This window comes from Massilia sp. PWRC2, from assembly GCF_049896725.1.
Lineage (GTDB): Bacteria > Pseudomonadota > Gammaproteobacteria > Burkholderiales > Burkholderiaceae_D > JAFCUW01.
Window position 1 is genome coordinate 347,287 of sequence record NZ_JAFCUW010000002.1, and the last position, 114,097, is coordinate 461,383.

Genomic DNA, 114,097 nt, shown 5'->3' on the forward strand with positions numbered 1-114,097 from the left:
GACCCTTGAGCATGATGGTGCCGCCCGGGGTTTCGTAGCAGCCGCGCGACTTCATGCCGACGTAGCGGTTTTCCACCAGGTCGAGGCGGCCGATGCCGTGCTTGCCGCCGAGGCGGTTCAACTCGGTGAGCACCACGGCCGGCGTCATGCGCACGCCATTGACGGCGACAATGTCGCCGCGCTCGTATTCAAGGTCGAGGTATTCGGCCTGGTCAGGGGCGTTTTCCGGGCTGACCGACCAGCGCCACATGGTTTCTTCCGCTTCGGCACTGGGGTTTTCCAGGTGGCGGCCTTCGAACGAAATGTGCAGCAGGTTGGCGTCCATCGAGTAGGGCGCGCCGCCATTCTTGTGCTTCATGTCGACGGCGATACCGGCGTCTTCCGCATATTTGAGCAGTTTTTCGCGCGACAGCAGATCCCATTCACGCCACGGGGCGATGATCTTGACGTCCGGCTTGAGCGCATACGCACCGAGTTCGAAACGCACCTGGTCGTTGCCCTTGCCGGTGGCGCCGTGCGAGATGGCGTCGGCGCCCGTTTCGTTGGCGATCTCGATGAGGCGCTTGGCGATCAGCGGCCGGGCGATCGAGGTACCGAGCAGGTATTCACCCTCGTACACGGTGTTGGCGCGGAACATGGGGAAGACGAAATCGCGCACGAATTCTTCGCGCACATCATCGATATAAATGTTTTCCGGCTTGATGCCGAACTTGATCGCCTTGGCACGCGCCGGTTCGAGCTCTTCGCCCTGGCCCAGGTCAGCGGTAAACGTAACGATTTCGCAGCCGTAATTGTCTTGCAGCCATTTGAGAATGACGGAGGTGTCGAGGCCGCCCGAATAGGCAAGGACTACTTTTTTAATATCGCTCATGGTGATTTCCGGTTAGTACAGGGGAGTCTTTATGCTTCGGCGATTTCGCCCAGCAGCAGGTATTCGATCAGCGCTTTTTGCACATGCAGGCGGTTTTCCGCTTCGTCCCACACCACCGACTGCGGGCCGTCGATGACGTCGGCAGCGACTTCTTCGCCGCGGTGGGCGGGCAGGCAGTGCATGAACAGGGCGTCGGCGGTGGCGCGCGCCATTTTGGGCGCATCGACGATGAAACCATCGAAGGCGGCCAGCCGTTCGGCGTTTTCTTTTTCGTAACCCATGCTGGTCCACACATCGGTAGTGACCAGGTGCGCGCCGGCGCAGGCGTCAGCCGGGCTGGCAAAGCGGGTAAACCGGTTGGTGGTGACCTGCGCCAGATCGATCTCGTAGCCAGCCGGGGTCGACACGTTGACATGAAAACCAAACACTTCGGCGGCCTGCAGCCATGAGTACAGCATGTTGTTGGCGTCGCCAATCCAGGTCACCGTCTTGCCGGCGATCGAGCCGCGCTGTTCGATATAGGTAAAGATATCGGCCAGCACCTGGCAGGGATGGTGTTCATTGGTCAGGCCATTGATCACCGGCACGCGCGAATTGGCGGCGAAGCGCTCGATGATGTCCTGGCCGAAGGTACGCACCATGATGATGTCGCACATCCGGCTCATCACCTGGCCGGCGTCTTCCACCGGCTCGCCGCGCCCGAGCTGGCTGTCGCGCGTGTTGAGGTAGATGGCAGCGCCGCCGAGCTGGTGCATGCCGGCCTCGAACGACAGCCGGGTGCGCGTCGAACTCTTCTCGAACACCATCACCAGGGTGCGGTCGATCAGCGGGTGATAAATCTCGTAATTCTTGAATTTTCGCTTGATGACGGCGGCGCGCGCGATGACGTACTCGAATTCGGCCAGGGTGAAATCGGCGAATTGCAGGAAATGCTTGATCGGTGTGCGGGGCTTGGCGGTAGGCATACGGAGGGCGATGTTGAGGGCGGCTGGCTGGTAATTATAGGCGATGGTGTGTTTTTATGGAAACTTCGTGCGGCGCCAGCCCGATGCTGCAGCGACATTTTCCAAGCAATCAATACAGCGTCTGCGCCGATTCATGCAGTAGCTGGCCATATAACTGGTGGCGGAATTTGGCGATCTTGCCTTCTGCTACCGCTTGCAGGATGGCGCACTGGGGCTCGATCAGGTGGCGGCAGTTATAAAACTTGCAGCCGCCCAGGTAGGGTGTGAATTCGACGAAGGCCCGCTCGAGCATGCCTTCGGACAGGTGGTACAGGCCAAATTCCTGGAAGCCCGGCGAATCGATGAGGGTGGTGCGGGGGGCGCGGGCGTCCGTGCCGGCGATCGGCACATCGTACAGGCGGGTAAACGTGGTGGTGTGCTTGCCGGTATCGAGAGCGGCGGATATTTCGCGCACGGCAATGTCGGCGTCCGGCACCAACAGGTTGATCAGCGACGACTTGCCCATGCCCGACTGGCCAATAAAAATCGACGACTGTCCGGCCAGCAAAGGAGAGAGGGTGGCCACCGCCTGCTCCGGGTGGGTGCGCGCCGACACTTCGTGCAGCGGGTAGCCCAGCGAAGTATACGTTTTCAGCCGCTCGCGCGCTTTCGGCAGCGATTCGATGACGTCGGTCTTGTTGAGGATCAGGTGGGCATCGATGCCGGCCGCTTCGGCCGCCACCAGCGAGCGCGAGATCAGGTCATCGGCAAAGCCCGGTTCGGTGGCGACGACGATGAACAGGCGCGTCAGGTTGGCCGCCAGCAGCTTCGATTTGTACTGGTCGGAGCGGTACAGCAAGGTCTTGCGTTCGGCGATGCCGTCGATGACGGCCTGGTCGCTGGACGTCATTTGCAGGTGGACGATGTCGCCCACGGCGATATTGGTTTTTTTGCCGCGCGTGACGCACTGCAGCTTGCGGCCGTCGACGTCGGCGAGGTAGTGGCGGCCGTGGGCGGCGATGATGGTGCCGCTCAGTTTTTCTGCTGCTGGCACTGCGTTCATGGCTGGCCCTGGTAGAGGGCATCGGCGCGGGCGGCGCAAATAAAGTCGTTGCGGGTGACGGTGTTGCCGGCCGAGTGGGTGGTAAAGCGCAGTTCGCAGTAAGTATAGGACATGGTCAGTACGGGATGGTGGTTTTGTTGTTCGACCATGGCGCCGGCGGCATTGGCGAACGCCAGCGCTGCCTGCCAGTTGGCAAAGCTGTAGCGGCGCACCAGGGTGGCGGCGTCGACCTGCCATGCGGGCACCTGGACGAGCAGGGCGGCGATGGCAGCAGCGTCGAGGGCGGGGGCGCCATCGACGCAGTTTTCAGCGGCCGTGATGCGGGCCATGATGGGGGCGGTCATACGGCCGCCATATTGAGCTGACGGATCCGCAGCGACGCTGGCGGGTGCGAATCATAGAAGGCCGAGTGCAGCGGATCGGGGGTGAGCGTGGAGGCGTTGTCTTCGTACATCTTGACCAGCGCCGACACCAGGTCATCGGCCTTGGCGTGGGTGGCGGCGAAGGCGTCGGCCTCGAACTCGTGCTTGCGCGAACTGATCGAGGTGAGGGGCGACAGTACAAACGTGAACACCGGCAGCACCAGCATGAACAGGATCAGGGCCATGGCATTGCTCGACAGGATGGGATCGACTCCCAGTCCCTGATAAAACCAGGCCTGGTCTTTCAGGTAGCCCAGCAGGGCCAGAAAGCCCAGCGAGACGGCAAACATGACGGCGATGCGCTTGACGATGTGCTTGAGCTTGAAATGACCCAGTTCGTGGGCCAGCACCGCCTCGATTTCCTGCGGCGCCAGCCGTTCGAGCAGGGTGTCGAAAAAGACGATGCGCTTGTTGGCGCCGAAGCCGGAAAAATAGGCATTGCCGTGGGCGCTGCGCCTGGAGCCGTCCATCACGAACAGGCCCTTGGAGGCAAAGCCGACGCGCGCCATCAAGCCTTCGATGCGCGCCTTCAGGCTGGCGTCTTCGAGTGGGGTGAATTTATTGAACAGCGGCGCAATGACGGTCGGGAACAGCACCATCATCAGCAATTGAAAGCCGCTCCACACCAGCCACGCATACAGCCACCACAGGTTGCCGGCCTTGTCCATCAAGGTCAGCACCACCCATGCCAGCGGCAAGCCGATGGCGCTGCCCAGCAGCAGGCCCTTGAGCATGTCGCCCAGCCACAGCCGGGCGGTCATCTTGTTAAAGCCGAAGCGTTGCTCGAGCACGAACTGGCGATAGATGTCGAAGGGCAGGTCGAGCAGGCCCGAGATGACGGCGAACGCCGCCAGCAGCGCCAGCTGGCCGCCCATGCCAAAGCCGCTGATGGGGGCGAGCTGGATGGCCAGCCATTGCAGGCCGCCCAGCAGGGTGAAGGCGAGCAGGATGAAGCTCGAGGCCAGCAGGGAGACGGTACCGAACTTCGATTTGGCGACGGTGTAGTCGGCCGCCTTCTGGTGCGCGGCGAGCGGGATGCGTGCGGCAAATTCGGCGGGCACGGCGGCGCGGTGCGCCAGCACGTGGCGGATGTGGCGGTTCGACAGCCACACGCGCAGCACCAGCGTGACGATAAAAAAAGCGATAAACAAAAGCGAAAACGCGAGAGAATACATTGAGTGCCTGTGAGAAAATGCAGGATTGATTAGGCCAAGAGAGAATTATGTCACAAGCGACTGAAACCACCGGCGGTGTTGCTGCACCAGCCTCCACCCGTCCCAACGAAATGAACCTGATCTGGGTCGACCTCGAAATGACGGGGCTGGAACCGGACAGCGACCGCATCATCGAAGTGGCGGTCGTCGTCACCGACATGCACTTGAACACCATCGCCGAAGGCCCGGTGTTCGCCATCCACCAGTCCGACGAAACGCTCGACAAGATGGATGCCTGGAACAAGGGCACCCATGGCCGCAGCGGCCTGATCGAGCGCGTGCGGGCCTCGACCGTCAGCGAAGCGCAGGCGGAAGCGGAACTGATCGCCTGGCTGCGTCAATACGTCCCGGCCGGCAAGTCGCCGATGTGCGGCAACACCATTTGCCAGGACCGCCGCTTCATGGCGCGCACCATGCCCAAGCTGGAGTCGTTCTTCCACTACCGCAACCTTGACGTGTCGACCTTGAAAGAGCTGTGCCGGCGCTGGAAGCCGGAGCTGGTGTCCGGCTTTAAAAAGCACCAGAAGCACACGGCGCTGGCTGACATCATCGAGTCGATCGAAGAGCTGAAATATTACCGCGAGCATTTCATCAAGCTTTGATGGCCGCTTGTGTGGTGTGGCGTACGGTGCAATTGCGCTGAGCGGCGTAACTTGGATATTTTCCAGCAAGGAGACTGTCATGAGCAAAAGCACCGCCGACGCCCGCGAAAAACTGCAACGCGAGGCACAGCACGACCAGCAGGAAGCCGACCGCGCACAGCAGAACGCCAAGACCGAGCAGGTGGCCGGTCGCCATGCGCAGGATGGGGCGAAGGACCACAAGGGGGCTGACAAGGGGCCGCGCGGGCAGTAATGATGTCAGTTGGTCCTTAGGAGAAATGGGGCTGGCACCGCAGGGTGCCTTTCCCAACCCGGCGTTGCTGAACGCCCCTGCTCCACCAGACGTCATAAAGGGGGGCTGGCACAACTGCCAGCCCCCCTTTTTATCGTTCAAGGCGCGAGCGCGCCCTGATTCACTATCTCATCAGTGAATCTGCACAAAATTCACCGGCACGAAATCATAGCCCTTGCCATCCTTGCGCAGGTGGCCCACGCCGGGGAAGGCCAGGTGAGCGCCACCGATCAGGTAGCCGGCACGGGCAGCGGCATCAAAGGCCTGGCGGCGCTCGGCCAGCGCGTCTTTCGGCGTGCTGTCGAAACCGATGGTGACGTCGGGACGCGCCATCTGCACGGCGGCCACGTGGATCAAGTCGCCGACCAGCACCAGCTTTTCTCCCTTGCTTTCCACCACGTAGGTGGCGTGGCCAGGGGTGTGGCCCTTGCCCGAATGCGAGCTCACGCCGGGCACCAGCTCGACGTCGCCTTCGAAAGCCTTGAACTTGCCGGCAGCAACGTAGGGATTGAGGGAGGCCATGGCGCCTTTGAAGAAATCGCCCTTGGCAGGATTCTTGGCGAGGATCTCGTTGCTCAGCCAGTAATCGGCTTCCTGCTTTTGCGCCCGCACGGTGGCGTTGGGGAACACCAGCTGGCCATTGGTGACCAGGCCGCCGACGTGGTCAGGGTGCATGTGGGTGATATAGATCTCATCGATCTGCTCCGGCGCGTAGCCGGCCGCTTTCAGGTTGGCGGCGAACTTGCCCAGGTTGGGGCCGAACAGGCCACCGGCGCCCGTGTCGACCAGCACCAGCTTGCTGCCGGTGTTGATCAGGAAGGCGTTGAACGAGGTTTCCAGCGGCGAAGCGGCGAAATTTTTCTTCAGCGCTGCCGTCAGCTCGGCCTTGCTCATGCCCTGCAGCAGGGTGTCGACCGGCAGTGGGGTGGTGCCGTCGTTGATGACGGTTACTTCGAAGTCGCCCAGCATCATGCGGTAGTAGGCGGGGGCGCTGGTCTTGACCATCGGGGCGGCGGCCAGTGCTGGGGCGGTGACGGCAACCATGGCGGCGGCCAGGGCGGCCAGTGCAAAACGTTTCATTGTTTGTCCTTGAATTAAATGAGCGATCGAAACCGTCGGTGATCGTACATCAATTCAAATAAATGCGCTGGGAGGGGGCTGGTGCCGTTCAGCTTTGCTGGCCGCCCATATCCTGCGCCAGCGATTGCAGCGGCGCTGCCGGCGCATTGCTTTCGCTCAGGTAAGCCGGCAGCGGCACCCGCAGCGGCGGCACCTTGCCGCTGGCGGCGCACAGCACATTGTCGGTGGTGCCGGGGGCGGCGTCCCAGACCGGGTCGTCGATGCTCTCGAATACCGCCTTGAGTTGCTGGCCCCAGCTCGAGCGCAGCATCTGGAAATACTGGTTGCGCTCGTCGATGGTGGTAAACCGGGTGACGGCCAGGCTGTCCGCCTGGTAGACCAGCAAATCGAGCGGCAAGCCCACCGAGATATTCGAGCGCAGGGTTGAATCCATCGATACCAGCGCGCACTTGGCCGCTTCATCGAGCCCCGTTTGCGGATTGATCACGCGGTCGAGGATGGGCTTGCCGTACTTGGCTTCGCCGATCTGAAAATACGTGGTCTGGTCGTGCGACTCGATAAAATTGCCGGCCGAGTAAATATTGAACAAGCGGCAGCGCTCGCCCCGGATCTGGCCGCCGAAGATGATGCTGATATTGAAATCGATGCGAAATTCGGCCAGCGCTTGCGCGTCGCGCTGGTGGATGAAGCGCACGGCCTCGCCGATGATGCGGGTGGCCGCCAGCATGCTGGGGGCGTTCCAGATGGTGGTGCCATCGGCGGCCACATAGGCCGACACCTGTTCGCGCACCGCTTGCGAAATCGACAGATTGCCGGACGTCATGAGCACCATCACCCGCTCGCCCGGATGCTCGTACACCGTCATCTTGCGGAAGGTGCCGACCTGGTCGACACCGGCGTTGGTGCGTGAATCGGACAGAAACACCAGTCCGGCGTCGAGGCGGATGCCTGTACAGTACGTCATGATTGCGGCATCTTCATTGAAACGATAAAACAGTATTTTATACCGGAACGATGAGCACCTCGACCGCCATGGTCTCGTCGCCAGCGCCACGGCGGCTGCCGCGCACCGGTGCCGCCGAATCGTAGTCGCGGCCGATCGCCAGCCGGCAGTAGGCGTGGCTCATCAGGCGGGCATGCGTGACATCGATGCTGATCCAGCCTTCGAAGTCGCTGTCGATGACCCAGGCGTCGACCCAGGCATGGCTGGCGGCGTGGCCACTGCTGCCCGGATCGATATAGCCCGACACATACCTGGCCGGCACCCCGAGGGCGTGACAGCAGGCCAGAAACAGGTGCGCATGGTCCTGGCAGACGCCGGCGCCGAGCAGCATGGCGTCGTGTCCGCTGGTGTGCACGCTGGTGGCGCCGCTGGTGTAGGTGACGCTCTGGCGGATCGCCGCGGCCAGAGTGAGCATCGAGGTGGTGTCGGCGCGGCCCGCGCGCGCCAGGCCGAGGTGGCGGGCGGCGTAGTCCTTGACCGCATCGGTGGGCGTGGTCAGGCGGGTCGGCACGGTAAACACCAGCGGCGATAACGGTTCGCTATTGTGCAGCCGGCCCTGGTACAGCGCGGTGGTTTGCACCACCCCCTCGGCAACGATGGCAACGGTGCGGTGCGGCTCGTTGAGGGTGAGCATGTGCGAGCGGTTGCCGTAAGCGTCGGTATAGGCATTGACGGCACCGGGCGCCTGCAGGTTCCAGGACAGCACGCTTTGCTGCGCCTCCAGCCGTGGCGTGACGTGCAGTTGCTGGATGCTGTAGGCCTGGCTGGCGGCGTAGCGGTAGACGGTTTGGTGACGGATCGAAAGTTTCATGGTCAGCCCGCCAGTGGCACAAGGAAATCGCGGCTGATCAGACGGCCCAGCGCATCGATGTTTTCGAGAAACGTGGTGAGGCTGTCGTGCAGCCCCGCATGCAGGATGTCGTCGATGCGGGTGAACTTCAGTTCGGCATGCAGCTTGCCGGCCAGCCGCTCGGTATCGGCGGAGACGTCGTTGCGCACCGCGCACAGGTTGTCCAGCACCTGTTCCATCGAGAACAGCAGCGAGCGCGGCATGTCCGGGTGCAGCATCAGCAGTTCGGCCACCCGTTCGCGGGTGATGACGTCGCGGTACACCTTGCGGTAAATTTCAAAGCCCGATACCGAGCGCAGCAGCGCGGCCCAGTAATAAAAATCGCGCTGCGACGAGGCATCGGCGGCGCCGTGGTACTTGACGTCGAGAATGCGCGCGGTATTGTCGGCCCGTTCCAGGAAGGTGCCCAGGCGAATGAAATACATGGCCTCGTCCTTGAGCATGGTGCCCAGCGTGACGCCGCGCGACAGGTGCGAACGGTATTTGACCCATTCGAAAAAGGCGCTGGGATCGTTCTCAAGGCTGTCGGCAGTCAATTGCGCGGGCATGCTCAGCCAGGTGGCGTTGGTGGTTTCCCACACCTCGGTGGTGAGCTTGCCGCGCACCGCGCGCGCATTGTCGCGCGCCCCTTTCAGACAGGCGGCGATCGACGACGGATTGGAGGGATCGCGCACCATGAAGTCGAGCACATCGACCTGGTTGCAGCGTCCCTTGCGGCGGGCGAATTGTTCTTCCAGTTCGGAGATGCCCAGCATGGCGCGCCAGGCCCCCTCGCTGTCTTCGAGCGATTGCGGCAGCATCGAGGTTTGCACGGCGACGTCGAGCATGCGGGCGGTGTTTTCGGCGCGCTCGGTGTAGCGCGCCATCCAGTACAAGTGATCGGCGGTGCGGCTTAGCATGGTTGCTCCAGAATCCAGGTGTCCTTGGTGCCGCCGCCTTGCGACGAGTTCACGACCAGCGAGCCTTCCTCGAGGGCGACCCGGGTCAGTCCGCCCGGCACCATCGAAATGGTTTTGCCGGATAACACGAACGGGCGCAAATCGATGTGACGCGGGGCGATGCCGTTTTCTACAAACGTCGGGCAAGCCGACAGGGCCAGCGTCGGCTGGGCGATGTAGCCGTCCGGCTTGGCCAGCAGGCGGCGCCGGAAATCGTCGATCTGCGCGCTTGACGACGCCGGGCCGATCAGCATGCCATAGCCGCCGGCGCCGTGCACTTCCTTGACCACCAGCTTGTGCAGATTGGCCAGGGTGTATTCGAGGTCGGCCGGTTTGCGGCACTGGAAGGTGGGCACGTTGTTGAGGATCGGCTCTTCCGCCAGATAAAACTTGATCATGTCGGGCACGAAGGGGTAGATCGACTTGTCGTCGGCGACGCCGGTGCCGATGGCATTGGCCAGCGTCACCCGGCCGGCGCGGTACACCGACAGCAAGCCCGGCACGCCGAGGCTGGAATCGGAGCGGAACGCCAGCGGATCGAGGTAATCGTCATCGATGCGGCGGTAAATCACATCGACCCGCTTGGGACCGCGGATGGTGCGCATGTAGACGGCGTTGTCGCTGACGTACAGATCCTTGCCTTCGACCAGTTCGACGCCCATCTGCTGGGCCAGGAAGGCGTGCTCGAAATACGCCGAATTGTGGATGCCGGGGGTGAGCACCACCACGGTGGGGTCGTTGCCCCCGTTGGGAGCGACCGAGCGCAGATTGTCGAGCAGCATGTCCGGATAGTGATCGACAGGGGCAATGCGGTTGCGTGCGAACAGTTCCGGAAACAGCCGCATCATCATCTTGCGGTCTTCCAGCATGTAAGAGACGCCCGAGGGCACCCGCAGATTGTCTTCCAGTACATAAAATTCGCCGGCGCCGGCCCGCACAATGTCCACCCCGGCAATGTGGGCGTAAATGTCGGAGGCCACGGCGATGCCCTGCATTTCCGGGCGATATTGGGCATTCTGGTAAATCTGCGCGGCCGGGATCAGGCCCGCCTTGATGATGTCCTGGCCGTGATAAATATCATGGATAAACATATTTAAGGCCTTGACCCGCTGCACCAGCCCGGTTTGCAGGTGCGCCCATTCCTGCGCTGGAATGATGCGCGGAATGGTGTCGAAGGGGATCAGGCGCTCGGTGCCGGCATCGTCGCCGTAGACGGCAAAGGTGATGCCGACGCGGCGAAAGGTCAGATCGGCCTCGGCACGCTTGCGGGCGATCTGTTCGGGCGTCTGGCGCGCCAGCCACTGGTCGAACTCGCGGTAATGTTCACGGACCGCGCGATCGCCCTGGCCATCGCCATGCTCGTGCATCTCATCAAAAATACGTGGTGCGGGCTGCATGGAACTCCCCTTGTAGGTTTGATGAATAGAAAAATAGATATCAAGCAATATATATCAATAAATATATATCAAGAAGCGTGCCAGTCGATTTTGCATTTGAGGGGGCGCGCCTGCACCTTCGCGCACCGTTTCAGTGCGGCACTGCCCTCGTATGGTGTAATAGCGTCATTCACGTATTGAGGATGGGTAATGGCGGAGCAGGCACAGGCAGGCAAACGGGGGATTGGCAACACACTGCGGGGCTGGCTGGCGCCTTTCTTGCCGCATCCCAACACGGCCAGCCGCACCGAGCAGGTGCGCGCGGGCGTCGGCGCGCTGCTCGGCTTGCTGGCCACGGCCCTGTTGACGCCGCTGCTGGTGGGCGCGCTGCAGGGCGACACCAGCGCCCTGAGTTTTTTGATTGCCCCGATGGGGGCGTCGGCGGTACTGCTGTTTGGCGTGCCGGCCAGTCCGCTGGCGCAGCCGTGGTCGGTGTTTGGCGGGAATGTTATCTCGGCCATTGTCGGCGTCAGCGTGGCGCGGCTGGTGGGCGCACCGGTACTGGCGGCGCCGCTGGCGGTGGGAGCCGCCATCCTTTGCATGTTTTTGTTGCGCTGCCTGCATCCGCCGGGCGGCGCGGTGGCGCTCACTGCCGTGCTGGCGGGGCCCGCCGTGCATGCGGCCGGCTACCAGTTCGCCTTTGTGCAGGTGGCCCTGAACACGGCCTTGCTCATTGGCGCCGCCATCGCCTACAACAATCTGACCGGCCGGCGCTATCCGCACCGCCAGCAAAGCAGTCTGCCGCCCGCTGGTGCGGCCAGCGCGCCGGTCGGCCGGGTTGGCTTCGCTGCTGGCGATCTCGATGCGGTATTGAAACGCTACGGCCAGGTTCTCGACGTCAGCCGCGACGATCTGGAAACCATCATCGTCGCCACTGAAATGCAAGCCTATGAGCGGCGCTTTGGCGTCATTACCTGCGGCGCCATCATGGCGCACAAGGCGATCACGGTGGAGTTCGGTACCAGCTTGCTGGACGCCTGGCACCTGCTGCGCACGCAGCAGGTGCGGGCGCTGCCGGTGCTCAACAAGGCGCGCCGGGTGATCGGTGTGGTGGCGCACAGCGATTTTCTGCGCCATGCCGAACTCGATCAGTACCACGGCCTCGGCGCCCGCCTGCAACGCTTCCTGATGCCGTACCAGGGCAGCCATTCGGACAAGCCGGAAGTGGTGGGGCAAATCATGACGGCGCCCGCGGTCACGGTGCGGGCAACGACGCCGATCGTCGAACTGGTGGCGCTGATGTCGGGTTCCGCTGCGCGTCCAGCCATCCATCATATTGCCGTGATCGACGAGGAAGACCGCTACGCCGGCATGGTCAGCCAGTCCGACCTGCTGGCAGCGCTGTATGAAAGCCGGCTGCAGGAGCCGGCGCTGGTCTGAGCCGGTCCAGCAGTCAGGCGCTGCGCAGCTGCAGGGCTGGGCCGTCAAAAGCGGCCGGTGCGCTGGCCAGCCGCAGGGGCGTCAGGGCGCGCTGCGAGCGGCGCACCTGCGCCTCGATGTCGTCGAGGGCGGTGCTGAGCATCTCGTGGCGCTTTTTTGCTTCCGAGCGCTTTTTCGAGGCGATCTCGGCGAGGTCGAGCGCCGCCAGCGCCGCGCACGGCAGGGTGAAATCGCCATCGGCGCGCTGCACGGCGCCCAGTTCGGTCCACAAGGTGTCGTAGTCGGCATGCACTTTGCCCTGGCGCATTGAGGTGGTGACCACGCGGTTCGCATTGCTCACCAGCAGTAACCCGGCGCAACCTTGGTCGTGGCCGAACTGGCGCACCACCCGCATCAACAGGTTTTTTGGACGCATGCCGTGCAGGGCGCGGGTCGCTTCACGCACACGGTCCTGGGCGCCGGCGCCGGGCGTGCCTTGCAGGCAGCCGACACCGAGCATCAACAGGGCGCCATCGCGCACAAAGGCGCAGGCGACCGAGTAGACCAGGGTCTGTTCGTGCATCAATTGAAAGATCAGCTCACCTTCGCGGCACAGCACGCTGCCGGCGCGCAGTTGCACGCGGTAATCGCCATCCTTGGCGTTCAGGCGGCACAGCTCGACGGCGCCGAGGGCGGCGCGCGCCACCAGCGGCGTCAAGCCCCGATCGATGACGGTGCTGTAATGGCTGCGCAGCGCATCGAGGCGTTCGTCGCAACCGAGCCGGGTGCTGAGGTAATCACGGTAAATCTTGTTGACCAGGCGGGGGCAACTGGGCAGCATCTGCGCAAACAGGGGATGCGAGTTGAGCAGGTGCAGCCAGGCGCTGGTCTGGCGCCGGTAGAGCAGGGCGCGTGACACCAGCTTGCATGATTCGCGCAGCAGTTTGATGCCGCGCAGTTCCGTGCGCAGTCCGGAACAAAGAGAGATAGTTGCTTGCATGTGACAGCTCGGTGGAGTGCCGGCACAGGAGGGCCCCAGGCGGTGAGCGAGGCGGCAGCTGTGGAATCGGCAGACGAGCGCAGCAAAGTGGCGCAGAAACCCGGTCGACGACGGCAAGCGCCCGGGGCGGGGGGCGATAGCGCGTGAACCTGAAAAATTATTTAAATATTACCTTGTGTTTCATAATGTATCACAAAGTAACAGCTGTCAATGCTACAGGAAATTTTTAATTTTTGTCTGCAACACAATGTTCGAGGTCTACCGTTTTTTCAGGAGCGATCCCAGCACGCCGCGGATCAGTTCCCGCCCGACCTGCGCGCCAATGCTGCGCGCCGCCGATTTGACCATCGCCTGCATCGGCGTATCGCGCCCGCTGGCGGCGCCGAACAGGTCGCCCAGGCCACCGAGAATGCCGCCGAGGCTGCCGGCTGACGGCGCCGTCGCTGAACTGGCAGGGGTGGGCGCCGCAGCCGGTGTGACCCGCGCCGTCAACATTTCAAACGCCGACTGGCGGTCGATCGCGCTGTCGTAGACGCCGGCCACGTTCGACGTCGCCATCAGTGCATGGCGGGCCGCCTGGTCGATGGGGCCGATGCGCGACGCCGGCGGCAGGATATACGTGCGCTCGACGATGGTCGGCCGGCCCTGGTCGTCGAGAAAGGAGACCAGCGCTTCGCCCACCCCCAGTTCGGTGATGACGGCGGCGGTATCGAGCGCCGGGTTGGGACGGAAGGTGTCGGCAGCGGCCTTGACGGCTTTCTGGTCGCGCGGGGTGTAGGCGCGCAGCGCATGCTGGACGCGGTTGCCCAGCTGGCCCAGGACCGTGTCGGGAATGTCGAGGGGATTTTGTGTCACAAAATACACGCCCACCCCCTTCGAGCGGATCAGGCGCACCACCTGTTCGATTTTGTCGAGCAGCGCCTTGGGGGCGTCATTGAACAGCAGGTGCGCTTCGTCGAAGAAAAACACCAGTGTCGGCTGCTCGACATCGCCCACTTCGGGCAGGTGCTCGAACAGTTCGGCCAGCAGCCACAATAAAAACACGGCGTACAGGCGCGGCGAGTTCATCAGCTTGTCGGCGGCGAGGATGTTGACCACCCCGCGACCATGCGCATCGGTCTGCAGCAAGTCGTCGATGTTGAGCATGGGCTCGCCGAAAAAAAGCGCGCCCCCTTGCTCTTCAATACCGATCAGGCCGCGCTGGATGGCGCCGATGCTGGCGGCCGAGAGATTGCCGTAGCTGGTGCGATACTCGGCGGCATGCTCGCCCACATGCTGCAGCAGGGCGCGCAAGTCTTTGCCGTCGAGCAGCAGCAAGCCTTTGTCGTCGGCGATGCGAAAGGCCAGCTGCAGCACGCCTTGCTGGGTGTCGTTCAGGTTGAGCATGCGCGCCAGCAGCAGCGGACCGAGGTCGGAGATGGTGGCGCGCAGCGGGTGACCCTGTTCGCCGAACACGTCCCAGAAGGTGACCGGGCAGGCGGCCCAGGCTGGCTGCTCGAGCTTGAGCATGGCCAGCCGTTCGGCCATTTTGGGCGAACTGGCGCCGGCCGCTGCCAGGCCCGACAGATCGCCCTTGATGTCGGCCATGAACACCGGCACGCCGATATTCGACAGTGCCTGCGCCATCACCTGCAGGGTGACGGTCTTGCCGGTGCCGGTGGCGCCGGTGATGCAGCCATGGCGGTTGGCCAGGCCGGCGAGCAGGCCAAACACCTGCTCGCGGTCGGTACTGGTGGCGATCGGCAAGAGATTGGACATGGCGGCTCCGGTGGCTGTAGCGAAATTACACGGCAGGGGTTACACGGCAGCTGGGGTTACACGGCAGTTTTGTCGCTGCTGTCGGTGCTGTCAGCGCCGCAGCATTTCTTGAATTTTTTGCCGCTGCCGCAAGGGCAATCGTCATTGCGGCCCACTTTCGGCTCGTCGCGCTTGATGGTGTGCACCGCGGACTTGCGCAGCGGCAGCCAGAATTTGTAGATGGCCGGCAGGTTCGCCTCGATTTCCAGCGCCAGCTTGTGGCCTTTGACGGGGTCGTCCACTTCCTTCAGTTCGGCTTCTTCGATTTCGTCGGCGCCCAGCAGGTACAGCGGGTGCATCAATGGCGCGACGTCGGACGAATAGATGGCGTCCCACGAACCGGGGCGCAATTCCAAACCCTCCCAAAAACCCCAGCACCATGCCTCGGCGTCGATCAGGGTCTGGCCTTCGTGCTCGTGCTCGACGAACAGCGGTTCGAATTCTTTTGGTGCCACTTCGAAGGTGACTGCCACTTCGTTCATGAAGCGCATGATCAGCTCGAAAATGCGGTCGGCTTCCTTGGCATTTTTCCAGGTCGGTGCGCTGGCGCCGTCTTCGCCCCAGACCTTCGGCAGCCATTCGGTGGGCATGATGGTTTCAGGGCCGATGGCAATCGCCGTCAGGAAACCGTGCAGGGTGTCCATGGTCATGGCGTCGTCGGAACTGCGGTCGGACAGCAGAAACTGGTCGAGTTCGTCGAATTCTTTGTCTGACAGGGGCTGATCGTATTGCATGGTGTGCTTTCGTGGGGAGGACGTTGGTGCGTGTGATGGTACGTAGGCGACAGTTTAACGTGTCTGGCCGCTGGCGCGTGAGCAATCGCTGCGGCGTACAATGTGTCATGAACCCTGATGCCGACCCTGCAGTAACCGCCCCCCATCCTTTTTCCGCGCTCGGCCCTGACTGCGTGCTCGACGCCCTCGACAGTATCGGCCTGCACGGCGACGGCCGCCTGCTGGCCCTGAACAGCTACGAAAACCGCGTCTACCAGGTGGGCCGCGAAGAGGGTGGCCCGGTGGTGGTCAAGTTTTACCGGCCGGCGCGCTGGAGCGATGCCGCCATCCTTGAAGAGCACGCGTTTGTCGCCGAACTGGTCGAGCGCGAAATCCCGGTGGTGGCCGCCAGCGTGCTCGATGGCCGCACCCTGCACAGTTTTGGCGGCTTCAAGTTTGCCGTGTTTCCCTGCCGCGGCGGTCGTGCGCCCGAGCTCGACGACGCCAGCGTGCGCGAATGGATCGGCCGCTTCATCGGCCGCATCCACGCGGTGGGCGCCTTGCAACAGTTTGCCGAGCGACCGGCGCTGACGCCGGCTACCTTTGGCGCCGCCCCGCGCGCCTGGCTGCTCGAACACAATTTCATCCCGCCCGAACTGTTGCCGGCATGGACCAGCGTGGTCGACCAGGCCCTCGACGGCGTCGCCCACTGTTACCAGCGCGCCGGCGCACAGCCCTTGATCCGCCTGCATGGTGATTGCCATGTCGGCAACATCATGTGGACCGATGCCGGCCCCCATTTCGTCGACTTCGATGATAGCCGCAGCGGCCCGGCAGTGCAGGATTTGTGGATGCTGCTGTCGGGCGAGCGCGAGGAGCGCGCGCGCCAGATGGCCGACATCCTCGCCGGCTACGAAGATTTTGCCGACTTCGACGCCCGCCAGCTGCAGCTGGTCGAAGCGCTGCGCACCTTGCGCCTGCTGCATTACTCGGCCTGGCTGGCGATGCGCTGGGATGATCCGGCCTTCCCGCTGGCGTTCCCCTGGTTTAATACCCAGCGCTACTGGCAGGACCGCATCCTCGAACTGCGCGAGCAGGTGGCACTGATGGATGAGGGGCCGTTGTGGCAAGGTTAGCCATCTGGTCGGATGGGCGCTGCCAGCGCTGAGCCCCGTAAAGAGCGAACTGAGCGGTGTTTGCCCCCATGTTCGGCGCAAGCGCTGCCCCCATGCGCTTCCATAATGCTGTATGTACTGCGCATTCGATGACGACGCCCTGAAGGCATTCTTGTGAAAGACACCATGGACCAGCTGCCCGACGACGACACCAATCTGAGCATCGATCTGCCAGCGGCAGCGCCTGCGCCTGCCATCGTGGCGCTTTCGCCGGAACGGGCGCAGTCCGAAATGCGCGCCATTCACGCCGCCATCGCCCGCGTCGAAGCCGAAGCGAAGGCGGCCTGTGCGGCCGAGAGCCGCGTCCACGCCGAGGCGCGTGCGCGCGCGCTGGCCGAAGAACGCGCTGCCATGGATGCCGCCGCTGCCGCTGCCGCACTCGAGCACGCTCAGGCATCGGAAGAAGCCATCGAAGCGAACCGCGACCGCCTGGAAACGCTGCGCGCCGCCGCCGCTGCCAGCGCCGCCCGGCTCGATGCGGTGCGCCAGGAAACGGCGGAATTGCGCGCCCGCGTCGAAGCCGATACCCGCATCCGCCTGGCCGCCGAAGCGCGCGCCCGCCTCGAAGAAGAGGCGCGCCAGCGCGCCGCCGAGCAGAGCGAAGTCGACGCAGCCATGGCACTGGCGGCCGAGCGCGCCGCCGACGACCTCGAGCAGCAAACCGAGCAGGCACGCCTGCACGCGGTCGAGCGCGTCGCTGCCGTGCAGGCGGCCAAACAGGAAGTGCTGCAGATTGCCAGCGCCGACGCCCGCATGGCGATCCTGGCGCGCGAGCGCGAGCGCCAGGCCAAGGGCGCGCGTCACACCGCCGAGCTGCTGGCTGATGCCGAAGCCGAAGCGTTGGCGTTGACGGTGCAACGTGAAAAAGCCGACCAGGTAGCGCTCGCATCGGCATTTGCGCGCGCCATGGCCGAAGCGCGCGCGCTCGAAGAAGCGCGCGCGCTGGCCCACGTCGAGCAGGAGCGCGAAGCGATCGCGCTGGCACAGGCCGAGTCCGAGCGGATGGCGGCCACATCGATCCACCTGCGTCTGCAGACCGAAAAAGAATTGCGCGACGCCGCCGTCCAGCGCCAGCGCCTCGAACAGAAAGCGGCGGCCGGCGCTGAAGCGCGCCGCCAGGCCGAGGCACGCATCATGACGGCCACCGAAGGGCGCATCGAAGTGGACCGCCAGCTGCGCGAGGTGGCGCTGGCGCGTGCGCTGGCCGAGGAGCAGGCGGCGATCGGCGTACAGGCGCGCATTGTCGCTGAACAGGGCGCCACCGAGGCAGCGCGCCAGCGCATCGAGGCCGAGCAGGCGCTGGCCGCCGCCGCCGCCGCGCGCGTGCAGGAGGAACAGCGGGTACAGGCGCTGGCGCTCGAACAGCTGGCCCTGCATGACGAAGGCGCCGCCTGGCGCCAGCAAGCCATTGACGCCGCCCAGACCGAGCGCGACGCCGTTGCCGCCGACGTCGCCGCCGCCGCCGCCGCCGCGGCAGCGGCGCTCACTGCCAGCGCTGCCGCTGCCGCCCTGGCGCAGGCGCAACAAGCGCGTCTGCAAGCCGAGCAGCAGGCACTGGCCGTGCTTGAACAAAAGATCGCTGCCGAACAGGCATTGACGGCAGCGGCCGCCGCGCGCGCTGCCGCCCAGCAGGCCGACGCCACGCTGCTGCGCCAGCAGGCTGCCGCCGAGCAGCAGGCGGCCGATGCCGTGTGCGCTGCCAGTGCTGCCAGTGCTGAGCTGCTGGCGCAGGCGCAGCGCGCAGCGGCGCAGCAGCAAGGAGCGCTCGACGCCGTCAACGCCCAGCTGCAGGCGGCCACTGAACTGGCCGAGGCACAGGCCGCGCTGACGCGCATCGAGCAGGACAAGGCCGCCGGCGCCCGCGCAGAAGCCGAGCAGGAGCGCGCCGCGGTGGCGCTGGCGGCACGTTTGCTGGAAGCGCGCTGCGAAGCGAGCGTCACCCGGCAGCAGGAAATCACGGCGATGGCGGCGCGCGTGGCGGTCGAAGCGGCCACGGCGCAGGCGAGCGCCGTGCGCGTCGCCGCGGAAAAAGAAAAACTGGCGCTGGCACAGCAGTTGCAAGCAGCCGAAGAAGCCGCCAGCGAGGCGATGGTCGACAAGGTCGCCGCCCAGCACCTGCTGCTCGAGAGCGCGCGCAGTCACGCCGCCCTGCAGCGCCAGGCGGCGGCGACCACCCAGGCGATGGCCGAGTCGAAGTTGCAGCTGGTCGAGCTGGAAACCTCGCGGCTGGCAGCCGAACGGCGTGCGCTGGCGGCGTCCGGCGAAGCGGTGGCCCAGCGCGCCACCGAAGCGCACCAGCGCATCGCCTCCGAACATTTGACGCGCGAAGTGCTCGGACGCTTGCTGACGCAGCAGTCGACCGCGGCGGATCTTGATCAGCCGGCGCAAAAATAAGCGATTTGTCAGGCAACCATGGGACAGGCACCAGCGGCGCCAGTAAGGGGGGCTGGCACCGCAGGAGCCTGTCCCATCCATGCATTCCAGTGCCTTCCTACTGGCTACAACTAACTACTTTATTCTTTCACAGACTGTGGCAGACTGGGAGCCGTTTGCCGGGCCGCTGCCGGCCCGTCGTCGTCCCTGATGCCAGCGGACGCACCGTCCTGCCGCTTGTACTCATGCTATTTCAACATCGTTGCGCCGCCACTGCCCGGATTGCCCTGCTTGTCCTCGTCGCCCAGTCGGCGGGGACGATGGCGCGCGCCGCTGCGCCGCTGGTGGTGGCGGTCGACACCGCCATCGAGATGCCGATGCTGCGCTTCGATCATTTCCGGCTGGTGGAGGGCATGCACAAGGATGTGGGCGAAGCGCTGGCGCGCGAGCTGGGGCGCACGCCCCGTTTCCTCGCCCTGCCGAGGAAGCGCCTGACGCTGGCGCTGGAAAGCGGCGAGGCCGATATCTTGTGTGGCTATCTGCCCGAGTGGATCAACGGGAAATTTTCGTGGAGCCAGCCCTTCATGACCGTGGTCGAAGTGGTGCTCACCGACCGTGGCGCCGTGCGTCCGCCGCTGGTGGGCGCGCTGGCCGACCAGCCCATCGGCACGGTGTTCGGTTACCGCTACCCGCTGCTCGAGCTGGAACTGGGTGATGCCTTCGTGCGCGCCGACGCCCCCAGCGTGGAACTGAACCTGGCCAAGCTGACCGCCGGTCGCTTGCACCATATGTCGGCGATTCAAACCTGGTTCGATTACCAGCAGCGCCAGGGCAACATCAAGGTTCCCCTGCATCCGCCGCTGGTGGTGGCCACCCACCGCACCCGCTGCGCGCTGTCGAACCGCTCGCCCATCACCCTGCGCGAACTCGACCGCGCCCTCGACCGCTTGCAGGCCGATGGCACCATCAGCGCCATCGAAGAGCGTTACCGCTAACGCCGCGCCGGCTGCCGTCAGCCAGCGCTGGCCAGCGCCCCTTGGCGGCGGTAGCGGATCGACGACCACAAGGAGATGGCAATGAACGCCACCCCGGACAGGCCGGTGAACCATTCGGGTATGTCATAGCCGATGCTGGCGAACATGATCAGGGCGAGGATGCCGATGGCGTAGTGGGCGCCGTGTTCGAGAAATACAAATTCGTCGAGCGTGCCCTTGTAGACCAGGTAGACCGTCAGCGAGCGCACGAACATCGCGCCGATGGCCAGCCCGAGCATGATGATGACGACATCGTTGGTGATGGCAAAGGCGCCGATCACGCCATCGAAGCTGAACGAGGCATCGAGCACTTCGAGGTACAGAAAGCCGCCGATCGAGCCTTGCGCGATCAGCTTGCCCACCGCGGGGTCGCTGCTGTTGCTTTCTTCACTTTCGAGCAGGCCGCTGATCCAGTCGACGCCGACGTACACCAGCACCCCCACCACGCCGGCAGTGAGCACGGCCAGCTTGCGTGCCTCCGGCACCAAGGTCATGCCGAAAAACACGGCGCCGACGGTCAGCAGGATGGCCAGCCCCTCGGTGCCGTACTGGCCGATTTTTTGTTCGATCCAGCCCAGCCAGTGCAACTGTTTTTCCTCGTCGAACAGGAAATTAAGAAATACCAGCATCAGGAAGGCGCCGCCGAAGGCCGACACTTCGCCGTGGTGGGCGCTGAGGTTGCGGGCGTATTCGGCGGGCGTGTTGATCGCCATGTGCCAGACGTCGATCAGGCCCAGGCCGGTCGCCATCGCCACGATCACCAGCGGGAACAGCAGGCGCATGCCAAACACCGCCACCAGGATGCCGACCGTCAAAAACAGCTTGCGCCAGAAGGCGTTCCAGTTGCGCAGCACGGTGGCATTGACCACGGCATTGTCGAACGACAGCGACACTTCCAGTACGCCCAGTACGGCGGTGATCCACAAGGCTTGCAGCAGGCCGGCGTTGCCGCCATGGGCATAGCCCCACCAGCCGGCCAGCACCATGAGCACCACGCTGACAATGATGGAAATTCGGAAGTGCTGCATGCCTGACTCGCTTTTCTCTATTGGTGAAAACGCCACAATGGGCCAGAGTTTAGCGCGAACGGGGCCGCTCCGGCGTTTTCGCGGTCGCCGCTGTGGTGGCCTTCTGCGATAATTCCGCTCGGCACCGTTGCCGCTGGACTTTTCATGGACACCGATGGACATCGCTTATCTCGTCACCCCCGTTCTGACCTGGCTGGTGGTCGGCCCCGTCAAATTTTTGATCACCAGCGTGCGCCAGCGCCGGCTGGCCTTCGACCTGGTCGGCAATGGCGGTTTTCCCAGCAACCATAGCGCAGTGGTCACGGCGATGGCGACCTTGATCGCCTTGCGCGAGGGGATCGCGCACCCGGCCTTCGGCGTTGCCGTCACCCTGTGTTTTATTGTGATGATCGACGCCAACAGCCTGCGCCAGCACGTTGGCCGCCAGGCTGCCGCCATCAACCGTCTCGGTGGCGCCGCTCCCGGCGTCAAGCCCTTGCGCGAGCGCATGGGCCACACGCTGGTGGAAATCGGCGGCGGCATCGTCACCGGCGTGCTGGTGGCGCTGGCCATCCATGCCGTCGGCCAGCACTGGTAAGCGGGCCACTACCGACAACAGCTTCATAGAATGGAACAGCGCGATCTGCATTTCGTCGCGCCTATCTGCAGTTCGTCCCTCCAATCCGTCGTTCCGAAACACGCCGATTGACCGGTCGCCGTCGCTGCCGGATACTGCAAAGCTGCTGCCGCGCCGCATCGATGATGGCGTGCGGCCCGTGTTTTGTCATTTATATGCTTGATCTAATTGCCCTACCAAACATCCGGAGACTTCCAATGCTGCGACACACCCTGCTCGTTCTTGCCATGGCCACCATGCTGGCTGCCTGTGGCAAAGGGGGCAAAGATCCCAAGGCCGAGGCGGCCAAGCCGGTCATCTTGCAGATTGCACCGGAAGATGTGATGCGGGTGTCGAGCAATTCGCTGGTCTCGGGCCCGGTGATCACCGGCTCGGTGCAGCCGGAGCGCAAGGCCGACCTGCGCGCTGAAGTGTCGGCGGTGGTGTTGCAGGTGCTGAAAGAAAACGGCGACCCCGTCAAAAAAGGCGATATCCTCGTCAAGCTCGATGAAACCTCGATACGCGACAGTCTCGGTTCGTCGGAAGCGTCGTCGACCGCCGCCAGCCAGTCGCTGCAGCAGGCCGAGCGCCAGCTCGAGCGCCTGAAAACCCTGCGCGCCTCCGGCATGACGTCGATGCAGTCGCTCGACGATGCCGAAATGCGCCGCAATTCGGCCCAGAGCGAACTGGCCGGCGCGCGCGCGCGCACGGTGCAGGCGCGCCAGCAGCTGCAACGCACGCTGGTGCGCGCACCGTTCGACGGCGTGGTCAGCGAGCGCAAGGTCTCGGCTGGCGACACTGCCGCCATCGGCAAGGAATTGCTTAAAGTGATAGATCCGACCAGCATGCGCTTTGAAGGACGCGTCTCGGCCGACCGCATTGCCGCCGTCAAGGTGGGGCAGAGCGTCAATTTCCGCGTCAATGGTTATGGCGAACAGGAATTCCAGGGCGTGGTGCGGCGCATCGACCCGGCCGCCAACGACGTCACGCGGCAGGTCGAGGTGCTGGTCGGCTTCGTCAACCATGTGCAGCCGAAAGTGGCCGGATTGTACGGCGAAGGGCGCATCGATTCGGACGTCAAGTCGGCCTTGATGCTGCCGGAAGCGGCCGTGGTCAAGGCCGGTGACAAGGTCTACGTGTGGCGCCTGCAAGACAAGACGATCAGCAAGGTCAACCTCGAAGTCGGCGTGCGCGATGCGCGCACCGGCAATTATGAAGTCAAAAGCGGCCTGGCCGCCGGCGACCAGGTGCTGCGTACCCCCAGTTCGACCTTCAAGGATGGCCAGCAGGTCGAACTGATGACGCCGAAGCTGGCTGCGGCAGCGGCAGCGGTCGCAGTGCAGCGGCCAACTTTGCAGGGGAAATAAGATGTTCCTTTCCGACTTCAGTATCAAGCGGCCGATCCCGACGATCGTGCTGATCCTGGCGATGATGTGCCTGGGCCTGCTGGCCCTGAAAAAGCTGCGCGTCAACCAGAGTCCCGATGTCGATATTCCGCTGATCGTGGTGACGGTGCCGTATCCCGGCGCCTCGCCCGACACGGTCGAGCGCGAAATCATCAATCGCCTGGAAAAATCGATGCAGAGCATCACTGGCGTGACCAAGGTGAGCTCGACTGCCAGCGAAGGCAGCGCGCAAATTTACATGGAATTTAATTTCAGCCGCAACCTGATCGAAGCGTCCGACGATGTCCGCAACGCCATCGCTGCGGTGCGCTACAAGATGCCGGTCGAGATGCGCGAACCGATCCTGCGCCGGCTCGACCCGTCGGCACAACCGATCATGACGCTGGCGCTGTCGTCGAGCTCGCAGAGCCACGCAGAAATTTCACGGCTGGCCGAAGACCAGCTGGCCGACCGCTTCCGCGGCATCGATGGGGTCTCTACCGTGACCGTCAACGGCGCCCTGAAACGCGAGCTGTCGGTGCTGCTGCGCGCTGAAAAACTGCGCGAATACAATGTCTCGGTCAGCGACGTCACCACCGCCCTGCGCAACCAGAACACCAATGCGCCGGTGGGCAAGGTGCGCGGCGACCTCGACGAGAAAAGCATCCGCCTGGTCGGCCGCATCGAGCGGCCCGAAGACTTCCAGCAGATCGTGGTCAAACGGCGCGGCGAAGAAATCGTGCGGCTGGCCCAGGTGGCGGAAATTCGCGATGGCTTTGCCGACATCGATAGCCTGTCGATCCGCAGCGGCAAATCGAACGTCGGCATCCAGATCGCCCGCTCGCGCGATGCCTCGACCGTCTCGATCGCCGTGCAGGTGCGCAAGATGGTCAAGGAAATTGCCAAGGAATTGCCGGCCGGTACACGCATTGAAATCACCCGCGACGGCGGCGACGAATCGCAGCGCAGCCTGAACAACGTGATCGAATCGCTGGTGCTGGGCGCGGTGCTGACCATTTTCGTGGTGTACGCCTTCCTCAACTCGTGGCGCTCGACGCTGATCACGGCGATGTCGTTGCCGACTTCCGTGATTGCCGCCTTCATTGCTGTCTGGCTGTGCGGTTTTACCCTCAACTTCATGACGCTGCTGGGCTTGTCTCTGGCAATTGGCGTGCTCATCGATGACGCCATCGTGGTGCGCGAAAACATCGTGCGGCACATGCAGATGGGCTCGGACCGGCGCAAGGCGGCGCTCGAAGGCACCGCCGAAATCGGCCTGGCGGTGGCCGCTACCACCTTTTCCATCATCGCCGTGTTCATCCCGGTGGCCTTCATGCCGGGCGTGTCGGGCGAGTGGTTCCGGCCGTTTGCGTTGACGGTGGCCTGTTCGGTGATTGTGTCGCTGGGCATTTCCTTCACGCTCGATCCCATGCTGTCGGCTTACTGGGGCGATCCACCGGATCACCACACGGCGCCGAAAACCGGCATCAGCCGCGTGCTGGGGCGTTTCAATGACTGGTTCGACCATCAAGCGGACCGCTACGGCCGCGTGGTGCGCTGGGCCTTGCATCACCGCCTGACCATGCGGGTGCTGGCGCTGGCCAGTTTCGTTGGCGCCATCTACCTGGGCGTGGTCCATGTCGGCTCGAGCTTTTTGCCGGCCGCCGACTCCGGCAACCTGATCGTCAACATCCGCGCACCGGCCTCGTCGTCGGTGGAGTATTCGCGTCTAAAACTGGCGAAGGCGGCCGAACTGGCCCATACGATCAAGGAAACCAAGGAAACCAACCAGACCGTCAATTCGGGTGGCGGGCGCATCTATGTCGACATCGGCAAGCGCGCCGAGCGCCAGCGCAGCGCCAAGGAAATCGCCGCCGAACTGCGGGAGAAACTGAGCACGCTGGTGGGCGCCGAATTCGTCGTCCAGGACGACTTGAATAATGGCGGCCAGAAGCCGGTGCAGATCGATTTTACGGGCCCCGATTCGCGCAAGCTTCTTGAAATTACCCAGGCATATATGGAAAAGCTGCGCCAGGTGCCGGGTGCGGTCGACGTCAGCCTGTCGCAGCAAGACCCGAAAAACGAGCTGCAGATCGACATGAACCGCGGCCTCGCCAACTCCATGGGCATTTCCGTCAACGATGCCGCGCAGGCGCTGCGGGTGTCGTTTGCCGGCGTCGAAGTGGGCGACTGGGTCGACCCCACCGGCGAGACGCGCGACGTCGCCGTGCGTTTGCACCCCGATGACCGCGTCAACGCGGAAAATATCGAGCGTCTGCCGATCTCGGTGACCGGCACCCAGCTGATGGTGCCGCTCGACCAGATCGCCAGGATTACCATGGGCAAGGGACCATCGGGCATCGATCACACCGATGGCAAGCGCACCATCACGGTGTCGGCCAATGCCCAGGGCCGCTCGCCAGGCGACGTCACCAAGGATGCTGTCAAGCTGGCCGAGGGCTTTGATTATCCACCGGGCTACGGCTTGAAGCTGGGCGGCGCCGGTCAGAGCCAGAACGAACTGTTCACGGAAATGCTGATTGCCCTGTTGTCGGGGATTGGCTTGATGTACCTGATCCTGGTGATGCAGTTCGGTTCCTTCACGGCGCCGTTTGCCGTCATGCTGTCGCTGCCGCTGTCGCTGATCGGCGTGGTGCTGGCCCTGCTGGTGACGCGCAATACCCTGAATTTAATGAGCTTTATTGGCATCATCATGCTGATGGGTCTGGTGGCCAAGAATGCCATTCTGCTGCTCGACGCCGCCAGAAAGCGTGAAGCGGACGGTTTTAATCGTGAAGAAGCGCTGATGGACGCTGGCCGCATGCGCCTGCGCCCGATCCTGATGACGACCTTTGCCCTGATCGCCGGCATGATTCCAGTGGCGCTGGGGCTGGGCGAGGGTGGCGAATTCTACCGTCCACTGGCGATCGCCATCATCGGCGGCACCATCACCTCGACCCTGCTGACCCTGCTGGTAGTGCCGACCTTTTATTTCAGCATCGAGTCGGCACGCGACCGCACCTTCGCCAAGACGCGCCGCCGCATGGCCCGTTATAACGTGGTGCTGGCGCTGCTGATGACGGCCGTCGAGATCTTGCTCACGCTTACCCTGATTCGTTTCGTCTACCGCAGCATCGTCAAGCTGGTGCGCTTCGCCATGGGTGGCGGCCGTGGTGGCCGCGGTGGCCGTGGCGGGCCTGGGGCGGTCGCACCATCGGGTTCCACGGCTGTGGCCGGAAACTTTGGTGCCGCGCCGGTGGTGCTGGAAAAAGGCTAGTACGCAGGCCATGCCCGATTGGCAGGGTGTTGGCGGCAACCGTACCTGGCCGCAGCTGGCAGCACTGCTGGAGTAGCGTCGTTCTTGTGGGCGAGGCCCTTTGGCAGCCCCAGTAGTTGTCCCAGTCGTTGCCCCAGTAGCAGGTCCAGTAGTTGCCCCAGTAGTAGGCCCAGTACCAGACTCAGTACCAGTACCCTGTACTAGACCCAACAGGCCGGATTTTTATCCGGTCTTTTTTATAAACGCACACTTAATCGCACATTTAAACGCAAAGGTCCTGCTTGCCGTAAAGCCGTCGCGCTTGCTGAGTTTGCAATGCGTGTTGCGATTGCTGGGCTTGCGACGATTGCGACGATTGCGACGATTGCCACGATTGCCACGACTGCCGCAATTGCTGGGCGTAATGTGCGTGCTACGGGCGCGGCGCCAGCAATGGATGCCGCCCTTGCTGCGCTTGCAGCGGATAATGCGCTTGCTGCGCTAGCGGCATCCGGGTGACGCCGACATGACACTCTGGCGTCGGCGCGAAGCCGTCGACAGGCCGCCCGCAGGGGCGCGGTGGCAGCTCCAGTCAGTCATTCGCAGTTAACTGCCGCCGCTATTGTTACCGCTATTGTTACCGCTACTGTTACCGCTGGAGCCGCTGCCACTGCTACCACCTCCACTGCTTCCGCTAGCGCCACTGCCGCCACTACCCCCGCTGCCGCTGCCGTTCGCGCCTGGTGCGGTGGCGGGCGGTGTGGTGGTTGCTGGGGCACCGGTGGCAGGTGTGGCGGGTGGGGGGGTGCCGGTCGCACTACCAGTGCCGCCGCTGCCGTATGAGCCAGTGGCACCACTGGCACCACTGGCACCACTGGCACCACTGGCACCACTCGTACCACTGGCACCACTCGTACCACTCGTACCACTCGTACCACTGCTGCCGCTACTGTTGTTACCCGCCGTGGTGGTGGCAGCGCTGCCGCTGCCGTCGGCCGGGGTGGTCGTGCCGTCGCCGCGTCGGCAGCCTCCCAGCAGGGCGGCGATGACGATGGCCGCCAGCAGAATGTTGCTGGCGTTGTTGGCTTTGTTGGCTTTCATTGATCACTCCTTGTTCACATCTATCTTGTGCCGCTGCAGTGCGTCGGATGCTGCAGCAACGCTCGGTCAGTCCCGCGATGAGCCTGGCCTGGCGCGTACCAGTCAGGAGAGCCGCGCAGCGAGAAACGCCGCCCCGTTCAGTGCACGAATTCGACTGTAATAATTAGACTGGCAAGCTAGCCACAGGTTCGGCTTGCAGGCGGCGCATGGTCGGCTTTGGACAAACTAAAATTCTGTGATTGAGAAATGTCAATCGGGCGCAGCGACGGCTGGCACGACGAAATGGCAGTGATCGAGTACCAGTTTGCCGCGCTGGCCGGCGGCGGGATCGAAACGGTAGGATGTGATCGAGCAGTTGGGGACGTCGGCGGCGCGGTCGTAGGCAAGAATGGTCGCTTCGTCGAGCCGCTCCAGCAGGTAGCGCAGACAGTTGACGGTGACCTGGTGACCGACGATGAGCACCTGTTCGCCGGCATACTCGCGGGTGATGGTGTCCAATACGCTGCGCAGGCGCAGGATGACGTCGCACCAGCTTTCGCCGCCTGGCGGGCGAAAATAAAACTTGCCGATTTGCTGGCGCTGCGCATACAGCTCGGGATAGCGCTGCGCAATGCCGCGGTTGGTGAGGCCGTCGAAAATGCCGAATTCCTTCTCGCGCAGGCGCTCGTCGGTGGTGATCGACAGTAACTGGTCGGGATCGATAGCATGCGCGATCATGCGCGCTGTATCGGCTGCGCGCAGGTAGGGCGAGTGCAGCAGCACATTCGGCCGCAGGGCGGCGGGCAGGGCAGCGAACCAGGCGGCCAGCGAGCGCGACTGCTGGCGCCCCAGTGGCGAGAGCGGCACGTCGACATCGCGGGTGGCAGTGCCGATCAGGCTACCTTCGGCGGCCTCGGCCATTTCACGCGCCACGTTGCCCGCGCTTTGGCCATGGCGGACCAGCCAGATCTGTTGCGGCCATTTTTGTTGCGACCACAGTGGGGGCATGGCAGGGGCACCGGTTGCGTTATCAGGATGGGATGATAAGCCACCGGCGTCGCTGCGCCGCGCACCTTAGCAACGGAGCGACCAGCGCTATGCCACCAGCTGCTCGCTGTCGAGTTCGACTTCGTGAAGATTGTCGAACTTTGCCATGTCGGTTTGCCCCATCAGCCGGCTGGTAATCGTCCCGGCGGTGATCGAGCCGCTGACGTTGAGGGCAGTGCGGCCCATGTCGATCAGCGGCTCGATGGAAATGAGCAGGCCGGCGAGCGCCACCGGCAGGTTCATCGCCGACAGCACGATCAGCGCGGCGAAGGTGGCGCCGCCACCGACGCCCGCCACCCCGACCGAACCGATGGTGATGATGCCCACCAGCTGGGCAATGAACGGTAGCGTGAACGGATCGATGCCGACGGTGGGGGCAATCATCACCGCCAGCATGGCCGGGTAGATGCCGGCGCAGCCGTTCTGGCCGATGGTGGCGCCAAACGAGGCGGCAAAATTGGCAATCCCTGCGGGCGTGCCGAGGCGCGTGATCTGGGTTTGCACGCTCATCGGGATGGCACCGGCGCTGCTGCGCGAGGTGAACGCGAAAGCCAGCACAGGGAAGATTTTTTTCACATAGCGGCGCGGACTGAGGCCGACGGTGGCGATCAGCAGCAGGTGCACACAAAACATCAGCAGCAGGGCGCTGTAAGAAGCGGCCACGAAACTGATCAATTTTAAGATGTCGGCAATGCTCGACTCCGACACCACCTGCGTCATCAGGGCGAACACGCCATATGGCGTCAGCCGCAGCACCAGCGTCACCATGCGCATGACGATGACGTGGGCAACCTTGACGAAACGGGCGAACGAGTCGAAAAGCTCAGGTTGCTTGACGGCGACGCCGGTGGCCGAGACGCCAATAAAAATGGAAAACAGCACCACCGCAATGGTCGAGGTCTTGCGGGCGCCGGTCATGTCGAGAAAGGGATTGGCGGGAATGAAGCTGAGGATCATCGACGGCAGCGAGACCGCATTGGCGTCAGGCAGCTTGCCCTGCAGGTACTGGCCGCGCGCCAGTTCGGCAGCGCTCGAGGTCAGCCCCACTGCAGTCAGACTGAACAGCTTGGCCATCAAGATGCCGATCAGCGCGGCCACCATGGTGGTGGCCATCAGCGTGCCGATGGTCATCACACTGATCTTGCCCAGCGAGGTGGCGTCCTTGAGCTTGAGAATGGCGCCAATGATCGACACCATAATCAGCGGCATGATGATCATCTGCAGCAGCTTGACGTAGCCACTGCCGGCGATGTCGAGGTAAGCACCGGTTGCCGCCACGACCGGCGCGCTGGCACCGTACACGGCCTGGATGGTCGCACCGAGCAGCACACCGACCCCCATGCCCGTAAATACCCGGGTGGTGAAGGAAACGTGTGCGGCCTGCATGCGGTACAGCGCAAAGCAGACGGCCAGGGCCACCGCGAGGTTCAAAATCAGCGGAAAGTTCATGGGGTTCCTTGAAAGGGATCGCCGCATATTGCAGCGCATCATTGTATTTTATATAGGTTTTAACGCAATTGCAGCCTTGTCTAGCATTTAAGAAAGCGCGTCGTCGGCGTGCAGTGTCAGTTGCCAGTAGGTGACATCGCGCCACTGGCCGCCCTTGAAGCCGACTTCCCTGAAGTGTGCCACTTGCTCAAAGCCGAGTTTCTGGTGCAGGGCGATGCTCGCTGCATTCGGCAAGGCGATGCCGCCGATGGCCAAGTGGTAGCCGCTGGCGCGCAGGCGCGCCAGTAGCGCTCGGTAGAGGGCGACGCCGATGCCGTGGCCGGTCGCCGCCGGCGCCAGGTAGATTGAGGTTTCCACCGCAAAGCGGTAGGCGTGGCGGGCGCGCCATTTGCTGGCATAGGCGTAACCGGGCACCACGCCATCGCATTGCGCCACCAGCCACGGCAGGCCAGCGGCCTGCACCTCGGCGATACGCGCGGCCATGCCAGCGGCGTCCACTGCCACCTGCTCGAAACTGATGGTCGATTCCAGTACATACGGCTGGTAGATGGCGGCGACTGCGCTGGTGTCAGCCGCGTCGGTGGCGACGACGTCGCGCACCAGCGCCGCCGCCGTTGCTGCAGGAGCGCCGTGTTTCATGCTTGCCGGCGCCACTGGCCGGGCCTTGCCAACTCAAAATGCATGTGTGGTCTTTCATCGTGGTGGGTGCTGCCCTGATCGCTCATTAGACGCAATTTGCGCAGCACTTGCAAGATCGCGCAGCGCTTTTTTCCGCCATCGGCGTCGTCGATTCAGTTAGGAATATGTATATTTTTTTGGGACTGGAACCTTTCATCGACAATGCCACTCTGATCTGATGCCTCGCAAGCGTTGACGTAGCCACCATGTCGATAGCGCCACCCATGACCCATCATGAAGCGCTGTCGTCGCCATCGGGGCGGCCCATCCAATTGAAGGGAGTGTTGTCCATGTCTGTCATGACAAAGCACATAAACTGTTTCCATCTCTGCTCGCCTGGCTTGCGTTCCTGGCGCCAGCTCACTGCAGCGGCCAGCGGCGCTGTCCTGCTGGTGGCGCTGCTGGTATCACTGCTGGTATTACTGCTGGGATTGCAGCGGCCGGCGGCCGCGCAAAATGCCAGCGCGCCGGCCGCTGCCGCCAGCGCGGCTGCGCTGCGTTACCGGGTCGTTAATTTGGGGCCGGGCGAACTGAGTACCTCGCCGGCCATCAATGCCAGCGGCCAGGTCGCCTTTAGCTTCTCTGACGGTGCTGCGCAACGGGCGTGGTTTTTTGACGGCAAGCGCTTGCAATCGATCGGCTCGCTCGGTGGCGCGCTGGTGTTTTCCACGGGGCTCAACGATAGTGGCCAGATCTGTGGTTACGCGCAGACTGTTGGCGACGGGCTGTTTCACGCGTTTCGCTGGTCGGCCGGCAGTGGCATACGTGACCTTGGTACCCTCGACGGCGGCGAGTCGAGTGGCCAGGCCATCAATGCCGGTGGCGACGTGGTCGGCTATTCTGGCGGCCAGTTGCGCCCGATTCACGCGTTTCGCTGGAGCGCCAGTGCCGGCATGATCGATCTGGGCTCGCTGGCCAACGATGTGTCGTCGGCGGTGGCGCTCAATGATAGCGGCCTGATCAGCGGTTTTTCCAACACCGCCAGCGGTGATACCCACGCCTTTGTGTGGACGCGCGCCAGGGGCATCGAAGATATCGGCACGCTCGGCGGTACAGTCTCATATCCGGAGGCGGTGGCGGCGCGCGGTGAAGTCTCAGGCTTTTCCGAAGTAGCGCAAACACCCGGCCTGTATCACGCCTTTTTCTGGACACGCGCTGGCGGCATGCATGACCTGGGCACCCTGAACGGCAGCGAATCGTTCGTGCTGGCGATGAATCGGCAAGCGCAGATCGCTGGCGTCATCAATGTTGACAGCGGTTACCAGCGCGCCATTTTCTGGACGGCCGCCACCGGCATGCGCGATCTGGGCACCTTTGGTGGTCCGGGCGCGCGTGCCCAAGGGCTCAATGGCAAGGGGCAAGTGGTCGGTTTTGCCTTGGACCGGCAGCAAAATTTGCGGGCCTTCCTGTGGAGCGAGGCGCAGGGCCTGGCTGACCTGAACACCCGCCTGGTCAACGCGCCGGCCGGTCTGCTGCTTGACGATGCCGTTGCCATCGCCGACAACGGCGCCATCGTCGCCACCTCGAACGCCGGTCTGGTGTTGTTGCGGCCGCTTGGCCAGGACAATGTGGCCGCGCCCGTGGTGGGACCGGTCGACGTCCCCGCCCTGATCCGCGTGGGCAGCGCCGCCACCGTCAAAGTGGCCTTTAACGATAGCGATTCCCGCGAGCAGCACCGGGCCAGCCTGCAGTGGGGCGACGCCACCATGGAGACCGCGCTGGTGAGCGAAAGCGGCGGCGCCGGCAGTGCCTGGGCCAGTCACATCTACCGCGCGCCCGGGGTCTACACCATTATCGCCAAGGTCACTGACAACGCTGGCAACACCACCACGGTCAGGCGCGAAGTGGTGGTGGCGGCCAGGCAGCAACACGGTGCCGGCAGTGGCACACTGCTGTCGCCGCAAGGGGCCGACCGCCGCGCGCCAGCGCGCAGCGGCCCGGCGGCCTTCAGCTTTGTCGCGCCGGGCGTCCAGGCGGCGACCGGCAAGGTGCAATTTGACGCTGCCCGGCTGGCGTTTCGCAGTATCACGGTGACGGTGGCGCCGGCTGCGCAGGACAGCGAGCTGTTCACAGGTGTCGGCCAGCTCAACGGCAAGGACGGTTACAGCTACGCCCTCACGGTGGCGCCCGGCAGCGCAGCGCAAGGGCGCTTTCACCTGCGTATCTGGCATGCCGATGCGCGCAGCGGGGCCGCGCTGCTCGACTACGACAATGGCCAGACCCGCGCCGCCCAACGCGGCACGCTGCTCAGCGGCGGCGCCATTGCGCTGGCGCCGTGAGGGGAACCTTGTGTTGACGCGCATCCCGTGTTGCGCTGGCGGCACGGGCAAGTGTATTGGGTCGGATCGACAACTTTTTACAAGACAGGGCGCGCATCATGCCGTAATGTAGGTGCTGCATACCACCTTCACCAGGAGCTCACATGAATCGCCATGTCACACTGTATTACGCGCCCCAATCGCGCGCGCTGGGCGCGCTTGCCCTGCTCGAAGAACTGGGCGCCGATTACACGCTGCAAATACTGAATCTAAAAACTGGTCAGCAGCGCCAGCCTGCCTACCTCGCCATCAACCCGATGGGCAAGGTACCGGCCATCGTCCATGACGGCGCGCTGGTGACGGAGCAGCCGGCCATCTATCAGTACCTCGCCGAGCTCTACCCTGAGGCGCAGCTGTCACCGGCCCCAGGCACATCCCTGCGCGGTCCGTACCTGCGCTGGCTGGCCTTCTATGGCAGCAGCTTCGAGCCGGCCCTGCTCGACAAAGCCTTGCAGCGCGCGCCAGGCGCGCCGTCGACGGTGCCGTACGGTGACTATGACACCACCATCAAGGTGCTCACCGACCAGCTCGAGCATGGTTCCTATCTGCTCGGCGACACCATTACCGCCGCCGACTTGTTATGGGGCGTGGCGCTGGCATGGACGGTGGCTTTCAAGATGGTGCCCGATACGCCGCGGATCCGCGCCTACATCGAGCGCATCGAAGCGCGTCCTTCCGTGCAGCGCGCGCGGGCACGCGAGGCAGAGATTCTGGCGACCCTGAACTGATTGCATGGGCAAAGCAGGGCGATATCAGCGCAGTCGGCAGTGGGACCGCACCGTTCAACGGCCTTTGCAATATTCAATGTACCGGAGTCATTTTTTTGATGCCGTATCAGCTCATGGTTATCGACCATTGCTGTTGAATATACCTATGTCGATGCGCGAGATATTTTCGCTGTAAAAGCCAATATCGATGTTGGTATTCGAAATACCATCGAAGCGGCGCGGCGCTGGATATGTTGTATCAGCTGGTGTCGGAAGCAAACAGCAAAAAGCCCGCAAACTTGCGTTTGCGGGCTTGATACTTATTCGTGGTAGGCCGTGCGGGATTCGAACCTGCGACCAACGGATTAAAAGTCCGCTGCTCTACCAGCTGAGCTAACGACCCGAAAGAAGCAAGATTATAGGGGGCGAAGGCGCTTCTGTCAAATGCCCTGCCGCAGATAGTTGACCGTGGCGCTTACTTCAGCACGGCCAGACGGTCCTTGGCGGCAGCGGCGGCCGTCGACTCCGGATACTTGCTCACCAAGCTGAGCAGCGTTTTTTTGGCGTTCTTTTTATCCTTCAACTGGTCATAACTGGTGGCGATGTTGAGCATGGCATCCGGCGCCTTGGCGCTGTCCTGGTAGGACGAGGCGACCACTTCCTGGGCCGCGATGGCATTCTTGTAATCGCGCTGGGCATAGTAAGCGTTGCCCAGCCAGTATTGCGCATTCGAGGCGTAGCTCGAAGTGGGGTAGCGGCGCACGAAATCGGACAGGGCGGCGGCGGCCGTCTTGTAGTCGCCCGTTTTAAACGTCGCCATGGCAGCGTCATACGATTTCAATTCAGCAGGATCGACCTCAGCAGTCTTGCCGTCGATATTCACCTGGCGTGGTTCGAGCTTGGCGATGCGGGCGTCAAGGTCGGCGTAAAAATCTTTTTGACGCTTCTGGGCATTGGCAATGTCATTGGCCAGCACTTCGATCTGGCCGCGCAGGCGGGCGATCTCCTGCATTGTTTGCTCATGCTGGTTGACCAGGTCGAGCGCATCGCGCTTGTCCGACTTGGTGTCGATGCGGGCATTGACGTCGCGCGCCAGGTTGTCGACCTTGCTGCGCAAATCAAGGATGGCCTTGCGGGCTTCGTCGTCGTCGAGCAGGCCAGCGTGCGCTTGCAGCGGCAGCCAGGTTGCCAGCGCCAAGCAGATCGCGGCGAATCGGCGTTTGTAAGGTGTGTTCATGGTATGACTTTCTCAAATGGGGACAAGCATTGCGCCCGCTACGCCCGACATGGTGGGAGACCCATCGAACGTACAAATTAAATGGGGGCGGATGCAGTCTGCACCGCACGCCACCCCCTTGTCAATTGGCCGGCGCGCGGGCTTGCCCGCGCTGCTCCGGCGCCGCCTTGCGGCCGCTTACACCGATCAATACACGATGTCGGCGCGACGGTTTTCGGCCCATGCGGCTTCATTGCTGCCAGTGGCTTTGGGTTTTTCTTTGCCCAGCGAAACGGCTTCGATTTGCGACTCAGCCACGCCCATCGCTGTCATGGCCTTGCGCACCGCTTCTGCACGTTTTTGACCCAGCGCCAGGTTGTACTCGGTGCCGCCGCGCTCGTCGGTGTTGCCCTGGACCAGAATCTTGCGGCCTTTGTTTTTGTTCAGGTAAGCCGAATGGTTTTCCACCACGGCCTTGCCGTCGTCACGCACGGCGTAGCTGTCGTAGTCGAAGTACACGCTGCGCTTGGCCAGCACGCCTTGTGGATCGTTGAGCGGGTCGGTCGGGCCGGTTTGCACTGGGCGCACGTCGCCCGTGGTATCGACCGGCGGTGCCACTTGTGGCGCCGGGGTGCGCTCGACGACCGGCGGCTCGCTCAGTTTGACGGGCGAGCTGCAAGCTGAGAGCAGGGCGACGCTTGAGATGATGAAAGCCAGACTTTTATAATTGCGCATAGTTGTTCTCCTGTTCGTGGTGGGTGGTGAGTGGTGATAAGACTTACTTCATGAACGGGCCCCAGTTGGGCTCGCGAATGTTTCCTGCCTGTGTCGTCAAGCGCTGCTTGACCCTGCCGTCGACGGACACCACGGCCAAGCCGGGGCGCCCCCCCTTGGTGGCATACATGATGTACTTGCCGTTCGGTGAAAAACTCGGTTCGCCGGCGCCTTCGGCCAGCCGCAGTTCCTGGCCACTGTTCAGGTCCATCGCGTACAGCGAAAAGCCGCCGTCGCGCTGCGAAATCCAGGCCATGGTCTTGCCATCGGATGACAGGCGCGGGCTGATATTGTAGCTACCGTTGAACGTCACCCGCGCGGCGGCGCCGCCATCGCTGCTCATCTTGTAAATTTGCGGCCCGCCACTACGGTCGCTGGTGAAATAAATGCTGCGGCCATCGGCAGAAAATTGTGGCTCGGTGTCGATGCCATTGCTGTTCGACAGGCGCCGCAGGCCGCTGCCGTCGGCGTTTACGCTATAGACCTGCGAGTGGCCGTCTTTCGACAGCGTCACCGCCAGCTTGCTGCCGTCGGGCGACCAGGTGGGCGCCGAGTTGCTGCCTTTTTCGTTCGACACCACCTTGCGTGAACCGCTGACCAGGTCTTGCACGTAAATGACCGGTTTGCGCAGCTCAAACGAGACGTAAGCGACCTTGCTGCCATCGGGCGACCAGGACGGCGAAATGATGGGCTCCTTGCCGTAAGCGGCCACTTGCATGCCTTCGCCATCGGCATCGGCCACTTCGAGGCGGTACTCATTGCGGCCGGCCTGGGTGACATAGGCGATGCGGGTGGCGAAGGCGCCGCGCGTGCCGGTCAGCTTTTCGTAGACATCGTCGGCGATCTTGTGCGCGGCCAGCCGGGTCGATTTCGGCTGCACCGCATTTGACATGCTCGACAGTTCGCCCGACTTGATGGTGTCGAACAGTTTGTAGCGCACCTCGATGCGACCATCGGCGCCGCGCCGCACGCTGCCCACCACCAGCGCATCGGCGCCACGGCCTTTCCACTGCGAGTAATCAACTGGCGCGTTTTCCGACAGCACGGTGCCGGCATCGATCACCTTGAACACGCCGCTGCGCTCGAGGTCGGCGCGGATGATGGCCGAGACTTGCGCCGGCGCCACGCCCTCGTCGGCAAAGGTGGCCACTGCCACCGGGATCTGGTTACTGGCAACGCCGGCGATTTCCACGCGCACCTGGGCGCTGGCGGGCAGGGCGGCCAGCACGCCGGCGGTCAACATCAATGTGCAAAGGGTTTTATTCATAGTCTGTTCAATGGAATGGTTGGAGGATGCGCTCATCAGTTGAGGTCTTTCATCTTGAAGGCGATCGTTAGTGTTCGCACCACGGTACCATCTTTCTTCTTGGGCAGTGGTGACGCTTTGATAATGCCTTTTTCCACGGCATCATCAAAACCGCTCACGCCGCTGCTCTTGACCAGCTTGACGTTCATGATTTCACCGCTAGGCAACTGCTCGATGCGGAACTCCGCCGCCGGGTTGCCGGCCACATCGGTGTTGCCGGTATATGAGGTGGCGCTCTTGACCTTGGCGCTGATGGCCGCGATGTAGCCGGGGTCAGACTTGGGCGCAGTCGACTGCGCCGCCTCGCCGGTGCCGCCGACGCCGGCCAGCATGCGTTTCATGTCGGCGTCGCGCAGCTTGTCGAGCTTGGCCTGCTCGGCGGCCTCAGCCTTGGCCTTGGCCAGCTTGTCGCCTTTCTGCTTGTCAGCCAGCTTTTTCTCTTCGAGCTTTTTGTCGTCGAGTTTCTTGTCTTCCTGCCGCTTCGCTTCCAGCTTTTGCTCGGCCAGTTTTTTGTCGGCCAGTTTTTTGTCAGCCAGCTCTTGTGCCTTTTTTTCGGCTGCCAGTTGCGCCTTCTTTTGCGCCTTTTGTTCCTGTGCTGCGCGTTCCGTCTCGCGTTTTTCCTCGGCGCGCTCCTCTTCGGCCAGCAGTTTCTTGCGTTCGGCCTGTTTTCTCTCGCGCTCGAGCGCGATATCGGGTGGCGCTGGCGTCGGCGGCGCTACCGCCACTGGTGGCGGTGGCGGTGGCGCCGGTGCCGGCGTGGGCGGCGCCGTTTCAGGCTCGGCCTCGATTTCTTGCGGCGGCGGCGGTGGCGGCGCGGCGGCCTGGGTCTTCATGTCCCACACTTCGGCTTCGACTGCCACCGGTTGATTATTTTGCCAGTTAACGCCAATAAACAAAAATGCCAGCAGACCCAGGTGCACGGCGGCGGCCAGCGCGATCGACGGCCAGCGCCGTGGTTCGGGCGGAACGCGGTAGGGAGTGTCGTGTGCGGGTTCGGTTGTCGCCATCGTTAATTGTGGATTGCTTATCTGGTCGCCAGACCGACCCGGCTGATGCCCATTTTCTTCGACTCGGAAATGAGCTGAATCACCTCGTCGTACTTGCTGTCGCGGTCGCCCGCGATCAGTACCGGGTACGCGGGGTGCTCGCTGTGCACGGTGCGCAGGGCGCGCAGCAGGGCAGTGCGATCCGGCAGCGATTGCGCCGCCGTCGGGTTCTTGCCAGCCACGCTGAGCGACAAGGTGGCATCGGCTTTGAGTTGCACCTGGATATAGTCGTCCGGCGGCAGCGCCGATTTTTCGGCGCTGGGCAGGTTGATGACGTTGGGCGTATTCGACTGCGGCACCGCCATAAAAATAATCAGCAGCACCAGCATGACGTCGATGTACGGCACGACGTTGATTTCCGACTTGAATTTGCGGCCACGGCCGCCGCGCATGCTGCTATTAAATGACGACATCGTCGACCCCGCTCAGCGCGACTGGCGCTGCAGGATGTTGGAGAACTCTTCGACAAAACTCTCGAAGCGGATCGCCAGGCGGTCGATGTCGTGTGTAAAGCGGTTGTAGGCAACGACGGCGGGAATGGCAGCGAACAGGCCGATGGCGGTGGCGATCAGCGCTTCGGCGATGCCGGGAGCCACGATCGCCAGCGTCGCCTGCTGGACGCTGGCCAGGCCACGGAAGGCATTCATGATGCCCCACACGGTGCCCAGCAGGCCGATGTAGGGAGAGACGGAGCCAACCGAGGCGAGGAAATTGAGGTGAATGTCGAGGGCGTCGAGTTCGCGCTGGAAGGCGGCGCGCATGGCCCGCCGGGAGCTGTCGAGCACGGCACCCATGTCGAGCGTTTCACGCGATGCCTGTTTGCCCTTGATAAATTCGCCCATGCCCGATTCAAAAATCCGCGCCAGTGCGCCGTTCTGTTCGCGCTGGCTGCTGGCGCTCTGGTGCAGGGTGTGCAGATTGCCGCCCGCCCAAAAACTGCGTTCAAACTGTTCGGTTTGCTTGCGGGCCGCGCGGATGGCGAACATTTTGCGGAAAATGTAAGTCCAGCTGACCACCGAAATTCCCACCAGTAGCAGCATGATCAGTTTGACGATCAGGTGCGCGTTGGCGATGAGGGCGATGAAGGAAAGGTCTTGGGCAACGTTCATTGGCTTCGTTTTCTCGGGCGGCGGATAGTCAGGAAAGCAGGCGCATCAGTGGCCGCGCATGCGTGCAGCGACGGCGGCGGGCATGGCGATCGGCCGCACACCGGCGCTGTCGACGCAGCACACCTTGAACCGTCCGGTAGCGACCAGGTTGTCGCCACAATGGGCGTGCTGCAGGAACTCCACGGACACATGGCCGAGTTTTTCGATCGACAGGCGCAGGGTGATCTCGTCGTCGAGCCGGGCCGGTGCGTGATAGTCGACCGTGGCGCGGGTGACAACAAACATGGCGTTGTGGCTTTCAATCAAATCCTGTTGTTGCAAATGCATGGTCCGCAACCATTCGGTGCGGGCCCGTTCAAAGAATTTCAGATAATTGGCATAGTACACAATCCCGCCAGCGTCGGTATCTTCGTAATAAATGCGAACTTTCCAGGTAAATACGACGGGCATGTCAATTGCCATAATCAGGGTAACCAAATATTTTACGCGATTCGCGATTCTTATGTACGCTAGCGTACAAAAGATGGTACAACGGCGGACCGGCTCGTAGTAGACGACACCGGCGCAGTGACCGACAAGCCTTGTAACAATTTCTCACAAGGACTTGTCGGTAAAGAATGACTGGCGCCCGTTCAGGTGCGCTTGATGTTGAACGGTGAAAAGCCCTGGCAGGTCGGCATCATCTCGATGACGTTGATGTTCACATGCGGTGGCAGGGTGGCGATCCAGTAGGCCGTTTCGGCGATGTCGCGCGCGGTCAGCGGTTGCGTGCCTTCATACACCTTCGATGCGGCGGCATCGTCGCCCTTGAAGCGCACATTGGAAAACTCGGTGCCGCCGCACAGGCCCGGCGCAATATTGGTGGCACGCACGCCTGTACCGACCAGGTCGGCGCGCAAGTTCAGGGTGAACTGCTCGACAAAGGCCTTGGTGGCGCCGTAGACGTTGCCGCCTGGATATGGATAAAAGCCCGCCGTCGAGCCCAGATTGATCACCAGGCCGGCGCCCCGTTCGACCATCGCCGGCAGCAAGGCGCGCGTCATGGTGACCAGGCCCGTGCAATTGGTGGCGATCATGGTTTCCCAGTCTTCCAGCGCAGCGGCCTGGGCCGGCTGGGTGCCCAGCGCGAGGCCGGCATTGTTAATCAGTACATCAATCTGCCGCCACGATTGCGGCAACAATGACAGCGCCTCTTCGATCGAGGCCTTCCTGGTGACATCCATCACCATCGGCAAAGCCAGTTCACCGAGTTCAGCCGCAAGTTCTTCGAGGCGGTCCTGGCGCCGCCCGCTGATGACGACCTGGTGGCCGTGCTTGACGAAGACGCGGGCCATTTCGGCGCCGAAGCCGGAGGAAGCGCCGGTAATGAAGACGATCATGATAAGTTATCCGGAAAGTGAAGGCGAGCCTGATTGTAGCCGAAAGCGGTAGCCGAAAGCGGTAGCCGAAAGCTGCAGCCGAATTCAGCAGCAAAAACTGCCAGTTGGGTTTGCGTGGCGCGCTTGACAGCGCCATCCTTGCCCAAAAGGGGGGATTAATCTACAATTTGGCCTCCATTACGTCTCACGTGACTGGCGAAACGCCGCGGCTGTCAGCCGCTGGCCAGGTGGGCACCCACCGGGGAACGTGAGATTTTACATGGGCGTCATTGAATACGGGGCGGCGCCTGGCGCGCCCCGTGCCCTGTGCGCCCTGCCGTTCGCCTGGGCAGCCACCGATGGAATTGCGTGTGAGGCTGCCTGTCCGCTTGTCGATCCCTCATGCGTTCCCTATTGCCAGGTGCTGCGCACCGCTACCCGATTGGAGTTTTTCATGTTTGCAAAAGATCACACGCTCGCCAAGGTTGACCCGGATTTGTGGGCCGCAATTGAAAAAGAAAACCAGCGCCAGCAGGATCACATCGAGTTGATCGCCTCTGAAAACTACACCTCGCCGGCCGTGATGGAAGCGCAGGGTTCGCAGTTGACCAACAAGTACGCGGAAGGTTATCCAGGCAAGCGCTACTACGGCGGCTGCGAGTTTGTCGACATCGCCGAGCAACTGGCGATCGACCGCGTCAAGCAACTGTTCGGCGCCGAGGCGGCCAACGTGCAGCCCAATTCCGGCTCGCAAGCGAACCAGGGCGTGTTTTTCGCCGTTCTCAAGCCGGGCGACACCATCATGGGCATGTCGCTGGCCGAAGGCGGCCACCTGACCCACGGCATGGCACTGAATATGTCGGGTAAATGGTTCAACGTCGTCTCCTACGGCCTGACTGCCGAAGAAGACATTGATTACGAGGCCATGGAACGGCTGGCGCGCGAACACAAGCCCAAGCTGATCATCGCCGGCGCTTCGGCGTTTTCGCTGCGCATCGATTTCGAACGCTTCGCCCGCATCGCCAAGGAAATCGGTGCCTACTTCCTGGTCGACATGGCCCACTATGCCGGCCTGATCGCCGCCGGTCTGTATCCGAATCCGGTGCCGCATGCCGACTTCGTCACCTCGACCACCCATAAATCGCTGCGTGGACCACGCGGCGGCATCATCCTGATGAAGGCCGAGCACGAGAAGGCCATCAATTCGGCGATTTTCCCCGGCATCCAGGGCGGCCCGCTGATGCACGTCATCGCCGGCAAGGCAGTGGCCTTCAAGGAAGCCCTCGAGCCCGCCTTCGTCGAATACCAGACCCAGGTGCTGAAAAACGCCGATGCGCTGGCCAAGGCCCTGATCGCACGCGGTCTGCGTATCGTTTCCGGACGCACCGAGTCGCACGTCATGCTGGTCGACCTGCGCTCGAAAAACCTTACCGGCAAGGAAGCCGAAGCCATTCTGGGTCGCGCGCACATGACGACCAACAAGAACGGCATCCCCAACGATCCGCAAAAACCGTTCGTCACCTCCGGCATCCGCCTGGGCAGCCCCGCCTTCACCACGCGCGGTTTCAAGGAGGCCGATGCGACCATGGTGGGCAACCTGATCGCCGATGTGCTCGACAACCCCAACGATGACGCGACCATCGAGCGCGTCAAGGCTGAAGTGAAGAAGCTGACCGACAAGTATCCGGTGTACGCCAGCGTCAACGGCAAGGCGGCCGGCTAATCGGAGACGGGGCAGGAACGCCGGCCGCCAGCTTGCGTTCCTGCCAGCTTGCGTTCCTGCTAGTTTGGCGCTAGCCTGTGCTGCAGGTGGCGCTCGACGCCGCTGTCTTCCTTGCCGCTGCTGTTCTCGATGCAGTGTATTTTCAAGCTTCAAAGACCCGGATCCGCATGAAATGTCCGTTCTGCCAGCACGACGAAACCCAGGTCCTCGACACCCGCGTGTCCGAGGAGGGCGACAGCGTGCGCCGGCGGCGTCGTTGCGGCCAGTGCGACAAGCGCTTTACGACGTATGAACGGATCGAGCTGTCGATGCCGATCATCGTCAAAAAAAATGGCAGCCGTACCGAATTCGTCTCCACCAAGCTGCGCGGCAGCCTGATGCTGGCGCTGCGCAAGCGGCCAGTGGCCGCCGAAGCGATCGACACCGCCGTCACCCGCATCGAAGAAACCCTGCTCACCAGTGGCCGTCGCGAAGTCGATAGCGGCTATGTGGGCGAACTGGTGATGCTCGAACTCAAACGCCTCGACAAGATCGCCTACATCCGCTTTGCCTCGGTCTACAAGAATTTCGAAGACCTCGCCGAATTCCAGGATGCGATCGCCGAAGTAGGGCAGCCGGCCAAGCCGCGCAAATAGCGCTGCCTCAGCTCATGCTGTTCACTTAGGCACCTACGGGACAGGCCCCTGCGGTGCCGACGCTCCCTTGCGCTTGCAGCAGGGGGACTGGCGCGCCTGTCCCCTACTTTCCTCGAGTCAGTGGTATTACTGTCGTAGCACTGCCATAGCACTGTCGTCGGCGCTCGCTGCGCTGCCGGTTCTTCCAGCACGGCCGGCATCGAGCATGCGCACGCTGCGTGCGCTGCACCCCTTCATCATCGCTACCAGCCACACCACACGCAAGCTGACACGATTGAGCCAGCTCACTGGCGCACGCGCTGTCACCGCTAACGTGGAAGCGTGTCGAACGGGGAGGGGCGATGAAAACGCAGTGGCAGCGGCTTGCAGGATTTACCTTGATCGAGGTGCTGGTGGCCTTGCTGCTGCTTGCCGTCGGTGCGCTGGGCGCTGGCGCCATGGCGCTGCAGGCGCGCCGCGCCGGCCAGCAATCGGTCTTGTTGTCAGCTGCCGTGCAACTGGCGAGCCGGGCTGGCGAGAGCATGCGCGCCAACCGCCTGGCCAGCACGGCAACTGATGCCGCCAACCCGTATCTGCAACTCGACTACGACGCGCTGGCCGACGGCCCGCCCGCTGTCGCTGACGACTGCAGCGTGCTGCTGTGCGATGGCGCCGCGCTGGCCGCTGCCGATCTGGCGGCGCTGCGCCAGGCGCTGTTCGAGCGCTTCTCCCTGGGACGCATCAAAATTTGCCGCGACAGCGCCTGGTGGGACAGCGCCGCTGCCGCGCTGCGCTGGGAATGCAATGGCGCCAGTGGGGCACCGCTGGTGGTCAAGATCGGCTGGCGCCAGCGCCAGGCGGCCGCTGGCGAGGTCGCCGGTGGTGCCCCTGTATGGGTGGCGCTGCCGCTGGTGCTGGCCGCCGACGGGAGCGCGCCGTGATGGCGTATCTTCTGCGCCATCGTCGCCAGCGCGGCATCGGGCTGGCCGAGCTGGTCATCGCCATGGCCGTCAGCGCCGCCCTGCTGCTGCTCGGTGACTTGCTGCTGCTGTCGGCCAACGCCGCCTGGACCGCCGAGGCCGACGGCGCCGCCATCGACGCTGCTGGCCGCTTTGCCCTCGACAGCATCAACAGCGCCATCGGCCAGGCTGGCTACATCGAATGGGAAGGCGATGGCGGACCAGCTGGCCCGGCTGTCGCCGCCGACACCTGCTGCCTGCCGCCTGCGCTGACCGGCCGCGATGCGCTCACCTTGCCGCGCGCAAGCAGCGGCACCGATGGTGCGCTGCCTGATGCCGTCAATGGCAGCGACATTCTCGCCGTGCGGTTTGACGGCGCCCGAGGCGGTGGCGCCGTCAATTGCGCCGGCTTTGGCGTCGACGCCGGTGCCGATGGCTGGAGCATTTTTTATATAGGCCGCAATGGCGCCGGCGATGGCGAGTTGCGCTGCAAGTACCGCGGCGCCAGTGGCTGGGGGGCGGACGCCATCGTCGACGGTGTCGATGCCTTCCAGGTGCTGTACGGCATCGACAGTGACCTGCCACCCGATGGCGTGCCCAACGAATTCGTCAACGCCAGCGTCATCGACGCGCGCGATGCCGCGCTGGCGCTGGCCGGTGGCGACGCCGCCGCCCGTCTGCGCGACCTGCAGCGCCGCACTCACTGGAAGCAGGTGGTAGCAGTGCGCATTGCGTTGCTGCTGCATGGCGCGGCGGCGGCAGCGCCGGCGAACCGGGTGTTCGACCTGTTTGGCGCCTCCTATAGCGCCCGCTTCGGCGCCGCCGATACGGGAGTGCGCATTGACGAAGCAGCGCTGCCCTCGTCGCTGCACCGGCGCCAGCGGCGCCTGTGGACGGCCACGTTTGCGCTGCGTAATGCGGCGTCGGTGGCGCCATGATGTGCGGCCGCGCCAGCATGTTCGCTCGCCCTCGTTCGCCGCGGCCGCGTGGCGCCAGCGGGGTCGCCCTGCTGGCGGCCCTGTTCGTGCTGCTGGCGGTGAGCCTGCTGGCCGTTGGTATTGCCCGCATCGCCTTCGACGGCGAGCTCAGTGCACGCGCCGCGCGCGATCGCCAGCTGGCGTTGCAGGTGGCCGAAGCGGCGCTGGTCGATGCCGAGCGCGATATCGAGGGCGGCGCCAACCGGGCTTCCTTGCGCGCCGCGATGTTTCGCCAGGACGGCAGCAGCGGTTTTGTTGCCGGTTGCGGCCGCGAGGCCCACAATCTGGGCTTGTGCGCCTGGATTCCCGGCACGACGCCAGCCTGGAAAACGGTCGAGGCGGCTGCCAGCGTCCCCTACGGCAGTTATACAGGCGTCGCCTTTCCCGCATCGCCAGCGGGCGGGCCCTTGCCGCTGGCGCCGCCGCGTTATGTGATCGAACGGTTGCCGGCCGTGGTCGCCGGGGAAGACGCTGGTGTCCAGCAGCGCCTGTTTCGCGTGACCGCGTTTGCCGTCGGCGCGCGCGCCGGCACGCAGGTGGTGCTGCAGTCGGTGTATCGCTCCAACAGCACTGTAGCGGGGGCGCCATGAAGGCCGTCACTGGCGCCAGCGCGCCGCCGCTGGCACGGTTTCGCAGCGCGCTGCTGTCGTATGCCGAGCTGGTTGACGCCTCATTTGCTGCCTCGTTTGCTGCCTCGTTTGCTGCACTATTTGCTGCCTCATTTGCTGCGCTACTTAGTACGCTACGCCGCGCGCAATTTGCGGCGCTCTTTGCTGCACTCTTTGGTGCACCACTTGCAGCACTGCTGCTGGCCACTACGTTGCTGTTGCCCGCAGTGCCGCCGCCGGCGTCGGCAGCCACGCTGTCGGTACCGCCAGTGCCGCCAGCGCGTCAGGCATGCGCGGGCAGGTGGCAAAGCGTGCAGCCGGTGATTGGCAGCGCTGCTGGCATCGATGCTAACGTCGACGGCAATGCCGGCTACCTGATCGAGGCGGCCTACGACAGCGCCAGCGGCAGCGGCCGTTTATTGCGGCGCGACTGGCAGGGCAGCGACGACGTTCCTGCCCTGGGCGCGCCGCGCTGGGAGGCGGGCGCGCTGCTCGATGCAACGGCGGCGGCACAGCGCCGCCTGTTTACCAGTTCGGCCAGCGGCGTCACCATCGCCTTCGACTGGGACGCCCTCGACGACAGCGAGCGCGCCGCCCTCGATCCCACCGGCGACGGTCTCGGTCCGGCGCGGCTGGCATTCGTACGGGGCGAGCGCGGGCGCGAGGGCGCGCCCTTTCGTCGCCGCACCAGCGTGCTCGGCGACATCGTACGGTCGCGTCCTTTGCTGGTGGGTGCCCCGGCCGCCAGCACGCTGGCGGCGAGCGCTGACGCTGACAGCTACACCGCCTTTTACCAGCGCTACCGCGCGCGCCAACAGCTTGTCTATGTGGGCGCCAACGACGGCATGCTGCATGCGTTCGACTGGAACGACGGCGCCGAGCGCTTCGCTTACGTGCCGGCTGCCTTGCTGGCCTCGCTGCCCCAGCTCACCGGTGCTGACGGTGCAGACGGCCCCCGGCCCGGCGTCGATGCTGCGCCAGCGCAAGGCGAGGCCAGGCTCGATGGTCAGTGGCGCTCGGTGCTGGCCTCTGGTATGGGCATGAGCGCGCGCGGCCTGTTCGCGCTCGACATCACCGATCCTGCCACGGCGCCAGCGGTGTTGTGGGAATTTGGCGAACGCGATGACGCCGCCATCGGCTTCATTCACGCGCCGCCACAGATCGTCAAGCTGCACCTGCCGGCGGGACGCGAGCGCTATTTTGCCCTGGTCGGCAATGGTATCAATGCCGCCGATGGTGGTGCCGACGGCGTCCTGTTTCTGCTGGCGCTCGACAAGCCGGTGGCGGCGCGCTGGCGCCACGGCGACAACTATTATCGTTTGCGCGCTGCGGCCCGCGCCCCGCATGCGCCCAATTTGCTGGCCGCACCGGTGCTCACCTTCAATCTCGACGGCAGCGCCCACAGCGCCTACGCCGGCGATCTGCAGGGCACGCTATGGCGTTTCGATCTCGACAAGCTGACCGATGGCAGCGGCCAGGCGACAGCGCTGTTTCACGCGCGCGCCGCTGATGGGACGGCGCAGGCAATCAGCGAAGGGGCGCGCGTGGTGTTTGCACCGGGCGGCGGTTACCTGGTGCTGTTCGGTAGCGGCCGTGCGATCGAAGCGGACGACCTCGACCATGACAGCTTTGTCCAGCAGTCGTTTTATGCGGTGCGCGACAGCGACAGCCGTCCTTTGTTGCCGGTCGGCGGCCGTGCGGCGCTGGCCGAACGCCGGCTGCACGAGCAGGACGGTGGCGCCAGCTTCAGCGTGGCCGGCGCCCAGTTCGATTACAGCGGCAGCGGCAGCGGCGTCAAACACGGCTGGTATTTCGATTTTCCGCGCGCTTTGCAAGAAGGCGAGCGCAATGCGGCGGCGCCGGCGCTGGTTGCTGGCGCCGTGGTGATCACTAGTTCCGCGCCCGCCAGTGACCACTGCGCGCCGCTCCAGCGTCAATATACGCTTGACAGCTTGAGCGGCTTGCCACCCGAGCGTCGCGACAGCGCCGTCAGTGGGCGCAATGGCAGCAGCACCGGCACTGGCGCTGCTGCCGTCACCGGCCGCCGCAGCGTCAGCCTGGATGGCAGCTTGCCACTGCTGCTGGCGCGCAGCGCGGCGGCGGCCACCAGCGCGCCCACGCCGACAGGGGCAGTGCGCGCCGTGCGCAGCATCAGCCTGCTGCACTTGCCGCCAGGCGGCGCACCCGTGCTGCTCGAACGTCTCACCGTCAGCCGGCCGGCCGGGCGCCTGAGCTGGCGCGAAATCGTCAACTGGCGCGAACTGAACGCCAGCGCCACCCATGCCCGATAGGGAAACCAGCGATGCCACGCCGCCAACGTCCTCATGACGGATTTACCCTGATCGAACTGTTGGTCACGCTGGCGATCGTTGCCATTCTGTCGGCCATCGCGTATCCGTCGTATGCCACCTACGTGCTGCGCACGCGCCGGCTCGAAGGCAAGGTCGCCCTGTTTGAAGCCATGCAGCAGCAAGAAAATGTATATAGCCGCAGCTGGCGTTATGCGGCGTTCAGTGCCGACGCGCCCAGTGCCGGTCAGGGTGGCAAGGATGGTGACGCCGACTTCAAATGGTGGTCGGGCGCCAGCGCTGCGCTCAGCGCCTATGAACTGCGCACGCAGCCGTGTGCGGGGTCCGATTTGGCCCGTTGCGTCGAAGTATTCGCCATTCCCGGAACGGCGCGCGTCGACAGCGCCTTTCGCGATCCCGGCTGCGGCGTCCTGACGTTGAGCAGCACGGGCGAGCGGCGTGCGCAGGGCGCCGAGCGCGCATGCTGGCCATGAACATGTGCTCGCCGCTCGCATCTGCCCGCTCCGCAGCGCTTGCGCATTGCCGGCGCCGCGCAGCCGGTCTGACGCTGGTCGAATTACTGGTGGTGCTGGCCATTGCCGCCATCCTGCTATCGCTGGCGCTGCCTGCCCTTGGCGGCATGCTGCGCTCGTACCAGCTGCGGCTGGCAGCCACCGACTTTATGGGCGCTGTCGAGCTGACCCGCAGCCAGGCGCTGGCGCTGGGTCAGCGCGTCATGCTGGCACCCACCGCTGCCACGCTTGACTGGGCCGATGGCTGGACCGTCTTTGTCGACCGCAATGGCGACCGCCGCCCCGACGCTGGCGACGATATCATCATGCGTCATCCGGCGCTGGTGAACAGCAGCGTGGCCGCCGCAACGATCAGCTTCACAATGAATTTTGGTACCCAACAGGGCCCCCCCTATCTTGCTTATAATAGTATGGGACGCGGCTGTAGCCATCTGAGCAGCCTGACAGCCCGCTTCGGCACCATGACGCTGGCACAAGGGGAACAGCGGCGCCGCATCAAGATCAATATGCAGGGCCGGGCGCGCCTGTGCGATCCCCATCGTGACGGGGCCGCCTGTGCGGGTGCTGATCCTTGAGAACGCCGATGGCCTCGACCGACCCTGCCACGCCATGGTCCTGTAGGGACATGGCGACATGGCGACATGGGGACATAGCGCCATAGCGCCATGGCGACATAGCAACACAGCGACATAGCGACATAGCGACATAGCGACATAGCGACATAGCGACATAGCGACACAGTGAAGTGAACGACAGTGCAAATTGAAAACGATATCGACGGCATGACGCTGGCCCTGAAATGGGCCGCCAAAGCCGCCAACGACACGGCGCCCAATCCGCGCGTGGGCTGCGTGATCGTGCGCGATGGTTGCATCCTCGGCGCCGGCCACACCCAGCCGCCCGGCCAGGCCCATGCCGAGGTCGGGGCGCTGCGCGATGCCGCCGCGCGCGGCCATGACGTGCGCGGTGCCACCGCCTACGTCACGCTGGAGCCGTGCAACCACTTCGGCCGCACGCCGCCGTGTTCGGATGCGCTGGTGCGCGCCGGTCTGGGGCGGGTGGTGGCGGCCATTGAAGACCCCAATCCGCTGGTGGCCGGGCAGGGCATGGCCAAGCTCGCCGCCCATGGCATCGACATCAGCGTCGGCGTGCTGGCCGAGCAAGCCTACGAGCTCAATATCGGATTTTTTTCGCGCATGCGGCGTGGCGTGCCGTGGGTGCGCATGAAGACGGCGGCTAGCCTCGATGGTGGCACCGCGCTGCACAATGGCGTCAGCCAGTGGATCACCGGCGCCGAAGCGCGCGCCGATGGCCATGCCTGGCGCGCGCGCGCTGGCGTCATCCTCACCGGCATCGGCACCGTCAATAGCGACGATCCACAAATGAGCGTGCGCGGGGTTGACTGCGCGCGTCAGCCGCGCCGCGTGGTGGTCGACAGCCGCCTCGACATTGCACCCGACGCCCGCATCCTCGGTGGCGAACCGTGCTGGCTGGTCGCCGCCCGCCCCAACGCCGCTCGTGTTGCCGCCCTGCGCGCTGCCGGCCATGAGGTATGGCTGCTGCCCAATGCCGACGGCAAGGTCGATCTGCCGGCGCTGATGCGCGAGCTGGGACGGCGCGAGATCAACGAGGTGCACGTGGAAGCCGGCAGCAAGCTCAACGGCTCACTGATCCGCGAAGGCTGCGTCGATGAACTGCTGGTGTATCTGGCGCCCTGCCTGCTGGGGACGGCACAGGGCATGTTCTCGCTGGGACCGTACGACAGGCTGGCGCAGCGCCAGCAACTGGCCTTCCACCAGGTTCAGCAGATCGGCGCCGATGTGCGTATCCTTGCAAGACTTTTAGCTGATTAGGAAAATAGTCTCATGTTTACAGGAATCGTCGCTGCTGTCGGCCATATCAAATCGGTCACTCCCCTTGCCGCTGGCGTGGACGCCGGCGTGCGTCTTGAAATCGACAGCGGCGGCTTGCCGCTGGCCGACGTCGGCCTGGGCGACTCGATCGCCATCAACGGCGCCTGCATGACGGTGGTGGAAAAAACCGCCACCGCCTTCGCCGTCGACGTCTCGCGCGAGAGCCTCAATTGCACCGCTGGCCTCGACCAGCCGGGCGAAGTCAACCTGGAGAAGGCCCTGACCCTGGCCGAGCGCCTGGGCGGTCACCTGGTCTCCGGTCACGTCGATGGTCTGGGCACCGTGCACCGCTTCGAAGCGGTGGGCGAGTCGTGGGAACTGGTGATCGACGCGCCGGCCGATCTGGCCCGCTTCCTCGCCTTTAAAGGCTCGGTGGTGGTGAACGGAGTCTCGCTGACGGTCAACCGGGTCGAAGACCTGGCCCAGGCGTGCCGCTTTTCCATCAACCTGATTCCCCACACCATCAGCGTGACCACCCTCAAGCATCTGCACGCTGGCAGCAAGGTCAACCTGGAAATCGACCTGATTGCCCGCTACGTCGAGCGCATGCTGTCGCTGACGATCACCAGCTAAGCGCGTCGCTAAAGACCAGTCCGCCTTCCGTCAGCACGCTGGTCGGCGGTCACGCTGGTCGATCGCAGCCATACGCGCCGCAAGCTTCCACCGCTCTTGCTGCCGCACGGCAGATGGGTGCACGCTGGCAGGCCTCGCGTAGCACGAAATATTCCGCTAGAAATTAAATCTTTCGAATAGGTACTAAATGTGTGCGTGCGTGCGCTAGCGTCCGGAGCGCCGCCGCACAGCGCCTATAGTTCGCCGGCATGCACTCCTGTTGGAGTGATGCAATGTTTTCGCCCCATCGCATAACCCTGTGCGAGTGATGCGTAAATACAGTGACGTACAACGAAAGTATCGAATCATGCATCCCAAACGATTTTTAAAAACGCTGATCTGCTCTGCAGGTCTACTGGCGGCGTCGCTGCTGGCCGCTTGTGGCGGCGGCGACCAGGGGCGCAGTCCCATCCTCGGTCTGAACGCTGCCACTGTGGTGAGCGTGGTGGTGACGCCGGCGACAGCGACGGTGGCCATCGGTGCCACCCAGCAGTTCAGCGCGATGGCCACCTACACCGACGGTTCGGCCGTCGATGTCAGCGCCAAGTCGGTCTGGAACTCGGCCAGTCCGGCCGTGGCCAGCATCAATGGCACTGGCGTCGCCAGCGCGATCAAGGCCGGCGCGGTGGTGATCGGCGCCGCTTTCGAAGGTAAGAGCGCCAGCGCCACGCTGACCGTGTTGCCAGCGACCGTGTTGTCGCTGACCCTGACGCCGGCCAGTAACAGCCTGCACGTGGCCGCGAGTCGTCAACTGGTCGCTGTGGCAAGTTACAGCGATGGCAGCGTCGTCGATGTCTCCAGGGCCGCGACCTACGCCTCGGCCACCCCCGCCGCCGTCAGCATCAGCGCTGGCGGCGTGATCACCGGTGTGGCCGTCGGCTCGTCGGCCCTGAGCGCCAGTTTTGGCGGCAAAAGCGCGCTCGCACAAGCGACAACGACGGCACCGACCGTCACCAATATTGCGGTGCGGCCTGCCAACGCCAGCGTGACGGTGGGCGCCAGCCAGCAGTTCATCGCCGTGGCGACCTATTCGGATGGCGCCACCGAAGTCATCACCGCCACCTGGACGTCGTCGAGCAATCCGATCGCTACCGTGTCAAATAGCGGTGTCGCCACCGGTCAGGCTGTCGGCGTGGCCAACATCGGTGCGAGCGCCGGCGGACAATCGGCCAGCGGCGTGCTCACGGTGACAGCGGCACCGGTGCCAACGCCAGCGCCAACGCCGACCTTTGCCACCGTCAATCTGGGCAGCGCCGCCAACTTCGCCGTACTTGCCGGCAGCGCGCTCACCAGCAAGTCCGGTGGTACCACACTGATCGCCGGCGACGTCGGTTCGCCGTCGCAAACCACGGCGCCCACCCTGGCCCCGGGATTTACCAATTACCAGTCGGGCGCCATTCTGAACAATGCCCTGGCCGACCTGCAAGTGGCAATCAGCGACGCCAATGGCCGCAGCTGCGATGTCAGCTTCGCCGGTGACATCGACATCGGCGGCCTGGTCCTGCCCCCTGGCGTCTACTGCTACGCCGGCAGTATCAGCGTGACCGGTACGGTGACGCTCAGCGGCGCCGGTGTGTATATTTTTCGCACCGCGCTGACCCTCAACACCACTGCCAATTCGGCAGTCGCACTGATCGCCGGCGCCAGCGCCGATAACGTCAGCTGGGTGCCAGTGGGCGCCACCACGCTCGGTGCCAATAGCGCCTTCAAGGGCAGCATTCTGGCCAAGTCGGCCGCCATCACGGCAGGCGACAACACGACCTTGCTCAATGGCCGTCTGCTCTCCGCTGCTGCCGTCACCCTGAGCAATAACCAGATCGCCAAATGAGGCGCAATCTGCCAAACATGGAGTGCATTGCCAAACAATGCGCCCGGCCAGGTTCACCAGATCAAGCTCACCAGAGAAAAATACCATTCATGAAAATCCATCGACCCTTGCACGCGGCGCTGATCATTGCCGGCGCCATGCTTGTCACCGGCGCCGTTGCGGCGCCGCAGGACAGCACCACCTTCATCAACCCGGACTGGGCCAACAGCGCCTGGTATGCCGGCGCCTCGCTGGGACAGTCGCGCGCCACCATCGATGACGCCCGTATTGGCCGCAGCCTGACTGCCAACGGCGCTGCACTGAGCAGCATGACCACCGATGAACGCGATCGTGCTGCCACCCTGTTTATCGGCAAGCAGCTCAACCGCTATATCGCCCTCGAGGCAGGTGTGTTCGATCTCGGCACCTTCAGTTTCGCTGCCACCACCAGCGGCAATGGCAGCTTGCGCGGCGAAGCCGGTTTTCGTGGCGCGAATGTCGATCTGGTAGCGCAGTATCCCTTGAGCGAGCGCTGGTCCGTGCTTGGCCGGGCCGGCGCGCAGTATGCGCATACCAGCACCCACTTCACCGGCAACCGCCTGGCAGCGGTGACCAATCCGCACCCGAGCGAGAACAAGCTCGGCGCCAAACTGGGACTGGGCCTGGAATACAAGTTCAGTGAAGCGCTGGCGTTGCGCGGCGAAATGTCGCGCTTTCGCCTTGCCGACGCGGTGGGCAACCGCGGCGACATCGACATGATCTCGCTGGGGCTGGTCTACAAGATGGGCCGGCCTGCCGCCCCAATTCCGCCACCGGCGCCGGTGGCGCTGGCGGCGCCTTTGCCGGCCGCCGTGGTCGCCACACCGGCGCCGGCACCACAGCCGCAGCCAGTGTCGGAAAAGGTGTCCTTCGCTGCCGAGGCCTTGTTCGATTTCGACCAGGCCGTCGTCAAGCCGGAAGGCGCGGCCGCGCTCGATGCTTTGCTGGTCAGGCTGCAGGGCATGAACACTGAAGTGATGGTCGCCGTCGGCCACACCGACTCGGTCGGCACCGCTGCCTACAATGCCAGGCTGTCGCTGCGTCGTGCCGATGCCGTCAAGGCTTACCTGGTCACGCGCGGTCTCGACCCTGCGCGGCTCTACACGGAAGGCAAGGGCGAGTCGCAAGCGCTCGCGTCCAACGAGCAGCCGGAAGGCCGCGCAAAAAATCGCCGGGTGACGATCGAAGTAGTGGGCACGCGCACGCGCTAAGACCAAGGCGCTATACCAAACACGACGAAACCTGCGGCCCGCGCCGCAGGTTTTTTTTTGTCTTTTTTCGGGGCCCCGGCGCGCCACCCCTGACCGCACAAGCAACCAGTTTTGGCGTAGACTCCTGATGGCGAAAATCCCGCCTGCTCCACCCTCCATCAGGAAGCACCATGTTGACGAAAACAGTACCCACCATTTTCGCTGCCGGCCTATTGATTGCCGCCGCCGCAGCAACCCCGCGCGCACAGGCCGCTGACGCCATGCACGAATACCGCGCGCTGGCCATGTCCGGCGCCGGCGACCGCATCGCCGCCATCGAGTCGGTCAGCGGCGGTGTCGATAGCGGCGCTGACGGCGGCGCCCGTCCGCACGCCAGCATCAAGGTGCGCGACGCCGCCAGCGGCAAGATCGTCGCCACCTACGATCCATGCAGCACCTGCAGCTACGATTTCCCTGCCTGGGCGCCGGACCGCAGCGCGCTGTCGTTTATCGGTTCGGACCGCAAGGCCGGTACTGCCACCCTCTACGTGGCCGGCGCCGATGGCAAGATTGACGTCGTCACCACCATCAAGGGCGTGGCCAGCACCGCGCGCTGGTCGCCCGACAGTCGCCAGCTGGCCTTGCTGGTCACCGTCGGCGCCAAAAAAATGGCGGGCGCCACCGAAGCGGGCGCCGCCCAGGTGGGCGAGATCGGCGCTGACGAGGACGAGCAGCGCATCGCCATCGTCGCCCGTAGCGGCGGCGCCGCCCGCCTGGTCTCGCCGGCCGACACCTATATCTACGAATACGACTGGACACCAGACGGCAAGGGCTTTGTCGTCACCAGCGCCAAGGGCAATGGCGACAACAACTGGTGGGTGGCCACGCTCGGCCACGTCGACGCCGCCAGCGGCGCGCTGCGCCTGCTGGCCGCACCGGCCCTGCAGATGAACATGCCGCGCATGTCGAACGATGGCCGCACGGTGGCCTTCATCGGTGGCTTGATGAGCGACTTCGGCTCGGTCGGCGGCGACGTCTACACCGTGCCGGTGGCCGGTGGCGCGCCAGTCAATGTGACGCCGGGCTACCGTGGGTCGTTCAATGGCCTGTCGTGGCGGGGTGGCCGGATCGTCGCCTCGGCGCTGGCCGGCAGCGACCAGACCATCGTCAGCATCGATCCGCAGGCGCGCACGCAGCGCACCCTGTGGTCGGCGCCGGTGTCGGCGTCCGGCTCGCGCGACGGCCGTTTTGTCTTGAGCGACAACGGCGCCATTGCCGCCACCGTCACCGAAGACTTCAGCCACGCCGCCCGCATCCTGGCCGGCCCCCTGCCCAAGCTGGTGCCCATCACCAGCGACAATGATGGCCACAAGGCGCAGGTGTCGGCGCGCTCGATCAGCTGGACCAGTGAACAGTTCAACGTGCAGGGCTGGCTGCTGTCGCCGTCGAAGATCGAGGCGGGCAAAACCTACCCGATGATCGTCGTCGTCCATGGCGGACCGGCAGCGGCAGCGACCCCCCGTTTCGTCTCGCAGGGAGAAGGCGGCAGCGCGCTGGTGCGCGAACTGACCAACAAGGGCTATTTCATTTTCATGCCGAACCCGCGCGGCAGCTTCGGCCAGGGCAGCGCTTTTAGCGGCGCCAACAAACGCGATTTCGGCGGTGGCGACTGGCGCGACATCCTCGCCGGCGTCGACGCCGTGCTCAAAGTGGCGCCCGTCGATGGCGCACGCCTGGGCCTGATGGGGCACTCCTACGGCGGCTTCATGACCATGTGGGGCGTCACCCACAGCACCCGTTTCAAGGCCGCCGTCGCCGGTGCCGGCATCGCCAACTGGATCAGCTACTACGGCCAGAACGGCATCGACCAGTGGATGATCCCGTTCTTCGGCGCCTCCGCTTACGACGACCCGGCCATCTACCGGGCGGCGTCGCCGATCGAGTCGATCAAGCAGGCCAGCACGCCGACCCTGATTTACGTCGGCGAGCGCGATGTCGAGTGCCCACCAGCGCAGTCGACCGAATTCTGGCACGGTTTAAAAGCGATGGGCGTACCCACCGCGCTGGTGATTTACGATGGTGAAGGCCATTCGATCCGCAAACCGGAACACCAGCGCGATCAGCGCGAGCGCACCATCGGCTGGTTCGAGCGCTATCTGCGCTGACCGCAGGCGGCAAGCCGGCCGCCATACGGTGCACGGCCAGGGCGCTGGCACACAGTGCCGGGTTTATTTGGTCTTCGCCGGGTACAGCACCAGCTGCACGTAATTGTCGAGATTGAAGTAACGCGCTGCCGCTGCCTTGACGTCATCGACGCTGACCGCGCCGATGCGCTGCTCGATGCTGAGAATGGCGGCGGGATCGGTGTTGTAAGTCACCGCTGCCTGCAGCTGGCCCAGCCAGTAGCCATTCTCGCGCATGGCGCGGCGCTGCACCTGCAGCCAGTTCTGCTTGACTTTTTCCAGGTCCGCCGGCGCCGGCCCCTGCGTTTGCAGGTGGGCGATTTCAGCGAAGGTCGCTGCCAGCACCTGGTCGACCTTGTCGGGACCGGTCGGCAACTTGGCGCCAATCTGATAGTGTTCGTACGGGATGCGGCTGATGCTGCCGCTGACGCCGCCGCTGTAAATGAGCGCCAGCTGCTCGCGCAGCACATCGGTGATGCGGATGTTCATCACTTCGAGCAGCGCCTGGAAGCGCAGGTTTTCTTCTTTCGAATACTGCGCCGGCCCCGTAAAAGTGAGCGAGACCACGCTCTTCGGTTCGGCGCCGCTGTAGACCGCCTGCTTGACCACCCCGGTGACGGGGCGCAGGCCGACATCGACCACCGCCAGCGGCAGCGGCGGCGTCGGCAGGCTGGCCAGATAGGTCGCCAGCAGCGGCTTGACGGCAGCGACATCGAAACTGCCGACCATGATGAAGGTCAGTCCGCGCGCGCTGCCAAAGCGCTGGCGATAGATGCCGATGCTGCGCTCGAGATCGAGCTTGCCGAACTGCTCTGGCCGCGGCGCCCGCGCCACCCACGGGCTGTCGCCGTACAGGGCGCTGGTGAGGGCGTCGCCGAACACTGCCTGCGGCTGCGCCATCAGGTTGCGCGCGCCTTCGGTTTCCTTGTTGACGAACGACTGGAACAGCGACGCATCGCGGCGCGTGCCAGTCAGGCGCAGGTACAGCAGCTGCAGCATGGTGGCGATGTCGTCGCTGCCGGCGCTGGCGCCGATGTTGTCACTGTACTGGCCGTAGTCGACCCAGGCGTTGGCGGCCTTGCCAGCGAGGACCTTTTGCAGGTCATTCGGCGAAAAGCCAGCCACCCCCATGCTCGCCACCGCGGCGTTGGCGTAGCGCACCGCGGTGATGTCGTGCTGGTCGAACTGGGTCAAGCCACCGGCGCGCGAAGCCGACAACAACACCTGGTCGTTGGCAAAATCGGTCGGCTTGAGGATCACTTGCAAGCCATTCGACAAGGTGAGGGTGGTGGTGCCAAGGGCGGCGTCGACGGTCTCGCCGACGATGCTGCCGGCCACCGGCGGCGTCTCCATCAAGCGCGTGGCCAGCGTCGCTTCCTGCCGCGGCGCCAGCTTGGTGCGGGCGGCGGCCGCGCTCCAGGCCAGCAGGTCGGCCGGCTGCGGTGTCGGCGTGCCTGGCTGGTCGGCACCGAGGTAGACCACCAGCTTGGCGCTGTCGACCGGAATGGTGGTGGCGGCGTAGCGGTTGACCTCGTCGAGGCTGATGCCGGGCACCAGTTCGCGCGCGTACTGGACCTCGTTGACGATGCCGGGAATTTCTTCATTTTCCAGGAAATTGCGGGTGTACTCGGCGACGAATGACGAAGAATCGCTCTTGTCACGCTCGTTATAGATCCGCTCGTAACCGCGCAGCATGTCTTTCTTGCTGCGTTCGAGTTCCGCCGCGCTGAAGCCAAACCGGCGCGCGCGCTCATTTTCCTGCACCAGCGCCGCCAGCGCCGGCGCCGCGCCATCCTTGCCCAGGCTGGCGCCGGCGCTGTACGACTGGTAGCGCGGTGTCATGCCGGCGATGCCGCTGCCGGCGCCGATGAAGGGCGGGTTGGCCTGCTGCGTCAAGTCTTGCAGGCGCTGGCCCAGCATGGCGGCGAACAGCGAATCGACCAGCTTGGTGCGGTAATCGGCAAAGGTGGCATGCGCCGGCGCTGGCCGTACCGGGTAGCGGATCAAGACCGAATTACCGGCCGCTTCCTTGTCGGTGATTACCAGGGCCTCGCTGGCGGCGCGCGCGGCGATTGGCGCGTAGCTGCGCGTGCGCGCAGGCGTCGGATTGCTCAGGCCCGAAAAATGCGCCTTGATCAGCTGCTCGGCGCGCGCCGGTTCGATGTCGCCCACCACCACCACCGCCATCAGGTCAGGGCGGTACCAGTCGCGGTAAAAACGCTGCACGGCAGCCGGCTTGAAGGTCTTGAGCACCTGTTCATCGCCGATCGGCAGGCGGCTGGCATAGCGCGAGCCGTTGTACATTTTCGGCATCAGTTGCTTGTTCATGCGCTCGCCCGCACCCTTGCCCGAGCGCGCCTCTTCAAGGACGATGGCGCGCTCCTTGTCGATGTCGGCGTCCGCCAGGGTCAGTCCGTGCGCCCAGTCTTCCAGCACCAAAAAGCCCTTGTCGACGTTTTCTGGCCGGTCGGTGGGAATCGGCAGCATGTAGACGGTCTCGTCGAAGCTGGTGTAGGCGTTGAGGTCGGCGCCGAACTTGACGCCAATCGATTGCAGGTAGGTGATCAATTCCCACTTTTTAAAATGGGTCGAGCCGTTGAAGGCCATGTGCTCGAGCAGGTGGGCAAGGCCGCGCTGGTCGTCGTCTTCCAGGATCGAGCCGGCCTTGATCACCAGCCGCAGTTCCAGTTTCTTTTGCGGCCGGCCATTGTTCTGTATGTAATAGGTGAGGCCATTCGCCAGTGTGCCCACGGTCACCTGCGGCCCCACGGGAATCGGGTCGGACAGGCGGATGGCGGCGTGGGCGCTGCCCGCCAGCGCCATCGGCAGCAGGGTGCTCAACAGGGTAGCGCACAGGGTATGGGCGAGCCGGCCGCGGTATGTCGAAAAAGTTTTGCGCATTTGAAGCGAGCTGTGCCTAAGTGGGGATGGGGCAGTCTAGCAGCTTCGCTGGCGAAAATCGGGCGCCGAACGGCGCTGGTGCGAGCTTTAAGGCAAGGTTAAGCCGGTCAGCTTTCGGCAAATACTTTAAAATAGCGGATTGCACAATATCAGTCCGTCTAAGAGGAAATTCATATGTCTATCGCCAGTACCCAGGAAATCGTTGCCGAACTGCGCGCAGGGCGCATGGTTATCCTGGTCGATGAGGAAGATCGCGAAAATGAAGGCGACCTGGTGCTTGCCGCCGATTTCGTCAGTGCTGAAGCGATCAATTTCATGGCCGTGCACGCACGCGGCCTGGTGTGCCTGACCTTGACGGCCGAACGCTGCGAGCAGCTCGACATCGGCATGATGACCGCCCGTAACGGCACCTCCTTCGGCACCAATTTTACCGTCTCGATCGAAGCGGCCGAAGGCGTCACCACCGGCATTTCGCCGGCCGATCGTGCGCGTACCGTGCAGGCGGCCGTCAGCAAGACCGCCGTGCCGGCCGATATCGTCCAGCCAGGTCACATTTTCCCCGTCCGCGCCGTCAAGGGTGGCGTGCTGATGCGCGCCGGCCATACCGAAGCCGGTTGCGACCTGGCTGAAATGGCCGGACTGACGCCAGCGTCGGTGATCTGCGAGATCATCAACCGCGATGGCACCATGGCGCGCCTGCCCGATCTGATGGTGTTTGCAAAAGAACACAACTTAAAAATTGGCACCATTGTCGACCTGATTCACTATCGCGGGCAAAACGAATGCCTGGTCGAGCGCGTCGCCGAGCGCACCCTGCAGACCGTGTTCGGCGAATTCCGCCTGTTCGCCTTCCGCGACAAGCCGAGCGGCTCGGCCCACCTGGCGCTGGTGCATGGCGCGCTGTCGTCGAGCAAAGAAGCGCTGGTGCGCGTGCACCAGCCGGTATCGGTTCTCGACCTGCTTGAAAGCGGTGCCACCAAGCACTCGTGGACGGTGGCGTCGTCGATGAAGGCCATCAAGGCAGCCGACAACGGCGTGCTGGTGCTGCTTAACTGCGGCGAATCGGCCGACCAGCTGTTCGACCAGATCGCCGCCTTCGATGCGCCAGCGTCCAAGCCGCAAGGGCGCGCCGCCAGCATGGACTTGCGCGACTATGGCATCGGTGCGCAGATTCTCAAGGATCTGGGCGTGAGCAAGATGCAACTGCTGGCCAATCCGCGCAAAATGCCGTCGATGATGGGCTTCGACCTTGAAGTGACCGGCTACCGCGCTGCACCGGACGTTTGAGCTCGTAGCACGCGATAAAGCGGCGTACCATCGTTCCAATTACCATTTTTAGAAGAGGCCAGTGATGACAGTAGGAACCTATGAAAGCAATTTGACCGGCAACGGCCTGCGTATCGGCATCGTCCAGGCGCGTTTTAACGCCGACGTTGGCCACGGTTTGCTGTCGTCCTGCCTGGCCGAACTGAAGCACCTGGGCGTGCAGGACGAGGACGTGTTGCACGTCACCGTGCCGGGCGCGCTGGAAATTCCGCTGGCCCTGCAGAAGATGGCGGAAACCCAGCAGTTCGACGCCCTGGTGGCGCTTGGCGCCGTCATTCGCGGCGAGACGTACCACTTTGAACTGGTGTCGAATGAATCGGGCGCCGGTATCACCCGCGTCGGTCTCGATTTCGGCATGCCGATCGCCAATGCCGTGCTGACCACGGAAAACGACGAGCAGGCCGAAGCGCGCATGGCGGAGAAGGGCATGGAAGCGGCGCGTTGCGCGGTCGAAATGGCCAATCTGTTGCTGGCGCTGGAAGAACTGCAAGCGGATGAAGATTAATTACGAGCGTACATGTGTGAGGCAACGCAGTAACGCAACGCAGTAACGCAACGCAGTAACGCAACGTAGTAACGCAACGTAGTAACGCAACGTAGTAACGCAACGTAGTAACGCAACTTAGCAACGTAACCCAGACAGGCAACACCATGACCGACAAGATACTGCACGCCAACCCCAGCAAGAATCGCACGCCGCGTCATCGGGCCCGTGAATTCGCCTTGCAGGGGCTGTACCAATGGCTGCTCAATAACGAGGATGCGACCACCGTCGTCACCAATATCCGCGCCGCCCACGGCTTTGAAAAAGCCGATGGCGATCATTTTGCCGCCCTGCTGTATGGCGCCATCAAGGATTCGGTGTCGCTGCGCGAAGCGATCGCTCCGGTCATCGACCGTCGCGTCGACGAGCTCTCGCCGATCGAACACGCGGTGCTGCTCATTGGCGCCTACGAGCTGAAAAACAACCTGGACATTCCCTACCGCGTCGTCATCAACGAAGCAGTCGAGCTGACCAAGTCGTTCGGTGGTATCGACGGCCACAAATATGTCAACGGCGTCCTCGACAAACTGGCAGCGCAGCTGCGTGCCGACGAAGTGGCCAGCGATAGCCGCCGCTAAGTTGCCCGCATCGGCGCCTGGATTGGCGCCTGCCAGGTCATCAGGCCACCGGAAACGGTGGTTTTTTTTCGCCCATCCACGACCGAATGGCGATAGCGATAGCGGCAGGAAACCGCGGTGGCCAGCGTCGGCATTTCCCTCGGCAACTTCCGTACTTAACGATGAAAGCGCTGCTGTGCTTGCAGCAAGGTGAGGAGGCCGCCAGCACCGACGGCCTGCGATGCCCTTGACGAAAAAAAACCGCCATCGCTGGCGGTTTTCACGGCAGGAACGCACGCATGCGTCCCTCTTTATATGAAGCATTACAGACCGGCGATGCCCTCATGGGGAGCCGGCGCTTCGATCTTCGGCTCGGCGGGTGCCGCTTTGACGACGACCGCCGCCGGGGCAGTGAACGTCGGCACGTTCTTGCCGGTGGCTACCTGCTTGAGCTTGCGGTACTCGGCCAGCACGCGTGAGCCATAGCCGGCGTCGTTGTCAAAGGCAGCGGCGCCCACATAAGTTTTCAGACCCGCTTCGACAGAACCGCCGCGGTTGACGTAATCCTTCAGAATCAGCGCGCCCACCCGGATGTTGGCAACCGGATTGAGTGCAGCCTGGACGCCACCCATCTGCTGAAATTTGGCGTGGTGTACCTTCGACATCACCTGCATCAAGCCCTGGGCGCCGACCGGGCTTTCCGCAAACGGGTTCAGACCCGATTCGATGGCCATCACGGCCAGGATGAGCAGTGGGTCGATTTTGACGTCTTTTGCGGTCGTGTAGGCCGTCGATACCAGCATGTTTGCAGCGTCGCCTGCAACGCGATAGCGCTTCGACAGCCATGAGGTGACGTATTGCTGTTGCTTCAGGTTGCCGGCCTGGGCCTTTTCAGCGGCGGTCAGCGGTACCGGTGCAGCTTCGACGGCAGCCGATGCTGCGCCGCCAGTCATCAGCTCTGCCAGTTGCGGCGCGGCTGGCTCGGACTCGGCCTGGACGCTGCTGTCGGGTGCGATCAGCTGCGAGACCTTGTGTGCCATCTCGGGCCGCACATACAGCAGGGCGGCGACGGCGACGGCGGAAAGACCAAGAACGGTCAGTGTGTGTTGCGCGGTGGTTGCAAGACCACGGGCTGTTTTCGTTACGGAAGACCACGTAACAGGCCGGCGGGCCATGGATTGGGCGAACTTTAGTGTTGCCCCGTTGAAACGATTTATCATCGAATTCCCCTTTGTCGCGGAAAAAAACGCTCCCCCAAGGCGCAAAAGGCGCACTGTTGGAAGGCTTGATGCCGTGCATCAGAAATATCGTCTACCGTCGCTGCTGCGTACGATTAACGCCGTCATTGCCTGTTCCAGCTGGTCGTTCCCTGAGGTATTGAACCAGTGGTCAAACAACTTTGTTCGGGGGATAGGACAGACGTCCTGTGAAAACACTCCTTAAAAATGTCATGTGGCGCCCCGACGCCGTGAATGTATGAGACAGGCTAAAATTGCGTGAAATGGTGAAACAACCCACCGCAAAAAACCCGCCTCATCAACTTGGGTGGATTGTAAAAGCCGACTTATACGAAGTCAATACTAGCACGGTGATCTCTTATAACTTTTGGATCTTACTTTTTTGACAGGTGCTCATCAATAAGCTGTGAAATCAATCACTTGGACTGGTAATTTAACAACCCTGTCGCACTAACGAAAAAAACCAAAAAACGATGATTTATACTGATTTGCGTGATTTTATTTCTCAGCTGCAAGATATGGGCGAATTAAAGCGGGTTTCGACCCCCGTTTCCCCCCATCTGGAGATGACGGAAGTGTGCGACCGGGTGTTACGCGCCGGTGGTCCGGCCCTGTTGTTCGACAATCCGAGCGGGCACAGCATACCGGTGCTGGGCAATCTGTTCGGCACCCCGAAGCGGGTGGCGCTGGGCATGGGCGCCAACGATGTCAGCGAGTTGCGCAAGATCGGCCACGTGCTGGCGCGCCTGAAAGAGCCGGAACCGCCGAAAGGGTTCAAGGACATGCTGGGGATGGGCTCGCTGGTGAAGGCGGTGTGGGACATGTCGCCGAAAGAAATCAAGGGCGCCGCCTGCCACGACATCGTCTGGGAAGGCAAGGATGTCGACCTGGCGCGCCTGCCGATTCAATATTGCTGGCCAGGCGATGCCGCACCCCTGATTACCTGGGGCCTGGTGATCACCAAGGGCCCCAACAAGAAGCGCCAGAATCTGGGTATATATAGACAGCAGGTGATCGGCCCCAATAAAGTCATCATGCGCTGGCTCGCCCATCGCGGCGGCGCCCTCGATTTCCGCGAGCACGCCATCGCCAGCAAGGGCGCGCCGTATCCCATCGTGGTGGCACTGGGCGCCGATCCGGCCACCATCCTCGGCGCGGTGACGCCGGTGCCGGACAGTCTGTCCGAATACCAGTTTGCCGGCTTGCTGCGCGGTAGCCGCACCATCTTGACCAAGGCCATCGGCAGCGAGTTGCGGGTGCCAGCCACCAGCGAGATCGTGCTCGAGGGCCACATCCTGCCCGATCCGAATCATCCGACCGGTTACGAGCACGCGCTCGAAGGGCCGTTTGGCGACCACACCGGTTATTACAATGAGCAGGACAGCTTTCCGGTGTTTACCATCGAGCGCATCACCATGCGCCGCAATCCCATTTATCACTCGACTTACACGGGCAAGCCGCCCGATGAGCCGGCAGTGCTGGGGGTGGCCCTGAACGAAGTGTTTATCCCCTTGCTGCAAAAACAGTTCAGCGAAATCACCGACTTTTATTTGCCGCCCGAAGGCTGCAGCTACCGCATGGCGGTGGTGCAAATGAAAAAACAGTATGCCGGCCACGCCAAGCGGGTGATGTTCGGCGTCTGGAGCTTTCTGCGCCAGTTCATGTACACCAAGTTTATCGTGGTGGTCGATGAAGACGTCAACATCCGCGACTGGAAAGAAGTCATCTGGGCGATCACCACCCGCGTCGACCCGATCCGCGACACCACCCTGGTCGACAACACGCCGATCGACTATCTCGACTTCGCCTCTCCCGTCAGTGGCCTGGGCAGCAAGATGGGGATCGATGCCACCAATAAATGGCCTGGCGAGACCACCCGCGAGTGGGGCACCACGATTGCCATGTCGCCGGAAATCAAGGCGCGCGTCGATGCCATGTGGCAGGAGCTGGGTATTTAAGTTGGCTGTTCGTTGTGTTGTCGCGGGCGCACGTCGATCAGACGGGTGTCCGCGTCGCTTTCCCTATTTGATGCAACTCGGATATAATGAGTGCTGGCGGGCCCCTGCGCATCGTGGCATGGCTAACCTGGTCAGGTCGGGAACGAAGCAGCCACGGCTATTACCCATGAGTGCCGCAGATCAGGCTCGCCTCCTTTGTTTTTCTTCTTCTGTAACGTCTCGCCGCGTCCTGCGGACGGCGAATTCTCCCGCTCCAGCTTCTTGTTTTTTCTGCCCGGGATGCCCGCGTGCGTCGTGTATCCGGGTGCGCTGATCGAGTTTGCCCGCCGCGTCGCCCATCTACGGTAAAATCGCAGCATGTCCTATCAAGTCCTCGCCCGCAAATACCGTCCCCGCAACTTCGACACCCTGGTTGGCCAGGAACACGTCGTGCGCGCCCTCACGCATGCGCTGCAAACGGGGCGCCTGCATCACGCCTACCTGTTCACCGGTACCCGCGGGGTCGGCAAGACGACCTTGTCGCGCATCCTGGCCAAGGCGCTCAATTGCATCGGCGCGGACGGCCAGGGCGGCATCACCGCAAACCCGTGCGGCGTGTGCGATGCCTGCACCGCCATCGATGCCGGCCGCTTCGTCGATTACATCGAGATGGATGCGGCGTCCAACCGCGGCGTCGACGAGATGGCCCGGTTGCTCGAACAGGCCGTGTATGCGCCGTCGAATGCGCGCTTCAAGGTCTACATGATCGACGAGGTGCACATGCTCACCAACCACGCTTTCAATGCGATGTTGAAGACGCTGGAAGAGCCGCCCGAGCACGTCAAGTTCATCCTTGCCACCACGGACCCGCAAAAAATTCCCGTCACCGTGCTGTCGCGCTGCCTGCAATTTAATCTCAAGCAGATGCCGCCCGGTCACATCATCGACCACCTCGATCACATCCTGGGCCAGGAAGGCATCGGTTTCGAACAGCCCGCGCTGCGCCTGCTGGCCCAGGGCGCCCATGGTTCGATGCGCGACGCCCTGTCGCTGACCGACCAGGCGATTGCCTATGCGGCCGGTGCCGTCACCCTCGAAGCAGTGCAGGGCATGCTCGGTGCGCTCGACCAGACTTACCTGGTGCGCCTGCTCGACGCCCTGCTGGCGCAAGATGGCGCCGACCTGATGGCAGTGGCCGATGAAATGGCCAGCCGCAGCCTGTCGTACAACGGCGCCCTGCAAGACCTCGGCACCTTGCTGCACCGCATCGCGCTGGCGCAGTCGGTGCCGGCGGCGGTGCCGCAAGATTTGCCCGAGCTGGCCGATATCCTGCGCTTGGCAGCCGCTTTCGATGCCCAGGAAGTGCAGCTGTTTTATCAGATTGCCGTGCATGGCCGCAACGAACTGGGCCTCGCCCCCGACGAGTACGCCGGTTTTACCATGGCCCTGCTGCGCATGCTTGCTTTCCGCCCCGGTAATGGCGGCGCCGATGCGCCGCCAGCGGCAGCGCCGGCGGCGCGCACGGCGCCTGCCCGGATGACGCCGCCGGCGGCGCGGCCGGCCGCCACTGCCACTGCCAGTTACGCGGCAGTAACGCCAGCGACGGCGCCGCGGCCGCCCGCTGCAGTGGCGCCGCCGGCTTCATCTGCTCCAGCGGCGCCGCCAGCGGCAGCGGCAACCGCGCCGGCAACCGCGCCGGCAGCGGCGGGCGGCGCTCCCGCCCCCGCCCCCGCCATGCATTCGGCGCGCGCCGCCATCAACGCCGCGCTCGAAGCGGCGCGTTCGGCCAGCCGCGGACAGTCGGCCGGCGCCAAGCGGCCAACGGCGATGTCGAATCAGGCGGCCGCCGCTGCGGCTGCCGCACCGGCGGCGCCGTCAATGCCTGCTGCGACTGTCGCTGCAGCGCCAGCGCCACCGGCAGCAGCGCCAGCGCCAGCGCCAGCGTCAGCATCGCCACCGTGGGAAGCGGCGGCAGTGGCCGCACCGCTGGCCGCAGCTGCGCCGGAAACGATGGACGATGACGGCCCGCCATCCTGGGTCATGGAGTTTTCCGATGACAGCGCGCTGCCATCGACGGCCACCGCGGCGGCGCCGCCCGCTATTGCCCCCGCCGCCACCACCGCGCCTGCCCGTACCGTGGAGGTGGCCGCAGTGCCGTATGTCATCACGGCGGTGCCGGCCATTGACTGGGACGGCAACTGGCCGGCGCTGGCCGCGAGCCTGCCCTTGCGCGGGGTAGCGCAGCAGCTGGCCATGCAGACCGAACTGATCGAATGCGTCAGCGACGGCCAGCACAGCACCTTTCGCCTGCGCGCCCCCATCGACACCCTGCGCGCCAGCGGCAACACGGAAAAGTTGATGGCGGTACTGCAGGAACGCTTTCGTACCACCCGCGTCGTCGTCGAGGTCGAGATTGGCCCGGTCTGGTACACGGCCAGTGTCGAAGCGAAGGCGTATCGCGAACATGTCTTGCAAGAGGCCGAGCAAAGCGTCGCCGCCCATCCGTTTGTGCAGGAAATGGGGCGCCAGCTCAATGCCTTTGTTGTGCAGGGCTCGGTGCGGCCGCCTTCCGCTGCCTGATGCAGTCACCGCACAAGCTGTGCCTTTCCTTTATAGTTGCCATTTTTAGATTTCGGAGAACCTCACCATGATGAAGAACCAGCTCGCAGGCTTGATGAAGCAGGCCCAAGCCATGCAAGACAATATGAAAAAGGCGCAGGATGCGCTGGCGCTGGTGGAAGTCGAAGGCCAGTCGGGCGCCGGCCTCGTCAAGATCGTCATGACTTGCAAGAACGACGTCAAGCGCGTCACCATCGACCCGTCGCTGCTGGCCGATGACAAGGACATGCTGGAAGACCTGGTCGCCGCCGCCTTCAATGACGCCGTGCGCAAGGCAGAAGCAATGTCGGCCGAGAAAATGAGTGGTTTGACTTCCGGCATGGCCTTGCCGCCAGGCTTCAAGATGCCGTTTTAATGGCAGCGGCCGCCCTGAACGGCGTGCGCGCCGCGCGGTCTTGATACGATGGCCAAGTCGCTCGATTTTTTGACCGAGGCGCTGCGCCGTCTGCCTGGCGTGGGGCCGAAATCGGCCCAGCGCATGGCCTTTCACTTGCTGCAGCACGACCGCGAGGGCGCCGAGATGCTCTCGCGCGCGCTCTACCAGGCGGTCGATAATGTCCATCACTGCGCCATGTGCAATACCTTTGCCGAGACGGAAGTGTGCGATCTGTGCCAGGACGATGGCCGCGAGCGCGCCTTGTTGTGCGTGGTGGAAACCCCGGCCGACCAGATGATGATCGAACAGACCCTGACTTACAAAGGTCTGTACTTCGTCCTGATGGGACGGCTGTCGCCGCTCGACGGCATTGGCCCGAAAGACATCCACCTCGACAAGCTGATCAGCCGCGCCGGCGACGGCGTGGTTGCCGAGGTGGTACTGGCGACCAATTTCACCAACGAAGGCGAAGCGACCGCCCACTACATCAGCGAAATGCTCAAGGCGCGCGGCTTGCGCGTCTCGCGCCTGGCGCGTGGGGTACCGGTCGGTGGTGAGCTCGAGTACGTCGATGCCGGCACCATTGCCCGTGCCATGCTGGACCGCCGCACCACCTGAGCGCCACGGCGGACCGACGATGGCGCCGTGTCGTCACCGTCCGCAGCAAGCGCCAACATGGCCGCCGAGGACGCCGGGACGCTGTTTTATCTGCCCCAATATGGTCTGCCGCCCCAGCCACCGTAGGGATAGCTGCTGCCATAGCGCACGAAGTCATCGCGTGTGCTCAGCTGGATGACGCAGTTGCGCCAGAGATCCGAGTTGGCGGTGTAGCCGAGGCGGGCGCAGGCCGGGCCGAATTCGATGATGGTGGCGTCCATATTCGCCTGCTGCCTGAACGCCCGTTCCTGCGGGGTGGAACAAGCTGCCAGGTTCAGCGCAATCGCGACAGTTAAAAGCAAGGTGCGCATGGCGCTCTCCCTTCGGTCTATACATGGATCAAGCTTAGGTCGGCCAACTTGCAGTATCGATGATGCATATCAATCGTGCGCCGGTGGCGCACGCCGGCGCCGCTGCGATTTGCTTGCATAAAAATTTGTTTTTCTGGCAATATCATGTCTTGATAAAAACAACATCGGCACGGGGAGGGGGCATGGGCGCAAGGCGCAACAGGCGATGGGGACGAGCGATAGCACTGGCCGCTGGCATGCTGATCGTGCTGGCGCTGGGGGGGGCGACGCTGGTGTTGCGGGCCAGCTTGCCGCAACTCGATGGCGTGCGCCAGGTGGCCGGGCTGGCTGACGCCGTCACGGTGGCGCGCGATGCGCGCGGGGTGCCGCTGCTGACCGCCGCCAATCGCGCCGACCTGGCCTACGCCACCGGTTTTATTCACGCCCAGGAGCGCTTCTTCCAGATGGACTTGATGCGCCGTTCCGGCGCCGGTGAGCTCGCTGAACTGTTCGGCGTCAAGGCACTGCCGCTCGACCGCAGTCACCGGCTGCACTGTTTCCGCGCGCGTGCCGAGGCGCTGCTCGCGCGCATGCCGGACGACGATCGCCGCTTCCTCGCGCGCTACGTCGACGGCGTCAATGGCGGCCTGCAGGCGCTCGGCGCCAAGCCCTTCGAGTATGTGCTCACGGCCAGCACGCCGCGGCCGTGGCAGGCCGCCGACTGCCTGCTGGTGGCGTGGGCCATGTATGTTGATTTACAGGGCATGCAGGAGACGCGCGAACTGGCGCGCGGCTGGGTGGTCGAGCACAGCGACGCCGCCCAGCGCGCCTTCCTGCTGCCCACCGCCAGCGTGTTCGATGCCCCACTCGACGCCGAGGCGGTCAACACGGCGCCGGCGCCGATACCGGAGCGGGCGCCCGCGTGGTGGGGGGCGGCGCCGACCACCGCCACCGCGGCGCGGCCGGCGCGGCTGGCAGCGGCCAGCGGCGACGCCTTTACGGATGCCGTCGGCAGCAACAACTGGGCGGTCGCCGGCAGCCGCAGCGCCAGCGGGCACGCCATCGTCTCCAACGACATGCACCTGGGCTTGCAGCTGCCAGCGACCTGGTACCGGCTGGCGATGCAGTATCGCGACGCTGCCGGCCAGCCGCGCCGGCTGGTCGGCCTGACCCTGCCGGGGGCGCCGCCGGTACTGACGGTGGGCAGCAATGGCCACGTCGCCTGGGGCTACACGAATGCTTACGGCGACTTTCTCGACCTGCTGGAAGTGCAGTTCGACCGCGCCGATGGCAAGCGCGTGCGTACGGCCTCCGGCTGGCAGCAGCTGCTGACGTTCCGCGAAACCATCGTCGTCAAAGGCGCCCCGGCCGACACGCTGGTGGTGCGCGAGACGGCGCTGGGACCGTTACGCACAGTTGGCGAGCGCAGCTATATCGTCCACTGGATCGCCCACGACCCGGCTGCCCTCAATCTGCGCCACCGCGAGCTGGAGGCGGCCGACGCGCTCGAGCAGGCGCTGCGCGTGGCAAGCGGGGTCGGTATGCCGGCGCAAAATTTCGTTGCTGGCGATGCTGCCGGCCATATCGGCTGGACCATCGCCGGAGCGCTGCCACGCCGCCTGCTCGCTGCGGATGACAGCGGCGCGCCCGACGCCAGCTTCCCGCTGCCCGTCGGCGGCGCCGTCGCCAGCTGGGACGGCGTGCTGGCGCCGGCCGACCATCCACGCCTGATCGATCCGGCCGGCGGCCAGCTGTCGACTGCCAACAGCCGCCAGCTGGCAGGCAACGGCGCGGCGCTGATTGGTGACGGCGGTTTTGACCTGGGAGCACGCAACCACCAGGCCCGCGATGCCTTGCGGGCACTGGGCGCGCACGGTGCCAGGACCGATGTCGCCGGCGTGTACGGCGTGATGCTAGACGACCGCGCCCTGTTCATCGATCGCTGGCGCCAGCGCGCCATCGCACTGCTCGACGCCGACGCCGTGCGCGGGCAGCCGCAGCGCGCCGAATTCGCCCGCCTGCTGCAGCGCAGCTGGAACGGCCACGCCAGCGTCGATTCGAGCGGCTACCGGCTGGCGCGCGGCTTCATGTGGTCGCTCTACGAAGAGGTGTATGGCGGCGCCAACCTGCAGCTGGCGCAGATCGATGCGCGCGCCGACATGCAGGCGGCCAGCTCGCGCTGGCCGGCGGTGCTCGAACGGCTGCTCGAGGCCCAGCCAGCCGGCTGGCTGCCGGCCGGCCGCACCAACTGGCGCGCGCTGCAGCTGGCGGCCGTCGACCGCCTGATCGCCCAGCTGACGACCGACGGCAAACCATTGGCCGCGGCCACCTGGGGCCAGCGCAACACCGTCGATATCACCCACCCGATCACCCTGGCGCTGCCGCTGCTGCGGCGTTTTCTGGCGGCGCCGGCCGATCAGCTGCCGGGCGACGCCAACATGCCGCGCGTGGCCGGCAGCAAATTCGGCCAGTCCGAGCGGCTCACCGTCAGTCCGGGACGCGAAGAAGAGGGCGTCTTCAATATGCCGGGCGGGCAGAGTGGCCATCCGCTGTCGGCGTATTTTCTGCGCGGCCATGCCGACTGGGTGGCCGGCCAGCCGGCGCCGCTGCTGCCCGGGGCGCCGTTGCACACGCTGCGTTTCGAGCCGGCGCGCTGAGTGCTTATTTGAAGTCGATCGGGTCGCCGCACGGCAGCAGCAGGCGCTGGGCGATCGACTCGTGCGGCGACGGATGGCTTAGGTGGAAGCCCTGCACCATGTCGCAGCCGTATTCCTGTAACAGTGCCAGCTGGGCTTCGGTTTCCACCCCTTCAGCCACCACCACCATTTTCAGGCCGTGCGCCATGGCGATGATGGCGCGCGTGATGGCGGCGTTTTCGGCATCCTGCGGCAGGCCGCTGATAAAACTCTTGTCGATCTTCAGCGCGCGCACGTTAAAGCGCTTCAGATAGTTCATCGACGAGTAGCCGGTGCCGAAGTCATCGATCGACAGCTGCACGCCGATTGCGCGTAGCTGGTCCATCGTCGCCATGGTCGCGCGGGCGTCGTCCATCAGGGTCCCTTCGGTCAGTTCCAGTTCGAGCAGGGTGGGATCGAGGCCGCTGTCGGTGAGGGCCGACTGCACCACCTGGCTCAGGTTGTCGTCCTTGAACTGCTTGGCTGACAGGTTGACCGCCATGCGGATGCTGCGGCCGACGCTGCGCTGCCACGCTCTCGCTTGCAGACAGGAGGTGCGCAGCACCCATTCACCGATCGGCACGATCAACCCCGTCTCTTCGGCCAGCGGGATGAATTCGTTCGGCGAGATGGTACCGCGCTCCGGGTGGCGCCAGCGTACCAGCGCCTCGACGGCGACGATGTCACCGCTGGGCACATCGATCTGCGGCTGGTACAGCACATACAGTTCCTGGTTTTTCAGCGCCCGGCGCAGGCCCACCTCGAGCTTCACATGGCTCATGATCTGCATGGTCAGCGAGGAGCTGTATAACTTGGCGTTGTTCTTGCCGCAGTTTTTGGCGTGGTACATGGCGGTATCGGCGAACTTGAGCAGCGAGTCGCAATCGTCGCCGTCTTCCGGGAACAGCGAGATGCCGATGCTGGCCGTGCAAAAAATCTCGTTGCCTTCGATGAGGAAGGGCCGCCGCATGGCTTCCTTGACGCGGTGCGCCACATTGAGCGCATGGTCGACCCGCTCCAGATCGGGAATCAGGATGGTGAATTCGTCGCCACCGAGGCGCGCCAGGTTGTGCGAATGTTCGCCGCGCGAGACCAGGTCGGTGGGCCGGGTGGTCTCGCGCAGGCGCTCGGAGACCATCTTGAGAAGGTGGTCGCCGGCGTTGTGGCCGAGGGTGTCGTTGATGCGCTTGAAAGCGTCGAGATCCATGAACAGGACGGCGAATTTCTTGTTGCCGATCTTTGAGCGGTGCAGCTCGCGCTCCAGCGTCTCCAGAAATGCCTGGCGATTTGGAATGCCGGTCAGGCTGTCGCAGTAGGCCAGGCGGCGGATCTGTTCTTCGGTGCGTTTGCGTTCGCTGATGTCGCGCACCAGCCCGAGTACTTCAGCCGCGCCGGTGGCCACCAGGCGTGCTTCGAAGTGGTGGACGGCGCCGAAGCGGGTCAGTTCGTAGTCGACCGAGCGGATCTGCTGGGTGTCGAGCACCACCCGCATCTGTTCGAGCAGGCGCTCGGCGATCTCGCCGGGCAGTACCTCGGTGATGTGCTTGCCGATGCAGCCCTCGACGGCAAACGAGGCGGCGCTGTCGCGGCTGGCCCGTTCGCGCCCGCTCCAGGCGGCGCCGGAGCGCTCGTGGCCCGGCTCGTAATCGAGATAGAAACCGTCGCCATTGAGGCGGAAGAAGGTATCAGGAATGGCCGCCAGCACGGCACGGTTCTGCGCATCGGCAGTGCGCAGGCGGACAATGGCGTCGCTGGCGCGCAGCACGTACAGCACCCGGTGGCCGAGGATCGGCCAGTTGATCGGCTTGGAGACGAAGTCGGTGGCGCCGGCTTCGTAGGCGCTGGTGACCGCTTCGATGTCGTCGCCGCCGGTGACCATGATGATTGGCACCGCGCTGGCCGATTCCAGGCGGCGGATTTCGCGGCAGGCGGCAAAGCCGTCCAGCTTCGGCATCTCGACGTCGAGCAGGATCAGGTCCGGCGCCATGCTCTGAAAATAGCTGACCGCCTGCATGCCGTCTTCGGCTTCGATGCCATCGAGTCCGACCTGGCCGAGCATCTCGAGCATCAGCAGGCGCATTACCGGGTCGTCGTCGGCAACCAGCACGACGCCGCGTTTGTTGGGGGGCAGGGCGGCCATATCAAGTGTCCTTCTCTAGGATGGCGCTGAGCGACTTGCGCACCGCTTCGAACTCGTGCTCCATCTGGCGCAGCAGGCCGTCGGCGCCGTCTGTGCTGTCGCTACGACCGAGCGTTTCCAGGTCCTTGCACAACTGTGCCATGGTCTCGGCGCCGACGTTGGCGCTGCCCGACTTGAGACTGTGGGCGAGCTTGCGCACGGCTGGCGCATCGAGGCTGTCGATGGCGGCGCGGACGGCGGCGAACTGGCGCGGGGTGTCGTCGACGTAGGCGCCGACCACGCGCCGCACCAGTGCGTCGCCGCGCTCGGCCGACAGTGCGCGGATGTGGTCGAGCGCGCGCGGGTTGAGCGCGGCGCGATAGTCGGCCGCTTGCGGTGCCGCCGGTGGCGCCACCGAGCGCAGCGACGGCAGCGGCCCCACCGGATCGTTGGCCGGTGCCGAATCGGCGGCGCGCGCACCACCAACCAGCGGCAGGGTGATCCAGCGTCCCAGCAGGGCGCTTAGCTGCCCCTGGGTAAACGGTTTACTCAAATAATCGTCCATGCCGGCGGCCAGGCAGGTTTCGCGGTCACCCTGCAGCGCGTTGGCGGTAATGGCGATGATCGGCAAACTGCGCACGCTCTTGGTGTCGCGCTCGAGGCGGCGAATTTCGGCGGTGGCGGCGATGCCGTCCATGACCGGCATCTGGCAATCCATCAGCACCACATCGTAGTGGCTGGCGCGCGCCGCTTCGAGCGCTTCGGCGCCATTGCGGGCGCAGTGGACGTCCAGGCCGAGGCTGCCCAGCATGGCCGTGGCCACTTCGACGTTGACCGGATTGTCTTCGGCCAGCAGCACCCGGCGCGGCCGCGCGCTCGGTTGGGCAACGGCAGCAGCGGGGGCGGCAGCGGCGGTGACAGCGGCGGCGGCCGGCGCCGCAACGCCGGCGTCCGCGCGCGTGCGCGACTCCAGGCACTCGAACAGGTCGCCCGCGCGCACCGGCTTGATCAGCTGGTAGGCGACCCCCGCTGTGCGCCGCTGTACCGGGTCGGCCGCCAGCCGGGCGTCGCTGATGAGGATGATGCGGGTGGCGCGGTTGGCTGGCTCGGCGCGCATGGCGGCGGCCAGCGCCAGCCCGCTGGTGCGCGCCAGTTCCATGTCGAGCAGGGCGAGATCGTAAGGACGGCCAGCGGCCGCCGCTGCGCCCAACCGCTCGGTCGCCTGCAGTGAACTGGCGACGGCGTCGCAGTCGAGCTGCCAGGCTTGCAGCTGTTCGGCCAGGCGCTGACGGCTGGCGTTGTGTTCGTCGACAATCAGCACGCGTTGCCTTTCGATGGCAGTGAGCGAAAACCCTGGCTCGTCGGGATCGACGCGCCGCTTGTCGAAAGTTACCGTAAACCAAAATACGGAACCTTGCGTCAGAGCATTATCGACCCCGATGCGCCCGCCCATCAGTTCGACCAGCTGGCGCGAAATGGCAAGACCGAGGCCGGTGCCGCCGTATTTGCGGGTGGTTGAGCCGTCGGCCTGCGAAAACGCTTCGAAGATGCGGCTGCGCGCCTCGCGGGCGACGCCGATGCCGGTGTCGTGTACTTCAAAGCGCAGGGCGCACGACTGGGCATCTTCAACGCCGACCTGGACGGTGGCGCGAATGCGGCCGTGCTCGGTGAACTTGATGGCATTGCCCAGCAGGTTCGCGATGATCTGGCGCAGACGGTTCGGATCGCCGCAAACGGCCACCGGGATGTTGTTGGCAATCTCAAAATCGAGGGCGATGCCTTTGTGCTGGGCTTGCGGCGTGTAGACGTTACTGATGTCGTCGAGTAAATCCCACAAGTTGAAATCAATGTATTCGACCGACAGTTTGCCCGCCTCGATCTTGGAAAAATCGAGAATGTCGTTGATGATCACCAACAGGTGTTCACCCGATTTCTTCACCAGTTCGGTGTACTTGCGCTGGCTATCGCTCAAGCCGGTGGCCAGCAGCATCTCGGTCATGCCCAGCACACCGTTCATGGGCGTGCGGATTTCGTGGCTCATGGTGGCCAGGAATGCGCTCTTGGCGCGGCTGGCCGCTTCGGCAGCATTCTTGGCCCGCTCGAGTTGCTCGGTGCGCACGCTGACCTGGCGCTCGAGCTCGTCGCGGTGATGGCTGAGGGCGGCGCCCCGTCCTTCGATATGGGCCAGCATGGCATTGAAGCTGTCGATCAGCACGCCCAGTTCGTCGCTGCGCTGGTGGCTGACCCGCACACTGAAATTCTGGCTGCTGATGACTTGCCGGGCGGCCTCGATCAGGGTGCTGACCGGACCGGCGATGCTGCGTTTGAAGCGGCCCGCCAGCAGCAGCGACAGCAGCAGCGCGGCACCCATGGCGGCGGCGCTCAGCGCCAGGCCGGTGCCGATGTCGAGCCACATGGCGCTCAGATCGGCCTCGAGCATGATGATACCGGCACAGCTGCCGGCGTTACCGATCGCGCGGTACAGCCGCATGCGGCTTTGCCACAGGGCGCTGCCGCGCAAATTGGCGGCGTGCAGGGCGGCAGCATCGCGACCGGCGCCATCGACCGCGCTGAACACTTCCTCGCCACGGCTGGCCGCCACATAGCGCGCAAACAGCTTGCCATGGCTGTCGAACAGCACCGCACCGGCGATGTCCTGGTTCGCTTTGAGGGCCGACAGGGCGATGCGGGCGGCGCTGCGGTCGTTCAACAGCAGGGCGTCGACGCTGTTGGCGCCGATAACGTCAGCCAGGGATGCCAGCAGCAGCGCCTCTTGTTTGCGGTGATTGCTTACCGCCATGACTGCAAAGGCGATCAGTACCAGGATCAGGGCAGCGCCCGTGGAGAGGAAGGTAATGATCGTCAGTTTCTGGTTCAGGCTGCGTCGCGCAAATGTCAGCATGGCATACCTGCGTTGATGGAACAGTCAAAAATCAAGCGCTCAGGGGCGTCCTGTGAAAAGACAACAATTCCAGCAGAAAAAATATACGGGGAAAGGTCAAGTTCAAGCTTGATATGACGCAAACGGTTATGGTCTGCGCGGCAACAGCTGGACGGCAGTGGCAGCGCCTAATCCGGTCGCGGTAGCCTGTCTGCGTGCGCGTCAGTGCAACACGATAGTAAATACCACTGCGCAACATCGTTGCGCATCAGGTACACTCGCAGGAACAGGGTCATCGTTCTGTTCTTGTAGAGCGATCATAGTTTCATCACGATGGAATCGACCAAAGCCCCGACATGCAAATGGCCGTCGCCGACACCACGGATTTTCCCCTTGTTGACCTGCGCGCTGTGTCCGACAGTGCGCATCAATGGGTGGCCTTGAGCGTCCGCTTGGGAGCGCCGGCGCGCGTGCCGGCGGCAACCGCGCCGTCGCCATGGCAGACGGTATTTGACGACGGCGCGCTGCTAAGCGCCATGGTGCCGCTCGACTGCATCCTGCACCTGCCCGGCCCCGGCGTGCTCGATGCCGCGCTGCTGGCCAAACTGCCACCGGACCGGGTGGTGCTGGCGATCGACGCCGCCGCGCTGGCGCAAGACGGCGCCCTGCGTCAACTGTCGGCGCTGCAGCAGGATGGCTACCGGGTGTTAATCGACAGTGGCGCCGGCGCCGGCGTGACGGCGCCGCCGACCTTTCCTGCGGTGGCGCACGACTGCGCTGCCGCGCTTGCCTACAAGACGCCGTTGCCGGCCCTGTTCGGCCCCCATCTGGCCCACGCCGTCGAGACGACCGCCCTGTTCGAAGCGTGCAGCAAGGCGGGCTTTTCCTGGTTCAGCGGCGCCCATGCCTTGCACCGTCCTGCCGCTGCCGCTGCCGAGGGCGATGACGCCGACGGCACCACCGCGCGCCGCCTGCTCAAGCTGCTCGGTCTGCTGTTGGCCGACGCCGACACGCGCGACATCGAAGTGCAGCTGCGCCAGGATCCGGCCTTGTGCTACCACCTGCTGCGGCTGGTCAACTCGGCGGCGTTTGCCGCCGCCATGCCGATCAACAATTTTGCGCAAGCCATCGACCGCCTCGGCCGGCGCCAGCTGCTGCGCTGGCTGCAATTGCTGCTTTACACGCGTGCGCGCGCCGATGGCCTGGCCAATCCCTTACTGCCGGTCGCGGCGATGCGGGCGGCGCAGATCGAATTTTTGTGTGGCGAGTTGGGTGGTGACCGCGCGGCCCAGGATGTGGCGTTCCAGATCGGCGTATTTTCGCTGCTCGACGTGCTGCTCGACATGCCGATGGCCGACATCGTCGCCGCGCTGCTGCTGCCGCCCGAGCGCGCCGCCGCGCTGCTCGAGCGCAGCGGTGTGCTGGGCGGCTTGCTGGCGCTGGTCGAAGGGGGCGTTGCCACCGGTGCGGCACTGACGGCGGTGGCGATCACGCCGCTGCAATGGTGGCACAGTCAGCTGCGCGGCTTTCACTGGGCGATCCAGGTCAGCCGGAACCTCTAGCATGGTCGTCCATCCCGCCCCCGACTTCATCGCCAGCAGCGCCGCCCTGTGCGACGCCGTGCTGCATTTGCGCGGCGGCGTCTTGCATGAAGAACTGGGGCGTATCGCGCGGGGCTTGCTGGCCAGCCCGCACGAGCAGTTCGATCCGCAGCCCGCCAGCGCCGCGCCGTCGGCGGGGGCGGCGGGCGTGTTTGGCCAGCTGGTCCAGATCGTCGCCAGCAGCGACACCGTGTTCGGCAGTTTTACGGTTGCGGGCCGCGCCCCCTACACCGCGTACGATAGTCACCTGCTGGTCAGCCTGGCGCGGCTGACCGCCAGTCTGCTGCAGCTGCATACCCCGGCGCCGGCGCTGCCCGATAGCGCGCTGGTGGCGGTGAATGACCAGCTGTTGCGCCAGACCCAGATTCTCGAGCAGATCTCCGAGTCGGTGCTCACGCTCGATCGCGGCGGCTACATCACCAGCTGGAACCGCGGCGCCGAACGGCTGTTCGGCTACAGTGCGCCCGAAGCGGTGGGCCAGCACATCCTGTTCCTGTACGTTGACGAAGACGCCAACTTCCGCGACGCCTTCGCCGAGCAGGGCGGGCGCATGATGGAAGTGCGGCGCCGCAAGAAATCGGGCGCGGTGTTCTGGGCCAGCCTGACGCTCACGCCGCTGGTCGATGGCGCCGGTCGCCAGGCCGGCCTGATCGCCTACCTGAGCGACATCACTGACCGCAAGCAGGCCGAAGAGCGACTGCATCACCTGGCATATTACGATGCCCTCACCAAGCTGCCCAACCGCACCCTGCTGACCAAGCTGCTCGAGCAGGGCCTGGCGCTGGCGCAGCGCAATGACATGGCCGGTTGCGTGCTGTTCGTCGACCTGAACCGCTTCAAATGGATCAACGACAGCCTGGGCCGCCAGATCGGTGACGAGCTGTTGCGCCAGGTGGCGCTGCGCCTGCGCGGGGCCTTGCGCGAAGAAGACATCGTGGCGCATTTGTCGGGTGATGAATTCGTCGTCGGCCTGTTCGATCTGCGCCAGCACTTCGAAGCGACCACGGTGGCGCATAAACTGCAGGCTTCGCTGGTGGCGCCGTTCCTGATTGAGGGGCACGATTTGCGGGTCGGTACCAGCATCGGTATCAGCGTCTATCCGCAGGATGGCAGCGACGCCGAAACGCTGCTGCGCCTGGCCGACATCGCCATGGCGCGCGCCAAGCAGGGCCATGACAAGCTCGAAGGCAGCGTGGCGTTTTACAGTCTCGATATGAATCACGGCATGCACGAACGGATGCGCATCGAATCGGGGCTGCGCCACGCGCTCGGGCACGGCGAACTGGTGCTGCATTACCAGCCGAAGTTTGACATCGCGGACGTGCGCATCAATGGCGCCGAAGCGCTGGTGCGCTGGGTCCATCCGCAGCGCGGCATGATTGCGCCGGCCGATTTTATTCCGCTGGCCGAGACGACTGGACTGATCGTGCAGGTCGGCGAGTGGGTGCTGGAAGCGGCCTGCGCCCAGGCGGCGATCTGGCAAAGCGCAGGACTGCCGACGCTGCGCATTGCGATTAACGTCTCGGCGCGCGAATTTACCGCCTCCCTGCCGATCCGCGTGGCCGCCACGCTGGCGCGCTACCGGCTGGCGCCCGAGTGGCTGGAGCTGGAAATCACTGAGAGCGCGCTGATGCAGGACATCGAGCGGGTGATCGCCATCATGAACAGTATCAATGCGCTGGGGGTGACGCTGTCGCTTGACGATTTTGGCACTGGTTATTCGAGCCTGTCGTATTTGAAGCGCTTCCCCATCCAGAGCTTGAAGATCGACCGCTCCTTCACTATGGGCCTGCCCGACGACCCCAGCGATTGCGCGATTGCCACCACCATCATCAGCATCGGCCAGAAGCTTGGTCACCGGGTGATTGCTGAAGGGGTGGAGACGGTCGAACAGCTGGCATTTTTGCGGGAATCGGGTTGCGACGAGGCGCAGGGCTACCTGTTTTCCAAGCCGATCAGCGCGGCCGCGTTCGAGACGGCATTGCGGGAGAACTGGTTACTGTAGGCTGCGGGCCTGGGCTTATGTATAATGTTGGACTGCAGGAAGCGTGGCCGAGTGGTTGAAGGCAGCAGTCTTGAAAACTGCCGACGGTGTGAGCCGTTCGTGAGTTCGAATCTCACCGCTTCCGCCAGTAGCTCATCAGTAGGCTCCCCAAACGGGAGCTTTTTTTTCGCCTTCTCATAGGAAAAAAATCAAAATTAAGGGTCCGGGGGCGTCCTACACTGTCCAGCACTATCCGCGTCAGCCGCATGGGTAGAAACATGGGTAGGATCACATGGGCCAGCATGTAAAAAAGCTCTCCGCCATACTCGTCGCCAAGTTGAGTTCGCCTGGATATTACGGCGATGGCGATGGCTTGTGGCTGCAGATTGCCACGGGCGGATCGAAGAGCTGGGTGTTTCGTTTTACGCTCGCCGGCAAGCGCCGCGAGATGGGGTTGGGTGGCCTCAGTGCCGTTAGCCTGGCCATCGCGCGCGAACGGGCAAGCCAGTGCCGCCTGCTATTGAGCGAGGGCAGGGACCCCATCGTCGAACGCAATGCCGCCCGCACCAGCGATGCGTTGCACCGCGCGCGTCTTAAAACCTTTGACCAGTGCGCGGCGGCCTATATCAGCGCCCACCGCGGCAGCTGGAAGAGCGCCAAGCACGCGGCCCAGTGGGAGACTTCGCTGGCCAATTATGCCTCTCCCGTGTTCGGCGCGCTGCCGGTGTCCGACGTCGACATCGACTTGGTGGTGCGCGTGCTGCGGCCGATCTGGGACACGAAGACAGAAACGGCGGTGCGCCTGCGTGGCCGCATCGAGTCGATTCTCGATTGGGCCACCGTCAGCAAGTACCGCACCGGCGACAATCCGGCCCGCTGGCGCGGTCACCTTGAAAACCTGCTGGCCGATCCGAACAAGATCGCGCCGGTGGTGAATTTTCCGGCGCTGCCGTGGCGCGAGGTGTCCTCGTTCATGACGCAGCTGCACGCGCGCGAAGGCGTGGCCGCGCGCGCGGTGGAGTTGGCGATTCTGACCGCCTGCCGCTCCGGTGAAGTGCGCGGCGCGGCGTGGGATGAAATCGATCTTCAGGCGCAGGTGTGGACGGTGCCGGCCGCGCGCATGAAGGCGGGGAAGGAGCACCGTATTCCCTTGTCGACGCAGGCCATCACGCTGCTGCAGCAGATGCCGCGCGAAGGCGCCTTCGTGTTCCCGGGCCGCAGCGCTGGCACCATCCTGTCTGATATGAGCCTGACCGCCGTCCTGCGGCGCATGGGGCGCGGCGACATCACGGTGCACGGCTTTCGTTCGACTTTTCGAGACTGGTGTGCCGAGGCGGTGGGCAATGCGTTTGCGCGCGAGGTGTGCGAGCACGCGCTGGCGCATAGCTTGCCGAATAAGGTGGAAGCGGCGTATCGGCGCGGGGACCTTTTCGACAAGCGGGTGCCGTTGATGCAGGCATGGGCGGATTACTGCAATCAGAGCGGTTTCGCCGCAGTCTGAATGTCAGGCGTATGGAAACTGTTTACCAGGTTATCTCACATGCCCGCGCATCAGCGGCGCAATGGCGATTTGGCGCGTTATGGCAAGGGCCTGATCCTGTTCTTCATGCATAACATTAAGTTCCCACCAAACTCACGCGAATAGTCCATCCAGGCGATACGGTCGACCGCATATCCGAAAAACGGGCACTTTACAGAACCATTTTTTTTGCATAGATGGAACTTATTCTGCGTTTCCTCAAGCCAGTCTCATGCTGCGGATCAATCATTCCCCATTCGCTGCGTAGAAATTTGCAAAAAAAACGATGGAGGGCCAATGAAACGTTACACCATTACACTTGGGGCGACGACGACGTCCGGTGGCAAGGTCACTTCAGCAAGCAGTAGTGGCCGTATTAACGGGGCGCTCATCGCGCTGGAAGGAGACGCGATTTTTTGCCCAGCTTGTAAGTCAACGGGAAAGATCGTATGCGTCGGACCGCGGATTCCCGAGCAATGGAACGGGAAGAAAGTTGCGCTGGAAGACGACTACTGCGCCTGCGGATGCGTCCCGCCGCCCCGTCTGGTCCCGAATCAGTCACTGCGATGCCAAGATCTTGGTTCCGGTAGCGACGAGCGCAGCGCGGTCGCTGGACAATCGGTCATGTCATACGCCGGCGACGCAAAGCCCAGCTTCGATGACAAATTCATTCTGTTCGATGCTGACACTGGCGAGACTCTGTCCTCCGTCGAATATGCCATCAAACGCGCGAACGGCAACGTTGAATTTGGTACTACTGATCATTTAGGGCATACGCACCTGCTGAGCGCGGAAGCGCTCGCCGAATCCATCGAAATTTATTTGTGAGGATAGGATGAGTGCGCCGATAAAATCCCCATCCGGAAAAATTCTGCAACTTCGCGCTACCAGGACAACGACGCCAAGCGATGATTCCGAAGCCAAAAAAGTAAAAATTAAATTAAGCAAGGAGCAGCGATTGGCGGAAAATCGAGAAGCTCTTAAGAACGCTAACGCCCAGGCATTTCTCAAGGCGATTGCGGATGCCGAGGGAGGAGACTACGATTTTAAATATGGTGCTGTTAAAGGCAGACGGAACGATCCGTGGCGATTTACTGACTACTCAACTCATCCAGGGCCGGGCAGTGGGGGCGTGACGACGGCTGCGGGCATGTACCAAATTACCAAGGCGACCTGGGAGGATCACGGTGAACGGCGGATGGGACTGACGGACTTTACGCCAGAAACCCAAGATCTGATTGCCGTCTCGATCTTGCGCGGGTCGGGTGCCATCGAAAAAATCAAGGCCGGTGATATTCAGTCGGGGGTGGCGGAGGCATCACATCAATGGGCTTCATTACCGAAGGGGCGCGGATTGTCAGGTCGCTACAATCAGCCTTATGTGCAATTCGAGCGCTTCGAGGCGGCGTACAAAGCCGCAGGAGGAATCAGCAAATGAAATTGCCCTCGATTGCAGGCTGCAGCTTACTTGTGTTCTTCTCGATCATTTCACGGGCAGAAGCAGTCACGCTGAAAAGTGGTGAATCCTTTACGCATGCCCGATCCAAGATCTACGGCGCCGGTTGGCGTGCAGACCTGCGCGCGCATGCTGCAGTCGGCGAATACGCCGGGATGGATCGCCGCCTTATCGAGCGTGGATTTGACGAGGTCGATTATTGTAGTGTGGGAGAAACCTTCTGCGTGCTTCAGTACACGCGGGGTAAGTCATGTTTGCGACTTCAAACACAGGGCGAGCAGATCGAGGCAATGAAAGTAGTCAGTTGGTCAGACGAGTGTCGCGAGCGGGCGGCCGACGAACCACTTGAGGTGTTGCCCGCCGAGGTGCGCTTCGCGCTGCAGCGGCGTGAAGATTGCGAAACATTCGGCGACTGCGATGGATTGGAGGCGGCTCTGCTGAAGCTAAAGAGAGATTATGCGCGTAATCGTAGTGCCATCAAAGCGCTTCGCTCCAATGGACGGAAGACTTCTGTCGTTCCCAAGTAAGCATTGAATGCACAGCAATCATGGGGCAGAGCACAGCAATCTGGGCCAGTGCCAACGACCGGTTCATGAGCCAGTTTCCCGCGCGCGAAGGCGTCACTGCGCGCGCCGTGGATTTTGCGATTTTGACGGCCTGCCGCTCCGGTGAAGTACGCGGCGCGGGATGAAAACAATCTGGATGCGTATGTGTGGACGGTGCCGGCCGCGCGCATGAAGGCGGGGAAGGAGCACCTCATTCCCTTGTCGACGCAGGCCCTGGTGCTGCTGCAGCGGAGACCGTGCGATGGCGCTTTCTTGTTCCCTATCTGACGCTCGGGCATCATCCTCTCCGACATGAGTCTCACCGCCGTTCTGCGGCGCATAGGGCGCAGCGACATCATGGTGCGTGGCTTTCGTTCGATCTTTCGCGACTGGTACGCCGAGGCGGTGGGCAACACGTTTGCGCGCGAGGTGTTCGAGCACGCGCTGGCGCATAGCTTGCCGAATAAAGTAGAGGCGGCGTATCGGCGGGGAGACCTGTTCGACAAGCGCGTGCCGTTGATGCACGCGTGGGCGGACTACTGCGCGGCGGGTGACGCATCGGCTCACATGCCGGATCGCTGACTGCGCGCCTGGACGTGAGCTTGAATTCAATTGCGCAGGAAACCGTATGTTTAATTATGACGAAATCGACGCACTGCGTGGCATTGGAGGACCGCTACGGCGTTTTGGACGATGCCTTGGGTACTTTGCCATCAGTGCTGCGGCGACCTGTCCTGGGCACTTCAGGCATACGGGAAGGGCGGGCCGACGTCAACCGATTTTCATGAGCAAGTGAGCGAATGCGCGGTACCGTTCGAGCGTTGTTGACGTTGGAAACGATTGCAAACTCCATCCCCCTGGCGTTACGATCCAACGCACTTTGTACTGCACAAAAACTGCATTAAATCGAACTAAAATCGAACCAAAAACTATATAAAAACACGATTAAAACTACTTGGAGAGGCGGGCAAGATAGGTGAAGTTAGCTAACCGGCGGCGCCAGTTATCTACCTTCACTTTGTGACTTGCCTTATTTGCACTTTGTGCTCAACGGACATTGCGGAACGCAACTGAGGACGCCGCCCTCGATGCATCCGCATCAGGAAGATGAACGCCAGGAAAAGACCATGGCGTTGCTGATGGTGGAGGGCAAGCTGGTAGTCTGCAAGACGAATGTTGAAGGGAAGTGTTGTGGCGGACTTCTAGGTAATCTTGAAATCGTACATTCCGTATAAATGATATAGATCGTATAGTGGTACATGAATTTTAATGATGTCTATCAAACCTCCTATCCGTTGATAGCGTTACGCTGTAACGAATTTACGTCTTGAAACTAAAGGGGGACCTTATGGCCAAGTCGACGGCGGAAAGACAGGCGGCATACCGTGCGCGCCAATCCAGTGCGGGCGCTGACGGGAATGGACAGCGCCGTGTCAGCATGTGGCTCAGTACAGGCGCCGCCCTTGCGTTAGCTCGACTGGCCCGCCGTTACGGCGTAACGCAGCGTGAACTTGTGGAAACCATGGTGCGGACGGAGGACAGCAAGGTACTGGAGACGATTGCCATGGATTCACCGGAGTGGGAAGAATATTTTTCGTATAAGGCGCCATTTGGCGGCGTCGATTGCGACACCTCGCTATCCCATGACCGGTAGAGTCCGGGCGTTACGGTGTAACGAAGCTGCGCCGAACGCAGAGCCCCCAGCACGTGGTAGTGTGAAAAAATGCATAGCAGAGAGGAAGCGTCGACATGGCGCGTCGTTGCGTGGTTTTCCGGTGATGTGGCGTTGACAGTCAATCCCCACCCATCGCACAAACTCGCCATTTGTCAGAAAAAAGTGATATATTTTCTGACATGCGAACCTCTTCAGCCACTGCAAACCCACAAAAATTGACGAACACTTCGGGCAATGGCGCCCGCAGGAGCGGCATCGATGCGGCCATACGCGCAAGGCTTGAGCCGGCAGTAACAGGGCAAGTGTTTAGTCCAGGCGACTTTGCCGATCTGGGCGGACGCGCAGCAGTGGACAAAGTGCTTTCGCGACTGGCGGCAAGTGGACAAATCCGACGCATTGCGCGTGGCTTGTACGACGTCCCGCGCGAACACGCTCTGCTCGGGCCGTTACTGCCCGCAGCGCAGGATATTGCGCGTGCGCTAGCCGACAAGGGGAGCTTACGACTGCAGCCTTCCGGCGCCTATGCCGCCAATTTGCTGGGGCTTACAGAGCAAGTGCCGCTGAAGCTGGCGTTTCTCACCGATGGCGCGTCGCGCGTCGTGCAGGTTGGCAACCAGGCCATCCTTCTCAAGCACACGACGCCTCGCAATATGGTCACGGCCGGGCGTATTAGTGGTCTGGTGATCCAGGCATTGCGCCACCTGAAGCAGGACAATATCGATTCTCAGACAATTGCGCGACTGCGTGCGCGCATGACGATTGATGACAAGAAGGTGCTATTGGCCGATGCGCAGTTGGCACCGGCATGGATTGGCGAGGTGATGCGTCACATCGCAAGCGAAGAGCGCTAAGCGATGCCAAAATTTCTTGACCTGTCGACATCCGACCAGCGCCTGACAATAGAACAGACCGCCGCTCGAACAGGCTGGACGGCGTCGAGCGTCGAGAAGGATTTTTGGGTGTCCTGGGTACTGCAGCAGCTATTTACAATGCCCGAACTGGCGCCGCATCTGACGTTCAAAGGTGGGACGTCGCTATCAAAAGCATGGGGACTGATCGATCGTTTTTCCGAGGACATTGACCTGACAATCGGACGTGATGCGCTTGGTTTCGGTGGCGACAACAGCCCAGAGCAGGCGCCCAGTGCCAAGCAGCGGTCGAAGCGGCTCAAGGCACTGAAAGTGGCATGCAGCGAACACGTAGGCAATGTTGTTCTACCCGATTTGCAAGAGCGGCTGGCCTCAATCGAGGGCCTGGCGCCATGGTCGATGGAAATCGATGACGAGGATCCCGACGCGCAAACAATACTGCTTCGCTATCCCTCGCACTTCGATGCGCAAGCAGCGCGCTACCTGCGCCCCGTCGTCAAGATCGAGTTTGGCGCGCGCTCCGATCCTTGGCCGATGCGAGAACGTATGATCCGGCCGGTGATGGCCGACTACTTTCCACAAGCCTTGGAGGAGTCGGATGTCATGGTTCACGCGCTGGCGCCCGAGCGCCCGTTTTGGGAGAAGGCGATGCTGCTGCACGAGGAGCGGTTTCGGCCGGCGGATAAACCGCGCCGGCCACGCATGGCGCGTCATTATTACGACCTTTTCCGTTTGATTGAGCAGGGTATCGGGGCGAGCGCATTGCAGGATAAGAATCTGTTCTTGCAAGTGGCAGCGCACCGGCAAATTTTCTTTGCACAGTCCTGGGTGGACTACTCGACGCTTCGGATGGGATCGTTGCGAATTCTGCCAAGACCAGATCAGGAGGCAGCCTGGCGCCAGGATTACGCGCAAATGCAGGAGGAAATGTTCGGGGCAGTGCCGCCAGCTTTCGATGATTTGCTTGCCGCCGTCACACAATTTGAAGCTACCGTTACAACGTAACGCAATCATCTCATAGGCGATGAAGAGGTAGCGCAGGTGGTTTGATCGACTCTAACGGTAAGAGGTCGACTTCCGCGCATTTTTCATTAACAGTCGGCACGATGAAAGGGGCAGGGCAGGTTTGGAAAGCCCTCGTGTCAGATTAGTGGTCGCTTTAACTGGCTTTGACGGATTATTCAACTTCGCTGGCTACTGATCAGGTAGTATCAATTTGCCCGACGTGACCATCTGCTCTCCACGCAATAACGGGTGACGAATGGTAAGGGGAGGGCTGAGCTTCTGTCCGTTTTCGGCGTTGCCGCTCGCACCCGTTACGGCACGGCGTCGATCGCCGCGCGCCTGGAGACTGTAGTGCGCGTGCCAGCGACTGGCGGTTCCCACGGTCGCAATCCCTGATCGTTCGCCAACCTGATCCGGTGCATTTGCATGGCGTCGATGACGTCCGCCGGCGCGGGGCTGCTGGTCAGGATCGGCAGGGTCTGCGACGCTTCCAGGAAAAACTGGCGGCGCTTGCCGTCTTCTTGTTCGAGGAAGGCGCTGTGCCACCAGGTTGCGATGGAATCGCTGGCGCGTTCCAGCGCCGCTTGCGTCACCAGGCGATCGGACTTCTGCATGTTGATCTGTTTCGATGCAGGCATCAGGTTCCAGGCATCGCCGCAGGGCCATGCCGAAAAAGGAAAACAGTGGTCGATATCGTACTGGTCAAGCAGGCGCGCGCCCGACCAGACGCAGTACACCGGCTTGCCGTCCGCGCGCATGCGCTCGACCGCCGCCCTGGCGAAGCTGGTATCGCGCGCCGGGTCCACCCATGCGAGGAGCGAGTTGGCGAGCGGGCCGATGTCCGGGCGGGCGCCTCCGTCGTAGGATGCGATCAGGCGCACCCATTCGGCCACCAGCACCGGTTCGATCCAGACGTTGTAGTGACTCATCGCCTGCCAGAGTTCCATCGGAATGCGAAATTCGCCCAGGCTCCATAGAAACGCCGCATCGATCTGCAGCGGATCGGGTGTCGCCACCATGCGCCGCCGCGCCACCTTGAAAATGGGTTCGTCGCTGGACGGCCAGCGCAGGTAGTTCGCCGGCATGTTTCGGATCAGCTCAGAAATCTCCGACAGGCTGCGGTGCAGATGCTTCGCCGTCGGCCCGGAGAACGTCGAGCCGATGCGCAGCTCCACGGCGGTGACGGGCCTTAGTTCGAGAAAACTGTGCGTGACGAAGCCGGGACCGGTGCCGAGGCGCGATGCCGGCATCTGCGGCAGCGCATGTTCGATGAGGGGCTTGAACATGCGCAGCCAGAACAGCGAGACCAGCCCAAGCGGGACGACCACCGATTCGTCCTCGTGGCGGGCCAGCCCGGCCGCGCTATCGGCGATGCGAGCAAGCACCCGCAGCAGGGCGATCTTGTAGGTCGACGCCTTGCTGTCGACCAGAATCAAATGGCGCAACAAGGGCAACGCGCCAAGCCCGTCATCGGGCAAGCCCAGCACGACGCTGGTCCACGACACCTCGCTGCGGCCCAGCCGGTCGGCGCTATTGTGGGTGTGCACGATGCGCAGACCAAATTGCTGCGCCATGCCCACCAGTTCCGGCAGCGACACCGCGAACATGCCCCGTTCCGCATCGGCCGTCCCGAGCCGCAGGCTGATGGCAATGCGTCCCTTCGGCGCCAGCAAGGTCGCCAGTTTGCGCAAGGCGCGGTGGCGCTGCCCGGGGGGAATGTGCATCCACACGGCCGACAGCAAGATCAGATCGAAGCTCAGGCCAAGGCGGCCTACTTGTGCCAGGTCCGGCAGACAGTCCGCTACCCAGTGAATGCGACTGCAGGGGTGGAGCACGCGCGCGTGGGCCAGCATGGCGGCGGACGGCTCGACCGCCACCACCTCGTAGCCGCGATCGGCCAGCCACGCAGCGTCGCGCCCGGAACCGGCGCCGACGTCGAGGATGGTGGCGCCGGCTGGCGGCAGTAAGTCGAGCAGGCTGTCGTGGACGGCTTCGAACGCGAGCGACTCGTACTGCTCCACCAGGCGGGCTGCGTGCTGGTCGTAGTGGGGGAGGGAGGCCATCGACGGCGGCTTGCACTGTTGATTAAAAGCCTATTGTATTCCAGAACTGTTCAATAACTTAATTGTGCAAGTCGGGTCATGGTTGTATCGGTGCGGGGGGGAGGCATTCGAATTTTTCTGTAGCGCGTGCAAATTGTCGCGCTGAGTTTCGACGCATGGCGGACGCGCTGCTTCGCCTGTATGGTTTGGTCGGCTACCAGAAGCAATGGGGCAGGATGGCTTTCCGGTGGCCGAGCTCGACCGATAGAAAGACTCCGGCACGTGCCTTGCAGTTCACTGCAGTGGACTGAAAATGCTGCAGAACACGGACCGAGGCTCTGCGCTGCCCCGTCAATTGGCAGCTTTCTTGCTCCAGGCACGTTGCCGGGGCGGAGAAAGCCGGGGCAGCAGGTCCCATCAACATTCATCGGCGCGGCACTGTGAGCAGACCGGCGGGTGCGTGTTTGTCAGGGCCGCTACCGGCTGCCTCCGCCCGCTAGTCGCACCTTGTGGCCGTGTGCTATTCCAGCTTGTTGCCTTGGGCAGCCATCGCCTGTTCCTGCTTGGCGTGGTTGGCCAGGTACTCGGCATGTTGCGCTTGGCTGCGGCGGGGGCCGAGACTGGCGAAATGCGCGCGCAGTTCGTCGGCAGGCAGGTCGGCACCGTAGCAGGGGGTGCCGGGTTGCTGGCGCCACGACTCGTGCAGGCTGCCGTCGTCCACCGCGTCAAAGCCCAGTTCTTCGACCAGCGCCATCACTTTGCGCTTGGCCGCGGCGTCGTCGCTGGCCACCGGCAGGGAGATGCGACCAGGTGTGCCAGCAGGCAGGCCCTTGTTCTGCAGGTGGTCAGCGTAGATATTGTTAAATACCTTGACCAGCGGGCGGCCCAGGTGCTGCTGCACCCACTCGCTTTCCGTGAGGTCGCCCGTTTCCAGTTCCGGCATATGACCGTCGCGCAAGATCGGGTAGTAGTTGCTCGTGTCGATGACCGGCACCTCGGCCGCCACGCCCGTGAACAGGTCTTTTGGCAGGTCGGGGATGTTTTTGAGCGGAATGGTGACGACGATGATGTCGCCGTGGCGCGCCGCTTCCTGGGCCGTCACCGGCTTGGCACCGGTTTTTTGGGCGATCTCTTTGAGCGTTTCAGGCCCGCGCGAGTTGGCGATATAGACCGAGTGACCGAGACTGACGAGCCGCACGGCGAGGGCACTGCCGATATGGCCGGCGCCGATGATTCCAATGTTCATGGTGTCCTTCAATGTAAGAGGTGGGTGTTGCAAGGGGGGGGCTGGCGCACTCGTTCAATGGCGACGATGAACTGCTTTTTCAGGCAGCCACGCAGCGTATTTCACGACGGGCAACATCTGTTCATGCAGCGAGGTCGCGTGGCTGAAATTCATACTACACCCAAAGGTGCGCAGTTTCCGGCACGGCTCAACGGTGCGGCATACCGGTATCTGGGCCCGCATTCCTCACTACCGCACCATCTCAGGTGTTGCTCAACCTTGAACAGCGCACAAGCGATGCGCTGCAAGGGACCAGCAATGCGGGCCAGCGCTGCGCCTGGCTCTCGCCGGGCACGATGGCGGTCGGCTTTGCCGTGCGGGCGGCGACCTGACCATGCGCATCGTTGCCGACAGCGACGACGTAGTGAGCGAGCCTTCGCGTGGCCGCGCTGCGGTGGGACTTTTTGCACGTCCAGCGCTCCTGGTCAGCCGCCAGCTTCGTAAAATCAGACTGTCGAATAATTTTACACACGCGTAATTGAGATTGACTTAAAAACCCTAAGTTGATGATTTGTAAGTTAAATTTATTTGTGGCACTAATATTGCTTACAGGTGCAGCATCAACCTACAACAGGAAGTCTCATGAAACTCTTCAATGCCTTCGTCATCGCAGCAGCCCTGGGCCTGGCCGCGCAAGCCGGTGCAAGCACCATCGACAGCAGCAGCTATAGCCTGACCAGCCTCACCGGCACGTTCGCGCTGGGCCGGACCGACTGGAACGCAGTCGGCGAATTTGGTAGCCTGAATAACACCACGCAGCTCGCTCAGGTGCAAACCCTGCTGTCGGACGGATACACGCCGATGACCTCTAGTCAGACCGGTTACAACGGCCTTTACAGCGGCTATCCGTCCAATGCCAACACGATAGAATTCGCATTCAACGGCGGTGCCGACTACCTGCTCAATTCCTTGACGTTCCTGGCGTCGCGTTCGTATTCGAGCACGACCAGCGTGGTACTGGAGTATGCGCTCAACGGTGGTGCATGGCAGACCGCGGCCAGCACGACGACTGGCGCGCTGGGCATCACGACCGGCGCGGCGAATAACTACCTGCTCAACTTCGGCGGCGTCACGGCCGACGCATTCCGCCTGTCGCTTAACGGCAGCCAGATTTCATTCCATGAAATCAGCGTGGACGGGACCACGGCAGTTCCCGAACCAGGCAGCGTGGCCCTGTTGGGTCTGGGCCTGATGGGCGCACTCGTCGCCAGACGCAAGTCGAAGCCGGCCAGTCAGGCATAAGCGCCGGACGCCTGCTGGAGGAAAGCCCGCCGCGCGCGGGCTTTTTTGCTCATGAGTGCCATGCCCAGGCGCGCACCGGCTACAAACACTGGGCTGGCGGCGCCGGTGCACGAAACAATCCCCCAGCCAGCTTGCACATCCCCACATGCCGCGCTTGCTTGCCCGGACGGTGTCGATCGGCGCCGGTCATCCGAGCTGGTCTGCCATGTGCGCGCTTATTTGGTAAACGCCCTGATCAAGCCATCGGCCGCAAACTGTTCTGCCTCTTTCGCTTTTGGCACGACAGCGCCCATGCCGAAGAACTCGTGGGTAACGCCGCTGTAGAGTCTGTAGTCGACCTTCACCCCAGCCTGTTTTAGTGCGTCGGCGTAGGCTTTGCCTTCCGACAGGAGTGGATCGATCTCGGCGGCGACGATGGTCGCTGCTGGCAAGCCTTTCAGGTCAGCATTCTTCAGCGGCAGCGCCATCGCGCTCGTCGGATCGGCGCCGTAGTGCTTGAAGAACCATGCCATCATCGGTTTGCTGAGCGGTTTGGCGGCGACGTTCTGCACGTAGGAGGGCCGCGTCATGTCGTTGTCGACCACCGGGTAGACCAGCAACTGATGCACTGGCAGGGGAGCATGCTGGTCCCGCGCCATGATGGACACCACCGTGGCCAGGTTGCCGCCGGCGCTTTCGCCGCCCACCGCCACGCGCTTGGGATCGCCATTGAACGCGGCCGCGTGTTCCAGCGTCCAGGTGTAGGCGGCGCAGGCTTCGTCCGGCGCGACCGGGAACTTGTTCTCAGGGGCGCGATGGTAATCGGCGGAGACGATGATGGCCTTGGCCATTTTTGCCAGCGCACGGGGCGCGGCATCATACACAGCGGTGTCGGCAATCACGAAACCGCCGCCGTGGTAATACACCATTACCGGAAACGGGCCCTTGCCTTCGGGTGTGTAGATGTGAACGGGGAAATCGCCATGCGGCCCCTTGACCGTCATCTCCCTGACGGTCACCCCCGCTTCGGGTGCCGTGCTCTTGCCTTCGTCAGCCAGCACTTTCTTGACCGCGTCCGCTGGCATCGGCTGCTTGCGCGCTGCGTCGGGCGTGAGCGTGTCGATCGGCTTGCCGCCGAGCGATGCCAGGGCGTCGAGAACTTTTTGCATGTGCGGTTCGGCCTTGGGCGGCGTGCTTGCCGGTGCGGAGTAAGCGCTCGCGCAAAGAGCAGCGCCGAGGGCAGCAGCCGAGACTTGAAGAAACTTCGCCATATGGAAATCCTGAATAAAAGCGCGAAAGCGCAAAATGCACTTTCATCAACATTTCACAATGTTATTGATTCACATTGCTGTGGTATGTGCGGCCACGAACTGAAGGCGACCTTGACGTGTAAAGGCAATAACGTCGCCACCTGGATCTCTGCAGGCCCGGCCAGCAAGGCGTGCTTGCTGCTTCGAACAGGCTGATGTATGTTTGAGCGTACTGATCTTCCCTGTTGCTGTGCGCACTGACTGCGTGCCGACCGCAAGCGTCACTGGCCGGCCGGCGCCATGCCCCCTGATCCGCAGGAGCTTTCATGACACTGCCTTGCCGACTCGCCGCCCTTGCCATCATCGCCTTTGTGGCAGCGCCCGCCGCGCGGGCCGCCACGCCCATCAGCGCGACGGTGGCGCGGACCATGCAAGCCTTCGACGTACCCGGTATTGCCGTGGCCGTCGTCAAGGATGACCAGGTCGTCTACAGCAAGGGATTCGGCGTCGATGCCTTGGGCGGCGGGCGCAAGGTCGATCCGCACACCCTGTTCGGTATCGCGTCGAACAGCAAGGCCTTCGTGGCGGTCGCCGCACACCATCCTCGAAGCGAGTTCGCGCGTGGTTCGTTCGAATTTTTCGACATACGGACTGGGCTGGTTCATCAATGACGCCAATGGCTACAAGGTTGTGATGCACACGGGCGGCCTGGCGGGGATGGTGACCCAGGTGGTGCTGGTGCCATCACTCAAGCTGGGCATGGTCGTGTTGACCAACCAGGAGCAGTCGGGCGCCTACAACGCCATCAGTCTCACCATTCTCGACAGCTATCTGGGAGTGCCGGCGAGCGACCGTGTCAGTGCGTTGCGCCAGCTGCGCGACGAGCGGGTGGCCAAGGCGGCCCGGCAATCGTCCCCGGCGCGCGTGTTGCCGTCGACTGGCGCGACGGCGCCGATGACGGCCGCCGCGCTCGATCCGGCGCTGGTGGCCGGTACCTGGCGCGATCGCTGGTTTGGCGACGTCACCATCAGCCAGGCCGGCGACAGGCTGCATTTCGCCGCCAGGCGCTCACCGAAGCTGAACGGTGATCTGCAGTATTTCCGCGGTAATACCTATATCGTCAAGTGGCGCGACCGCTCCTACGATGCCGATGCCTACGTCACCTTCAGTTTGGGCCACGACGGCAAGCCCAGCCGCATGACCATGGCGGCCATTTCGCCGCTGACCGATTTCAGTTTTGATTTTCAGGATCTGGATTTTCAGCCCATCCGTTGAGCCGGAAGGTGCGGCAGCGGCCCGCCCGCACGCCTCAGGGCGACGGCCACGCCATCGCCATCTTCTGGTGGTCCGCCCTGACGCGGACCACCAGGCATGCGCCATTCTGGCACTGATGCCGTTATTGCACGGGGGCAATATGGCATTGCCACTGCCAATGCACGCATTTACAACACATACCGACTATTGGTAACAAATACCCGGAATCATTGTATACTTAATTTCTCACATGCAATTTTGTGGGTGAATTCGGGCCTCTCCAGATCCGTACAGCCGGCGCGCCCGGGGCGCTGATTTGTCGCCTAATTGCCGTCGTTCGAAGAATGCCATTCTCACTTCAACCGCGAGACGTACTATGACTTCTAAATTCAACCTGAATATCTTCCACAAAGTGGTGGCGACCCTGCTGGCGGTAACGTTGATACCGCTGTGTACACTGTGGTACGTCGGCAACAGCACGGCGGAGCGTGAATTGACGGCGAATATCTCGCAGAACATCGTCGCCACCATGAACACCGCGGCCGCCCGCATCAATGGCTGGGACGACAGCAATCTGCGCGTGTTACGCCAGGCCGGCCGCCTGAACGACATCACCAGCATGAAAAGCGAACGCCAGTTGCCGGTATTGACCGCGACTGGCAGGGCTTACGATGCTTTTCTGGTGCATACGATTGCGGCTGACGGCAGCAACATCGCCCGCAGTGATGGCAGCCCGCTGCTCAATTTTCGCGACCGTAGCTATTTCAATGAGGTCATGAAAGGTGCGCCGGTCGGGCGCCAAGTCTTGCTCAGCAAGACCACCGGTAAGCCCTCGCTGTTATTGGGCAGTCCGATCCGCAACGACAACAACGAAGTCATCGGCGTCATTTCCATGGGCCTGAACCTGAGCGATATTTCGCAAGTGGTGACCGATGTGCGCGTCGGCGCCACCGGCCGCGCGATTCTGCTCGACGCCACCAACAAGGTGATCGCCCACGGCGACGCACAAAAGGTGAAAACGGCACTGCAAGATTTCAGCAACCACAGCGCGCTGAAAACGGCGGGCATCACCGATGGCCCGATGACCTATCAAAATGATGGCAAGGAGATGATCGGCTACGTGCGCAAGCTGCCCCAAGGCTGGACCCTGCTGGTCGAACAGGAATACGACGAGGCCTTTGCGCCGCTGGCCCAGATGAAAAAAGAGGGCCGCCTGTTGATTATCATCACGATCGCCCTGGTGGTCGCTCTCGCTTACATCCTTGGCATGGCGCTGACCCGCCCGATCAACGAACTGACCCTCATCGCCGACAAGCTCAGCAAGGGCGACTTTGACGTCAACATCACCCAGAGCGGGCGCGGCGACGAGATCGGTTCACTGGCACGGGCGATCGAACGGCTGGGCATCAGCATCAAGCTGGCCATGGACCGACTGCGCAGCAAGTCGTCAGCATAACGAGGGGCAATCAATATGGCACAAGCCGAATTCACCCCTTTTCCTTCCTTGATGGAGCAGATCGCCAATCTGTGCGGGCAGCGCCAGACCGGTACGGTGATGCTGGTCAGCGATGACAATCGCATGGGCCAAATGCATTTGCGCGCCGGGGAAATTGTGTTTGTCATGTGCCGCGGCCGGCGTGGCCGCGATGCCCTTGGCATCATGCGTACCATGCAGGCCGCACGCCTGAGTTTTGTCGCCGGTGGAGTCGACGCCGCCGAAGCCATCGAATGGGCCAGCAAGACCGTGCTGGACTACCTGAAGGGCCTGTTGCCCGACTTGCCGGGCCAGGGCGATGGCGGCGCGCTCGCGCAGCCCGCCGCAGCCGCAGCGTTCGCCACCCGGCCGGTTGCGCCTGCACTGGGCGCGGGGCCTCAGTCAGCCATGGCAGTGGAGCTGACGCCGGCCACCCTGGCGACGTTCGAGGAAGTCATGCTGACCTACATCGGACCGATGGCGCAAATCGTTTGCGGCGACCATTTCCGCACGGCCACCGATGCACGCGCCTTAACCCTGGTGCTGGCCACGGAAATTCCCGGGGCCGCCAATCAGGCCAAGTTCAAGGCAGAAATCGCCAGTTTGCTGAACCTTTGACGATGTTCCCGCGCGGCTAGCGCCACACCGCGTCTGACGTCGAGCTGCCGTGTTCGACCAGGCTGGTCCAGCACTGGCCGACGCGTGCACAAGCGCGGCGCACTGCCATGGCCGCGCTTGTGGTTTTTTATGCAAAGTGGTTATTTTTGCTCGCTTCCGGCGGTGGTACTGATCTAAGATGGTGGCATGCGCAGCGCCGGTCGGTGCACATGGGCGCATCGTTCAGGAGATGCATCATGCGCAGCTATCTCGGTATCCTCGCAGCAGCCCTGTGCGGCTGCTCCTTTCTTACGTCGCCCACGGAAAAGCCGGTCATCGAAGATCACTCCGGGGTCCTCGGTACCTTCGCCACCGTGGCCGAGCGGCGCATGATCGTGACAAAAAAGAATTACTCGAATGGGGCCGAGAACAACCCCGGCTATTACTCAAGCTTTTGTGCCGAGCCGCCGCCGGACAGCACCCAGAGCATCGCCAGCTCGCTGACGGCAGCGCTGCGCGCCGACGCTTCGCAGGACAAAGGTAAGCAGAGCGTGAGCGCCGAAGCGGCGCGCGAACTGATCACGACGGCCAAGTCGCTGTTTAGCCGCTCGCAGGGCGTGCAGCTGTTCCGCGACGGCGTCTACAACCTGTGCCAGGCCCACCTGAATGCTGCGATCTCCCAGGAAAATTACGTCACCATGTTTTCCACACTGCTCAGCGTGAGCGCAAAATTGATCGACGACGAAATTGCCAAGAGTCCCGGCGTCGATGTGGCCAAGGCGGTCAACGCGGCCCAGGAAGCGCAAAACGCCCAGGCACAGGTTGCAGCTGCGCTCGTTACGCTCACCACGTTCAAGAGCCAAGCCGAATCCGACCGCAGGACGGCGGAAGCGGCGCGCGCGGCGGCCCAGAGCGCAAGTCGTGAAGCGCAGCATGCGGCCGATGAAAAATTGCAGGAAGTCGCACTGGCGGTGAACCGTGCGGAAGCGGCAGCCAGCCGCGCCGAGGTCGCGGCGGGAGCGGCCAAATAGCCGGCCCACCCACCCACCCGCCCGCCCGTCTGCCTGGTTGCGCGCTCTGCGCCGACCCGGTGAACCCATCGCCCCCGCCGCGCGCAGGCGCCATCGTTGCAGATGTTCGCCTCGTTTTCAATCCGTGCTGGCAGGGCGAGATTGCGGAGGGAGCCAAACAGCGTGCGGCGCCGGCTGCCCCCTTGACGCCCGCGACCGTGACGGCGTAGCGGCGGGCGATCTGCGGCATCAGCTCGGTGCGCAGGAACTGGCGCAAGCGCTGCGAAGCACCGAAGCGGAGGGCGATGGCACGGTCGCTGGCGCTGACGGTGGGCGCCGTCAGGTCGCGCCGGCGCCCGGTGTTTTCGATGCCAACGAGCAGGAAGGCACGGCTGCTGCCGTCGCCGGCCCCGACTTGCAGCAGCCCGGCCAGGTGCAAAAAGTCTTCGTCGATGCCGCCATCGGGCATGTACAGCACGGGCAAGACCGTCCCCGGCTTCACCGGCGGGGCAGACACGTTGATGCGGCGCTGTTCGCCCGGTACGACGGAAGCGATCAGAAAGGTGACGCCGACGGTCAGCGGGGCAGCGGCCGCGGCCAGGGCAGGGCAGGCAGCGCCAGGGTGGCGAGCAGGATCAGCATACGTAGCGGGGGCATGGGAGGGGGCGGTGGTGGTCAATTGAACGTCGCGGCGCCGCTACGCCGAAGGACTGTGCATCTTAGGCCGGGGTGGCGACCGCAGAACCCCCGCGTCAGAATGTTGTCCGGAAAGCGCTCACCAGAACCCGCACCGCTTCGCCGTGACAGCGGGCCGGCCCATGACAACGATGTCATCACCACCATTGCGGTCACACCGGTCAAGCAATTGGTCGCTTCCGGGATGCAGCGTGAATGTCATCTCATCGACACGCCTGTATCCGATGTATCCAAAGGTTTCAATTCCCAAAAGAAACTAACCATCAGTATATTATCCTTCACATACCAACTTGCTTGCCGGAGAATTTCAATGCGCCGTCGTTACGCCCAGTTCCCATCGCCTGCCACTATCGTGCTGCGCCGTGCCACCGTGCTCGCCTTGCTGTTTGCCGGTGGTGGTGGCCTTGCGTGGGCCTGCTTGGCGCTGCCGTAAGCGACCGCGGGTCAGAGCACCTGACAAAACCGCGACGACGGCGTTGCTCCGGCTTGGCGTGCGGTGGTGTTGACTCGGCCGTCGCACCCATCCCCCTCCCCATCGTTCCGGCCGGCGAACTGGCCGACCTCACCGCCAGCAACCGGCTGCTGCCGTACGCCATCGGCGCCGGCAGCGCCATCATGCCCCTGGTGCGCGCGCAACGTGCAGAAACTGTCGCATTTAATGCCGAAAAGAAATTTTTGTTGTTGCGCCATACCGCTCACTGCCGTATCTTTGTTGTAGCCTTATCACGCCCCGCACCGCGACATATCGCCGTTCTGCCGCACCGTTTCTCATCTTCTGTCGCACCGCGCACCGCCGCCGCGCTGCGCCGACAGTCCGCGCCCTCTGTAGTGATGTCGCGCCATCGTCCACCCACCCTGGTTCAGGCCTGCCGCACGCTGGCGTCCTGCCTTATTGACCCGTACGCCACCGAAAATCGAATTGATTGCCCTATGACGAAGATGTGTGCGACCGTTTCAAGGCGCTGCCACTGCGCCGCGCTGCTCGCTGTCCTGTTAGCCGGCGTGAACGCTGCCGCCACCGCTGCCGCCACCGCTGCCGCAACAGGCGCCAGCAGCGACGCCACCCTGCAACCGTCGTGGACCTTTGCCGGCTACGGCAGCGCCGGCGTGGTCCACAGCAGCGAGCAGGCCGCCGACTTTACTGCCAATGCCCTCAACCCCGGCAGCGCCGGCCATTCGCGGCGCTATGCCTACGATGTCGACAGCCGCCTGGCAGGCCAGATCAACCTGGTGGTCGATGCGCGCTGGTCGGCCGTCGTCCAGGTGGTTTCCGAGCGCGATGTCGATCATGACTTTTCGCCATCGGTCGAGTGGGCCAATCTCAAATACCGCTATTCGCCGGACCTGAGTGTGCGGGTTGGCCGGATTGCCCTGCCGGTATTTCTGGTCGGCGACTATCGCAAGGCCAGCTATGCGCTGCCGTGGGTACGCCCGCCGGTCGAAGTGTATTCAGCCCTGCCCATTTCGCACAGTGACGGTGTCGACCTCAGTTACCGCTGGGGCGCCGGCCTTGCCAACAACACCACCCAGCTGTCGTTTGGCAGCACCAGGCTGCGCGTGTCGCCCACCGCGCACGCCAACGCCAGCCATCTGATTGGCCTGTCCAACACCACCACGCTGGGCGCGCTGACGGTGCGCGGCAGCGTCATGACGACCCGGCTCACGGTCGACTTTGCCAAACCGCTGTTCGATGTGTATCGCCAGTTCGGTGCGGCCGGCGCCGCGCTGGCGGACAACTTCGATGTCAGCAACAAGCGCACCTCGGTGGCCACGCTGGGCACCAGCTACGATCCCGGCAACTGGTTCGTGATGGCCGAGCTGGGCTATTTGGACGCCGACTCGTATTTGGGCGACAAGACCGTGTCTTACCTCAGCGCCGGTTATCGCTGGGACGCCTTGACCCCGTACGCCACCTGGTCGAACGCCAGTGCCAACCAGTCCACGGTGGTCGCTGGTCTGCCGCTGGGCGGCTTGCCGCCGCAGCTGGCGCCAGTGGCCGGCGCGCTCAATGCGCAGCTCAATGGCCTGCTCAGCCGGATTGCCGTCCAGCGCACCATCAGTGCCGGCCTGCGCTGGGACTACATGCGCGATCGCAGCCTGAAGCTGCAGTACGACCGCCTGGTCACGCGCGGCGGCTCGGCCGGTACCTTGCTCAACATTCAGCCCGAATTTCGCTCTGGCCAGCCAATGCACGCCGTCAGCGTCATGCTCGACGTGGTTTTTTGAAGGCGCCCCTATGAAACTAACAACCCTACCGTGCATGCTGGCCATGACGATGTTGTGCAGTACCAGCGCCGCCAGCGAGATGGTGGTGATCGTCTCGGCCAAGCGGCCCGCCATGGCCCTGTCGGCCAACCAGGTCACCGATATATTTCTGGCGCAGGCTGAACGCTTCCCCAATGGCGACAACGCCACCCCTCTCGACCTGGCGCTCAGTTCGCCCCTGCGCGAGCAGTTCTACGCCCGGGTGGCCGCCAAGTCGCCCGTGCTGCTGCGCGCGTACTGGACCAAGATGGTGTTTACCGGACGCGGCCTGCCGCCACGCGAGATGGCCAGCAGCCTGGCGATGCGCAAACTGGTGGCGGCCGACCCGACCATGATCGGCTACATCGATAGCGCCGTGCTCGACGACAGCGTGCAAGTCGTGTTGACGGTCGCCCGTTGAGCATGGCGACCAGGCCAGCGGCGATGACCGGGCAGCGCCATGCGTCAGTGGTATAAATCAGCGAGCTCAGGCAATGCCGTCCGGGCCCTGTCCGCGCTCGGCAGCGAGCGGCCGCTGCCGGCGCTGCTGGTTGCGCTGGCGCTGCTGGCGGTGCTGTGGGTCAGCACCGTGCAGGCGGTCCGGCTCGACCGCGCCGCCGCCGTCGGCGCCATCGACGCCTCGCTGGCCGATCTGGCCGACACCTATGAAGCACAGGTGGCGCGCAATCTGGGCGGCATCGAACAGACCCTCAAGACCATCAGCTACGCCGTCAAGCTGCGCGGCACCGATGGCGCCCTGGCGGCGCTGCGCGACGCAGACCTGTTGCCGCCGGGGCTGATTTTTGCCGTCAGCGTCGCCGATGCGCATGGGGTCGTGGTGGCCAGCAATCCGCCCGCTGCGCAAGCAATCGTCACCAGCGTGGCCACCCAGCCGTTCTTTGTGCAGCACCGCGGCCAGCCCACCGATGCCGTGCAAGTGAGCGGCGCCGCCCCCGGCCACCAAGGCGCACCGCTGGTCCACTTTACCAAGCGCCTGAGCGACGCTGGCGGCGCCTTTCTCGGCGTTGCCATGCTGGACGTCGATCCCGCCTATTTCACCAGCGGTTACGAGCGCGCGCGGCATGGCGCGCAAGGGACGCTGGCACTGTTTGGCGACAGTGGCACCATCCTGGCGCTGCGCGTGGGCGACCAGCTGTCGGCCAATGTCAGCGGGGTGCCGCCAGCCACACTGGCCGGGGCGGCAGCGAGCAGCTGGGACGGTCTGGTGCGCCTGACGGCCACCCGCAGCATGCGCCGTCTGCGCCTGACTGCGCTGGTCGGACTGGGCCAGGTCGAGCAAATGAGCGCCTTCGAAGCGCGCCGCAACACCAGCCTGTGGCAGGCGGGCGCGACCAGCGTGCTGCTGCTGGCCGCGGTTGGCGCGTTTTTCCTGTGGACGCGCCAGGGCGCGCAGACGCGCCGCAGTATCCGGCTGGCGCAGGAAACCTATGCGGCAGCTTCAGAGAACAACAAGGACGCCTTCTTTGTATTGCACAGCATCGTCGATGGCGACGGCGCCATTGTCGACTTCCAGATTACAGCGGCGAACCGCCAGGCGGAAGCGCTCACCGGCATGCGCCGCCAGGACTTGCAGCGCAAAACCCTCAGCGCGTGGATGCCCGACACCTTTGCCAACGGCATCTTCGACAAGCTGGTGCACGCCACCACCGCCGGCGGCGTGCACGAGAGCGAAACGGCGAACCTGATCCCGCAACTGAAAGCTGCCTGGCTGCACGAGCAGCTGGTCGGCGTCGAAGGGGGCGTGGTGGCCATCATGCGCGACGTCACCGAGCGCAAGAATGCGGAAGCGAAGATCTTCCACATGGCCCAGCATGATTCCCTCACTGGCACCCCCAACCGCAGCCTGCTGACCACCCGGCTGCAGCAGGCGATCAGCCATGCCGACCGCCGCCACAGCAGCGTGCTGGTGGCGTTCATCGACCTCGATAATTTCAAGATGGTCAACGATGGCCTCGGCCATAGCGCCGGCGACCAGTTGCTGGCGCAGGTGTCAGCGCGCATGCGCGCCTGCCTGCGCCGCCAGGACACCCTGGCGCGCTTTGGCGGCGACGAATTCGTGGTGGTGCTGCCGGTCTACCGTAACCGCCTCGACGTCTGCATTGATTTACTTGACCGCATCAATGCGGTGGTACGGCGCAGCATCGATATCGCCGGCCAGTCGGTCCAGGTCAGCTGCAGCATCGGCACCGCCCTCTATCCGCACGACGGCGATACTGCCGATACCCTGCTGGTGCGCGCCGACGTCGCCATGTACCACGCCAAGGCCGCTGGCAAGAACCAGTGCCGCTTTTATACCGCTGCGATGAATGCCAGCGCCGGCGACAAGCTGGCGCTGGTGGCGCAGTTGCGGCTGGCCCTCGATGCCGGCCAGTTCCACATCCTCTACCAGCCGAAGTTCGAGGTGCACGGCGGCCGCCTGTATGGCGTCGAGGCGCTGCTGCGCTGGCACCATCCCGAGCGCGGGCTGGTCTCGCCGGTCGAGTTCATTCCGCTGGCCGAAGAGAGCGGCGTCATCATTGCGCTGGGCCGCTGGGTGATGCAGCAGGCCTGCGCGCAAAGCGTCGCCTGGCAACAGGCCGGGTTGCCGGCGCTGACCATGTCGGTCAACGTTTCGCCGCGCCAGTTCGACGACATCGATTTGCAGGACGATGTGGCAGCGGCGCTGGCGGCCAGCGGCCTGGCGCCCAGACTGCTGGAACTGGAAGTGACGGAAAGCCTGATCATGCGCGACCTGCACGGCGCGATCGCCAAGATGGCCAGTCTCAAGGCGATGGGTCTGCTGTTATCGATCGATGACTTCGGCACCGGCTACTCGAGCCTGTCGTCCTTGAAGTCGTTTCCCATCACCACCCTGAAGATCGACAAATCCTTCGTCAGCGAACTGGCCACCAGTGTCGATGACCAGGCGATTTGCCGCGCCATCATCGCCCTGGCGCACCAGCTCAATTTGCGCGTGATCGCCGAAGGGGTGGAAACGTCGCAACAGTTCGATTTCCTGCGCGATAACGGCTGCGACGAAGTGCAGGGCTATCTGTTTGGCCGGCCGTCGACGCCCGCCATGATTGCCGGCATGCTCGCCGCCCAGCAGGCCAGCGCCCCTGCCGAACGGGCGCTGGCCTGAGCCAGGCACGCTGCCAAAGCGCGCAAACACACTGAGAACGACGAGCGGGACAGCCATCATAAGATTCTTTACACAAACGAGAGAATCACATGAAAACCGACCTGCAATTGCGTGACGATGTGTTGGCTGAACTTCGCTGGGAGCCATCGGTAAATGCCGCCCTGATCGGGGTGCAGACAAATGGCGGCGTGGTCACGCTGCAGGGGCGGGTGGGCAGTTATGGCGAAAAATGGGACGCCGAGCGCGCCGTGCAGCGCGTGGTCGGTGTACAGTCGGTGGCAGTGGAACTGGCGGTGCACTTGCCGGGCGACACCCGGCGCGACGACAGCGATATTGCCAGCGCCGTCAACCACGCGCTGGCGTGGCAGAATTTCGTGCCGAAGCAGCAGATCAAGGCACTGGTGGAAGATGCCTTCGTGACCTTGAGCGGCACGGTGACCTGGGAATACCAGCGCCAGGCGGTCGCTGCCGCCGTGCGCTACCTGACGGGGGTAAAGGGCGTGAGCAATCAAATCCATATTGAGCCGGTCGCCAATGTACAGCTGGTCAAGGGCGACATCGAAGCGGCCCTGCAGCGGCGCGCGCATACCGAAGCGCAGAAAATTGGCGTGACGGTCAGTGGCACCGAGGTCACGCTGTCGGGCGTGGTGCCGGACTGGCGCGAGCGCTCGGTGGCGCGCGAAACGGCGTGGAATACGCCCGGCGTGCACGCCGTGGTCGACAATATGACGATGGCCTGATGGCCGCCGCGGCGCCGCTCGATGACGCCGCCGGGCTGAGCGAGGCCGAAGGGGCCGCCCGCCTGCAGCGCGACGGCCCCAACGCACTCGACGAAGCGCGCCGGCGCTCGCTGCTGCGGCTGCTGCTGCAGGTGCTCAGCGAGCCGATGTTTCTGCTGCTGGTCGCTTGTGGCGGCATTTATTTGTTGCTGGGCGATCGCGGCGAAGCGCTGATGCTGCTGGGCTTTGTGGCGCTGGTGATGGCGATGACCTTGTTCCAGCAGCGCCGCACCGAAAACGCCCTGGCCTCGCTGCGCCAGCTGGCCAGCCCGACGGCCCAGGTCACGCGCGGCGGCGTGGTGCGAACGATCGCGGCGCGCGAACTCGTCTGCGGCGACCTGGTGCTGGTCGCCGAGGGCAGCCGGGTGCCGGCCGATGTGCGCCTGATCGATGCCGCCAACGTCACGGTCGACGAATCGATGCTCACCGGTGAAGCGATGATGGTGATGAAAGCGGCGGGGGCGCAGGGGGCGGGCGAAGCTAACGCGACGCACCTGTTTGCCGGCACCCTGCTGGTACAGGGCACGGCGCGCGGTATCGTGATCGCCACCGGCGCGCGCAGCGCGCTCGGTCGCATCGGCGCTTCGCTCGCTGCCATCAGCACGGGCCCCACCGCCATCGAGAAAGAAACCCGCAGCGTGGTGCTGCGGGTGGCGCTCGTTGGGCTGGTGCTGGCGGCCCTGCTGGCGCTGCTGTACTGGTATCTGCGCGGCGACTGGCTGCGCGCGCTGCTGACCGGACTGACTTTTGCCATGGCAGTGTTGCCGGAAGAATTGCCAGTGGTGCTGACCATCTTTCTGGGCCTGGGCGCCTGGCGGCTGGCGCGCGAACACGTGCTGGCGCGGCGCATTCCCGCCATCGAGCTGCTGGGCGCCACCACCTTGCTGTGCGTCGACAAGACCGGCACCCTGACCACCAACCGCATGGCGCTGCGCGCGCTGTGGAGCGAAGCGGCGTTTTATGATGCTGCCGCTGCTGGCGACGCTGCGCTGCCCGACGCCCTCCACGAGGTGCTCGAATTTGCCGTGCTGGCCAGCCACCGGCGCGCCTTCGATCCGATGGAATCGGCCATCGGCGCTGCCGGCCAACGGCTGCTGGCGCGGTCCGATCACCTGCACCCCGACTGGACGCTGCTGGCCGATTACCCGTTGTCGAAACAGCTGCTGGCGATGGCGCGTGTCTGGCAGGCGGGCGGGGCGGGCGAAAAAATTATCGCCGTCAAGGGCGCACCGGAAGCCATCATCGACCTCTGTCACCTCGACGCAGCGCGCGCCGATGCCATCGGCGCGCAGGTGGCGCGCATGGCCGGCCAGGGCTTGCGCGTGCTGGGAGTGGCGCGCGCGCTGTGCGCCGACGCTGTCCTGCCGCCGCATCAGCACGCCTTCGATTACACTTTTCTCGGCCTGATCGCGCTGGAAGACCCGCTGCGCGCGGACGTCCCGGCGGCGATTGCGCAATGCCGCCAGGCCGGCATCCGCGTGGTGATGATCACCGGCGACCACCCGGCGACGGCGCGTTCGATCGCCGCCCAGGCCGGGCTGGTGGGGCCGCTCGAGCAGCCGTTGCGGGTCGTTAGCGGCGCCGAACTGGCTGCCATGGACGCCGCCGCGCTGGCCCTGCGGCTGGCCGACACCAGCATTTTTTGCCGCGTGCAGCCGGCCCAAAAGCTGCAGCTGGTGCGCGCCTTTCACGCTGCCCGTCAGGTGGTGGCGATGACGGGCGACGGCGTCAACGATGCCCCTGCCCTGAAAGCGGCCGACATCGGCGTGGCGATGGGTGCGCGCGGCACCGATGTGGCGCGCGAGGCGGCCGCGCTGATTTTATTGAACGACGGTTTTGGCTCGCTGGTCACGGCCGTCGACCATGGCCGGCGCGTGTTTGCCAATTTGCGCAAGGCGATCGTGTTCGTGGTCGCCGCCCATGTGCCCATCGTCGGCCTGTCGTTTATTCCCGTGCTGGCCGGCTGGCAGATCTTGCTCATGCCCGTGCACGTGCTGTTTTTGCAGCTGGTGATCGACCCCGCCTGTTCGCTGGTGTTCGAGGCCGAACCGAGCGAGCCCGGTGCCATGCAGGTAGCACCGCGGGCGGCGCGCGCGCGCCTGTTCGACTGGCCGCTGTTGTGGCGCGGCCTGTGGCAGGGGACCGGCCTGCTGCTGGCCTTGGTTGGCGTGAACATCGCCGGCCATGCACTGGGCGAGCCCGATGGCGCCATCCGCGCTACCAGCTTCGTCGCCCTGACCGTGGCCAACCTGGGGCTGATCTACGCCAACCGTTCGTTTTCGCAGGCCAGCTGGGGCGGCGGCGCCCCGCGCAATCGGATGTTCACTTGCATTGCGCTGGCGGCAAGCAGTTTGCTCGCGCTGATCCTGGGGCTGCCGGCGCTGCGCCTGTTCTTCAGTTTTACGCTGCCGTCGCTGACGCTGGCAGCCATCGGCGCCGCTGCGGTGATTGTCAGTATGCTGTGGTTCGAAGCGGTCAAGGCGTGGTGGCGGCGCCGGACCACGGTAGTCAAGTGGCCACGGTCCGCAGCGCTTGACCAGGGTCGGCCTTGAGGCCGTGGCTGCCCGCGCGCGGGGCGCGCCGTTCCGCTGTCGCCAGCTGGTCACTGCGCAGGGCGCCGCTGGCGCGCCACACGCTGCGCATGCCGGGCGAGGCCGTTTGCAGGTCGGGCAGCAGCAGACGGGTGGCTTGGCGCACCACGCCATAGCATTCGCAGACGTGCTCGACCAGTCCTGCACGGCTCAGCACCGTTACCCGGCCGCGCCGCCAGCGGATGATGTCGCGTTCCTGCAGCCAGCGGGCGGCATCGGTGACACCTTCGCGGCGCACGCCGATGATCGCGCCGATTTCTTCCTGGGTGACGGTCAGCTCGTTGGACTGGGAGCGGTCGAGCATCTGCAATAAATAGCGGCACAGGCGCTGCTTGGTGCTGTGGTGGCTGTTGCAGGCGGCCAGTTGCGAAATCTGCGTCAGCCGCGCCTGGGTGTAGCGCAGCAGCAGGCGCAGTACGGGACCACCCAGATAAAACTCTTCCATCAGGCGCGCCGCGGCGAGGCGGTAGGCGTAGCCACCCGTTTGCACGGCGGCGCGGCCGGCCGAGCGCTGGCCGCCCATGAACAGGGTGACGCCGAGCATGCCTTCATTGCCGATCCGGCAGATCTCGGAAGTGCCGCCCGCTTCGAGCAGATAGTCGACCGAGACGGTGGCGGTGACTGGGAAATAGGCATACGCCATTTTTCCATCGGCCTGGTAGAGCACTTCGCCACGATCGAGCGCAACGAGCTCAAAGTGCGGCGCGAGGCGCTGAAATTCGGTGCTGCCCAGTTCTGCGAGCAGGCGGTTTTCGCGAGGATGAAGCACGGTGAGCATGGATGAATTCCTTGGTTGGGCGAATGCGGAAGCGGAGATTCCCCCACGGTGTTCTTTTGCGCAGTCAATGTCAGTGTGCTTGCACACATTGATGTAGCTGGGGCAACTAAAAACGCGGTGTGCGCTTAGTGAAACTGCCGGGTCTGGCGGTTGGGCAGCAGGCGCGCTGTTTCGTGACGCATGATGTCGTAGCATTCGCAGCAGCGGCCGGCAATGCCGGCGCGGTCGCGCACGGCGACATGGCCACGCCGGTATTTGATGATGCCCTGTGCCTGCAGTTCGATGGCGGCGTCGGTGACGGTTTCGCGGCGCACCCCCAGCAGATGGCCCAGTTCTTCGTGGGTGATGGCAAATTCGACGGCGAACGTGCGGTCCATCATTTGCAGCAGCAGGGTGCACAGGCGCTGCTCGGCCGAGTGGTGGCCGTTGCAGACGACACGCTGGCCCAGTTGCGACAGCATCGCCTGGGCGTAGCGCAACAGCAGCTGTAGCAGCGGGCCGCGCCGATAAAACTCATCGAGCAGCAGCGCCGACTCGATGCGGTAGCAGCGCCCGGTGATGCGGACGATGGCGCGGTTGGGCGAGAGAGTGCCGCCGAGAAAAATCGGCAGGCCGACCACGCCCTCGTTACCGATGCTCGCCACTTCGACGGTGTTGCCATCGGCCAGGGTCGCATCGATGGAAACGATGGTGGTGGTGGGAAAGTACGCAAACGGCATGGCGCCGTCGGCCTGGTACAGCACCTCGCCGCGCGTGAGCATCAGCGGCACCAGTGATGGCAGCAAGCGGTCAAACTCTTGGGCGTACAACTCGGAGAGCAAATAATTCTGGCCGCGCGCATGCAGTGTTTTCACGAGGTTTTCACGATGGTTTCACGATGGTTTCAGTTATGCGGTCGTGGTGGAAGCACGCTCTGTCGGGCAACCGCGCTGGCAGAATAAGGCCGTGAGGACGGTGAAAGCTGCTGAAGTTATCTTATGTAAAAATGATCATTTCGATCATAGCATGGGGGTTTGTTGCGCTTGCTGACTTATCGTCGTCTGGAATCGGTGACAGTTGGTGCTTGTCAGGCGTAGCAGCCGATCCAAGCGTGGGCGCCGGGTAGCCAGCGCCGATTGTTGGTATGATGAACCGGCAGTCGCAGCGAACAGCAGGCTAACAGCGGGCCCACAATGACCAGGAGCGGCAATGAAAGCACGATGGAATGGTGAAGTGGTAGCGGATTCAAAAGAAACGCGGGTGGTCGAAGGCAATCATTACTTTCCCCCATCGGCCTTGCGCATGGATTTTTTCAAGAAATCGGACAAAACCACGGTCTGCTCGTGGAAAGGCACGGCCAGTTATTACGACCTCGACGTCAACGGCAAAATCAACAAGGATGCCGCCTGGTATTACCCCGAACCGAAATCGGCGGCCTCTGAGATTGCCACCTACGTGGCGTTCTGGAAGGGTGTCGAGGTTAGCGAAACATAAGCTGATCGGCCCGCCACCTCGCGTGGCTGGCGGGCCAGCCGTCCGGCGCCCAGCTTAATTACAATTACAATTACAATCACGTATTGCCCGCACGGGGCCATTCAGAAAGCCCTTTCATGACCAATGCCGGACGGCCTCCTGTAGCAAGCGCTGTCGGTGCGGGCAGCGCCCGCCGCCTGCAGATGGCCGATATCGCCCGCCTGGCCGGCGTCTCTACCGCCACCGTGTCGCGCGCTTTGAGCCACAGCCCGCTGGTCAACGAAGAAACCCGTGAGCGCATCCTCGAACTGGCCCGTTCGCTGCGCTACGCTGTCAACGTCGGCGCGCAAAACCTGCGCATGAAACAGAACCGCACGGTTAGCGTGCTGATCCCGTTCGAGCGCGCCAGCCGCCAGCATCTGTCCGATCCGTTTTTGCTGGCGATGCTGGGCAGTCTCGCCGATGCCCTCACCGAGCAGGGCTACGAGATGCTGTTCTCGCGCATCAGTACCGACGAATTCGAGGCCGCTTCGGCGCCGTTCGACAGTGGCCGCGTGATCGGCATGATCATCATCGGCCAGTGGGGCCGCCACCAGCAGCTCAACGCGATGGCCGCGCGCCAGGTGCCGATGGTGGTATGGGGCGCGCAGCTGCCCAACCAGCTCTATTGCTGCATCGGCAGCGACAATTTGCAAGGCGGGCTCGCCGCCACCGGGCACCTGCTTGCGCTAGGGAGGCGGCGCGTTGCCTTCTTCGGCGACATCGCGCTGCCCGAACCGCAGCAGCGTTACCAGGGTTACTGCGCCGCACTGGCGCGCCAGCAGCTGCCGGTCGATCCCCAGCTGCAGGTGTCGGTGCCGTTTCTGCCCGAAGGCGGAGCCCAGGCGGTGGCCGAACTGGCGCGCCGCGGGGTCGACTATGACGCCATCTTTGCATGCAGCGACCTGCTGGCGATGACCGCCATCGATGCCCTGCGCGGGCGCGCGGTGAGCGTGCCGGAGCAGGTGGCGGTGGTCGGTTACGACGACATCGCCCAGGCCGCGCTATTTCATCCGCGCATTTCCAGCGTGCGCCAGAGCACGGATGCGGCCGGTCAAGCCATGGTGGCGGCGCTGCTGGCGCTGGTCAATGGCACGACCGCGGCGTCGCTGCAGTTGCCCACCGATCTCGTCATTCGATCCAGCAGCAGCGCTCCCCCAGCCTGAACCCGGTCTTCATTGTCGCTCGTTGCAAACGTTTGTATAAAAACGCTTGCATGAATTTTTTTGTCTTTTAAAAAGCGTATTTTTGAGCCAGGCAATCGAAAGTAACCTTGTAATGCGGGTCAAAAGCGTGTCGTTCCGCAAATACAACAGGAAACAACGAGCCTTTGCAATCGTTTGCATTCAGTCTCCATGATCGCCATAATGAACTCACCGCCAGATGCATGGACGGTGCGGCCGGCAAGGTACGCCTCCCACATCTGTGGCGATAACTATAATATTGGAGACAGCATGAACGCGAATTTCACCCGCATGGCGGCAGCCGTATCGATGGCCGTATTGCACATGAGCGCCAGCGCCCAGCAGCAGCCGCTTGCCACCCCCGCCGCCGATGGCTTGAACATGGAGCGCATCGTCGTCACCGGCACCAGTGGTGGCCAAAGCAAGATGAAGTCGAGCGTGTCGGTCAGCACCATGGAAGCCGAAGCGATCGCCCACAGCGCGCCGACCAGCGCCGCTGAACTGCTGCGCTCGGTCCCGGGCGTGCGCTCGGAGTCCTCCGGCGGCGAAGGCAATGCCAATATCACCGTGCGCGGCGTGCCGATTTCCGCCGGCGGCGCCCGCTACGTGCAAATCCAGGAAGATGGCCTGCCGGTGCTGCAGTCGGGTGACTTCAATTTTATTACCCCGGACGCCTATGTGCGCCTCGATGGTTCGCTGTCGCATCTCGAAGTGGTGCGCGGCGGCTCGGCCTCGACCATGGCGACCAATTCGCCGGGTGGCATCATCAATTTTATTAGCAAGACCGGCACCGAGAAGGGCGGCAGCGTTGGCGTTTCGAGCGGCCTCGGCTACGACAGCAAGCGCGTCGACTTCGACTATGGCGCACCGATCGACAATCAGACCCGTTTCTTCATCGGCGGCTTCTATCGCAGTGGCGAAGGCATCCGCAACAGCGGCGTGACCAGCGAGAAGGGCGGCCAGATCCGTGCCAATATCACCCGCGACTTCGACGGCGGCTTCGTGCGCGTTTCCCTTAAGCACCTTGACGACCAGACGCCGACGGCGCTGCCAGTGCCGGTTAGCGTGAGCAACAAAACCATTTCCACCATCGATGGCATCGACCCGCGCAAGGTCAGTTTTTATTCGCCGAACTGGGTGCCCGATGTCACCCTGAATAAAAACAACCAGCGTGTTGGCAGCAACGTCAACGACGGCCTGACGGTCAAGAGCGACACCATCGGCATCGAAGCGCAACTGGCGCTGGGCGCCGGCTGGACACTGTCTGAAAACTTCCGCAGTTCGACCAATACCGGTCACTTCATCGGTGTGTTCCCCGCCAACAACGGCGCGGTCGGCAGCTACACCATCGCCAGCGGACCGGCCACCGGCACCGCCTACAATGGCCGTGCTTTTTCCGCCGTGGTGTTCAATACCTCAATCGACGACGCCGGTTCGACCATGAGCGACACCCGCGTCGCGCGCACCTTTGCGCTGGCCGACGACATGCGCCTGACCACGACCGCCGGCCTGTACCTGTCGCGCCAGAAGCTGGGCTTGACATGGAATTTCAATGAATACCTGATGCAAGAGACCGGCAACAACCCGGCCCTGCTCAAGACCGCCAGCAGCACCCCTGGTCTGATCGGTCCGGCCTTTGGCGGCTGCTGCTCGCGCGCCATCGACATGCAGTACAAATACACCTCGCCCTACCTGAACCTGGGCCTCGAACGCGGTCCCCTCAACGTCGACGCCAGCGTGCGGCGCGACCGTCAGCAGGCCGATGGCCAGGCCAATATCGCCACTGGCGGCTTGCGCTACGATCCGGCCACCCGCCAGTTCATCAACTACAGCCTCAATCACACCTCGTACTCGGCGGGCGGCAATTACAAGGTCACGCCAGCGCTGGCCTTTTTCGCCCGCGTCAGCGACGGCGTGGCGTTTAACGCCGACCGCATCCTGTTTGGTACCCCGCTCGATGGCAGCAAACCGATCAACATCAACACTGTCAAGCAGCTCGAAGGCGGCGTCAAATGGCGCAGCGGCGCCTTGAGCACCTTTGTCACCGCCTTCCAGGCCAAGACCGACGAGACCAACTACGAAGCGACCACCCAGAAAACCACCGCCAACAGCTACGATGCCAAGGGCGTGGAAGTCGAATCGGCCTACCAGATTGGTGCCTTCACCATCAACGGCGGCCTGACCGTGACGAATGCAAAAATTACTGCCACCGCACCCGGCGGCGAAGCGGCCATTGGCAACACGCCACGGCGCCAGGCGCGCGTGGTCTACCAGGTCGCGCCGACCTACACTGTGGGTGATGCCAATTTTGGCGTGAGCGTGGTCGGCACTGGCCAAGCGTGGGCGGACGATGCGCACACCATCCTGATGCCGGCGTACCAGGTGGTGCATGGTTTCGTCAACTACCAGGTGAACAAGGCGGTACAGGTGTCGCTGACCTTTAATAATCTGTTCAACAAGCTCGGTTACACCGAAGTTGAAGGCGATGGCCACGCCGCCCGCGCCATCACCGGCCGCGCCGTCAAGGTCGGCCTCAAGTACGCCTTTTAAATAGGCCTCGTCCAGGCAGCCGGCGTGTGCGCACGCCGGCTGTATTTCATTGAAACGATGACCATGCACACTCCTTATTCCGAACGGCTGCTGGCCGTGCTCCCCGTGCATTTGCGCGCTGATGCCGCACGCCGCTACGCCGAACATGGCGCCGTGCTGTACCAGCGCCTTGAGCAGCTGTACGGCGTAACTGGCGATTTCCCCCGCTGGTACGGCGCGCTGCTGGAAACGGCTGGCCAGCTGCATGCAGCGCGGCCAGCGCCACTGCTGGCGCAAGATGCCGCACGCAGTGCGACCCCACAATGGTTCGCCAGCGAGCAGATGCTCGGCTACAGTGCTTACGTGCGCCAGTTCGGCGGCACCCTGCGCGGGGTGGCCGGGCGCATTGAGCACCTGCGCGCGGCCGGCGTCAATTACTTGCACTTGCTGCCGTTTTTGCGCCCGCGCGCCGGCGAAAACGATGGTGGCTTTGCGCTGGCCAGTTTCGACGACGTCGATCCCGCGCTGGGCAACAATGATGACCTCGATGCACTTTGCACGGCGCTGCGCGAAGCGGGCATCAGCCTGTGCGCCGACCTGGTACTGAACCACGTGGCTGACGACCATCCGTGGGCGCTGGGCGCCGCTAGCGGCGAGGCCGCCTTGCGCGAATTTTTTCATGTGTACCCCGACCGCACGCTGCCCGACCGCTTCGAGGCGACCGTCGGTCAGGTGTTTCCTCAAGCTGCACCGGGTAACTTCACCTGGGTGGAAGACGTCGGCGGCTGGGTCTGGACCACCTTTTATCCCTTCCAGTGGGACCTTAATTACGCCAACCCGGCCGTGTTTGCCGAAGTGACGGCGGCCCTGCTGCGCCTGGCCAATCGCGGCGTCGACGCGTTTCGGCTCGATTCGACGGCCTTTTTGTGGAAGCGCGAAGGCAGCAGCTGCATGAACCAGCCCGAAGCGCACAGCATCCTGCAGGCGCTGCGCGCGCTGGTCGACATCGTCGCCCCCGGCGTGCTGCTCAAGGCCGAAGCGATTGTGCCGACGCGCCACCTGCCCGCGTACTTCGGCACGCCGGCCGCGCCCGAGTGCCAGCTGGCGTACCACAGCACCCTGATGGCGGCCGGCTGGGCTGCGTTGGCCGAGCAGGACACCAGCATGCTGCGCACGGTGATTGCGACGACACCGCCGCTGCCCCCCGGCGCCAGCTGGATTACCTATGTGCGCTGTCACGACGACATTGGCTGGAAAGTGCTGGCCGATGAAGCGGGATCGATGTCGCGGCTGGACGACGTTGCCGCGTTTTTTCACGCTGGCCCTGGCAGTTTTGCCAACGGCGTGCCCTTCCAGTCGGGCCAAGCCACCAATGGCAGTGCCGCTGCGCTGGCCGGTTACGATGATGCCGGCGGTGCGGACGAGCAGGCCGACGGCTTGCGCCGCCTGCTGCTGCTGCATGGCCTGGCGTATGCGTTCGGCGGTGTGCCGCTGCTGTACATGGGCGATGAACTGGGGGCACCGAACGACGACAGCTATCGTAGTGATCCGCAGCGTGCCCACGACACCCGCTGGGTGCAGCGCGCCGCGCTCGATGAAGTGCGCCTGGCCCGGCGCGACGATGTCGGCACAGCCGGGGCCGGCGCCGTTTTTGCCGCCTTTGGCGCGCTGGCGGCGCAGCGGCGCGCGCAGCCGGCGCTTGCCGCCGCCCAGCCGCGCCGGCTGCTGCCGTGTACCGATGGCGCCGTGCTGGCTTTGATGCGCGGCGAGGATTTTTTGAGCTTGTCGAATT

The 114,097-nt window shown here is 63.6% G+C and carries 96 protein-coding genes, 2 tRNA genes, 1 other RNA gene, 1 pseudogene and 1 riboswitch (2 of these 101 running past the window's edge); of the genes and pseudogenes, 61 read left to right on the plus strand and 39 right to left on the minus strand.

What is annotated here, in order from left to right:
• The 5 genes from ACP7BZ_RS06390 to ACP7BZ_RS06410 all read right to left on the minus strand — a co-directional run.
• A protein-coding gene (locus ACP7BZ_RS06390) for an argininosuccinate synthase (RefSeq protein WP_426111194.1) crosses the window boundary here: on the minus strand, nt 1–871 show its 5' portion. 362 nt of this gene lie to the left of the window's left edge; only the first 871 of its 1,233 coding nucleotides appear in the window; the start codon lies at nt 869–871; its stop codon lies beyond the left edge, outside the window.
• A 29-nt stretch (nt 872–900) separates the two neighbouring features.
• Nucleotides 901–1,836, minus strand: coding sequence for an ornithine carbamoyltransferase (gene argF, locus ACP7BZ_RS06395; protein ID WP_426111196.1), 936 nt, complete (start codon nt 1,834–1,836; stop codon nt 901–903).
• Nucleotides 1,837–1,945: 109 nt separating this feature from the next.
• Complete coding sequence (rsgA, locus tag ACP7BZ_RS06400; protein ID WP_426111198.1) at nt 1,946–2,878, minus strand: ribosome small subunit-dependent GTPase A; 933 nt, start codon at nt 2,876–2,878, stop codon at nt 1,946–1,948.
• Nucleotides 2,875–3,222 (minus strand): 4a-hydroxytetrahydrobiopterin dehydratase, encoded by a 348-nt coding sequence (locus tag ACP7BZ_RS06405; RefSeq protein WP_426111200.1) that lies wholly within the window; start codon nt 3,220–3,222, stop codon nt 2,875–2,877. Before ACP7BZ_RS06405 ends, rsgA begins: the two co-directional genes overlap by 4 nt.
• Nucleotides 3,219–4,475 carry a M48 family metallopeptidase gene (locus tag ACP7BZ_RS06410; RefSeq protein ID WP_426111202.1) on the minus strand — a complete coding sequence of 419 codons (1,257 nt, stop codon included), beginning with the start codon at nt 4,473–4,475 and terminating at the stop codon, nt 3,219–3,221. Before ACP7BZ_RS06410 ends, ACP7BZ_RS06405 begins: the two co-directional genes overlap by 4 nt.
• Nucleotides 4,476–4,522: 47 nt before the next feature.
• Here ACP7BZ_RS06410 and orn point away from each other — a divergent pair, with 47 nt between their 5' ends.
• Both orn and ACP7BZ_RS06420 read left to right on the plus strand, forming a co-directional pair.
• Nucleotides 4,523–5,116, plus strand: coding sequence for an oligoribonuclease (gene orn / locus ACP7BZ_RS06415; RefSeq protein WP_426111204.1), 594 nt, complete (start codon nt 4,523–4,525; stop codon nt 5,114–5,116).
• Between the two features lie 79 nt (nt 5,117–5,195).
• Nucleotides 5,196–5,369: a hypothetical protein gene (locus tag ACP7BZ_RS06420; protein WP_426111206.1), complete on the plus strand. Its 174-nt coding sequence runs from the start codon at nt 5,196–5,198 to the stop codon at nt 5,367–5,369.
• A 171-nt stretch (nt 5,370–5,540) separates the two neighbouring features.
• Here the strand turns inward: ACP7BZ_RS06420 and ACP7BZ_RS06425 are convergent, their stop codons facing one another.
• The 5 genes from ACP7BZ_RS06425 to ACP7BZ_RS06445 form a co-directional block, all read right to left on the minus strand.
• Nucleotides 5,541–6,488, minus strand: coding sequence for an MBL fold metallo-hydrolase (locus ACP7BZ_RS06425; RefSeq protein WP_426111208.1), 948 nt, complete (start codon nt 6,486–6,488; stop codon nt 5,541–5,543).
• An 88-nt stretch (nt 6,489–6,576) separates the two neighbouring features.
• Nucleotides 6,577–7,452 (minus strand): peptidase, encoded by an 876-nt coding sequence (locus ACP7BZ_RS06430; protein ID WP_426111210.1) that lies wholly within the window; start codon nt 7,450–7,452, stop codon nt 6,577–6,579.
• A 37-nt stretch (nt 7,453–7,489) separates the two neighbouring features.
• Nucleotides 7,490–8,302 (minus strand): transglutaminase family protein, encoded by an 813-nt coding sequence (locus tag ACP7BZ_RS06435; RefSeq protein WP_426111211.1) that lies wholly within the window; start codon nt 8,300–8,302, stop codon nt 7,490–7,492.
• Nucleotides 8,303–8,304: 2 nt separating this feature from the next.
• Entirely contained in the window at nt 8,305–9,240 is a 936-nt protein-coding gene (locus ACP7BZ_RS06440; RefSeq protein ID WP_426111212.1) for an alpha-E domain-containing protein, read from the minus strand.
• A complete protein-coding gene (locus tag ACP7BZ_RS06445) occupies nt 9,234–10,676 on the minus strand; it encodes a circularly permuted type 2 ATP-grasp protein (protein WP_426111213.1) in 1,443 nt (480 codons plus the stop codon). The genes ACP7BZ_RS06440 and ACP7BZ_RS06445 overlap by 7 nt, the downstream gene beginning before the upstream one ends.
• Nucleotides 10,677–10,865: 189 nt before the next feature.
• On the opposite strand from ACP7BZ_RS06445, the gene ACP7BZ_RS06450 reads away from it, so the two are divergent.
• Nucleotides 10,866–12,095: an HPP family protein gene (locus tag ACP7BZ_RS06450; protein ID WP_426111215.1), complete on the plus strand. Its 1,230-nt coding sequence runs from the start codon at nt 10,866–10,868 to the stop codon at nt 12,093–12,095.
• Nucleotides 12,096–12,108: 13 nt separating this feature from the next.
• Here the strand turns inward: ACP7BZ_RS06450 and ACP7BZ_RS06455 are convergent, their stop codons facing one another.
• The 3 genes from ACP7BZ_RS06455 to ACP7BZ_RS06465 form a co-directional block, all read right to left on the minus strand.
• Nucleotides 12,109–13,074 carry a DUF535 family protein gene (locus ACP7BZ_RS06455; RefSeq protein WP_426111217.1) on the minus strand — a complete coding sequence of 322 codons (966 nt, stop codon included), beginning with the start codon at nt 13,072–13,074 and terminating at the stop codon, nt 12,109–12,111.
• A gap of 258 nt (nt 13,075–13,332) precedes the next feature.
• Nucleotides 13,333–14,832 carry a helicase HerA-like domain-containing protein gene (locus ACP7BZ_RS06460; protein ID WP_426111219.1) on the minus strand — a complete coding sequence of 500 codons (1,500 nt, stop codon included), beginning with the start codon at nt 14,830–14,832 and terminating at the stop codon, nt 13,333–13,335.
• Between the two features lie 56 nt (nt 14,833–14,888).
• Nucleotides 14,889–15,605, minus strand: a complete 717-nt coding sequence (locus ACP7BZ_RS06465; protein ID WP_426111221.1) for a UPF0149 family protein — start codon at nt 15,603–15,605, stop codon at nt 14,889–14,891.
• Nucleotides 15,606–15,712: 107 nt separating this feature from the next.
• Here ACP7BZ_RS06465 and ACP7BZ_RS06470 point away from each other — a divergent pair, with 107 nt between their 5' ends.
• From ACP7BZ_RS06470 to ACP7BZ_RS06480, 3 genes are all read left to right on the plus strand, one after another.
• Nucleotides 15,713–16,720: a serine/threonine protein kinase gene (locus ACP7BZ_RS06470; protein WP_426111223.1), complete on the plus strand. Its 1,008-nt coding sequence runs from the start codon at nt 15,713–15,715 to the stop codon at nt 16,718–16,720.
• A gap of 153 nt (nt 16,721–16,873) precedes the next feature.
• Complete coding sequence (locus ACP7BZ_RS06475; RefSeq protein WP_426111225.1) at nt 16,874–19,153, plus strand: hypothetical protein; 2,280 nt, start codon at nt 16,874–16,876, stop codon at nt 19,151–19,153.
• A gap of 224 nt (nt 19,154–19,377) precedes the next feature.
• Entirely contained in the window at nt 19,378–20,127 is a 750-nt protein-coding gene (locus tag ACP7BZ_RS06480) for a substrate-binding periplasmic protein (RefSeq protein WP_426111227.1), read from the plus strand.
• A gap of 17 nt (nt 20,128–20,144) precedes the next feature.
• Here ACP7BZ_RS06480 and ACP7BZ_RS06485 read toward each other — a convergent pair whose 3' ends face one another.
• Nucleotides 20,145–21,194 (minus strand): DUF475 domain-containing protein, encoded by a 1,050-nt coding sequence (locus ACP7BZ_RS06485; protein WP_426111229.1) that lies wholly within the window; start codon nt 21,192–21,194, stop codon nt 20,145–20,147.
• 154 nt (nt 21,195–21,348) lie between these two features.
• Between ACP7BZ_RS06485 and ACP7BZ_RS06490 the strand changes: the two genes are divergently transcribed.
• The 3 genes from ACP7BZ_RS06490 (at nt 21,349) to ACP7BZ_RS06500 (ending at nt 26,451) form a co-directional block, all read left to right on the plus strand.
• Nucleotides 21,349–21,771 (plus strand): divergent PAP2 family protein, encoded by a 423-nt coding sequence (locus ACP7BZ_RS06490; RefSeq protein WP_426111231.1) that lies wholly within the window; start codon nt 21,349–21,351, stop codon nt 21,769–21,771.
• A gap of 236 nt (nt 21,772–22,007) precedes the next feature.
• Nucleotides 22,008–23,156 carry an efflux RND transporter periplasmic adaptor subunit gene (locus ACP7BZ_RS06495; protein WP_426111233.1) on the plus strand — a complete coding sequence of 383 codons (1,149 nt, stop codon included), beginning with the start codon at nt 22,008–22,010 and terminating at the stop codon, nt 23,154–23,156.
• Nucleotide 23,157: 1 nt separating this feature from the next.
• Nucleotides 23,158–26,451: an efflux RND transporter permease subunit gene (locus ACP7BZ_RS06500; RefSeq protein WP_426111235.1), complete on the plus strand. Its 3,294-nt coding sequence runs from the start codon at nt 23,158–23,160 to the stop codon at nt 26,449–26,451.
• Between the two features lie 585 nt (nt 26,452–27,036).
• On the opposite strand, the gene ACP7BZ_RS06505 is transcribed toward ACP7BZ_RS06500, so the two are convergent.
• From ACP7BZ_RS06505 to ACP7BZ_RS06520, 4 genes are all read right to left on the minus strand, one after another.
• Nucleotides 27,037–27,531, minus strand: coding sequence for a hypothetical protein (locus ACP7BZ_RS06505; RefSeq protein ID WP_426111237.1), 495 nt, complete (start codon nt 27,529–27,531; stop codon nt 27,037–27,039).
• A 249-nt stretch (nt 27,532–27,780) separates the two neighbouring features.
• Nucleotides 27,781–28,518 carry a histidine phosphatase family protein gene (locus tag ACP7BZ_RS06510; RefSeq protein WP_426111239.1) on the minus strand — a complete coding sequence of 246 codons (738 nt, stop codon included), beginning with the start codon at nt 28,516–28,518 and terminating at the stop codon, nt 27,781–27,783.
• A gap of 87 nt (nt 28,519–28,605) precedes the next feature.
• Entirely contained in the window at nt 28,606–30,006 is a 1,401-nt protein-coding gene (locus ACP7BZ_RS06515) for an L-cystine transporter (protein WP_426111240.1), read from the minus strand.
• Between the two features lie 87 nt (nt 30,007–30,093).
• Nucleotides 30,094–30,645, minus strand: coding sequence for an arsinothricin resistance N-acetyltransferase ArsN1 family B (locus ACP7BZ_RS06520; RefSeq protein WP_426111242.1), 552 nt, complete (start codon nt 30,643–30,645; stop codon nt 30,094–30,096).
• Nucleotides 30,646–31,025: 380 nt separating this feature from the next.
• Between ACP7BZ_RS06520 and ACP7BZ_RS06525 the strand changes: the two genes are divergently transcribed.
• Both ACP7BZ_RS06525 and ACP7BZ_RS06530 read left to right on the plus strand, forming a co-directional pair.
• Nucleotides 31,026–32,963 (plus strand): hypothetical protein, encoded by a 1,938-nt coding sequence (locus tag ACP7BZ_RS06525; protein WP_426111245.1) that lies wholly within the window; start codon nt 31,026–31,028, stop codon nt 32,961–32,963.
• 143 nt (nt 32,964–33,106) lie between these two features.
• Complete coding sequence (locus tag ACP7BZ_RS06530; protein ID WP_426111247.1) at nt 33,107–33,730, plus strand: glutathione S-transferase family protein; 624 nt, start codon at nt 33,107–33,109, stop codon at nt 33,728–33,730.
• Nucleotides 33,731–34,036: 306 nt separating this feature from the next.
• Here ACP7BZ_RS06530 and ACP7BZ_RS06535 read toward each other — a convergent pair.
• From ACP7BZ_RS06535 to ACP7BZ_RS06575, 9 genes are all read right to left on the minus strand, one after another.
• Nucleotides 34,037–34,112: transfer RNA gene (locus ACP7BZ_RS06535), tRNA-Lys, on the minus strand.
• Nucleotides 34,113–34,184: 72 nt separating this feature from the next.
• Nucleotides 34,185–34,946 carry a tol-pal system protein YbgF gene (gene ybgF / locus ACP7BZ_RS06540; protein WP_426111249.1) on the minus strand — a complete coding sequence of 254 codons (762 nt, stop codon included), beginning with the start codon at nt 34,944–34,946 and terminating at the stop codon, nt 34,185–34,187.
• A 186-nt stretch (nt 34,947–35,132) separates the two neighbouring features.
• Complete coding sequence (gene pal / locus ACP7BZ_RS06545; RefSeq protein WP_426111251.1) at nt 35,133–35,660, minus strand: peptidoglycan-associated lipoprotein Pal; 528 nt, start codon at nt 35,658–35,660, stop codon at nt 35,133–35,135.
• A 43-nt stretch (nt 35,661–35,703) separates the two neighbouring features.
• Nucleotides 35,704–36,966 carry a Tol-Pal system beta propeller repeat protein TolB gene (tolB, locus tag ACP7BZ_RS06550; RefSeq protein ID WP_426111253.1) on the minus strand — a complete coding sequence of 421 codons (1,263 nt, stop codon included), beginning with the start codon at nt 36,964–36,966 and terminating at the stop codon, nt 35,704–35,706.
• 35 nt (nt 36,967–37,001) lie between these two features.
• On the minus strand, nt 37,002–38,012 hold the full coding sequence (tolA, locus tag ACP7BZ_RS06555) for a cell envelope integrity protein TolA (protein ID WP_426111255.1): 1,011 nt from the start codon (nt 38,010–38,012) through the stop codon (nt 37,002–37,004).
• Between the two features lie 17 nt (nt 38,013–38,029).
• Entirely contained in the window at nt 38,030–38,464 is a 435-nt protein-coding gene (locus ACP7BZ_RS06560; protein ID WP_426111257.1) for a biopolymer transporter ExbD, read from the minus strand.
• Between the two features lie 12 nt (nt 38,465–38,476).
• Nucleotides 38,477–39,160, minus strand: a complete 684-nt coding sequence (gene tolQ, locus ACP7BZ_RS06565; protein WP_426111259.1) for a protein TolQ — start codon at nt 39,158–39,160, stop codon at nt 38,477–38,479.
• Nucleotides 39,161–39,205: 45 nt separating this feature from the next.
• Complete coding sequence (gene ybgC / locus ACP7BZ_RS06570; RefSeq protein ID WP_426111261.1) at nt 39,206–39,610, minus strand: tol-pal system-associated acyl-CoA thioesterase; 405 nt, start codon at nt 39,608–39,610, stop codon at nt 39,206–39,208.
• A gap of 182 nt (nt 39,611–39,792) precedes the next feature.
• On the minus strand, nt 39,793–40,539 hold the full coding sequence (locus ACP7BZ_RS06575; RefSeq protein ID WP_426111263.1) for an SDR family NAD(P)-dependent oxidoreductase: 747 nt from the start codon (nt 40,537–40,539) through the stop codon (nt 39,793–39,795).
• 178 nt (nt 40,540–40,717) lie between these two features.
• Nucleotides 40,718–40,876, plus strand: a riboswitch (ZMP/ZTP riboswitch).
• 96 nt (nt 40,877–40,972) lie between these two features.
• On the opposite strand from ACP7BZ_RS06575, the gene glyA reads away from it, so the two are divergent.
• The 13 genes from glyA (at nt 40,973) to ACP7BZ_RS06640 (ending at nt 55,946) form a co-directional block, all read left to right on the plus strand.
• On the plus strand, nt 40,973–42,241 hold the full coding sequence (glyA, locus tag ACP7BZ_RS06580; protein ID WP_426111265.1) for a serine hydroxymethyltransferase: 1,269 nt from the start codon (nt 40,973–40,975) through the stop codon (nt 42,239–42,241).
• A 167-nt stretch (nt 42,242–42,408) separates the two neighbouring features.
• Nucleotides 42,409–42,876: a transcriptional regulator NrdR gene (gene nrdR, locus ACP7BZ_RS06585; protein ID WP_426111267.1), complete on the plus strand. Its 468-nt coding sequence runs from the start codon at nt 42,409–42,411 to the stop codon at nt 42,874–42,876.
• 341 nt (nt 42,877–43,217) lie between these two features.
• Nucleotides 43,218–43,796 (plus strand): type IV pilus modification protein PilV, encoded by a 579-nt coding sequence (gene pilV / locus ACP7BZ_RS06590; protein WP_426111269.1) that lies wholly within the window; start codon nt 43,218–43,220, stop codon nt 43,794–43,796.
• Nucleotides 43,796–44,752, plus strand: a complete 957-nt coding sequence (locus ACP7BZ_RS06595) for a PilW family protein (RefSeq protein ID WP_426111680.1) — start codon at nt 43,796–43,798, stop codon at nt 44,750–44,752. The genes pilV and ACP7BZ_RS06595 overlap by 1 nt, the downstream gene beginning before the upstream one ends.
• A 17-nt stretch (nt 44,753–44,769) precedes the next feature.
• Nucleotides 44,770–45,381, plus strand: a complete 612-nt coding sequence (locus tag ACP7BZ_RS06600) for a pilus assembly PilX family protein (protein ID WP_426111271.1) — start codon at nt 44,770–44,772, stop codon at nt 45,379–45,381.
• Entirely contained in the window at nt 45,378–47,690 is a 2,313-nt protein-coding gene (locus ACP7BZ_RS06605; RefSeq protein WP_426111273.1) for a pilus assembly protein, read from the plus strand. The genes ACP7BZ_RS06600 and ACP7BZ_RS06605 overlap by 4 nt, the downstream gene beginning before the upstream one ends.
• An 11-nt stretch (nt 47,691–47,701) precedes the next feature.
• Nucleotides 47,702–48,181: a type IV pilin protein gene (locus ACP7BZ_RS06610; protein WP_426111275.1), complete on the plus strand. Its 480-nt coding sequence runs from the start codon at nt 47,702–47,704 to the stop codon at nt 48,179–48,181.
• Complete coding sequence (locus tag ACP7BZ_RS06615; RefSeq protein WP_426111277.1) at nt 48,178–48,795, plus strand: GspH/FimT family pseudopilin; 618 nt, start codon at nt 48,178–48,180, stop codon at nt 48,793–48,795. The genes ACP7BZ_RS06610 and ACP7BZ_RS06615 overlap by 4 nt, the downstream gene beginning before the upstream one ends.
• A gap of 180 nt (nt 48,796–48,975) precedes the next feature.
• Nucleotides 48,976–50,073 carry a bifunctional diaminohydroxyphosphoribosylaminopyrimidine deaminase/5-amino-6-(5-phosphoribosylamino)uracil reductase RibD gene (ribD, locus tag ACP7BZ_RS06620; RefSeq protein ID WP_426111279.1) on the plus strand — a complete coding sequence of 366 codons (1,098 nt, stop codon included), beginning with the start codon at nt 48,976–48,978 and terminating at the stop codon, nt 50,071–50,073.
• A gap of 12 nt (nt 50,074–50,085) precedes the next feature.
• Nucleotides 50,086–50,706 carry a riboflavin synthase gene (locus ACP7BZ_RS06625; protein WP_426111281.1) on the plus strand — a complete coding sequence of 207 codons (621 nt, stop codon included), beginning with the start codon at nt 50,086–50,088 and terminating at the stop codon, nt 50,704–50,706.
• A gap of 346 nt (nt 50,707–51,052) precedes the next feature.
• Nucleotides 51,053–52,573, plus strand: a complete 1,521-nt coding sequence (locus ACP7BZ_RS06630; RefSeq protein WP_426111283.1) for an ice-binding family protein — start codon at nt 51,053–51,055, stop codon at nt 52,571–52,573.
• 89 nt (nt 52,574–52,662) lie between these two features.
• Nucleotides 52,663–53,802 (plus strand): OmpA family protein, encoded by a 1,140-nt coding sequence (locus ACP7BZ_RS06635; protein ID WP_426111285.1) that lies wholly within the window; start codon nt 52,663–52,665, stop codon nt 53,800–53,802.
• A 170-nt stretch (nt 53,803–53,972) separates the two neighbouring features.
• Nucleotides 53,973–55,946 carry a prolyl oligopeptidase family serine peptidase gene (locus ACP7BZ_RS06640; RefSeq protein ID WP_426111287.1) on the plus strand — a complete coding sequence of 658 codons (1,974 nt, stop codon included), beginning with the start codon at nt 53,973–53,975 and terminating at the stop codon, nt 55,944–55,946.
• 63 nt (nt 55,947–56,009) lie between these two features.
• Here the strand turns inward: ACP7BZ_RS06640 and ACP7BZ_RS06645 are convergent, their stop codons facing one another.
• Nucleotides 56,010–58,865: a M16 family metallopeptidase gene (locus tag ACP7BZ_RS06645; RefSeq protein WP_426111289.1), complete on the minus strand. Its 2,856-nt coding sequence runs from the start codon at nt 58,863–58,865 to the stop codon at nt 56,010–56,012.
• Between the two features lie 174 nt (nt 58,866–59,039).
• Here ACP7BZ_RS06645 and ribBA point away from each other — a divergent pair, with 174 nt between their 5' ends.
• The 3 genes from ribBA (at nt 59,040) to nusB (ending at nt 61,313) form a co-directional block, all read left to right on the plus strand.
• Nucleotides 59,040–60,152, plus strand: coding sequence for a bifunctional 3,4-dihydroxy-2-butanone-4-phosphate synthase/GTP cyclohydrolase II (gene ribBA, locus ACP7BZ_RS06650; RefSeq protein WP_426111291.1), 1,113 nt, complete (start codon nt 59,040–59,042; stop codon nt 60,150–60,152).
• A gap of 64 nt (nt 60,153–60,216) precedes the next feature.
• Nucleotides 60,217–60,696 (plus strand): 6,7-dimethyl-8-ribityllumazine synthase, encoded by a 480-nt coding sequence (gene ribH, locus ACP7BZ_RS06655; protein ID WP_426111293.1) that lies wholly within the window; start codon nt 60,217–60,219, stop codon nt 60,694–60,696.
• A 146-nt stretch (nt 60,697–60,842) separates the two neighbouring features.
• Nucleotides 60,843–61,313 carry a transcription antitermination factor NusB gene (gene nusB, locus ACP7BZ_RS06660; RefSeq protein ID WP_426111295.1) on the plus strand — a complete coding sequence of 157 codons (471 nt, stop codon included), beginning with the start codon at nt 60,843–60,845 and terminating at the stop codon, nt 61,311–61,313.
• Between the two features lie 302 nt (nt 61,314–61,615).
• Here nusB and ACP7BZ_RS06665 read toward each other — a convergent pair whose 3' ends face one another.
• Entirely contained in the window at nt 61,616–62,467 is an 852-nt protein-coding gene (locus tag ACP7BZ_RS06665; protein ID WP_426111682.1) for a transglycosylase SLT domain-containing protein, read from the minus strand.
• 536 nt (nt 62,468–63,003) lie between these two features.
• Here ACP7BZ_RS06665 and ubiD point away from each other — a divergent pair.
• The 5 genes from ubiD to recR all read left to right on the plus strand — a co-directional run bounded on the left by ubiD (nt 63,004) and on the right by recR (nt 68,080).
• The gene (gene ubiD / locus ACP7BZ_RS06670) at nt 63,004–64,488 is read left to right on the plus strand and encodes a 4-hydroxy-3-polyprenylbenzoate decarboxylase (protein ID WP_426111297.1); all 1,485 of its coding nucleotides are present in this window, start codon (nt 63,004–63,006) and stop codon (nt 64,486–64,488) included.
• 95 nt (nt 64,489–64,583) lie between these two features.
• An RNA gene (ffs, locus tag ACP7BZ_RS06675) (signal recognition particle sRNA small type) lies at nt 64,584–64,682 on the plus strand.
• Nucleotides 64,683–64,845: 163 nt separating this feature from the next.
• Nucleotides 64,846–67,047 (plus strand): DNA polymerase III subunit gamma/tau, encoded by a 2,202-nt coding sequence (locus ACP7BZ_RS06680; RefSeq protein WP_426111299.1) that lies wholly within the window; start codon nt 64,846–64,848, stop codon nt 67,045–67,047.
• A 67-nt stretch (nt 67,048–67,114) separates the two neighbouring features.
• The gene (locus ACP7BZ_RS06685; protein ID WP_426111301.1) at nt 67,115–67,441 is read left to right on the plus strand and encodes a YbaB/EbfC family nucleoid-associated protein; all 327 of its coding nucleotides are present in this window, start codon (nt 67,115–67,117) and stop codon (nt 67,439–67,441) included.
• A gap of 48 nt (nt 67,442–67,489) precedes the next feature.
• Nucleotides 67,490–68,080 carry a recombination mediator RecR gene (gene recR / locus ACP7BZ_RS06690; protein ID WP_426111303.1) on the plus strand — a complete coding sequence of 197 codons (591 nt, stop codon included), beginning with the start codon at nt 67,490–67,492 and terminating at the stop codon, nt 68,078–68,080.
• A gap of 86 nt (nt 68,081–68,166) precedes the next feature.
• Here recR and ACP7BZ_RS06695 read toward each other — a convergent pair whose 3' ends face one another.
• Nucleotides 68,167–68,430, minus strand: coding sequence for a hypothetical protein (locus tag ACP7BZ_RS06695; protein ID WP_426111305.1), 264 nt, complete (start codon nt 68,428–68,430; stop codon nt 68,167–68,169).
• A gap of 182 nt (nt 68,431–68,612) precedes the next feature.
• On the opposite strand from ACP7BZ_RS06695, the gene ACP7BZ_RS06700 reads away from it, so the two are divergent.
• Nucleotides 68,613–71,066 (plus strand): penicillin acylase family protein, encoded by a 2,454-nt coding sequence (locus tag ACP7BZ_RS06700; RefSeq protein WP_426111307.1) that lies wholly within the window; start codon nt 68,613–68,615, stop codon nt 71,064–71,066.
• A gap of 4 nt (nt 71,067–71,070) precedes the next feature.
• Here ACP7BZ_RS06700 and ACP7BZ_RS06705 read toward each other — a convergent pair whose 3' ends face one another.
• Complete coding sequence (locus tag ACP7BZ_RS06705) at nt 71,071–73,224, minus strand: putative bifunctional diguanylate cyclase/phosphodiesterase (protein WP_426111309.1); 2,154 nt, start codon at nt 73,222–73,224, stop codon at nt 71,071–71,073.
• Nucleotide 73,225: 1 nt separating this feature from the next.
• Complete coding sequence (locus ACP7BZ_RS06710; protein ID WP_426111311.1) at nt 73,226–76,105, minus strand: response regulator; 2,880 nt, start codon at nt 76,103–76,105, stop codon at nt 73,226–73,228.
• Nucleotides 76,106–76,440: 335 nt separating this feature from the next.
• Here ACP7BZ_RS06710 and ACP7BZ_RS06715 point away from each other — a divergent pair, with 335 nt between their 5' ends.
• The 11 genes from ACP7BZ_RS06715 to ACP7BZ_RS06765 all read left to right on the plus strand — a co-directional run bounded on the left by ACP7BZ_RS06715 (nt 76,441) and on the right by ACP7BZ_RS06765 (nt 86,738).
• Complete coding sequence (locus ACP7BZ_RS06715; protein WP_426111313.1) at nt 76,441–77,646, plus strand: HDOD domain-containing protein; 1,206 nt, start codon at nt 76,441–76,443, stop codon at nt 77,644–77,646.
• A gap of 1 nt (nt 77,647) precedes the next feature.
• A complete protein-coding gene (locus tag ACP7BZ_RS06720; RefSeq protein ID WP_426111316.1) occupies nt 77,648–79,690 on the plus strand; it encodes a putative bifunctional diguanylate cyclase/phosphodiesterase in 2,043 nt (680 codons plus the stop codon).
• A gap of 37 nt (nt 79,691–79,727) precedes the next feature.
• A tRNA-Ser gene (locus ACP7BZ_RS06725) sits at nt 79,728–79,817 on the plus strand.
• A gap of 144 nt (nt 79,818–79,961) precedes the next feature.
• Entirely contained in the window at nt 79,962–81,170 is a 1,209-nt protein-coding gene (locus ACP7BZ_RS06730) for a tyrosine-type recombinase/integrase (protein WP_426111318.1), read from the plus strand.
• A 315-nt stretch (nt 81,171–81,485) separates the two neighbouring features.
• Entirely contained in the window at nt 81,486–82,016 is a 531-nt protein-coding gene (locus ACP7BZ_RS06735; protein WP_426111320.1) for a PAAR domain-containing protein, read from the plus strand.
• Between the two features lie 7 nt (nt 82,017–82,023).
• Nucleotides 82,024–82,626, plus strand: a complete 603-nt coding sequence (locus ACP7BZ_RS06740; protein ID WP_426111322.1) for a paar repeat-containing protein — start codon at nt 82,024–82,026, stop codon at nt 82,624–82,626.
• Nucleotides 82,623–83,171, plus strand: a complete 549-nt coding sequence (locus tag ACP7BZ_RS06745) for a hypothetical protein (protein ID WP_426111324.1) — start codon at nt 82,623–82,625, stop codon at nt 83,169–83,171. The genes ACP7BZ_RS06740 and ACP7BZ_RS06745 overlap by 4 nt, the downstream gene beginning before the upstream one ends.
• A gap of 330 nt (nt 83,172–83,501) precedes the next feature.
• Entirely contained in the window at nt 83,502–83,771 is a 270-nt protein-coding gene (locus tag ACP7BZ_RS06750) for a hypothetical protein (RefSeq protein WP_426111326.1), read from the plus strand.
• A 766-nt stretch (nt 83,772–84,537) separates the two neighbouring features.
• Nucleotides 84,538–84,843, plus strand: coding sequence for a hypothetical protein (locus ACP7BZ_RS06755; RefSeq protein WP_426111328.1), 306 nt, complete (start codon nt 84,538–84,540; stop codon nt 84,841–84,843).
• 200 nt (nt 84,844–85,043) lie between these two features.
• On the plus strand, nt 85,044–85,715 hold the full coding sequence (locus ACP7BZ_RS06760; RefSeq protein ID WP_426111330.1) for a DUF6088 family protein: 672 nt from the start codon (nt 85,044–85,046) through the stop codon (nt 85,713–85,715).
• Nucleotides 85,716–85,718: 3 nt separating this feature from the next.
• Nucleotides 85,719–86,738, plus strand: a complete 1,020-nt coding sequence (locus tag ACP7BZ_RS06765) for a nucleotidyl transferase AbiEii/AbiGii toxin family protein (protein WP_426111332.1) — start codon at nt 85,719–85,721, stop codon at nt 86,736–86,738.
• A 311-nt stretch (nt 86,739–87,049) separates the two neighbouring features.
• Here the strand turns inward: ACP7BZ_RS06765 and ACP7BZ_RS06770 are convergent, their stop codons facing one another.
• Together ACP7BZ_RS06770 and ACP7BZ_RS06775 are read right to left on the minus strand one after the other, a co-directional pair.
• Nucleotides 87,050–88,801 (minus strand): methyltransferase domain-containing protein, encoded by a 1,752-nt coding sequence (locus ACP7BZ_RS06770; RefSeq protein ID WP_426111334.1) that lies wholly within the window; start codon nt 88,799–88,801, stop codon nt 87,050–87,052.
• Nucleotides 88,802–89,300: 499 nt separating this feature from the next.
• On the minus strand, nt 89,301–90,026 hold the full coding sequence (locus ACP7BZ_RS06775) for an NADPH-dependent F420 reductase (protein WP_426111336.1): 726 nt from the start codon (nt 90,024–90,026) through the stop codon (nt 89,301–89,303).
• 245 nt (nt 90,027–90,271) lie between these two features.
• On the opposite strand from ACP7BZ_RS06775, the gene ACP7BZ_RS06780 reads away from it, so the two are divergent.
• Both ACP7BZ_RS06780 and ACP7BZ_RS06785 read left to right on the plus strand, forming a co-directional pair.
• Complete coding sequence (locus ACP7BZ_RS06780; RefSeq protein ID WP_426111338.1) at nt 90,272–90,397, plus strand: hypothetical protein; 126 nt, start codon at nt 90,272–90,274, stop codon at nt 90,395–90,397.
• Between the two features lie 250 nt (nt 90,398–90,647).
• Nucleotides 90,648–91,307, plus strand: a complete 660-nt coding sequence (locus ACP7BZ_RS06785) for a PEP-CTERM sorting domain-containing protein (protein WP_426111340.1) — start codon at nt 90,648–90,650, stop codon at nt 91,305–91,307.
• A gap of 215 nt (nt 91,308–91,522) precedes the next feature.
• On the opposite strand, the gene ACP7BZ_RS06790 is transcribed toward ACP7BZ_RS06785, so the two are convergent.
• On the minus strand, nt 91,523–92,590 hold the full coding sequence (locus tag ACP7BZ_RS06790) for an alpha/beta hydrolase (RefSeq protein ID WP_426111343.1): 1,068 nt from the start codon (nt 92,588–92,590) through the stop codon (nt 91,523–91,525).
• Between the two features lie 272 nt (nt 92,591–92,862).
• Here ACP7BZ_RS06790 and ACP7BZ_RS06795 point away from each other — a divergent pair, with 272 nt between their 5' ends.
• The 5 genes from ACP7BZ_RS06795 (at nt 92,863) to ACP7BZ_RS06815 (ending at nt 96,892) form a co-directional block, all read left to right on the plus strand.
• Nucleotides 92,863–93,207, plus strand: coding sequence for a serine hydrolase (locus ACP7BZ_RS06795; RefSeq protein WP_426111345.1), 345 nt, complete (start codon nt 92,863–92,865; stop codon nt 93,205–93,207).
• A complete protein-coding gene (locus tag ACP7BZ_RS06800) occupies nt 93,158–93,811 on the plus strand; it encodes a DUF3471 domain-containing protein (protein WP_426111347.1) in 654 nt (217 codons plus the stop codon). Before ACP7BZ_RS06795 ends, ACP7BZ_RS06800 begins: the two co-directional genes overlap by 50 nt.
• A 355-nt stretch (nt 93,812–94,166) precedes the next feature.
• A complete protein-coding gene (locus tag ACP7BZ_RS06805; protein ID WP_426111349.1) occupies nt 94,167–95,246 on the plus strand; it encodes a cache domain-containing protein in 1,080 nt (359 codons plus the stop codon).
• Between the two features lie 15 nt (nt 95,247–95,261).
• Nucleotides 95,262–95,882 (plus strand): hypothetical protein, encoded by a 621-nt coding sequence (locus ACP7BZ_RS06810; protein ID WP_426111351.1) that lies wholly within the window; start codon nt 95,262–95,264, stop codon nt 95,880–95,882.
• A 236-nt stretch (nt 95,883–96,118) separates the two neighbouring features.
• Entirely contained in the window at nt 96,119–96,892 is a 774-nt protein-coding gene (locus tag ACP7BZ_RS06815) for a hypothetical protein (protein ID WP_426111353.1), read from the plus strand.
• A 181-nt stretch (nt 96,893–97,073) separates the two neighbouring features.
• Here ACP7BZ_RS06815 and ACP7BZ_RS06820 read toward each other — a convergent pair.
• Nucleotides 97,074–97,550 (minus strand): annotated as a pseudogene (locus ACP7BZ_RS06820) (alpha/beta hydrolase-fold protein); the annotation flags it as partial.
• Nucleotides 97,551–97,628: 78 nt separating this feature from the next.
• Here ACP7BZ_RS06820 and ACP7BZ_RS06825 point away from each other — a divergent pair.
• Nucleotides 97,629–98,000 (plus strand): hypothetical protein, encoded by a 372-nt coding sequence (locus ACP7BZ_RS06825; RefSeq protein ID WP_426111354.1) that lies wholly within the window; start codon nt 97,629–97,631, stop codon nt 97,998–98,000.
• An 11-nt stretch (nt 98,001–98,011) separates the two neighbouring features.
• Here ACP7BZ_RS06825 and ACP7BZ_RS06830 read toward each other — a convergent pair whose 3' ends face one another.
• Nucleotides 98,012–98,257, minus strand: a complete 246-nt coding sequence (locus tag ACP7BZ_RS06830; RefSeq protein WP_426111356.1) for a hypothetical protein — start codon at nt 98,255–98,257, stop codon at nt 98,012–98,014.
• Nucleotides 98,258–98,497: 240 nt separating this feature from the next.
• Here ACP7BZ_RS06830 and ACP7BZ_RS06835 point away from each other — a divergent pair, with 240 nt between their 5' ends.
• The 5 genes from ACP7BZ_RS06835 to ACP7BZ_RS06855 all read left to right on the plus strand — a co-directional run bounded on the left by ACP7BZ_RS06835 (nt 98,498) and on the right by ACP7BZ_RS06855 (nt 106,284).
• A complete protein-coding gene (locus ACP7BZ_RS06835; protein WP_426111358.1) occupies nt 98,498–99,793 on the plus strand; it encodes a hypothetical protein in 1,296 nt (431 codons plus the stop codon).
• A gap of 10 nt (nt 99,794–99,803) precedes the next feature.
• Nucleotides 99,804–100,232 (plus strand): phosphate ABC transporter substrate-binding protein, encoded by a 429-nt coding sequence (locus tag ACP7BZ_RS06840; RefSeq protein WP_426111360.1) that lies wholly within the window; start codon nt 99,804–99,806, stop codon nt 100,230–100,232.
• A 39-nt stretch (nt 100,233–100,271) separates the two neighbouring features.
• On the plus strand, nt 100,272–102,953 hold the full coding sequence (locus ACP7BZ_RS06845) for a bifunctional diguanylate cyclase/phosphodiesterase (protein ID WP_426111361.1): 2,682 nt from the start codon (nt 100,272–100,274) through the stop codon (nt 102,951–102,953).
• Nucleotides 102,954–103,042: 89 nt separating this feature from the next.
• Complete coding sequence (locus ACP7BZ_RS06850; RefSeq protein ID WP_426111363.1) at nt 103,043–103,693, plus strand: BON domain-containing protein; 651 nt, start codon at nt 103,043–103,045, stop codon at nt 103,691–103,693.
• Nucleotides 103,642–106,284 carry a cation-translocating P-type ATPase gene (locus ACP7BZ_RS06855; RefSeq protein WP_426111365.1) on the plus strand — a complete coding sequence of 881 codons (2,643 nt, stop codon included), beginning with the start codon at nt 103,642–103,644 and terminating at the stop codon, nt 106,282–106,284. The genes ACP7BZ_RS06850 and ACP7BZ_RS06855 overlap by 52 nt, the downstream gene beginning before the upstream one ends.
• On the opposite strand, the gene ACP7BZ_RS06860 is transcribed toward ACP7BZ_RS06855, so the two are convergent.
• Nucleotides 106,241–107,101: a Crp/Fnr family transcriptional regulator gene (locus tag ACP7BZ_RS06860; protein ID WP_426111368.1), complete on the minus strand. Its 861-nt coding sequence runs from the start codon at nt 107,099–107,101 to the stop codon at nt 106,241–106,243. The two genes, ACP7BZ_RS06855 and ACP7BZ_RS06860, sit on opposite strands and share 44 nt — an antisense overlap.
• A 125-nt stretch (nt 107,102–107,226) precedes the next feature.
• Nucleotides 107,227–107,955, minus strand: coding sequence for a Crp/Fnr family transcriptional regulator (locus tag ACP7BZ_RS06865; protein ID WP_426111370.1), 729 nt, complete (start codon nt 107,953–107,955; stop codon nt 107,227–107,229).
• 334 nt (nt 107,956–108,289) lie between these two features.
• On the opposite strand from ACP7BZ_RS06865, the gene ACP7BZ_RS06870 reads away from it, so the two are divergent.
• The 4 genes from ACP7BZ_RS06870 to ACP7BZ_RS06885 all read left to right on the plus strand — a co-directional run.
• Nucleotides 108,290–108,574: a DUF427 domain-containing protein gene (locus tag ACP7BZ_RS06870; protein WP_426111372.1), complete on the plus strand. Its 285-nt coding sequence runs from the start codon at nt 108,290–108,292 to the stop codon at nt 108,572–108,574.
• A gap of 116 nt (nt 108,575–108,690) precedes the next feature.
• Nucleotides 108,691–109,758 (plus strand): LacI family DNA-binding transcriptional regulator, encoded by a 1,068-nt coding sequence (locus tag ACP7BZ_RS06875; protein ID WP_426111374.1) that lies wholly within the window; start codon nt 108,691–108,693, stop codon nt 109,756–109,758.
• A gap of 288 nt (nt 109,759–110,046) precedes the next feature.
• Nucleotides 110,047–112,326 (plus strand): TonB-dependent receptor domain-containing protein, encoded by a 2,280-nt coding sequence (locus tag ACP7BZ_RS06880; RefSeq protein ID WP_426111376.1) that lies wholly within the window; start codon nt 110,047–110,049, stop codon nt 112,324–112,326.
• A gap of 63 nt (nt 112,327–112,389) precedes the next feature.
• Nucleotides 112,390–114,097, plus strand: the 5' portion of a protein-coding gene (locus tag ACP7BZ_RS06885) for an alpha-amylase family glycosyl hydrolase (RefSeq protein ID WP_426111378.1). It continues 146 nt past the right edge of the window; the window shows 1,708 of its 1,854 coding nt (coding positions 1–1,708); the start codon lies at nt 112,390–112,392; its stop codon lies beyond the right edge, outside the window.

What these genes read in the sequence shown, in the direction of transcription:
- ACP7BZ_RS06445 (WP_426111213.1), bottom strand. Translation starts at nt 10,676, where the DNA reads ATGCAGCCCGCACCACGTATTTTTGATGAGATGCACGAGCATGGCGAT.
- ACP7BZ_RS06850 (WP_426111363.1), top strand. Translation starts at nt 103,043, where the DNA reads ATGAAAACCGACCTGCAATTGCGTGACGATGTGTTGGCTGAACTTCGC.
- ACP7BZ_RS06825 (WP_426111354.1), top strand. Translation starts at nt 97,629, where the DNA reads ATGTTGTCCGGAAAGCGCTCACCAGAACCCGCACCGCTTCGCCGTGAC.
- ACP7BZ_RS06560 (WP_426111257.1), bottom strand. Translation starts at nt 38,464, where the DNA reads ATGTCGTCATTTAATAGCAGCATGCGCGGCGGCCGTGGCCGCAAATTC.
- ACP7BZ_RS06510 (WP_426111239.1), bottom strand. Translation starts at nt 28,518, where the DNA reads ATGCCCCCACTGTGGTCGCAACAAAAATGGCCGCAACAGATCTGGCTG.
- ACP7BZ_RS06775 (WP_426111336.1), bottom strand. Translation starts at nt 90,026, where the DNA reads ATGAACATTGGAATCATCGGCGCCGGCCATATCGGCAGTGCCCTCGCC.
- nusB (WP_426111295.1), top strand. Translation starts at nt 60,843, where the DNA reads ATGACCGACAAGATACTGCACGCCAACCCCAGCAAGAATCGCACGCCG.
- ACP7BZ_RS06625 (WP_426111281.1), top strand. Translation starts at nt 50,086, where the DNA reads ATGTTTACAGGAATCGTCGCTGCTGTCGGCCATATCAAATCGGTCACT.
- ACP7BZ_RS06665 (WP_426111682.1), bottom strand. Translation starts at nt 62,467, where the DNA reads ATGGCCCGCCGGCCTGTTACGTGGTCTTCCGTAACGAAAACAGCCCGT.
- ACP7BZ_RS06470 (WP_426111223.1), top strand. Translation starts at nt 15,713, where the DNA reads ATGAACCCTGATGCCGACCCTGCAGTAACCGCCCCCCATCCTTTTTCC.
- ubiD (WP_426111297.1), top strand. Translation starts at nt 63,004, where the DNA reads ATGATTTATACTGATTTGCGTGATTTTATTTCTCAGCTGCAAGATATG.
- ACP7BZ_RS06870 (WP_426111372.1), top strand. Translation starts at nt 108,290, where the DNA reads ATGAAAGCACGATGGAATGGTGAAGTGGTAGCGGATTCAAAAGAAACG.
- ACP7BZ_RS06615 (WP_426111277.1), top strand. Translation starts at nt 48,178, where the DNA reads ATGAACATGTGCTCGCCGCTCGCATCTGCCCGCTCCGCAGCGCTTGCG.
- tolB (WP_426111253.1), bottom strand. Translation starts at nt 36,966, where the DNA reads ATGAATAAAACCCTTTGCACATTGATGTTGACCGCCGGCGTGCTGGCC.
- argF (WP_426111196.1), bottom strand. Translation starts at nt 1,836, where the DNA reads ATGCCTACCGCCAAGCCCCGCACACCGATCAAGCATTTCCTGCAATTC.
- ACP7BZ_RS06720 (WP_426111316.1), top strand. Translation starts at nt 77,648, where the DNA reads ATGGTCGTCCATCCCGCCCCCGACTTCATCGCCAGCAGCGCCGCCCTG.
- pilV (WP_426111269.1), top strand. Translation starts at nt 43,218, where the DNA reads ATGAAAACGCAGTGGCAGCGGCTTGCAGGATTTACCTTGATCGAGGTG.
- ACP7BZ_RS06530 (WP_426111247.1), top strand. Translation starts at nt 33,107, where the DNA reads ATGAATCGCCATGTCACACTGTATTACGCGCCCCAATCGCGCGCGCTG.
- ACP7BZ_RS06600 (WP_426111271.1), top strand. Translation starts at nt 44,770, where the DNA reads ATGTTCGCTCGCCCTCGTTCGCCGCGGCCGCGTGGCGCCAGCGGGGTC.
- ACP7BZ_RS06815 (WP_426111353.1), top strand. Translation starts at nt 96,119, where the DNA reads ATGCGCAGCTATCTCGGTATCCTCGCAGCAGCCCTGTGCGGCTGCTCC.
- rsgA (WP_426111198.1), bottom strand. Translation starts at nt 2,878, where the DNA reads ATGAACGCAGTGCCAGCAGCAGAAAAACTGAGCGGCACCATCATCGCC.
- ACP7BZ_RS06705 (WP_426111309.1), bottom strand. Translation starts at nt 73,224, where the DNA reads ATGGCCGCCCTGCCCCCCAACAAACGCGGCGTCGTGCTGGTTGCCGAC.
- ACP7BZ_RS06770 (WP_426111334.1), bottom strand. Translation starts at nt 88,801, where the DNA reads ATGGCCTCCCTCCCCCACTACGACCAGCACGCAGCCCGCCTGGTGGAG.
- ribH (WP_426111293.1), top strand. Translation starts at nt 60,217, where the DNA reads ATGACAGTAGGAACCTATGAAAGCAATTTGACCGGCAACGGCCTGCGT.
- ACP7BZ_RS06575 (WP_426111263.1), bottom strand. Translation starts at nt 40,539, where the DNA reads ATGATCGTCTTCATTACCGGCGCTTCCTCCGGCTTCGGCGCCGAAATG.
- ACP7BZ_RS06680 (WP_426111299.1), top strand. Translation starts at nt 64,846, where the DNA reads ATGTCCTATCAAGTCCTCGCCCGCAAATACCGTCCCCGCAACTTCGAC.
- ACP7BZ_RS06410 (WP_426111202.1), bottom strand. Translation starts at nt 4,475, where the DNA reads ATGTATTCTCTCGCGTTTTCGCTTTTGTTTATCGCTTTTTTTATCGTC.
- ACP7BZ_RS06700 (WP_426111307.1), top strand. Translation starts at nt 68,613, where the DNA reads ATGGGCGCAAGGCGCAACAGGCGATGGGGACGAGCGATAGCACTGGCC.
- ACP7BZ_RS06515 (WP_426111240.1), bottom strand. Translation starts at nt 30,006, where the DNA reads ATGAACTTTCCGCTGATTTTGAACCTCGCGGTGGCCCTGGCCGTCTGC.
- ACP7BZ_RS06455 (WP_426111217.1), bottom strand. Translation starts at nt 13,074, where the DNA reads ATGCAAGCAACTATCTCTCTTTGTTCCGGACTGCGCACGGAACTGCGC.
- ACP7BZ_RS06465 (WP_426111221.1), bottom strand. Translation starts at nt 15,605, where the DNA reads ATGCAATACGATCAGCCCCTGTCAGACAAAGAATTCGACGAACTCGAC.
- ACP7BZ_RS06425 (WP_426111208.1), bottom strand. Translation starts at nt 6,488, where the DNA reads ATGAAACGTTTTGCACTGGCCGCCCTGGCCGCCGCCATGGTTGCCGTC.
- ACP7BZ_RS06755 (WP_426111328.1), top strand. Translation starts at nt 84,538, where the DNA reads ATGGCCAAGTCGACGGCGGAAAGACAGGCGGCATACCGTGCGCGCCAA.
- ACP7BZ_RS06740 (WP_426111322.1), top strand. Translation starts at nt 82,024, where the DNA reads ATGAGTGCGCCGATAAAATCCCCATCCGGAAAAATTCTGCAACTTCGC.
- ACP7BZ_RS06440 (WP_426111212.1), bottom strand. Translation starts at nt 9,240, where the DNA reads ATGCTAAGCCGCACCGCCGATCACTTGTACTGGATGGCGCGCTACACC.
- ACP7BZ_RS06695 (WP_426111305.1), bottom strand. Translation starts at nt 68,430, where the DNA reads ATGCGCACCTTGCTTTTAACTGTCGCGATTGCGCTGAACCTGGCAGCT.
- ACP7BZ_RS06830 (WP_426111356.1), bottom strand. Translation starts at nt 98,257, where the DNA reads ATGGCGCAACAACAAAAATTTCTTTTCGGCATTAAATGCGACAGTTTC.
- ACP7BZ_RS06500 (WP_426111235.1), top strand. Translation starts at nt 23,158, where the DNA reads ATGTTCCTTTCCGACTTCAGTATCAAGCGGCCGATCCCGACGATCGTG.
- orn (WP_426111204.1), top strand. Translation starts at nt 4,523, where the DNA reads ATGTCACAAGCGACTGAAACCACCGGCGGTGTTGCTGCACCAGCCTCC.
- pal (WP_426111251.1), bottom strand. Translation starts at nt 35,660, where the DNA reads ATGCGCAATTATAAAAGTCTGGCTTTCATCATCTCAAGCGTCGCCCTG.
- ACP7BZ_RS06710 (WP_426111311.1), bottom strand. Translation starts at nt 76,105, where the DNA reads ATGCTGACATTTGCGCGACGCAGCCTGAACCAGAAACTGACGATCATT.
- ACP7BZ_RS06805 (WP_426111349.1), top strand. Translation starts at nt 94,167, where the DNA reads ATGACTTCTAAATTCAACCTGAATATCTTCCACAAAGTGGTGGCGACC.
- ACP7BZ_RS06520 (WP_426111242.1), bottom strand. Translation starts at nt 30,645, where the DNA reads ATGAAACACGGCGCTCCTGCAGCAACGGCGGCGGCGCTGGTGCGCGAC.
- ACP7BZ_RS06685 (WP_426111301.1), top strand. Translation starts at nt 67,115, where the DNA reads ATGATGAAGAACCAGCTCGCAGGCTTGATGAAGCAGGCCCAAGCCATG.
- ACP7BZ_RS06490 (WP_426111231.1), top strand. Translation starts at nt 21,349, where the DNA reads ATGGACATCGCTTATCTCGTCACCCCCGTTCTGACCTGGCTGGTGGTC.
- ybgC (WP_426111261.1), bottom strand. Translation starts at nt 39,610, where the DNA reads ATGCCCGTCGTATTTACCTGGAAAGTTCGCATTTATTACGAAGATACC.
- ACP7BZ_RS06810 (WP_426111351.1), top strand. Translation starts at nt 95,262, where the DNA reads ATGGCACAAGCCGAATTCACCCCTTTTCCTTCCTTGATGGAGCAGATC.
- glyA (WP_426111265.1), top strand. Translation starts at nt 40,973, where the DNA reads ATGTTTGCAAAAGATCACACGCTCGCCAAGGTTGACCCGGATTTGTGG.
- ACP7BZ_RS06435 (WP_426111211.1), bottom strand. Translation starts at nt 8,302, where the DNA reads ATGAAACTTTCGATCCGTCACCAAACCGTCTACCGCTACGCCGCCAGC.
- ACP7BZ_RS06645 (WP_426111289.1), bottom strand. Translation starts at nt 58,865, where the DNA reads ATGCGCAAAACTTTTTCGACATACCGCGGCCGGCTCGCCCATACCCTG.
- nrdR (WP_426111267.1), top strand. Translation starts at nt 42,409, where the DNA reads ATGAAATGTCCGTTCTGCCAGCACGACGAAACCCAGGTCCTCGACACC.
- ribBA (WP_426111291.1), top strand. Translation starts at nt 59,040, where the DNA reads ATGTCTATCGCCAGTACCCAGGAAATCGTTGCCGAACTGCGCGCAGGG.
- tolA (WP_426111255.1), bottom strand. Translation starts at nt 38,012, where the DNA reads ATGGCGACAACCGAACCCGCACACGACACTCCCTACCGCGTTCCGCCC.
- ACP7BZ_RS06835 (WP_426111358.1), top strand. Translation starts at nt 98,498, where the DNA reads ATGACGAAGATGTGTGCGACCGTTTCAAGGCGCTGCCACTGCGCCGCG.
- ACP7BZ_RS06785 (WP_426111340.1), top strand. Translation starts at nt 90,648, where the DNA reads ATGAAACTCTTCAATGCCTTCGTCATCGCAGCAGCCCTGGGCCTGGCC.
- ACP7BZ_RS06605 (WP_426111273.1), top strand. Translation starts at nt 45,378, where the DNA reads ATGAAGGCCGTCACTGGCGCCAGCGCGCCGCCGCTGGCACGGTTTCGC.
- ACP7BZ_RS06875 (WP_426111374.1), top strand. Translation starts at nt 108,691, where the DNA reads ATGACCAATGCCGGACGGCCTCCTGTAGCAAGCGCTGTCGGTGCGGGC.
- ACP7BZ_RS06630 (WP_426111283.1), top strand. Translation starts at nt 51,053, where the DNA reads ATGCATCCCAAACGATTTTTAAAAACGCTGATCTGCTCTGCAGGTCTA.
- ACP7BZ_RS06430 (WP_426111210.1), bottom strand. Translation starts at nt 7,452, where the DNA reads ATGACGTACTGTACAGGCATCCGCCTCGACGCCGGACTGGTGTTTCTG.
- ACP7BZ_RS06505 (WP_426111237.1), bottom strand. Translation starts at nt 27,531, where the DNA reads ATGAAAGCCAACAAAGCCAACAACGCCAGCAACATTCTGCTGGCGGCC.
- ACP7BZ_RS06635 (WP_426111285.1), top strand. Translation starts at nt 52,663, where the DNA reads ATGAAAATCCATCGACCCTTGCACGCGGCGCTGATCATTGCCGGCGCC.
- ACP7BZ_RS06595 (WP_426111680.1), top strand. Translation starts at nt 43,796, where the DNA reads ATGGCGTATCTTCTGCGCCATCGTCGCCAGCGCGGCATCGGGCTGGCC.
- recR (WP_426111303.1), top strand. Translation starts at nt 67,490, where the DNA reads ATGGCCAAGTCGCTCGATTTTTTGACCGAGGCGCTGCGCCGTCTGCCT.
- ACP7BZ_RS06840 (WP_426111360.1), top strand. Translation starts at nt 99,804, where the DNA reads ATGAAACTAACAACCCTACCGTGCATGCTGGCCATGACGATGTTGTGC.
- ACP7BZ_RS06460 (WP_426111219.1), bottom strand. Translation starts at nt 14,832, where the DNA reads ATGTCCAATCTCTTGCCGATCGCCACCAGTACCGACCGCGAGCAGGTG.
- ACP7BZ_RS06640 (WP_426111287.1), top strand. Translation starts at nt 53,973, where the DNA reads ATGTTGACGAAAACAGTACCCACCATTTTCGCTGCCGGCCTATTGATT.
- ACP7BZ_RS06765 (WP_426111332.1), top strand. Translation starts at nt 85,719, where the DNA reads ATGCCAAAATTTCTTGACCTGTCGACATCCGACCAGCGCCTGACAATA.
- ACP7BZ_RS06715 (WP_426111313.1), top strand. Translation starts at nt 76,441, where the DNA reads ATGCAAATGGCCGTCGCCGACACCACGGATTTTCCCCTTGTTGACCTG.
- ACP7BZ_RS06485 (WP_426111229.1), bottom strand. Translation starts at nt 21,194, where the DNA reads ATGCAGCACTTCCGAATTTCCATCATTGTCAGCGTGGTGCTCATGGTG.
- ybgF (WP_426111249.1), bottom strand. Translation starts at nt 34,946, where the DNA reads ATGAACACACCTTACAAACGCCGATTCGCCGCGATCTGCTTGGCGCTG.
- tolQ (WP_426111259.1), bottom strand. Translation starts at nt 39,160, where the DNA reads ATGAACGTTGCCCAAGACCTTTCCTTCATCGCCCTCATCGCCAACGCG.
- ACP7BZ_RS06480 (WP_426111227.1), top strand. Translation starts at nt 19,378, where the DNA reads ATGCTATTTCAACATCGTTGCGCCGCCACTGCCCGGATTGCCCTGCTT.
- ACP7BZ_RS06860 (WP_426111368.1), bottom strand. Translation starts at nt 107,101, where the DNA reads ATGCTCACCGTGCTTCATCCTCGCGAAAACCGCCTGCTCGCAGAACTG.
- ACP7BZ_RS06880 (WP_426111376.1), top strand. Translation starts at nt 110,047, where the DNA reads ATGAACGCGAATTTCACCCGCATGGCGGCAGCCGTATCGATGGCCGTA.
- ACP7BZ_RS06845 (WP_426111361.1), top strand. Translation starts at nt 100,272, where the DNA reads ATGCGTCAGTGGTATAAATCAGCGAGCTCAGGCAATGCCGTCCGGGCC.
- ACP7BZ_RS06450 (WP_426111215.1), top strand. Translation starts at nt 10,866, where the DNA reads ATGGCGGAGCAGGCACAGGCAGGCAAACGGGGGATTGGCAACACACTG.
- ACP7BZ_RS06610 (WP_426111275.1), top strand. Translation starts at nt 47,702, where the DNA reads ATGCCACGCCGCCAACGTCCTCATGACGGATTTACCCTGATCGAACTG.
- ACP7BZ_RS06750 (WP_426111326.1), top strand. Translation starts at nt 83,502, where the DNA reads ATGAGTCTCACCGCCGTTCTGCGGCGCATAGGGCGCAGCGACATCATG.
- ACP7BZ_RS06420 (WP_426111206.1), top strand. Translation starts at nt 5,196, where the DNA reads ATGAGCAAAAGCACCGCCGACGCCCGCGAAAAACTGCAACGCGAGGCA.
- ACP7BZ_RS06405 (WP_426111200.1), bottom strand. Translation starts at nt 3,222, where the DNA reads ATGACCGCCCCCATCATGGCCCGCATCACGGCCGCTGAAAACTGCGTC.
- ACP7BZ_RS06795 (WP_426111345.1), top strand. Translation starts at nt 92,863, where the DNA reads ATGACACTGCCTTGCCGACTCGCCGCCCTTGCCATCATCGCCTTTGTG.
- ACP7BZ_RS06735 (WP_426111320.1), top strand. Translation starts at nt 81,486, where the DNA reads ATGAAACGTTACACCATTACACTTGGGGCGACGACGACGTCCGGTGGC.
- ACP7BZ_RS06745 (WP_426111324.1), top strand. Translation starts at nt 82,623, where the DNA reads ATGAAATTGCCCTCGATTGCAGGCTGCAGCTTACTTGTGTTCTTCTCG.
- ACP7BZ_RS06760 (WP_426111330.1), top strand. Translation starts at nt 85,044, where the DNA reads ATGCGAACCTCTTCAGCCACTGCAAACCCACAAAAATTGACGAACACT.
- ACP7BZ_RS06730 (WP_426111318.1), top strand. Translation starts at nt 79,962, where the DNA reads ATGGGCCAGCATGTAAAAAAGCTCTCCGCCATACTCGTCGCCAAGTTG.
- ACP7BZ_RS06495 (WP_426111233.1), top strand. Translation starts at nt 22,008, where the DNA reads ATGCTGCGACACACCCTGCTCGTTCTTGCCATGGCCACCATGCTGGCT.